The 105,545-nt window shown below is 68.7% G+C and carries 82 protein-coding genes and 11 pseudogenes; 56 read left to right on the top strand and 37 right to left on the bottom strand.

Annotation, left to right across the window (positions count from 1 at the left end):
- The first annotated feature begins 948 nt into the window (after positions 1 to 948).
- The 4 genes from ACZ3IC_RS26805 to ACZ3IC_RS26790 all read left to right on the top strand — a co-directional run bounded on the left by ACZ3IC_RS26805 (position 949) and on the right by ACZ3IC_RS26790 (position 6,085).
- Positions 949 to 2,058, top strand: coding sequence for an NAD(P)H-dependent flavin oxidoreductase (locus tag ACZ3IC_RS26805; protein WP_467420038.1), 1,110 nt, complete (start codon positions 949 to 951; stop codon positions 2,056 to 2,058).
- Entirely contained in the window at positions 2,055 to 3,605 is a 1,551-nt protein-coding gene (locus ACZ3IC_RS26800; RefSeq protein ID WP_467420036.1) for an acyl-CoA synthetase, read from the top strand. Before ACZ3IC_RS26805 ends, ACZ3IC_RS26800 begins: the two co-directional genes overlap by 4 nt.
- A 254-nt stretch (positions 3,606 to 3,859) precedes the next feature.
- Positions 3,860 to 4,288, top strand: a complete 429-nt coding sequence (locus ACZ3IC_RS26795; protein WP_467420035.1) for a DUF3592 domain-containing protein — start codon at positions 3,860 to 3,862, stop codon at positions 4,286 to 4,288.
- Positions 4,289 to 4,564: 276 nt separating this feature from the next.
- Entirely contained in the window at positions 4,565 to 6,085 is a 1,521-nt protein-coding gene (locus ACZ3IC_RS26790; RefSeq protein WP_467420032.1) for an acyl-CoA synthetase, read from the top strand.
- Between the two features lie 150 nt (positions 6,086 to 6,235).
- On the opposite strand, the gene paaK is transcribed toward ACZ3IC_RS26790, so the two are convergent.
- Together paaK and ACZ3IC_RS26780 are read right to left on the bottom strand one after the other, a co-directional pair.
- Positions 6,236 to 7,525: a phenylacetate--CoA ligase PaaK gene (gene paaK / locus ACZ3IC_RS26785; RefSeq protein WP_467420030.1), complete on the bottom strand. Its 1,290-nt coding sequence runs from the start codon at positions 7,523 to 7,525 to the stop codon at positions 6,236 to 6,238.
- A gap of 346 nt (positions 7,526 to 7,871) precedes the next feature.
- The gene (locus ACZ3IC_RS26780; RefSeq protein ID WP_467420027.1) at positions 7,872 to 8,378 is read right to left on the bottom strand and encodes a pyridoxamine 5'-phosphate oxidase family protein; all 507 of its coding nucleotides are present in this window, start codon (positions 8,376 to 8,378) and stop codon (positions 7,872 to 7,874) included.
- 238 nt (positions 8,379 to 8,616) lie between these two features.
- Between ACZ3IC_RS26780 and ACZ3IC_RS26775 the strand changes: the two genes are divergently transcribed.
- Together ACZ3IC_RS26775 and ACZ3IC_RS26770 are read left to right on the top strand one after the other, a co-directional pair.
- The gene (locus ACZ3IC_RS26775) at positions 8,617 to 9,096 is read left to right on the top strand and encodes a hypothetical protein (RefSeq protein WP_467420054.1); all 480 of its coding nucleotides are present in this window, start codon (positions 8,617 to 8,619) and stop codon (positions 9,094 to 9,096) included.
- A complete protein-coding gene (locus tag ACZ3IC_RS26770) occupies positions 9,093 to 9,773 on the top strand; it encodes a vitamin K epoxide reductase family protein (protein WP_467420026.1) in 681 nt (226 codons plus the stop codon). Before ACZ3IC_RS26775 ends, ACZ3IC_RS26770 begins: the two co-directional genes overlap by 4 nt.
- Here ACZ3IC_RS26770 and ACZ3IC_RS26765 read toward each other — a convergent pair.
- Entirely contained in the window at positions 9,724 to 11,061 is a 1,338-nt protein-coding gene (locus ACZ3IC_RS26765; protein ID WP_467420024.1) for a globin domain-containing protein, read from the bottom strand. The genes ACZ3IC_RS26770 and ACZ3IC_RS26765 overlap by 50 nt on opposite strands.
- 242 nt (positions 11,062 to 11,303) lie before the next feature.
- Between ACZ3IC_RS26765 and ACZ3IC_RS26760 the strand changes: the two genes are divergently transcribed.
- On the top strand, positions 11,304 to 12,050 hold the full coding sequence (locus ACZ3IC_RS26760; protein ID WP_467420021.1) for a response regulator transcription factor: 747 nt from the start codon (positions 11,304 to 11,306) through the stop codon (positions 12,048 to 12,050).
- A 14-nt stretch (positions 12,051 to 12,064) separates the two neighbouring features.
- Here ACZ3IC_RS26760 and ACZ3IC_RS26755 read toward each other — a convergent pair whose 3' ends face one another.
- Entirely contained in the window at positions 12,065 to 13,756 is a 1,692-nt protein-coding gene (locus ACZ3IC_RS26755; RefSeq protein WP_467420052.1) for a sensor histidine kinase, read from the bottom strand.
- 297 nt (positions 13,757 to 14,053) lie between these two features.
- Here ACZ3IC_RS26755 and ACZ3IC_RS26750 point away from each other — a divergent pair, with 297 nt between their 5' ends.
- On the top strand, positions 14,054 to 14,254 hold the full coding sequence (locus ACZ3IC_RS26750; protein ID WP_467420019.1) for an alpha/beta fold hydrolase: 201 nt from the start codon (positions 14,054 to 14,056) through the stop codon (positions 14,252 to 14,254).
- Positions 14,255 to 14,554: 300 nt separating this feature from the next.
- Here the strand turns inward: ACZ3IC_RS26750 and ACZ3IC_RS26745 are convergent, their stop codons facing one another.
- Entirely contained in the window at positions 14,555 to 16,183 is a 1,629-nt protein-coding gene (locus ACZ3IC_RS26745) for an FAD-dependent oxidoreductase (RefSeq protein ID WP_467420017.1), read from the bottom strand.
- Positions 16,184 to 16,449: 266 nt separating this feature from the next.
- Between ACZ3IC_RS26745 and ACZ3IC_RS26740 the strand changes: the two genes are divergently transcribed.
- The 7 genes from ACZ3IC_RS26740 to ACZ3IC_RS26710 all read left to right on the top strand — a co-directional run bounded on the left by ACZ3IC_RS26740 (position 16,450) and on the right by ACZ3IC_RS26710 (position 21,777).
- The gene (locus tag ACZ3IC_RS26740) at positions 16,450 to 17,571 is read left to right on the top strand and encodes a SchA/CurD-like domain-containing protein (protein WP_467420015.1); all 1,122 of its coding nucleotides are present in this window, start codon (positions 16,450 to 16,452) and stop codon (positions 17,569 to 17,571) included.
- A 76-nt stretch (positions 17,572 to 17,647) separates the two neighbouring features.
- Complete coding sequence (locus ACZ3IC_RS26735) at positions 17,648 to 18,100, top strand: cupin domain-containing protein (protein ID WP_467420013.1); 453 nt, start codon at positions 17,648 to 17,650, stop codon at positions 18,098 to 18,100.
- Positions 18,097 to 19,365 (top strand): beta-ketoacyl-[acyl-carrier-protein] synthase family protein, encoded by a 1,269-nt coding sequence (locus tag ACZ3IC_RS26730; RefSeq protein ID WP_467420012.1) that lies wholly within the window; start codon positions 18,097 to 18,099, stop codon positions 19,363 to 19,365. The genes ACZ3IC_RS26735 and ACZ3IC_RS26730 overlap by 4 nt, the downstream gene beginning before the upstream one ends.
- Positions 19,362 to 20,612, top strand: coding sequence for a ketosynthase chain-length factor (locus ACZ3IC_RS26725; protein ID WP_467420010.1), 1,251 nt, complete (start codon positions 19,362 to 19,364; stop codon positions 20,610 to 20,612). The genes ACZ3IC_RS26730 and ACZ3IC_RS26725 overlap by 4 nt, the downstream gene beginning before the upstream one ends.
- 19 nt (positions 20,613 to 20,631) lie before the next feature.
- Entirely contained in the window at positions 20,632 to 20,889 is a 258-nt protein-coding gene (locus tag ACZ3IC_RS26720) for a phosphopantetheine-binding protein (protein WP_467420007.1), read from the top strand.
- A 1-nt stretch (position 20,890) separates the two neighbouring features.
- Complete coding sequence (locus tag ACZ3IC_RS26715) at positions 20,891 to 21,370, top strand: SRPBCC family protein (RefSeq protein WP_467420006.1); 480 nt, start codon at positions 20,891 to 20,893, stop codon at positions 21,368 to 21,370.
- A gap of 74 nt (positions 21,371 to 21,444) precedes the next feature.
- The gene (locus tag ACZ3IC_RS26710) at positions 21,445 to 21,777 is read left to right on the top strand and encodes a TcmI family type II polyketide cyclase (RefSeq protein WP_467420004.1); all 333 of its coding nucleotides are present in this window, start codon (positions 21,445 to 21,447) and stop codon (positions 21,775 to 21,777) included.
- 73 nt (positions 21,778 to 21,850) lie between these two features.
- Here ACZ3IC_RS26710 and ACZ3IC_RS26705 read toward each other — a convergent pair whose 3' ends face one another.
- The 3 genes from ACZ3IC_RS26705 to ACZ3IC_RS26695 form a co-directional block, all read right to left on the bottom strand.
- Positions 21,851 to 22,933, bottom strand: coding sequence for a methyltransferase (locus tag ACZ3IC_RS26705; protein WP_467420002.1), 1,083 nt, complete (start codon positions 22,931 to 22,933; stop codon positions 21,851 to 21,853).
- Positions 22,934 to 22,968: 35 nt separating this feature from the next.
- Positions 22,969 to 24,036: a right-handed parallel beta-helix repeat-containing protein gene (locus ACZ3IC_RS26700; RefSeq protein ID WP_467420000.1), complete on the bottom strand. Its 1,068-nt coding sequence runs from the start codon at positions 24,034 to 24,036 to the stop codon at positions 22,969 to 22,971.
- Positions 24,037 to 24,270: 234 nt separating this feature from the next.
- Positions 24,271 to 25,899, bottom strand: a complete 1,629-nt coding sequence (locus tag ACZ3IC_RS26695; RefSeq protein WP_467419999.1) for an acyl-CoA synthetase — start codon at positions 25,897 to 25,899, stop codon at positions 24,271 to 24,273.
- Positions 25,900 to 26,066: 167 nt separating this feature from the next.
- Here ACZ3IC_RS26695 and ACZ3IC_RS26690 point away from each other — a divergent pair, with 167 nt between their 5' ends.
- The 9 genes and pseudogenes from ACZ3IC_RS26690 to ACZ3IC_RS26650 all read left to right on the top strand — a co-directional run.
- A complete protein-coding gene (locus tag ACZ3IC_RS26690) occupies positions 26,067 to 26,867 on the top strand; it encodes a crotonase/enoyl-CoA hydratase family protein (protein ID WP_467419996.1) in 801 nt (266 codons plus the stop codon).
- Between the two features lie 15 nt (positions 26,868 to 26,882).
- Positions 26,883 to 27,827, top strand: a complete 945-nt coding sequence (locus tag ACZ3IC_RS26685) for a Zn-ribbon domain-containing OB-fold protein (RefSeq protein WP_467419995.1) — start codon at positions 26,883 to 26,885, stop codon at positions 27,825 to 27,827.
- Entirely contained in the window at positions 27,828 to 28,880 is a 1,053-nt protein-coding gene (locus ACZ3IC_RS26680) for a thiolase domain-containing protein (RefSeq protein ID WP_467419993.1), read from the top strand. It abuts the gene before it with no gap.
- The gene (locus ACZ3IC_RS26675) at positions 28,873 to 30,039 is read left to right on the top strand and encodes a thiolase domain-containing protein (RefSeq protein WP_467419990.1); all 1,167 of its coding nucleotides are present in this window, start codon (positions 28,873 to 28,875) and stop codon (positions 30,037 to 30,039) included. The genes ACZ3IC_RS26680 and ACZ3IC_RS26675 overlap by 8 nt, the downstream gene beginning before the upstream one ends.
- 298 nt (positions 30,040 to 30,337) lie before the next feature.
- Entirely contained in the window at positions 30,338 to 30,967 is a 630-nt protein-coding gene (locus ACZ3IC_RS26670; RefSeq protein ID WP_467420049.1) for a CGNR zinc finger domain-containing protein, read from the top strand.
- A gap of 10 nt (positions 30,968 to 30,977) precedes the next feature.
- Positions 30,978 to 31,373 (top strand): annotated as a pseudogene (locus ACZ3IC_RS26665) (ACT domain-containing protein); the annotation flags it as partial.
- A 135-nt stretch (positions 31,374 to 31,508) separates the two neighbouring features.
- Positions 31,509 to 32,009: a hypothetical protein gene (locus ACZ3IC_RS26660; RefSeq protein ID WP_018550733.1), complete on the top strand. Its 501-nt coding sequence runs from the start codon at positions 31,509 to 31,511 to the stop codon at positions 32,007 to 32,009.
- A pseudogene (locus ACZ3IC_RS26655) lies at positions 31,934 to 32,218 on the top strand (hypothetical protein); the annotation flags it as partial. The gene ACZ3IC_RS26660 and the pseudogene ACZ3IC_RS26655, both read left to right, overlap by 76 nt.
- A 115-nt stretch (positions 32,219 to 32,333) precedes the next feature.
- Positions 32,334 to 32,381 (top strand): annotated as a pseudogene (locus ACZ3IC_RS26650) (hypothetical protein); the annotation flags it as partial.
- Positions 32,382 to 32,488: 107 nt separating this feature from the next.
- Here ACZ3IC_RS26650 and ACZ3IC_RS26645 read toward each other — a convergent pair.
- Positions 32,489 to 34,702: a terpene synthase family protein gene (locus ACZ3IC_RS26645; RefSeq protein ID WP_467419988.1), complete on the bottom strand. Its 2,214-nt coding sequence runs from the start codon at positions 34,700 to 34,702 to the stop codon at positions 32,489 to 32,491.
- Between the two features lie 385 nt (positions 34,703 to 35,087).
- Here ACZ3IC_RS26645 and ACZ3IC_RS26640 point away from each other — a divergent pair, with 385 nt between their 5' ends.
- Positions 35,088 to 36,419 (top strand): N-acetylmuramoyl-L-alanine amidase, encoded by a 1,332-nt coding sequence (locus ACZ3IC_RS26640; RefSeq protein ID WP_467419985.1) that lies wholly within the window; start codon positions 35,088 to 35,090, stop codon positions 36,417 to 36,419.
- Between the two features lie 67 nt (positions 36,420 to 36,486).
- Positions 36,487 to 36,756, top strand: a complete 270-nt coding sequence (locus ACZ3IC_RS26635; protein ID WP_467419984.1) for a hypothetical protein — start codon at positions 36,487 to 36,489, stop codon at positions 36,754 to 36,756.
- A 120-nt stretch (positions 36,757 to 36,876) separates the two neighbouring features.
- On the opposite strand, the gene ACZ3IC_RS26630 is transcribed toward ACZ3IC_RS26635, so the two are convergent.
- Positions 36,877 to 38,064, bottom strand: coding sequence for an ROK family transcriptional regulator (locus ACZ3IC_RS26630; protein ID WP_467419982.1), 1,188 nt, complete (start codon positions 38,062 to 38,064; stop codon positions 36,877 to 36,879).
- A 165-nt stretch (positions 38,065 to 38,229) separates the two neighbouring features.
- Between ACZ3IC_RS26630 and ACZ3IC_RS26625 the strand changes: the two genes are divergently transcribed.
- The 6 genes from ACZ3IC_RS26625 to ACZ3IC_RS26600 all read left to right on the top strand — a co-directional run bounded on the left by ACZ3IC_RS26625 (position 38,230) and on the right by ACZ3IC_RS26600 (position 46,982).
- A complete protein-coding gene (locus ACZ3IC_RS26625; protein ID WP_467419979.1) occupies positions 38,230 to 39,717 on the top strand; it encodes a sugar ABC transporter ATP-binding protein in 1,488 nt (495 codons plus the stop codon).
- Positions 39,714 to 40,730: an ABC transporter permease gene (locus ACZ3IC_RS26620; protein WP_467419976.1), complete on the top strand. Its 1,017-nt coding sequence runs from the start codon at positions 39,714 to 39,716 to the stop codon at positions 40,728 to 40,730. Before ACZ3IC_RS26625 ends, ACZ3IC_RS26620 begins: the two co-directional genes overlap by 4 nt.
- On the top strand, positions 40,727 to 41,731 hold the full coding sequence (locus ACZ3IC_RS26615; RefSeq protein ID WP_467419974.1) for an ABC transporter permease: 1,005 nt from the start codon (positions 40,727 to 40,729) through the stop codon (positions 41,729 to 41,731). The genes ACZ3IC_RS26620 and ACZ3IC_RS26615 overlap by 4 nt, the downstream gene beginning before the upstream one ends.
- The gene (locus tag ACZ3IC_RS26610) at positions 41,728 to 42,942 is read left to right on the top strand and encodes a substrate-binding domain-containing protein (protein ID WP_467419971.1); all 1,215 of its coding nucleotides are present in this window, start codon (positions 41,728 to 41,730) and stop codon (positions 42,940 to 42,942) included. The genes ACZ3IC_RS26615 and ACZ3IC_RS26610 overlap by 4 nt, the downstream gene beginning before the upstream one ends.
- Complete coding sequence (locus tag ACZ3IC_RS26605; RefSeq protein WP_467419969.1) at positions 42,939 to 43,814, top strand: sugar phosphate isomerase/epimerase family protein; 876 nt, start codon at positions 42,939 to 42,941, stop codon at positions 43,812 to 43,814. The genes ACZ3IC_RS26610 and ACZ3IC_RS26605 overlap by 4 nt, the downstream gene beginning before the upstream one ends.
- Before the next feature lie 96 nt (positions 43,815 to 43,910).
- The gene (locus ACZ3IC_RS26600) at positions 43,911 to 46,982 is read left to right on the top strand and encodes a ThuA domain-containing protein (RefSeq protein ID WP_467419967.1); all 3,072 of its coding nucleotides are present in this window, start codon (positions 43,911 to 43,913) and stop codon (positions 46,980 to 46,982) included.
- Between the two features lie 118 nt (positions 46,983 to 47,100).
- Here the strand turns inward: ACZ3IC_RS26600 and ACZ3IC_RS26595 are convergent, their stop codons facing one another.
- Positions 47,101 to 48,237: an aminoglycoside phosphotransferase family protein gene (locus tag ACZ3IC_RS26595; RefSeq protein WP_467419966.1), complete on the bottom strand. Its 1,137-nt coding sequence runs from the start codon at positions 48,235 to 48,237 to the stop codon at positions 47,101 to 47,103.
- A 231-nt stretch (positions 48,238 to 48,468) separates the two neighbouring features.
- On the opposite strand from ACZ3IC_RS26595, the gene ACZ3IC_RS26590 reads away from it, so the two are divergent.
- The gene (locus tag ACZ3IC_RS26590; protein ID WP_467419963.1) at positions 48,469 to 49,968 is read left to right on the top strand and encodes a DNA-binding protein NsdB; all 1,500 of its coding nucleotides are present in this window, start codon (positions 48,469 to 48,471) and stop codon (positions 49,966 to 49,968) included.
- 177 nt (positions 49,969 to 50,145) lie between these two features.
- Here ACZ3IC_RS26590 and ACZ3IC_RS26585 read toward each other — a convergent pair whose 3' ends face one another.
- Positions 50,146 to 51,609, bottom strand: coding sequence for a PP2C family protein-serine/threonine phosphatase (locus ACZ3IC_RS26585; RefSeq protein WP_467419961.1), 1,464 nt, complete (start codon positions 51,607 to 51,609; stop codon positions 50,146 to 50,148).
- A 379-nt stretch (positions 51,610 to 51,988) separates the two neighbouring features.
- Here ACZ3IC_RS26585 and ACZ3IC_RS26580 point away from each other — a divergent pair.
- Positions 51,989 to 52,245, top strand: a pseudogene (locus ACZ3IC_RS26580) (type B 50S ribosomal protein L31).
- Positions 52,246 to 52,433: 188 nt separating this feature from the next.
- Here the strand turns inward: ACZ3IC_RS26580 and ACZ3IC_RS26575 are convergent.
- Positions 52,434 to 53,090: a YoaK family protein gene (locus ACZ3IC_RS26575; RefSeq protein WP_467419959.1), complete on the bottom strand. Its 657-nt coding sequence runs from the start codon at positions 53,088 to 53,090 to the stop codon at positions 52,434 to 52,436.
- A 128-nt stretch (positions 53,091 to 53,218) separates the two neighbouring features.
- Between ACZ3IC_RS26575 and ACZ3IC_RS26570 the strand changes: the two genes are divergently transcribed.
- Complete coding sequence (locus ACZ3IC_RS26570; RefSeq protein ID WP_467419957.1) at positions 53,219 to 53,998, top strand: tyrosine-protein phosphatase; 780 nt, start codon at positions 53,219 to 53,221, stop codon at positions 53,996 to 53,998.
- Complete coding sequence (locus tag ACZ3IC_RS26565; RefSeq protein ID WP_467419955.1) at positions 53,956 to 54,414, top strand: mycothiol transferase; 459 nt, start codon at positions 53,956 to 53,958, stop codon at positions 54,412 to 54,414. The genes ACZ3IC_RS26570 and ACZ3IC_RS26565 overlap by 43 nt, the downstream gene beginning before the upstream one ends.
- A 389-nt stretch (positions 54,415 to 54,803) precedes the next feature.
- On the opposite strand, the gene ACZ3IC_RS26560 is transcribed toward ACZ3IC_RS26565, so the two are convergent.
- The 7 genes and pseudogenes from ACZ3IC_RS26560 to ACZ3IC_RS26530 all read right to left on the bottom strand — a co-directional run bounded on the left by ACZ3IC_RS26560 (position 54,804) and on the right by ACZ3IC_RS26530 (position 62,385).
- Positions 54,804 to 55,370, bottom strand: coding sequence for a hypothetical protein (locus ACZ3IC_RS26560; protein ID WP_467419953.1), 567 nt, complete (start codon positions 55,368 to 55,370; stop codon positions 54,804 to 54,806).
- 887 nt (positions 55,371 to 56,257) lie between these two features.
- The gene (locus ACZ3IC_RS26555; protein WP_467419951.1) at positions 56,258 to 56,464 is read right to left on the bottom strand and encodes a DUF5988 family protein; all 207 of its coding nucleotides are present in this window, start codon (positions 56,462 to 56,464) and stop codon (positions 56,258 to 56,260) included.
- Between the two features lie 342 nt (positions 56,465 to 56,806).
- Positions 56,807 to 57,490 (bottom strand): annotated as a pseudogene (locus ACZ3IC_RS26550) (dienelactone hydrolase family protein); the annotation flags it as partial.
- A gap of 386 nt (positions 57,491 to 57,876) precedes the next feature.
- Positions 57,877 to 59,304, bottom strand: coding sequence for an RtcB family protein (locus tag ACZ3IC_RS26545; protein ID WP_467419948.1), 1,428 nt, complete (start codon positions 59,302 to 59,304; stop codon positions 57,877 to 57,879).
- Positions 59,305 to 59,309: 5 nt separating this feature from the next.
- Positions 59,310 to 60,293: a CapA family protein gene (locus tag ACZ3IC_RS26540; protein WP_467419946.1), complete on the bottom strand. Its 984-nt coding sequence runs from the start codon at positions 60,291 to 60,293 to the stop codon at positions 59,310 to 59,312.
- Positions 60,294 to 60,320: 27 nt separating this feature from the next.
- On the bottom strand, positions 60,321 to 60,782 hold the full coding sequence (locus ACZ3IC_RS26535; RefSeq protein ID WP_467419944.1) for an archease: 462 nt from the start codon (positions 60,780 to 60,782) through the stop codon (positions 60,321 to 60,323).
- A 577-nt stretch (positions 60,783 to 61,359) separates the two neighbouring features.
- A complete protein-coding gene (locus tag ACZ3IC_RS26530) occupies positions 61,360 to 62,385 on the bottom strand; it encodes a DUF1259 domain-containing protein (RefSeq protein ID WP_467419941.1) in 1,026 nt (341 codons plus the stop codon).
- A gap of 444 nt (positions 62,386 to 62,829) precedes the next feature.
- On the opposite strand from ACZ3IC_RS26530, the gene ACZ3IC_RS26525 reads away from it, so the two are divergent.
- Positions 62,830 to 64,113: a hypothetical protein gene (locus ACZ3IC_RS26525; protein ID WP_467419940.1), complete on the top strand. Its 1,284-nt coding sequence runs from the start codon at positions 62,830 to 62,832 to the stop codon at positions 64,111 to 64,113.
- Between the two features lie 301 nt (positions 64,114 to 64,414).
- On the opposite strand, the gene ACZ3IC_RS26520 is transcribed toward ACZ3IC_RS26525, so the two are convergent.
- The 5 genes and pseudogenes from ACZ3IC_RS26520 to ACZ3IC_RS26500 form a co-directional block, all read right to left on the bottom strand.
- A complete protein-coding gene (locus ACZ3IC_RS26520; RefSeq protein ID WP_467420047.1) occupies positions 64,415 to 64,705 on the bottom strand; it encodes a phosphopantetheine-binding protein in 291 nt (96 codons plus the stop codon).
- Positions 64,706 to 64,747: 42 nt separating this feature from the next.
- A pseudogene (locus tag ACZ3IC_RS26515) lies at positions 64,748 to 64,973 on the bottom strand (condensation domain-containing protein); the annotation flags it as partial.
- 262 nt (positions 64,974 to 65,235) lie between these two features.
- Positions 65,236 to 66,015, bottom strand: coding sequence for a WD40 repeat domain-containing protein (locus ACZ3IC_RS26510; RefSeq protein ID WP_467419937.1), 780 nt, complete (start codon positions 66,013 to 66,015; stop codon positions 65,236 to 65,238).
- Positions 65,951 to 68,122, bottom strand: a complete 2,172-nt coding sequence (locus ACZ3IC_RS26505) for a WD40 repeat domain-containing protein (RefSeq protein WP_467419935.1) — start codon at positions 68,120 to 68,122, stop codon at positions 65,951 to 65,953. Before ACZ3IC_RS26505 ends, ACZ3IC_RS26510 begins: the two co-directional genes overlap by 65 nt.
- Before the next feature lie 121 nt (positions 68,123 to 68,243).
- Positions 68,244 to 68,567, bottom strand: a pseudogene (locus tag ACZ3IC_RS26500) (nSTAND1 domain-containing NTPase); the annotation flags it as partial.
- 684 nt (positions 68,568 to 69,251) lie between these two features.
- On the opposite strand from ACZ3IC_RS26500, the gene ACZ3IC_RS26495 reads away from it, so the two are divergent.
- From ACZ3IC_RS26495 to kdpC, 5 genes and pseudogenes are all read left to right on the top strand, one after another.
- Positions 69,252 to 71,771, top strand: coding sequence for a sensor histidine kinase (locus ACZ3IC_RS26495; protein WP_467419934.1), 2,520 nt, complete (start codon positions 69,252 to 69,254; stop codon positions 71,769 to 71,771).
- Positions 71,772 to 72,020: 249 nt separating this feature from the next.
- Entirely contained in the window at positions 72,021 to 72,110 is a 90-nt protein-coding gene (gene kdpF, locus ACZ3IC_RS26490) for a K(+)-transporting ATPase subunit F (RefSeq protein WP_467419933.1), read from the top strand.
- A gap of 12 nt (positions 72,111 to 72,122) precedes the next feature.
- Positions 72,123 to 73,787 carry a potassium-transporting ATPase subunit KdpA gene (kdpA, locus tag ACZ3IC_RS26485; protein ID WP_467419930.1) on the top strand — a complete coding sequence of 555 codons (1,665 nt, stop codon included), beginning with the start codon at positions 72,123 to 72,125 and terminating at the stop codon, positions 73,785 to 73,787.
- Positions 73,787 to 75,913: pseudogene (kdpB, locus tag ACZ3IC_RS26480) on the top strand (potassium-transporting ATPase subunit KdpB). The gene kdpA and the pseudogene kdpB overlap by 1 nt, the downstream one beginning before the upstream one ends.
- Before the next feature lie 35 nt (positions 75,914 to 75,948).
- Positions 75,949 to 76,578, top strand: a complete 630-nt coding sequence (gene kdpC, locus ACZ3IC_RS26475) for a potassium-transporting ATPase subunit KdpC (RefSeq protein WP_467419928.1) — start codon at positions 75,949 to 75,951, stop codon at positions 76,576 to 76,578.
- Between the two features lie 479 nt (positions 76,579 to 77,057).
- Here kdpC and ACZ3IC_RS26470 read toward each other — a convergent pair whose 3' ends face one another.
- Together ACZ3IC_RS26470 and ACZ3IC_RS26465 are read right to left on the bottom strand one after the other, a co-directional pair.
- The gene (locus ACZ3IC_RS26470; RefSeq protein ID WP_467419925.1) at positions 77,058 to 77,345 is read right to left on the bottom strand and encodes a hypothetical protein; all 288 of its coding nucleotides are present in this window, start codon (positions 77,343 to 77,345) and stop codon (positions 77,058 to 77,060) included.
- Between the two features lie 964 nt (positions 77,346 to 78,309).
- The gene (locus tag ACZ3IC_RS26465; RefSeq protein WP_467420045.1) at positions 78,310 to 78,531 is read right to left on the bottom strand and encodes a hypothetical protein; all 222 of its coding nucleotides are present in this window, start codon (positions 78,529 to 78,531) and stop codon (positions 78,310 to 78,312) included.
- A gap of 509 nt (positions 78,532 to 79,040) precedes the next feature.
- Here ACZ3IC_RS26465 and ACZ3IC_RS26460 point away from each other — a divergent pair.
- A complete protein-coding gene (locus ACZ3IC_RS26460) occupies positions 79,041 to 81,128 on the top strand; it encodes a SpoIIE family protein phosphatase (RefSeq protein ID WP_467419923.1) in 2,088 nt (695 codons plus the stop codon).
- A gap of 187 nt (positions 81,129 to 81,315) precedes the next feature.
- Here the strand turns inward: ACZ3IC_RS26460 and ACZ3IC_RS26455 are convergent, their stop codons facing one another.
- Positions 81,316 to 81,510: a hypothetical protein gene (locus ACZ3IC_RS26455; RefSeq protein WP_467419921.1), complete on the bottom strand. Its 195-nt coding sequence runs from the start codon at positions 81,508 to 81,510 to the stop codon at positions 81,316 to 81,318.
- Between the two features lie 10 nt (positions 81,511 to 81,520).
- Between ACZ3IC_RS26455 and ACZ3IC_RS26450 the strand changes: the two are divergent.
- Positions 81,521 to 82,210, top strand: a pseudogene (locus ACZ3IC_RS26450) (ATP-binding protein); the annotation flags it as partial.
- A gap of 63 nt (positions 82,211 to 82,273) precedes the next feature.
- Here the strand turns inward: ACZ3IC_RS26450 and ACZ3IC_RS26445 are convergent.
- The gene (locus tag ACZ3IC_RS26445) at positions 82,274 to 82,786 is read right to left on the bottom strand and encodes a hypothetical protein (protein ID WP_467420057.1); all 513 of its coding nucleotides are present in this window, start codon (positions 82,784 to 82,786) and stop codon (positions 82,274 to 82,276) included.
- 29 nt (positions 82,787 to 82,815) lie between these two features.
- Between ACZ3IC_RS26445 and ACZ3IC_RS26440 the strand changes: the two genes are divergently transcribed.
- A complete protein-coding gene (locus ACZ3IC_RS26440) occupies positions 82,816 to 83,364 on the top strand; it encodes a hypothetical protein (RefSeq protein WP_467420056.1) in 549 nt (182 codons plus the stop codon).
- Complete coding sequence (locus ACZ3IC_RS26435) at positions 83,357 to 84,853, top strand: ankyrin repeat domain-containing protein (protein WP_467420043.1); 1,497 nt, start codon at positions 83,357 to 83,359, stop codon at positions 84,851 to 84,853. The genes ACZ3IC_RS26440 and ACZ3IC_RS26435 overlap by 8 nt, the downstream gene beginning before the upstream one ends.
- A gap of 295 nt (positions 84,854 to 85,148) precedes the next feature.
- Here the strand turns inward: ACZ3IC_RS26435 and ACZ3IC_RS26430 are convergent, their stop codons facing one another.
- Both ACZ3IC_RS26430 and ACZ3IC_RS26425 read right to left on the bottom strand, forming a co-directional pair.
- Positions 85,149 to 85,802, bottom strand: coding sequence for an IS200/IS605 family accessory protein TnpB-related protein (locus tag ACZ3IC_RS26430; RefSeq protein ID WP_467419919.1), 654 nt, complete (start codon positions 85,800 to 85,802; stop codon positions 85,149 to 85,151).
- Between the two features lie 162 nt (positions 85,803 to 85,964).
- Positions 85,965 to 86,207 (bottom strand): diguanylate cyclase, encoded by a 243-nt coding sequence (locus ACZ3IC_RS26425; protein ID WP_467420042.1) that lies wholly within the window; start codon positions 86,205 to 86,207, stop codon positions 85,965 to 85,967.
- Between the two features lie 320 nt (positions 86,208 to 86,527).
- Here ACZ3IC_RS26425 and ACZ3IC_RS26420 point away from each other — a divergent pair, with 320 nt between their 5' ends.
- Entirely contained in the window at positions 86,528 to 87,508 is a 981-nt protein-coding gene (locus ACZ3IC_RS26420) for a nitrilase-related carbon-nitrogen hydrolase (RefSeq protein ID WP_467419917.1), read from the top strand.
- Between the two features lie 388 nt (positions 87,509 to 87,896).
- On the opposite strand, the gene ACZ3IC_RS26415 is transcribed toward ACZ3IC_RS26420, so the two are convergent.
- Complete coding sequence (locus ACZ3IC_RS26415) at positions 87,897 to 88,454, bottom strand: hypothetical protein (RefSeq protein ID WP_467419916.1); 558 nt, start codon at positions 88,452 to 88,454, stop codon at positions 87,897 to 87,899.
- Positions 88,455 to 89,344: 890 nt separating this feature from the next.
- Here ACZ3IC_RS26415 and ACZ3IC_RS26410 point away from each other — a divergent pair.
- From ACZ3IC_RS26410 to ACZ3IC_RS26390, 5 genes are read left to right on the top strand one after another with little or no spacing between them, the layout of a single operon-like run.
- Positions 89,345 to 89,848: a hypothetical protein gene (locus ACZ3IC_RS26410; RefSeq protein ID WP_467419914.1), complete on the top strand. Its 504-nt coding sequence runs from the start codon at positions 89,345 to 89,347 to the stop codon at positions 89,846 to 89,848.
- A complete protein-coding gene (locus ACZ3IC_RS26405; RefSeq protein ID WP_467420041.1) occupies positions 89,848 to 91,236 on the top strand; it encodes a hypothetical protein in 1,389 nt (462 codons plus the stop codon). Before ACZ3IC_RS26410 ends, ACZ3IC_RS26405 begins: the two co-directional genes overlap by 1 nt.
- Positions 91,233 to 92,705, top strand: coding sequence for a vWA domain-containing protein (locus ACZ3IC_RS26400; RefSeq protein ID WP_467419911.1), 1,473 nt, complete (start codon positions 91,233 to 91,235; stop codon positions 92,703 to 92,705). Before ACZ3IC_RS26405 ends, ACZ3IC_RS26400 begins: the two co-directional genes overlap by 4 nt.
- 12 nt (positions 92,706 to 92,717) lie before the next feature.
- Positions 92,718 to 93,830, top strand: coding sequence for an ATP-binding protein (locus tag ACZ3IC_RS26395; protein WP_467419910.1), 1,113 nt, complete (start codon positions 92,718 to 92,720; stop codon positions 93,828 to 93,830).
- Entirely contained in the window at positions 93,827 to 96,616 is a 2,790-nt protein-coding gene (locus ACZ3IC_RS26390; RefSeq protein WP_467419908.1) for a DUF5682 family protein, read from the top strand. The genes ACZ3IC_RS26395 and ACZ3IC_RS26390 overlap by 4 nt, the downstream gene beginning before the upstream one ends.
- 244 nt (positions 96,617 to 96,860) lie before the next feature.
- On the opposite strand, the gene ACZ3IC_RS26385 is transcribed toward ACZ3IC_RS26390, so the two are convergent.
- Positions 96,861 to 97,466 (bottom strand): TetR/AcrR family transcriptional regulator, encoded by a 606-nt coding sequence (locus ACZ3IC_RS26385; RefSeq protein WP_467419906.1) that lies wholly within the window; start codon positions 97,464 to 97,466, stop codon positions 96,861 to 96,863.
- Between the two features lie 50 nt (positions 97,467 to 97,516).
- Here ACZ3IC_RS26385 and ACZ3IC_RS26380 point away from each other — a divergent pair, with 50 nt between their 5' ends.
- The 3 genes from ACZ3IC_RS26380 to ACZ3IC_RS26370 all read left to right on the top strand — a co-directional run bounded on the left by ACZ3IC_RS26380 (position 97,517) and on the right by ACZ3IC_RS26370 (position 99,277).
- Positions 97,517 to 98,026, top strand: coding sequence for a GNAT family N-acetyltransferase (locus tag ACZ3IC_RS26380; RefSeq protein ID WP_467419904.1), 510 nt, complete (start codon positions 97,517 to 97,519; stop codon positions 98,024 to 98,026).
- A gap of 396 nt (positions 98,027 to 98,422) precedes the next feature.
- The gene (locus ACZ3IC_RS26375; protein ID WP_467419901.1) at positions 98,423 to 98,854 is read left to right on the top strand and encodes a DUF6083 domain-containing protein; all 432 of its coding nucleotides are present in this window, start codon (positions 98,423 to 98,425) and stop codon (positions 98,852 to 98,854) included.
- Positions 98,855 to 99,004: 150 nt separating this feature from the next.
- On the top strand, positions 99,005 to 99,277 hold the full coding sequence (locus tag ACZ3IC_RS26370; RefSeq protein WP_467419900.1) for a DUF6225 family protein: 273 nt from the start codon (positions 99,005 to 99,007) through the stop codon (positions 99,275 to 99,277).
- A gap of 274 nt (positions 99,278 to 99,551) precedes the next feature.
- Here ACZ3IC_RS26370 and ACZ3IC_RS26365 read toward each other — a convergent pair whose 3' ends face one another.
- Positions 99,552 to 100,565: an extracellular catalytic domain type 2 short-chain-length polyhydroxyalkanoate depolymerase gene (locus tag ACZ3IC_RS26365; protein ID WP_467419897.1), complete on the bottom strand. Its 1,014-nt coding sequence runs from the start codon at positions 100,563 to 100,565 to the stop codon at positions 99,552 to 99,554.
- A gap of 195 nt (positions 100,566 to 100,760) precedes the next feature.
- Here ACZ3IC_RS26365 and ACZ3IC_RS26360 point away from each other — a divergent pair, with 195 nt between their 5' ends.
- A complete protein-coding gene (locus tag ACZ3IC_RS26360) occupies positions 100,761 to 102,542 on the top strand; it encodes a helix-turn-helix domain-containing protein (RefSeq protein WP_467419895.1) in 1,782 nt (593 codons plus the stop codon).
- 262 nt (positions 102,543 to 102,804) lie between these two features.
- On the opposite strand, the gene ACZ3IC_RS26355 is transcribed toward ACZ3IC_RS26360, so the two are convergent.
- The 3 genes and pseudogenes from ACZ3IC_RS26355 to ACZ3IC_RS26345 form a co-directional block, all read right to left on the bottom strand.
- A complete protein-coding gene (locus ACZ3IC_RS26355) occupies positions 102,805 to 104,139 on the bottom strand; it encodes a group II intron reverse transcriptase (RefSeq protein ID WP_467419893.1) in 1,335 nt (444 codons plus the stop codon).
- A 212-nt stretch (positions 104,140 to 104,351) separates the two neighbouring features.
- Positions 104,352 to 104,594, bottom strand: a pseudogene (locus ACZ3IC_RS26350) (reverse transcriptase N-terminal domain-containing protein); the annotation flags it as partial.
- Between the two features lie 666 nt (positions 104,595 to 105,260).
- Positions 105,261 to 105,385, bottom strand: a pseudogene (locus ACZ3IC_RS26345) (IS5/IS1182 family transposase); the annotation flags it as partial.
- Between the last annotated feature and the right edge of the window lie 160 nt (positions 105,386 to 105,545).

The raw sequence follows: 105,545 nt of genomic DNA, 5'->3' as shown, positions 1-105,545 counted from the left end.
GACTTTCTTCGCCGATCGTTGATCTATCAGGTGGTCCCGTTGCGCTGTTCAGCAGGGCTTGACGTACAGCTCAGGGGCCAAACGCAACGGTGTTGTACTGGTCCTCAACGCCGTTGCGTTCGGCCGGGAAGCGGCACGTCAAGGGGGGTGGAGGGAGTAACGGGACACCTGTAGATCAACGATCGGCGAAGAAAGTCGATCAAGTGCAGGAGTCCCGTTGGCGGAGCGGGAACGCTGGCTCCTGCAGATCGACGAGGCCACCCGATGGATGACCGACCAGGTCGCCACGTTCGCTGGCAGCTGGCCCTCCCGCAGCCTTATCGACCTTGCAGTCACCTATTCCGGTCACGCCCGGGTGGTGATCCTGTCCGAGCGCGAGGAGACCACGAAGCTGGAGCCGCTGGGAGACCACGAAGCTGGAGCCGCTGGGAGACCTGCCCCTCCCCGTCCAGCGCCGGTTCTTCGGCTTCTGGTGGACCCGAGCGCGGCACTTCCACGCCGGCCGCCGAGAGGCCCGTAGCCATTGGAGCTGGCTACGGGCGCACTTCGTCGACTGTACGGGTGGGCGTCCGGGAAGACCAAGCAGAAGGAACGGACGGGCAAGACGACCCTGGCGGGCAGATTTTGTCGGGGCGGGTTCGCCGTGGATGTTCCTCAGCCCTGACAACAGTTGCCACGCCTCATTGGCCCTGGTGGGTGCTGACGGCCCATCGGAGTTGGGAGAGATCCACCATCGGGATTGTCAGTGTTGCCTGCTATCTCCTGTCAGATCACGCACTGGTCGCCATTCGCCCAGGAGGTGCTATTTATGCCCTCCACTGCGCTACACCCCGCCGCAGAGATTACTGTCACCCCCGCCGTCACAGAGGCCCCCTGCGTCCAAAAGAATCTGACACTGCATCAGAAATGCTCTTCCCTCGGATGTCCGGCTGCGGCATCCTGCGGCCCATGGAGACGGAGCTGAGCAAGAAACTGGGAGTCGAGCACGCCATCTTCGGCTTCACGCCGTTCCCCGCGGTGGCCGCGGCCATTACCCGGGCCGGCGGGTTCGGCGTACTCGGCGCGGTCCGCTACACCGCCCCCGACGACCTCGCGCGCGACCTCGACTGGATGCAGGAGCACACCGACGGCAAGCCGTACGGCCTCGACGTCGTCATGCCCGCGAAGAAGGTGGAGGGGGTGACCGAGGCCGACGTCGAAGCGATGATCCCGGCCGGACATCGCCAGTTCGTCCGGGACACCCTGGCCAAGCACGGCGTACCGGACCTCGCCGAGGGCGAGGCGTCCGGCTGGCGCATTACCGGGTGGATGGAGGAAGTCGCCCGCAACCAGCTCGACGTCGCCTTCGACCACCCCATCAAACTCCTCGCCAACGCCCTCGGCTCACCGCCTGCCGATGTCGTCCGACGCGCCCACGACCAGGACGTCCTCGTCGCTGCACTCGCCGGGAGCGCCACACACGCCCGCCACCACGCGGACGCGGGCATCGACATCGTCGTCGCCCAGGGGTACGAAGCGGGCGGCCACACCGGTGAGATCGCCTCCATGGTCCTGGTCCCGGACGTGGTCGACGCTGTGGGACCACTTCCCGTCCTCGCCGCCGGCGGAATCGGCAGCGGCGAGCAGATCGCCGCCGCACTCGCCCTCGGCGCCCAGGGCGTCTGGCTCGGCTCCCTCTGGCTGACCACGGAAGAGGCCGACCTCCACTCCCGCGCGCTGACCCGAAAGCTCCTCGCCGCCGGCTCCGGCGACACCGTCCGCTCCCGCGCGCTCACCGGCAAACCCGCACGCCAGCTGCGTACCGAATGGACCGACGCCTGGGACGACCCGTCGGGCCCCGGCACCCTGCCCATGCCGCTCCAGGGGCTGCTGGTCGCCGAAGCCGTCTCCCGTATCCAGAAGTACGAGACCGGCGCGCTGCTCGGCACACCCGTCGGCCAGATCGTCGGAAGGATGAACAGCGAACGCAGCGTGCAGGCCGTGTTCGACGACTTGACCCGCGGCTTCGAGCGTGCCGTGGACCGGATCAACCTCATCGCCGGACGGAGCGCCTCATGAACCGGCCGCCCAACGGCTTCTGGGCCCAGGCCGCCGCCGATCCCGGCCGCACGGTCCTGATCGCACCCGACGGCGAGAGCTGGACGGCGGGTCGGCTGCACGCCGCAGCCAACCGCCTGGTCCACGGACTGCGCGCGGCCGGGCTCCGGCGCGGCGACGCCTTCGCGGTCGTCCTGCCCAACGGTGTCGAGTTCTTCACCGCCTACCTCGCCGCCTCCCAGGCCGGTTTCTATCTCGTACCCGTCAACCACCACTTCGTCGGCCCCGAGATCGCCTGGATCGTCTCCGACTCCGGAGCCAAGGTGCTCATCGCCCACGAGCGGTTCGCCCAGGCGGCGACGGCGGCCGCGGACGAGGCCGAGCTTCCGGCCGACCACCGCTACGCCGTAGGCACGGTCGACGGCTTCCGCCCGTACGCCGAACTGCTCGAAGGGCAGTCAGACGCACCCCCCGAGGCCCGCACCCTCGGCTGGGTCATGAACTACACCTCCGGTACCACCGGCCGCCCGCGCGGCATCCGTCGTCCGCTCCCGGGCAAGCTCCCCGAGGAGAGCCACCTCGGCGGATTCCTCGGTATCTTTGGCATCAAACCCTTCGACGGCAACGTCCATCTGGTCTGCTCGCCGCTTTACCACACGGCCGTCCTCCAGTTCGCAGGAGCGTCCCTGCACATCGGGCACCCGCTGGTCGTGATGGACAAGTGGACGCCCGAAGAGATGCTGCGCCGCATCGACACCCACCGCTGCACCCACACGCACATGGTCCCGACCCAGTTCCACCGCCTCCTCGCCCTCCCCGACGAGGTGAAACGGCGATACGACGTCACAGCCATGCGCCATGCCATCCACGGCGCAGCGCCCTGCCCCGACCACGTCAAACGCGCCATGATCGACTGGTGGGGGAGGTGCGTCGAGGAGTACTACGCGGCCAGCGAGGGCGGCGGCGCCTTCGCCACTGCCGAGGACTGGCTGAAGAAACCGGGCACGGTCGGCAGAGCCTGGCCGATCAGCGAACTCGCCGTCTTCGACGACGACGGCAACCGCCTGCCGCCCGGCGAGCTCGGCACCGTCTACATGAAGATGAACACCGGCGGCTTCAGTTACCACAAGGACGAGACCAAGACGAGGAAGAACCGCATCGGCGACTTCTTCACCGTCGGTGACCTCGGCATCCTCGACGAGGACGGCTACCTCTTCCTCCGCGACCGCAAGATCGACATGATCATCTCCGGTGGTGTCAACATCTACCCCGCCGAGATCGAGAGTGCCCTCCTCAGCCACCCCGCAGTCGCCGACGTGGCCGTCTTCGGCATTCCGCATCCCGACTGGGGCGAGGAGGTCAAGGCGGTCGTCGAACCGGCCGGGACACACGAGCCGGGGGAAGCGCTGGCCGCCGAGATCCTGCGCCACAGCGAAAACCACCTGGCCGGTTACAAGCGTCCCAGAAGCATCGACTTCATCGACGAGATGCCGCGCGACCCCAACGGAAAGCTGTACAAACGGCACCTGCGCGATCCGTACTGGGAAGGGCACCGACGAGCCCTCTGAACCTTCGTCGCCCGCCGAACGCTGACCGGGCGTGCGACGGCCCGGTCACCTGGGACCCCGCCGCACTTCGTTCGCGGCGGCGGCGACAGTGGTCGGTCAGGCATCGCGTCGCTGTCCCGTGGTCCGGGCTCACCGCATCGCGAGCCGCCCTTGCCGTCGGGACGTCGTCCACGGGATCATGACGGTTCACAGAGAAATCCGGTTGCCGGACGGTACCGGCGTCCGGCACGACCGAGATCATTCCGGGAGAGTGCGTGGTCACTGCCGTCGTGTATTTCGTAGTCGCCGTGGGCGCGGCCGTGTTTTACGGAAGGATTCTGGACCGCCAGCTCCAGGGGCCGCGGCTGCGGGCCGCGTGGGCAGAGGGCCTCACCGCCGAGGGCCGGTGCACGGGCCTGCGTACCGAGGATAGCCAGGACTCCGAGGGCGCACCGATTGTCCATACCTACCCCACCCTGGAGTTCCGTACGGCCGACGGGCGCGCAGTCAGCTTCGAGGAGCGCCAGGCGCGCCTCACCCTGGCCGAGGGCGAGTTCCTGACGGTGTATTACAGCGCGCGGAACCCGGAGGCGGCGACCACGCGCGCCCCGTCATTCGTCCCGCGCCACGCCAGGGCCCTGACTGCCGCAGTGGGGAGTGCGTTCGCCGTAATCTCGGCGACCGTCCTGGCCGTGGTTCTCTGAGCATCGCCCGGAAACCGGAGAAGGCCGCTGCCGACGGCAGCCGGACACCCGCGGCGGTGACCGACAGGGATGGACGGCGCGCCCAACGGCTCAGAAGCGCCGTGTCCGTGCCACCGGACACGTGGCCTTGTTCCAGCCGAACGCCTGGATGTAGCCGGAGCCCGTCGGCACGTCCTCATCCATTCGCCACTCAGCCAGCGCCTCCGCACCCCTGTCAACATCCCGATCGGTATCCGAACCCTTGACCACCGGGTTCCGTCCGCACAGGATCACGCCATGACAGGTGTACGGAGCAGCACAGTCGACGGCGTCCTGGCCCGCAGCGCCCGGCGTACCCCCGCGAGCACCGCCCTGCGGTACGCGGAGAGGTCCTGGACCTACGCGGAACTCGACACGGCCGTCAGTACCGCGGCGGCGGTCCTCACCGGCGAACACGGACTGCGCCCCGGCGACCGGGTCGCCTGCTACGCGCACAACTCCGACGCGTATCTGATCGGCTTCCTCGCCTGTGCCCGCGCGGGCCTGGTCCATGTGCCGGTCAACGAGAACCTCACCGGCGGCGACCTCACATACATCCTCGAACAGTCCGCCAGCGCGCTCGTCCTCACCGACCCGGACCTCGCCGACCGGATTCCGGCCGCGTTCTCCGTACGCGCGCTGCGCGACGCACCGGACGCCCTCCTCGACGCGACCGCCGCCCCGCGCCCCTTCACCCCGGAGCGCGAACCGGCCGCGGGAGACCTCGTCCAGCTGCTCTACACCTCGGGCACCACCGCACTCCCCAAGGGCGCGATGATGACCCACGGCGCCCTCGTCCACGAGTACGTCAGCGCGATCACGGCGCTCGATCTGCGCGCCACCGACCGGCCCGTCCACGCGCTGCCGCTCTACCACTCCGCGCAGATGCACGTGTTTTTGCTGCCCTACCTCGCGGTCGGCGCAGACAACATCATCCTTGACGCACCCGATGTGAACCGGATCTTCGACCTCGTCGAGACGGGCCGGGCCGACAGCGTCTTCGCCCCGCCGACGGTCTGGATCGGCATCTCCCAGCACGCCGGCTTCACCACCCGCGAACTCGGCGGGCTGCGCAAGGCGTACTACGGCGCGTCGATCATGCCTGTACCCGTACTGGAACGGCTCCGCGACCGCCTGCCCGCGCTCGCCTTCTACAACTGCTTCGGACAGAGCGAGATCGGCCCGCTCGCCACTGTTCTGGGACCGGACGAGCACGAGGGCCGGATGGACTCCTGCGGCAGGCCCGTCCTCTTCGTCGAGGCCCGGGTCGTCGACGAGGACGGCAAGGAGGTCCCCGACGGCACGGTTGGTGAAGTGGTCTACCGCTCTCCCCAGTTGTGCGAAGGCTACTGGGACAAGCCCGAGGAGACCGCGGAAGCCTTCCGCGACGGCTGGTTCCACTCCGGCGACCTCGCCGTGCGCGATATGCAGGGTTTCTTCACCGTCGTCGACCGGGTGAAGGACGTCATCAACTCCGGCGGTGTTCTCGTCGCCTCCCGCCAGGTCGAGGACGCCCTATACACCCACCCCGCCGTCGCCGAGGCCGCGGTCGTCGGGCTGCCCGACGAGCGCTGGATCGAGGCCGTCACCGCGGTGGTCGTGCTGCGGGGCGAAGCGACACAGGACGAACTCATCGATCACGCCCGCGAGCGGCTCGCTCATTTCAAGGCCCCGAAGAAGGTCCTCTTCGTCGACGAACTGCCGCGCAACGCGAGCGGCAAGATCCTGAAGCGGGAGCTGCGCGACCGGTTCGACCAGGGGACCAGTGCCCGGCAGTAGGCTTCGCGGCGCGCTGCCTACTGCCAGGCACTCTGAGAGCGCCCGGCCATGTCCCTGTCCTGCGGGTCAGGACCGGTCAGGCCCTGACCCGCAAAACAGGCCCCGGCCGCCCGGGGACAGCAGACCCGGGACGGTCCGCAGAAGGAGGCCCTATCGGCCGCCGCGCTCGTCCACGATCCGCTTGAACTTGCCGACCGACCTCTCCAGCGTCCCGGGATCGACGATCTCCACCCCGACCGACACGCCGATTCCGTCCTTGACGGCCGACGTGATCGACTCCGCGGCGGCCATCCGCTGCTCCGGAGTGGCCTCCGCCCGGGCCTCCGCCCGTACGGTCAGCACGTCGAGCCGGCCCTCGCGGGTCAGCCGCAACTGGAAGTGCGGTGCCACCCCCGGTGTGCGCAGCACGATCTCCTCGATCTGGGTCGGGAAGAGATTCACCCCGCGCAGGATCACCAGATCGTCGCTGCGCCCGGTCACCTTCTCCATCCGTCGGAACACCCGCGCCGTGCCCGGCAGGAGCCGGGTCAGGTCCCTTGTCCGGTAGCGGATCACGGGCATGGCCTCCTTGGTGAGCGAGGTGAAGACCAGCTCGCCCTTCTCACCCTCAGGCAGTACCTCACCGGTGAACGGATCGATGACCTCCGGATAGAAGTGGTCCTCCCAGATGTGCAGCCCGTCCTTGGTCTCCACACACTCCTGCGCGACACCGGGCCCCATCACCTCCGAAAGACCGTAGATGTCGACCGCGTCGATCGCGAACCGCTCCTCGATCTCCCGCCGCATCTCCTCCGTCCATGGTTCCGCGCCGAAGATTCCGACCTTCAGGGAGGGCGTCCGCGGATCGACGCCCTGCCGCTCGAACTCGTCGAGGAGCGTCAGCATGTACGACGGCGTCACCATGATGATCTCGGGCCGGAAGTCCTGGATCAGCTGGACCTGGCGGGCTGTCATGCCACCGGAGGCGGGGATGACCGTACAGCCGAGCCGCTCCGCTCCGTAGTGCGCGCCGAGACCGCCCGTGAACAGCCCGTATCCGTACGCCACATGGACCTTCTGCCCGGGACGGCCGCCGGCGGCCCGGATCGAGCGGGCGACCACGTCCGCCCAGGTGTCCAGGTCCCGCTGCGTGTAGCCGACGACGGTCGGACGGCCCGTCGTCCCGCTGGACGCATGGATCCTCCGCACACGCTCCTCGGGGCCGGCGAACATGCCGAAGGGGTAGTTGTCCCGCAGATCCGCCTTGGTGGTGAAGGGGAAGCGGGCGAGATCGGCGAGCGTACGGCAGTCGTCCGGACGCAGCCCGGCCTTGTCGAACGCGGTCCGGTAGTGGCCGACGTTCTCGTACGCATGGTGCAGCGTGGCCCGCAGCCGCTCCAGCTGGAGTGCTTCCAGCTCGTGCCGGCCCAGTCGTTCCGCCGCGTCCAGCGGAGCCGTCATCCGGATCTCCCTCTTCCGAGCAGGCGACCGATCATTCGGTCGATCTTTCGGTAGCAGTAATTCAGGATGCTCCACCCCATGGCAAGAGGGGTGACGCAGTTCGTGTGCGTCGCCCCTACCCTGCCGTCGCCCCGCTGGGCCTGTGCCCCCTCGTCACCGTGCCGACACCGACCACCGTCCTGTGGCCGTGACGGCGCCTTGGGCCACCGCCCACTGAATCAGGCCGCTCTGAAGATGTCCCGACGTGCTGTTCCCCGCCGCGCCTCTCACTCGGGCTACGGCCGCTCGGGTCCACGGCCACGGTCCGCAGCACGCGTGGGCCGATGCTCCGCGTGCAAGGACGGTGTCAGACGGCCAGTCGGATTCCGGTGACCAGATGTGGACGGATGCGTACCGCACAGTTCATCACCGGGCCCGACCAGGGGCAAAGCAGCCGCTGGTAGCGCGTCAGCGCGTCCGGATCGGCGACCGGGCGGCAGTACCCCGTGGCGACGACACTCCAGCCCAGATGAGTCAGCGGATCGATGTCGTCGGCCTGGTAGGCGACCACGACTCCCCGATCGCCATGGTTGCGGGCCTGGGCGAACAGATCCGAGTCCTCATGGGTCAGGATGACGATCTGACCGTGGTCCAGCAGATGGTTCACCAGTCGGATGGCGGGCAGCGCGCGCTGCGTGAAGACGATCCGCCCGAGCGACGCCCCGCCGAGCAGGCTCAGTGCCTGGGTACCTGTCAACTCGACCGTGCGGCGCGTCCCGGTGGCCGCCGAACCCGAAAACGGTGCCGCCTTCGATGGTGTGGTCACAGCCGTGCGCACGGACGGCTGGGGCGACTGATGGCATGAGTGGTTCATGGGGCTGCCTCGTCTCCTGGTCTGCTCACCTGCCGCACGAGTACATCGTGTGACGCCGCCCCCGGGCCAGGGCCGAACGGCCCCAGGGCCGAACGGCCCTAGCGGCGTCGGACCTCCGATGGGTTCACTGCGGTACATCGCATGCTGCGGGCCGGTCCGGTATCGGCTCCCGGGCCGGGCCGGTCCGTGGCATGCGCGAGCGTTCGGACGGCGCGGGTGCGCGCAGGAGGGAAACGTGGTGATCGCAGTCGTCGGGCACAGAGATCTCAGCAACAGAACCCTGGAACTGGTGGAAGCTGAACTGAGAGCACGGCTGGACCGCTTGGCAGAGGGTGCGGCTGCCTTGGTACGGGTCGGGGCGGGGCTGCCGCTGGTGTTCGGGCGGGCCGCCCGGGAGGCCGGACGGAAGCTGACAGTGCTGCTGCCGGCCCAGGGCGCTGTTCCCGCAGTGCTGCCCGAGCGGGACCGGTCGGCCGCGGGCGAACTGCTGGTCCTGGCCGAACACGTACGGCTGCTGGCATTCGATCCGGCCGACCGCAACGCGTGTGTCAGCGCCGATGAACGTCTGGTGGAGACGTGCCGGACCGTGCTCGCCGTGTGGGACGGATCGCCGTCGGACGGCCGGGACGCCACCGCACATCTGGTTGCCTTCGCGCGTGCGCGAGGAATTCCGGTGGAGGTCGTCTGGCCGGACGGTTCCGCACGGGGGCGCACATGAAACTGTCGGAGCGTGGGGTGGAGCGGGTGGCGGAAGGACCCGAGGCCGACGAACGGGTCTGCGCCAGTGCGTCCGCGACGCGCTACGACCGGGAGTGCGCCGGGGCGAGGCAGGGGTTCGGGTGGCTGTTGGTGATCACCGCCGCGCTCGGGCTGCTCGGTTCGTTCGTCATCACGACCGACAAGTTCGAACTGCTCGCCGACCCCGGCTTCGTGCCCGCCTGCTCGCTGAGCCCCGTGGTGTCCTGCACGAATGTGATGCTCAGCGAGCAGGCTTCGGTGTTCGGCTTTCCCAACCCGCTCATCGGGCTGGTCGCCTTCGGGGTGGTGATGGGGACCGGCGCGGGCCTGCTTGCAGGCGCACGCTATCGGCACTGGTACTGGTTGGGATTGAACCTCGGCATGCTGTTCGGCGTCGGCTTCTGCATGTGGCTGATGACGCAGGCGTTGTACGACATAGGCGCCCTCTGCCTGTGGTGCGTGCTCGTGTGGGTGGCCACCATCTTCATGTTCTGGCACACCACGGTGCACAACCTGCGCCATGGCGTCCTGCCCGCCCCACGCGTCCTGGTCGCGGCGGTGCTGGAGTTCCCCCTCGTGGTGCCGGTGACCTGGTGCCTGGCCATCGTCATGCTGATAGCAACCCGGTTCTGGTCGTACTGGCAGACGTTTCTGTGACCGCGACGATGCCGGTGGTCTCGTGATGGATGTGCGCGGCCGGCACTCCGGCGGCGGCCAGCCGCGCGGCGACGGCCCGCACCGGCCCGGTCGTGGGGGCCTCGGGGGCCAGGGCCAGAAAGGCGTGCTGCCGGGCGGCGGACCCGGGATGCGGGGTCAGTATTCCATTCAGGGCCCGCAGCCCGGCCCCTGCGAAGCGAGCATCCGCCGCATCAGCCGTGATGACGGTCAGCCAGGGGTGTCCGCGCCGGAACTCCTCCAGATACGCCGCGTCGTACAACTCTTCGGCCGCCGCCCATTCCTCCGGCGCGGCGAGACCCAGCAGCAGCCGTACCTGGTGCGCACGGGACCGGTCGGCGTCCATCTGCTGGAGCAGCGCCTTCATCGGAGCCCAGCCCGTACCGGAGGCGATCAGTAGAATGTCTGCGGACGGAATGTCATCGGGCAGCGCCAGCGCGCCGCGCGCGGCGCTGAGACGGACGGCGTCGCCCTCCCGCGTGCCGTGCACCAGCGCATCGCTCACCCCGCCGGCGCCCCGGGCCCGTACATGGAACTCCAACTCACCGTCCGGATGCGGCGCACGGGCCAGGTAGTAGGGACGCCATGCCTGTTCCAGCAGCGGCGACTCCAAGGACGCGTACTGCCCGGCCTCGAAGGCGTAGGGCTGATGGGGCCGTACCCGCAGCACCGCGAGACCGGGCGTGCGCAGTTCGTGCGAGGTCACTGTCGCCTCCCAGCTGGGCGGTTCGGCGATCGCCTCGTCCGCGCCCCTGACCATCGCCGAAACAGCCAGCCGCAGCATCCGCAGCCAGGCATACTCCAGCCCACTGGTCCACCGGGCGCCCGCGCGCACGCGCAGAGCCTCGGTCAGCGCCGCCTCGAAGGCCTCGAAATGCGCGGGGCGCACACCGAGTTTGCGATGGTCGCGCCCCAACTGCTCGAAGACGCCAATCATCTCGTCCGTGCGGTGCAGATTGTCGATCAGATAGCGGAAGATCGCAACGAGATGGACCTGTTGGAACGCCATCGACTCGGGGAACAGCGACCGCAGATACGGATGCCGCTCGAACAGAAGCCGGTACAGCTCGGCGATCAGCTCCTCCAGAGGGCTCACCAGCGGCAGGGAGTCGCGGATCAGCAGTTGGTCGGCTGTTCCGTCGTACGCCTGCGGAGCCTTGGCGCTCCATGGTTCGGGACGGCTGCCGGACGGGGCCAGGATGCGTCGTCGCAGCCGCATCGCGTCATGCCGTGCGAGCAGTGCGTGGTAGTCCTCGCTCGGGGTATTCATGGGCCGGTGACTCCTCGGTGCAGCGCAGGGGGGTGGCCGGGTAAGGGAGATGTCCGTGGCGCCCGGACGATCTTGGCGGCGCCCAGTATGGCACCGCGCCCGGCCCGCTGACCGGCCCCGGCAGCAGGGCCTTTCGGCCCTGTTCAAACACCGTTTGCCGTGCTGCGGCACCCCCGCAGGAGCAGGCCTGCGGACGGGCACATACTGGTTCCGGCCCTCTCCCCGAATCGATCGAGCATGATGTGAACGAATCCGCGAAGTCCCCACTGAGCACGACCCCGTCGCAGTCTGCGGCCCCCGTACGCGTCTTCATCCTCGACGACCACGAGGTCGTAAGGCGCGGCGTACGCGATCTGCTGGAGGCCGAGGACGGCATCGAGGTCGTCGGCGAGGCATCCAACGCCCGGGAGGCGCTGGCCCGCGTACCGGCCAGCAGGCCGCAGGTCGCCGTGCTGGACGTACGCCTCGGCGACGACCAGGGCGGTGACCACGCCGGAATCGAGGTATGCCGGGAACTGCGTGCCCTGATGCCCGAACTCGCCTGCCTGATGCTGACGTCGTTCGATGACGACGAGGCGCTGTTCGACGCCATCATGGCGGGTGCCGCGGGGTATGTGCTGAAGCAGATCAACGGGGCCGATCTGATCACCGCCGTACGCACGGTCGCGTCAGGCACCTCGATGCTCGATCCACGGACGACCGCCCGCGTGATGTCACGGCTGCGGAGCACCCAGCGAACCCCTGCCGAGGAGTCCGAGACATCGGAACTGGACCGGCTCACGCCCAGGGAACGGCAGATCCTGGATCTCATCGGCGAGGGCCTCACCAACCGTGAGATCGCGGAGCGTCTCTTCCTGGCCGAGAAGACCGTCAAGAACCGCATCTCCTCGATTCTCGCCAAACTGGGCGTGGGCCGCCGGATCCAGGCCGCGATGCTCGTCGGCCGGCTCAAGGACCGCCAGCGGCGGCCCCCGGTCCCGGGGAGCTGACAAGCACTCAAGCTTCAGTCGTGGAGCGGCACGCGCCAGATGATCCGGGTTCCGCCGTCCGTCGGCCGTTCGATGGCCAGTGTGCCGCCGCACAGCTCTGCCCTTGTACGCATGTTCGCCAGCCCTCCGAGGCGCCCGGCTGCCGGATCGTCGGCAACCGCTGCCCGTGTCCCGGGAGTGGTCGTGACTTCGTCCCGGATCCCGATGCCGTTGTCGGTGACGGTCAGGGTCACCGCGTCGTCGGCCGACAGCACGATGCCGATACGAGTGGCACGGGCATGGCGAGAGGCGTTGGACACCGCCTCGGCGGCGACCGCCACCACGTGTTCGGCCAGTTCGTCCGGCACCGTGGTGTCCACCGGTCCGTCGATCCGCACGGAGGGCCGGAAACCAAGGGCGCGTGCCGCCGTGCGAGCGGTCTCCGTCATCCGGTGCCGCAACCCGCCGCGGCCCGAACCGTCCGCTGTCCGCAGATCGAAGATGGTGGACCGGATGATCCGGATCGTGGTGTCCAGATCATCCACCGCCCGGCTGACCCGCTCGGCCGCGTCCGGCCGGTCCGCGATGGCACGCGTGGTGCTCTGGAGAGTCATCCCGGTCGCGAAGAGACGCTGGATCGCCAGATCGTGCAGATCGCGGGCGATCCGGTCCCGGTCGTGCATGACGGCGAGTTCCTCGGACTCGGCCCGCCTACGGGCCAGTTCCAGGGCGATGGCCGCCTGGTCGGCGAAGCCCGAGACGAGCGCGATCTCGGTGTCGTCGAACGGCGGGCGGTCCACCGGCCGCCCCAGGCGCAGTGCGCCCCTTGCCCCCGTGTCGACGCGCAAAGGCACCGTCACAACCGGCCCCAGACCATCCTCGGCACCGTCGCCGAACGGGTGGGCCCGGGGATCGGTACGGACATCGGCGCAGTGCACCGGTGTCCCGGTACGGGCGGCGAGTCCGGCCAGTGATCCCCGCGCGGGTACGGACAGCCCCGTTATGCGTTCGGAGTCCCTGCCATGGGCGACGGCAACGGTGAGACGTGCCTCAGCCCCGGATGTCTCCGAAGCTCCGGAAGGGGACACAGGGGGCGTCGGCAGCAGAATCGCGGCCCGGTCGGCCCCCGCCACCTCCATCGCCCGCTCGGCGATCAGTTGCAGAACCTCGTCGGCGTCCGTCCCCGAGAGCAGGGTGCGAGTGATCTCGCCCAGTGCCTCCAGACGCTGCTCCCGGCGACGGCTCTCGTCGTACATGCGGGCGTTGTCGATGGCGACGCCGGCCGCGATCGACAAGGTGGTCAGCACCGCCTCGTCGTCGGCGTCGAAGCTCACCCCGCCTCGTTTCTCGGTGAGGTAGAGGTTGCCGAACACCTCGTCGCGAACCCGCACCGGCACCCCGAGGAAGGTGCGCATCGGGGGATGATGGGGTGGAAATCCGAAGCTGCGCGGATGGCTGCTCAGATCGGTGAGCCGCAGCGGTTGCGGGTGATGGATCAGCTCGCCGAGGATTCCGCGTCCGCACGGCGTCTGGCCGATCACGGCGGCGAGCTGCTCCGATATGCCGACCGGCAGGAACTCCAGCAGCTTCTGCCCGTCCCCGACAATGCCGAGCGCTCCGTACTCCGCGTCGGTCAGGGTCACTGCGGCCTCCACGATCCCGCGGAGCACCTCGGGCAGTTCCAGGCCCCGCCCCAGACTCATCACGGCATCCAGCAGACTGTGCATCCGGTCCGGCCGACTGGGCTGAGGCCAGGTCGCCGTACCGGGGCAGGGGGCTCCGGGCGAGTCGAGGGCGGCGGAGCCGGGAGAAAGGACTCCGAAGGGGGAGCCGGGCGCGGTAGGTGCTGTCTCTGTCATCGGGGGCGCCGCTCTCTGGGTCCGTGTGCCGTATGCCGGGAAAATGCTCACCGGATCACCGCATGGCTGGGACCGGTCCACGGATGGTCAGCCTACGACAGCCACGGGGCCGAGGGCGCAGCGGTGTACTGAAGCTCCGGCGGACTTTCGGCCCACCGGCAGCTCGTGGTGCCCGTGCCCGATCTGCGCGGTACCGGGGACTCCGTGGTGCCGGACGACCCGGCGACGTACCGCTGCGACCGGCTGGTCGACGACATCGAGGCGCTGCGCGAACACCTCGGCCAGGAACGCATTGACCTGCTCGCCCACTCCGGATCCGCCAATCTGGCTTCCCTCTACGCCGCCCGGCCCCGTCGAACGGCCTGATGAGAGGATGGACTTCGACTGGCCCGTGGTGCCGTCGACCAACGCCCAGCTGAATGAACCGGACCCGGCCGGGCGGCAACGTCTCGGCGAGATCACCGCCCCGACCTCGTCATCGGCGGTGGCCCCGCCAGCCGGATCGCCCAGGACAGGCTGATCTGGATGGCGGGGCGGATACCCGGGGGCCGCTTCGTCACCATCGACGCCGGACACCTCGTCCACACCCAGCGGCCGGGCGAATTCCTCGCGGAGCTGCGGTCGTTCGGACTGGTCCGAGCCTTCCCCGGGCGCCCTACGGCGAGGTCAGGACCGGTGCAGCAGGGAGGTCAGAACGTCCTGAAGGGTGGCCTCGGCGTCGGCCACGGAACCCGTCGACCGCCATGCCACGAAGCCGTCAGGACGCACCAGCACGGCGCCTTCGGGCGTCGTGCCGTGGAGCTCGGCCCAGTCGGCCCCGTTCTCCGGCTCCAGATCGGCGCCCGGCCCGATGCCGTACGCCTTCAGTCGTACCGACAGCCGGTCGGCGACCCGCGCCGCCGCCCGCCGCCACGCCACGTCCTCACCGTCGGTGAGCAGCACGAGGGTGTGTTCGTACAGATCCAGCGTGGACTTGCGATCACCGGCCTGATGGACCCACAGATGTGGTGCACGACTGCCGGGTTGACCGTTCAGCTGCATTCCTTGCGGAACCACCGGCTGTTCCGGGTCGGCGCCCAGCACGGCGCCGCGGACATAGCGGTAGCCCAGCGCCACGGTGAGCATGCCGCCCTGCTTCCCGCCGCCCACACCCGGCGCCGCGGCGTATCCGGGGTGGCTGTGCTCGCTGGAGCGCGCAGACGCCCGCGCGCTCGTCGCCTGCGCCACCGGAAGTCGCTCCGCCTCGTAGGTGTCCAGCAGACCCGGGCCCGCCTCGCCCTTCAGAACGGCGGCGAGCTTCCAGGCCAGATTGTGCGCGTCCTGAATACCGGTGTTGGAGCCGAACGCCCCGGTGGGGGACATCTCGTGGGCCGAGTCCCCGGCGAGGAAGACCCTGCCGGACGCGTACCGCTTTGCGACCCGCTCCGCGGCGTGCCACGGCGCTTTGCCGGTGATCTCGATGTCGATGTCCGGAGCGCCGACCGCCGTACGGATGTGCTCGGCACATCGCTCATCGGTGAAGTCCTCCAGAGTTTCGCCCAGTTGGGGTTGCCACGGAGCGTGGAACACCCACTCCTTCTTGTTGTCCACCGGCAACAGGGCACCGTCCGCTGCGGGGTTGGTCAGATAGCAGACGATGAAGCGCCGGTCGCCCAGTACATCGGCGAGCTGCCGGGAGCGGAAGGTGATGCTCACGTTGTGGAACAGGTCGCCGGGCCCCGTCCGGTCGATGCGCAGCTGCTCACGGATGGGGCTGCGCGGCCCGTCGGCCGCGATGAGATAGTCCGCGCGCACACTGATGTGCTCTCCGGTCTCCCGGTTCTTGAGCGCCGCGTCAACCCCCGCCCCGTCCTGGTCGAAGCTCTGCATCTCGGTGGAGAACCGCAGGTCACCGCCCTGTTCGCGGGCCAGTTTCACCAGTACGGGCTCCAGGTCGTTCTGGCTGCACAGGCACCAGCCGGTCGGGCTGAAACGGGCGAGTCCGCCCCCTGGATCGATCTCCTTGAACAGCCACTCCTGGTCGTCCCCGGTGAGCGAACCGGCTTGCAGAATGCCGTGGTTGTCGGCGAGGACCGAAGCCGCTTCGCGGATGCCCGGCTCGGCGCCCGCCGTGCGGAACACCTCCATCGTGCGCACGTTGTTGCCGCGTCCGCGCGGATGTGTCGAGGTGGCTCGGTGCTTCTCGACCAGCAGATGCTCGATGCCGAGCCGGCCGAGGAAGAGTGAGGCGGACAGGCCCACCAGGGAGCCGCCCACGATGAGGACCGGTACGCGAATGTCGACGTTCTCGTTCATCAGTTGCTCCAGATCGGACGCCGTTCAGATGCATTGTTCAATGCCCTCGTCGGAGCGGTTCGGACGGCCGCTCACCTGAACGGTTCATAAATCTCGCGCCACCCGGACCAGCGTTTCACGATCGGTCACGGAGACGATGCCCGCGGTAACGGGGGCGGACCGCTCGCATCCGCCGGGAGAGTCCCCGCTCCTAACCACTCGCCAACCGACGGTTGACGGCATGCCACCCGGCCTGTCCACGACACCGTCTCGAAGGAGACCGAAAGATGACCACCACCCTCTCGGAACGGATCTCCCAGTCCGCCTTCGACGGGTCCAGGCTGCGGGTCGTCCTGCTGCTGGACCTGTACGACGGAGCCCAGAAGCAGTTCCTGGAGGCGTATGAGCACCTGCGCAATCAGGTGGCATCCGTCCCCGGACACATCAGCGACCAGCTGTGCCAGTCCATCGAAAACCCCTCACAGTGGCTGATCACCAGCGAATGGGAGAGCGCACCCCCGTTCCTCGCCTGGGTGAACAGCGAGGAGCACGTCGCAACGGTCCAGCCGCTGCACAACTGCGTGCGTGACACCCGTTCGCTGCGCTTCAGCGTCCTGCGGGAAACGGGGAAGACGTTCGAGCGGGCGCCCGAGGAGGCCAAGGGCCGGCTTCAGGCGTCTCCCCGACTGGGTGATGGAGTGGTGCGCCACGCACTCACCTTCACCGTCAAGCCGGGCACAGAGGACATCGTGGCGAAGATCCTGGCCGACTACGAGTCCCCGAACGCACGTGTTGACGAAGCCACCCGGCTGCGCCGCACCTCGCTCTTCATGCACGGAAACCGCGTCGTGCGGGCAATCGAGGTCGAGGGCGACCTTCTCGCGGCCCTGCGCCACGTCGCCCGGCAACCCGAGGTCAGGGCCGTCGAAGAGGCCATCAACCCGTATCTGGAGCAGGACCGGGACCTCAGTGACCCGGACTCCGCCCGGATGTTCTTCACCCGAGCGGCGCTGCCGACCGTCCACCACGTGACCGCGGGCCGGCACAAGGCCGAGGACGTCCGCCGGCACGCACTCTTCTACCAGGCCAAGGAGGGCTGTGGCATGGCGCTCGCCCGGCTTCTCGCCGGTCACGACGAGGAGGCGGCCGACGACCCGGCGAGCATCATCGACAGCAGCACCATCTTCCAGCGTGACGACGTCGTCGTCCGCCTCCTCGAAGCGGTCGAGCCGATCGACGCGCAGCCCGCCCAGGCGGTCGGCATCGACGGCCCCGGCAAGGTGGCCAGGCTCGGACGTCTCCTCGACGGCGGTGCAAACGCCGTGCCCACGACCGACCAGGGGATCTCGCACTTCCTCACGCAGTCGGAAATGACCCTGATCACCGATCGGCGGGCCATGGAGTCCTGAACCGCGCATCCGCACCCTGGGGGGTTCTCGCTCAACCCGTCAATACAACGCGCAATGCGCCAGGAGGAAAGCAGTCATGACCATGCACCGGCCACGCATCGTGGACCTCAGCGAGACGCAGCCCAACCGCAGGCGCGGAGGTGACCTTCGCGCCATGCTCACGCCGACAGCGGTGGGAGCAACCAGCGGCTTCATGGGGCTGGCCATCGTTCAGCCCGGCGACCGCATCGGCGAGCACTACCACCCGTACTCCGAGGAGTTCGTGTACGTCGTGAACGGTCTCCTGGAGGTGGATCTGGATGGTGAACCGCACCGGATGCGGCCCGACCAGGGCCTGCTGATCCCTCCCCATGTACGCCACCGATTCCGGAACGTCGGCGACGTCGAGGCACGCATGGTCTTCCACCTCGGCCCGCTCGCCCCGCGCCCGGAACTCGGCCACGTCGACACCGAGCACACCGAGTCCGCCGAGCACACGCAGTCCGCCGGGCGTGTCGCGCCGCCGGAACGAACGGAGGCCGCCTCATGAGCCGCCGCGTGGGGGTCACCGGCGTCGGCGTGGTGGCCCCCGGCGGCATCGGGGCTCCGGCCTTCTGGGACCTCCTCGCGAACGGACGAACCGCGACCCGGGGCATCACGCTCTTCGACCCGGCCGGCTTCCGCTCCCGCATCGCCGCCGAGTGCGACTTCGACCCGGCGGCACACGGACTGGACGCGGACCAGGTCGCCAGGTCGGACCGTTACGTCCAGTTCGCCATGGTGGCCGCCAGGGAGGCCCTCGACGACGCGGGACTCGATCCGGAGAAGGTGGACCCCTGGCGCATGGGGGTGTCGCTTGGCACCGCGGTCGGCGGCACCACCCGACTGGAGCACGACTACGTCGCCGTCAGCGGCAGCGGTGCCCGCTGGGACGTCGACCACCGACCGGCCGGCCCGCATCTGGAGCGGGCCTTCTCACCCAGCTCCCTCGCCTCGGCGGTGGCCGAACAGGTCGGCGCGCACGGCCCGGTGCAGACCGTCTCCACGGGCTGCACCTCCGGTCTCGACGCCATCGGATACGCCTTCCACTCAATCGAGGAAGGCCGCGTCGACGTCTGCGTCGCCGGGGCGTCCGACTCACCGATCACCCCGATCACAGTGGCGTGCTTCGACGCGATCAAGGCCACCTCGGCGAACAACGACGACCCGGAGCATGCCTCCCGGCCGTTCGACTCCCGCCGCGACGGCTTCGTCATGGGTGAGGGCGGAGCGGTGCTCGTCCTGGAGGAGCTGGAGCACGCCCGCGCCCGCGGGGCGACCGTGTACTGCGAGATCGCGGGCTATGCCACCTTCGGCAACGCCTACCACATGACCGGGCTGACCCCCGAAGGACTGGAGATGGCCGAGGCCATCAACCGGGCCCTGTGCGACGCGCGGATAGACGGTTCGCAGATCGACTACGTCAACGCACACGGCTCGGGCACCAAGCAGAACGACCGGCACGAGACGGCCGCTGTGAAGCGGGCACTGGGGCCGCACGCCTATGACGTACCGATGAGTTCAATCAAGTCCATGGTCGGCCACTCGCTGGGGGCGATCGGGGCTGTAGAGATCGCCGCATGCGTACTCGCCCTGGTCCACCAGACGGTGCCGCCGACGGCGAACTACGAGAGCCCGGACCCGGAGTGCGACCTCGACTACGTGCCGCGCACCGCACGTCCCCTGAAGCTGCGCAGCGTCCTTTCGGTCGGCAGCGGGTTCGGCGGCTTCCAGTCGGCGGTGGCCCTGACGAGAACAGGTGGGAGGACACCATGAGAACTCGAAAAGCCCGGCGCACCGTCGTCACCGGCATCGGTGTCGTCGCCCCCAACGGCACCAACACCGAGGCCTTCTGGAAGAGGACGCACGAAGGGATCAGCGTCCTCGACCGGGTCACCCGCGAGGGCTGCGAGCAGCTTCCGCTGCGGGTCGCGGGCGAGGTGCGGGGCTTCGACGCGGTCGAGCTGATCGAAGAGCGCTTCATCGTCCAGACCGACCGGTTCACGCACTTCGCGATGGCTGCCGCGGATATCGCGCTGGACGACGCCCGGCTGGGCCGTGCCGACTACGAGAACTCTCCGTTCGACGTCGGTGTGGTGACCGCAGCCGGGTCCGGCGGCGGCGAATTCGGCCAGCGTGAACTCCAACGGCTGTGGGGACAAGGGTCCACCTATGTGGGCCCGTACCAGTCCATCGCCTGGTTCTACGCCGCCAGCACCGGCCAGATCTCGATCCGCGGCGGCTTCAAGGGGCCGTGCGCGGTCGTGGCCAGCGACGAGGCGGGCGGTCTGGACGCGCTGGCGCATGCCGCCCGCTCGATCCGCCGCGGGGCCGAAGCGGTGGTGGTCGGTGCGGCCGAGGCACCGCTGGCGCCGTACTCGGTCGTCTGCCAGCTCGGGTACGAGGACCTGAGCACCAGCGACGACCCCGCCCGCGCCTACCGGCCGTTCACCTCGGACGCCTGCGGCTTCGTGCCGGCCGAGGGCGGCGCCATGCTGGTTGTCGAGGAGGAGCAGTCGGCTCGCCGGCGCGGGGCCCGCGTCCGGGCCGAACTCGCGGGGCACGCTGCCACGTTCACCGGAGCGTCCAGGTGGGAGGAGTCCCGGGAGGGCCTCGCCCAGGCGATCATCGGCGCCCTGCACGAGGCCGACTGCGCGCCGGACGAGATCGACGTCGTCTTCGCGGACGCCCTCGGCGTACCGGCGGCCGACCGTGCCGAGGCGCTCGCGATCGCCGACGCGCTCGGCGCGCACGGCCGGCGGGTACCGGTGACGGCGCCCAAGACCGGCATCGGGCGCGCCTACTGCGGCGCACCGGTGCTGGACGCAGCCGCCGCCGTGCTCTCCATGGAGAACGCGCTGATACCGCCCACCCCGAACGTCTTCGACGTGTGCCATGACCTCGACGTGGTCACCGGCGAGGCACGCCCCGCCGAACTGCGGACGGCGCTGGTGCTGAGCCGCGGGCTCATGGGCTCGAACGCGGCGATGGTGCTGCGGCGCTCCACCGACACCCAATCGTGAGTGAGAAGGAGAAGTCCTCATGACTGATCGACTGACCTATGCGGAACTCGCCGTCCTGATGAAGAAGGGCGCCGGACTCACCGTCGACCCGCGCGACATGGAAAAGCGCCCCGGCTCCGCCTTCGACGAGTTCGGACTCGACTCGCTGGGCCTCCTCGGCATCGTGGGCGTCCTGGAGAACCGGCACGGCCGGGCGCTGCCGACCGAAGCCGACCGTTGCAAGACCCCCCAGGAATTCCTCGACCTCGTCAACAACACCCTCATGCAAGGAGCCTGAAGTGTCCGGACACACCGAGAACGAGATCACCATCGCCGCCCCCCTGGACCTGGTCTGGGACGTGACGAACGATCTGGAGAACTGGCCGCGGCTGTTCAGCGAGTACGCCGCGGTCGAGGTCATCGAACGGGACGGTGACAGGACGAAATTCCGTCTGACCATGCACCCCGACGAGAACGACAAGGTCTGGAGCTGGGTATCCGAGCGGACGGTCGACCGTGCCGGACGCACGGTCCGTGCCCGCCGTGTCGAGCCGGGCCCGTTCCAGCACATGAACATCCGGTGGGAGTACTCGGAAGTCCCCGGCGGTACGAAGATGCACTGGGCCCAGGACTTCGCGATGCGGCCCGACGCACCCGTCGACGACGCGTGGATGACCGACAACATCAACCGCAACTCCAAGGTCCAGATGGAGCTCATCCGGGACAAGATCGAGCAGCGCGCCCGGGAGCGCCGTACGGCCTCGGTCTCGTCCGGCTGACCCGCCATCCGCCACGACTCGCCACCCGGCCGGCCGGCCGGGTGCCGGGCCGGGAACCAGAAAGGCATCCCACGATGCACCACGCTCTGATCGTTGCCCGGATGGCTCCGGATTCGGCGCCCGACATCGCCAGGCTGTTCGCCGCCTCAGACAGCAGCGAACTGCCGCACCTCGTCGGTGTCACCAGGCGCAAGCTCTTCCAGTTCGGCGACGTCTATCTGCACCTGATCGAATCGGACCGCCCGCCGGGCCCCGAGATCGCCAAGGTGACGCAGCACCCGGCGTTCAAGGACATCAGCGACAAGCTCTCCGCCTATGTGAGCGCGTACGACCCGCAGACCTGGCGCAGCCCGAAGGACGCCATGGCGCACGAGTTCTACCGGTGGGAGCGCGAAACCACCGCTTGAGACGGACGATCGCCCCGGGTCCGGCCGACTTGCCGGACCCGGGGCGATTTCCATTGCTCCCGGGGGAGGGGAATCAGTCGGGGACCACGCATTCGAACGCGTGGAGGTAGGCGTTGACGGGAACGACCTTGCCGATCAGCAGCCCGGCATCCGAGATCCGGCTGACCAGGCTCTCCCGGGTGTGCTTCGCGCCGCCGACGTTGAGAAGGAGCAGCAGGTCCATCGCGGTCGTGAACCGCATCGAGGGGGTGTCGTCGACGAGGTTCTCGATCACGACGACCCGGGCTCCCGGGCGGGCAGCCGCGACGACATTGCGCAGCGTCCTGCGCGTGCTGTCGTCGTCCCATTCCAGGATGTTCTTGATGATGTAGAGATCGGCCTCGACCGGGATGGCCTCGCGGCAGTCCCCGGCCACGATGCGGGTCCGATCGGTGAGCGGCCCCTCGTCCCGCAACCGGGCGTCGGCCCGCGCCACCACGCCCGGCAGGTCCATCAGGGTGCCGTGGACCGACGGGTGCTTCTCCAGCAGGCTGGCCAGTACGTGGCCCTGGCCGCCGCCGATGTCGGCGACGGCGGACACCCCGGTGAGGTCGAGGAGTTCGGCGACATCCAGTGCGGACTGCATGCTGGAGGTGGTCATGGCCCGATTGAAGACATGGGCCGACTCGTGGGCGTCCTGGTGGAGGTAGTCGAAGAACCCCTTGCCGTGCACGTCCGAGAAGACGCTCCTGCCGGTACGCACCGCGTCGTCGAGGTGCGGCCAGACATCCCAGGTCCAGGGCTCGGTGCACCACAGCGAGATGTAGCGCAGGCTGTTCGGGTCGTCCTCGCGCAGCAGGCGGGACATCTCGGTGTGGGCGAAGCACCCGTCCGGGGTCTCGGTGAAGACCCCGTAGCAGGTCAGTGCGCGCAGCAGTCGGCGCAGGGGCACCGGCTCGGTCTCCAGCAGCGTCGCGAGCTCCTGTGCGCTCGCGGGCGTCTCGCCCAGTGCGTCGGCGACGCCCAGCCGGGCCGCGGCGCGCACGGCGGCGGCGCAGGCCGCCCCGAAGACGATCTCGCGCAGCTGCATGGCCGGCTGAGGAGGCGTGACGGGGTGCGGGACGGCGGCGTGGACGGGGGGTGGTGTGGGAGCGGGGGTGGGACTCACAGTCGTCATGCTGATTCGCTTCTCCTCGTGCGGGACTGCATCGGTCAGCACATCCCGGCCGGTGTGGACTTCGTGCAGATGTTGGTGACGAACGTGTTGCCCTTACCGGTGTCCCCATTGGCCAGGTCGGCCGGCTTGTTGCCGAGCACGACATTGCCGCTGATGGTGTTGCCGGTGTTCTTCGTGCCCACGAAGCTCTTGAACAGCACGACGCCGCCGGAGAGCGGCGTGGCGCCCACGTTGTTGCTGATCGTGTTCGAGCGCACCTGGGTGTCGGCGGCGCCCGTGAGCACGATGCCGGAACCCTGAATGGCGGGCAGCCGTTTCGTCGCGGCGCAGAACTTGTTGTTGTCGTTGATCTGGTTGGACCGGATCGTCATGGCTCCGGCCTGCGGCTTCCCCTCGTCGCCCACGACGAACACACCACTGCAGTTGCCGGTGAAGCTGTTGTCGTGGACCGACAGGTTCCTGACGCGCCTGGCGGTGAAGCCGATCCGGTTGTCCGTCAGCGTGTTGTCCTGGAGCTCGGTGCCCTGGGTGTCGGTGGCGCCGGCCTCCTCGTCGACGGTGTTCGCGACGAAGATGCCCGCGTCACCGTTGGCACGCGCGGTGTTGTTCGTGAACGCACCGCGGGTGGAGCGCTCCTGCGCGATGCCCCAGACGCCGTTGCGTTCGGCGGTCACCCGGCGGACGGTGAGCTGGTCGGTCCAGGAGGCCCAGACACCGTTCTTCTTGAATCCGGAGACGGTCAGCGACTCGATGCTCACGCCGTCGACGGTCCGGCCCGATCTGCCCAGGACACAGATTCCGCTGCCGGCCTTCGTACAGGCGTCGGCGGACCGTGCGTCCTTCGCCGCGGGCCGGATGACGGTCCGGCCGGCGAAGCCGCGCAGGGTCAGGCGGGGTTTGGTGACCAGGACGCTCTCCCGGTACGTGCCGGGCAGTACGACGACGGTGTCACCCGGCTGGGCGGCGTCCACCGCCTTCTGGATCGACTGCCCGGGGCGGACCACATGCGAGCTCGTGGCGGAGGCGGACGGAATGGCCGCGCCGAGTCCAGCGGCCGAGACGACCGCGACCGAGACAAGGCTCTTGATGTGTCGTTTCCTCATGAGTCGAAGCTATGGGCGATTTCCCCCCTTTGCCACATAGGGTGAGCGGTTGGGTACATGGCGTGCCCGAATGGCTTACGCCGGGGTCCGCCGCCCTGTGCCCCGGCGGGCGTGCGACGACGCGCTCGGGTGGTTTTGGGCCGACGTCGTACCCGTGTCCCCCGGGTGATCCGGGCCGGGTCGTACGGGTGTTTTCGGGGGTCCCGGGTTGCGCCGTCCGGGTGTACCCCGGGCTCAGTCCTCGGCGTCGGGCCGGGGTGCGACGACCGAGCGGGCCCACCGGTAGTCGGCCTTGCCGCTCGGCGAGCGCTGGATCTGCCGGGTGATCACCAGCCGGCGGGGGATCTTGTAGCCGGCCAGACGGGTCCTGCAGTGCGCCTGGACGTTGTCGAGCGAGGGCTCGGCCGCCCCTTCGCGCAGTTGCACCACCGCCGCGACATGGCTTCCCCACCGTTCGTCGGGCACCCCGGCGACCAGCGCGTCGTACACATCCGGATGCGCCTTCAGCGCCTGCTCGACCTCCTCGGGATACACCTTCTCGCCCCCGGTGTTGATGCACTGCGAACCCCGACCGAGGACCGTGACGATGCCGTCCGCGTCAACGGTCGCCATGTCGCCGAGCAGCACCCAGCGCTCGTTGCCCCTGCGGAAGAACGTCTCCGCGGTCTTCTGCGGGTCGTTGTAATACCCGAGCGGCACATGGCCGCGCTGGGCGATCCGTCCCGGCTCGCCCGGAGCAACCGGCTTGTACGTCGCCGGATCAACCACCGCCGTACGGGAGTTGACCTGGAGCCGGAAACCCTTCTCCGGGCCCGAGTCGGCCGTCGCCGTACCGTTGAACCCGGACTCCGACGAGCCGAAGTTGTTGAGCAGCATCACGGTCGGCACCAGTGCCTGGAACTCCGCACGCACCGAGTCCGACATGATCGCGCCGGAGCTGGAGATGGAGAACATCGACGAACAGTCGGTGTTCCTCAGCGGGCCCTTCAGTGCGTCGATCAACGGCCGCAGCATCGCATCGCCCACCAGGGAGACGCTGGTGACCTTTTCCTTCTCGATCGTACGGAGCACCTCCTGGGGTACGAACTTGCGGTGGATCACGATGCGTTGCCCGAAGTTGAAGCCGATGAACGCGGTGAGCGTCGAGGTGCCGTGCATCAGTGGGGGAGTGGGGAAGAAGGTGATCCCTTCACCGCCCGCGGCCACTCGCTCGGCCAGCTCCTGCGGGGTCTTCACCGGCTCACCGGTCGGCGCACCGCCTCCGAGGCCGGAGAAGAAGAGGTCCTCCTGGCGCCACATCACGCCCTTGGGCATTCCGGTCGTGCCACCGGTGTAGATGATGAACTGGTCGTCGGCCGAACGCGGCGGGAAGCCGCGCTCCGGGCTCCCGGCCGCCTCGGCGTCCGTGAACGCGACGGCGTCCGGACCGCGCACGCCCGCCACCGGTTGCCCCACCCGGACCAGGTGGCGGAGCGTCGGGGCCTTCGGCGCGGCGGCCGAGACCCGTTCGTCGAACTCGGCATCGAAGACCAGCGCCGCCAGATCCGCATCACGGTAGAGGTAGGTCAACTCCTCCTCCACATAGCGGTAGTTGACATTGACGGGGACGACACGGGCCTTGAGGCAGGCCAGCACCGTCTGGAGGTACTCGACTCCGTTGTAGAGATGCAGCCCCAGATGCTCACCGGGGGCGATGCCCGCCTCGATCAGGTGATGGGCGATGCGGTTGGCGGCCGCGTCCAGTTCCGCGTACGTCAGGCGGCGCTCCGCACCCGTACCGGGGTGGTCGAGGTAGACGAGTGCCTCGCGTTCCGGGACCGCGTCGACGACCGACTCGAACAGGTCGGCAAGGTTGTACTCCACCGTTCCTCCTGACCCCGGATGCTGACTGGCTCGGCGGTCATTAGAGCGCTGGGAGGCACAAGTGGGAAGGGGTGCCGTCGAAGAAGTCTGACTGACTGTCAGAAAACTATTGAACTGGCCCCCCGCCTACTGCAACCTGTTCTAGGTCTCGAGACGGGAGGCAGGCAATGGGTGGTACGGAACACCTCACCGTGCAGCGCGAGGGCGCCACGCTGGTGCTCACCTTGAACAGGCCGGAGGCGAAGAACGCACTCTCTCCACCGATGCTGGTCGGGCTGTACGACGGCTGGCTGGAGGCGGACGAGGACGACACCGTTCGCTCGGTGGTCCTCACCGGCGCCGGCGGCTGCTTCTGCGCCGGCATGGATCTCAAAGCCCTGGCGGGCAAGGGGATGGATGGCGAGCATTACCGCGACCGGATGACCGCCGACCCCGATCTGCACTGGAAGGCGATGCTGCGCCATCATCGCCCCCGCAAACCGGTCATCGCCGCCGTCGAGGGCCACTGCGTGGCGGGCGGAACCGAGATCCTGCAGGGCACCGATATCCGTATCGCCGGTGCGAGCGCCACCTTCGGGCTCTTCGAGGTCAAGCGCGGACTGTTCCCCATCGGCGGCTCGACGGTACGGCTGCCGCGCCAGATCGCCCGCACCCACGCCCTCGAAATGCTCCTCACCGGACGTTCGTACAGCGCCGACGAAGCGGCCCGCATCGGGTTGATCGGCAGAGTCGTGCCCGACGGCACCGCACTGGAACAGGCCCTCGACGTCGCCGAGCGGATCAATACCTGCGGCCCGCTCGCCGTCGAAGCCGTCAAGGCCTCCGTGTACGAGACCGCCGAAATGACCGAGACCGATGGGCTCGCCGCCGAACTGAAGCGCGGCTGGCCGGTCTTCGCGACCGCCGACGCCAAGGAAGGCGCCCGCGCCTTCGCCGAGAAGCGCCCGCCCGTCTACCGGCGGGCCTGAGCCAAGGAGACAACCGTGCCCGACGTCCTCAGCGCACCACTGGTGGTCGAGTTCCCCTTCACCCGCTCTCTCGGCCCGGTCCAGAGCGCCTTCCTCACCGGACTGCGCGAGCAGACCGTCCTCGGCGTACGGACCGGTGACGGAAAGGTCCTGGTCCCGCCCGTCGAGTACGACCCCGTCACCGCCGAGGAGCTGCGCGAACTGACCGAGGTCGCTACCACCGGCACCGTCACCACCTGGGCCTGGAACCCGGCCCCGCGCCGCGACCAGCCCCTGGCCACCCCGTTCGCCTGGGTGCTGGTCAAGCTGGACGGGGCCGACGCAGCCCTGCTCCATGTACTCGACGTGCCGGGACCCGAAGCCGTGAACACCGGTATGCGGGTGCGGATCCGCTGGGCCCCGCAGCGGATGGGTGCCATCACGGACATCGCCTGCTTCGAACCGTACGAGGGCGGGGCGACGGCCGAAAGCACCCCGCACAGCGGCGAGTTCGCCGACCCCGTCACTGGCATCGTCACCCCGGCCCTCCTCAACTACACGTACACCCCCGGCCGCGCCCAGAGCGCGTACCTCAATGCCCTCTCCGAGCAGCGCACCGTCGGTGAGCGCTGCCCGTCCTGCCGCAAGGTGTACGTCCCGCCCCGCGGCGCCTGCCCCACCTGCGGTGTCGCCACCGCGGAACAGGTGGAGGTCGGTCCGCGCGGCACCGTGACCACGTACTGCATCGTCAACATCAAGGCGAAGAATCTCGACATCGAAGTTCCCTACGTCTACGCCCACATCGCCCTCGACGGCGCGGACCTCGCCCTGCACGCGCGGATCGGCGGGATCCCGTACGACCAGGTACGCATGGGACTGCGGGTCGAACCCGTCTGGACCGGGGGCGGCCGCCACCCCGACCACTACCGGCCCACCGGAGAGCCGGACGCCGACTACGACGCTTACAAGGAGCTGCTGTAGATGCGAGACGTAGCGATCGTCGCCTTCGCGCAGACGGACCATCTGAGGCGCACCGACGAACTCTCCGAAGCCGAGATGCTGATGCCCGCCCTCCACCAGGTACTCGACGCGACCGGTCTCAGGGCCAGCGACATCGGCTTCACCTGCTCCGGCTCCAGCGACTACCTCGCGGGTCGCGCCTTCTCCTTCACCATGGCGCTCGACGGCGTCGGCGCGTACCCGCCGATCTCCGAGTCCCATGTGGAGATGGACGGCGCCTGGGCGCTGTACGAGGCCTGGGTGAAGATCCAGACGGGCGAGGCCGACACCGCGCTCGTCTACTCCTACGGAAAATCCTCACCCGGTGAGGTGCGCGACGTCCTCACCCGCCAACTCGACCCCTACTACGTCGGCCCGCTCTGGCCGGACTCCGTCGCACTCGCCGCACTCCAGGCGCAGGCGCTGATCGACGCGGGCGACACCGACGAGGCCGCCCTCGCCGTGATCGCCACCCGCAGCCGCGCCTTTGCCGCGAACAACCCGCACGCCCGGATCGCCGGCCCGGTCCCGGCCGGCGAATACGTCGTACAGCCGCTGCGGACCGGCGACTGCCCGCCGACCGGCGACGGCGCGGCCGCCGTGATCCTCGCCGCCGATGACACGGCACGGGCCCTGTGCCCCCGCCCCGCCTGGATCCGCGGTATCGACCACCGCATCGAGGCCCACAGCCTCGGGGTCCGCGCACTGACCGAATCACCGTCCACCCGGCTCGCCGCCGAACGCGCCGGGGTCTTCGAACGGCCCGTGGACACCGCCGAGTTGCACGCCCCGTTCACCTCGCAAGAGGTGGTGCTGCGCAAGGCGCTCGGGCTCGACGACAGCGTCACCGTCAACCCGTCCGGCGGCGCGCTCGCCGCCAACCCCGTCATGGCCGCAGGGCTGATCCGCCTCGGCGAGGCCGCGGCCCGTATCCACCGCGGCGAGTCCGACCGGGCGCTCGCCCACGCCACCTCCGGGCCCTGTCTGCAACAGAACCTGGTCGCCGTCCTCGAAGGGGAGAGCGCTCATGCCTAAGGAGCCCGTGGCCGTCGTCGGCATCGGCCAGACGAAGCATGTCTCGGCCCGCCGCGACGTATCCATCGCCGGTCTCGTCCGCGAGGCCGCCGTCCGTGCACTGGAGGACGCCGGGCTGACCTGGGCGGACATCGACGCGGTCGTCATCGGCAAAGCCCCCGACTTCTTCGAGGGCCTGATGATGCCGGAGCTCTATCTTGCCGACGCCCTCGGCGCGGTCGGCAAACCGATGCTGCGGGTGCACACCGCGGGCTCGGTCGGCGGCTCCACCGCACTCGTCGCCGCCAACCTGGTCTCCGCACGGGTGCACCGCACCGTCCTCACGCTTGCCTTCGAGAAGCAGTCCGAGTCCAACGCCATGTGGGGCCTCTCGCTGCCCATCCCGTTCCAGCAACCGCTGCTGGCCGGAGCGGGCGGCTTCTTCGCCCCGCACGTCCGGGCATACATGCGTCGCACCGGGGCGCCCGACACGGTGGGCTCCCTCGTCGCGTACAAGGACCGTCTCAACGCGCTGAAGAACCCGTACGCGCACATCCACGACCCGGACATCACCCTGGAGAAGGTCCGGTCCGCACCGATGCTCTGGGACCCGATCCGCTACTCGGAGACCTGCCCGTCCTCCGACGGGGCCTGCGCCATGATTCTCACCGACCGTGCCGGAGCGGACCGTTCGCCGCATCCGCCCGCCTGGGTTCACGGCGGCGCGATGCGCAGTGAACCGACGCTCTTCGCCGGCAAGGACTTCGTCTCGCCACAGGCGGGCAAGGACTGCGCCGCCGATGTGTATCGGCAGGCGGGGATCGGCGACCCCCGAAGGGAGATCGACGCCGTCGAGATGTACGTGCCGTTCTCCTGGTACGAACCGATGTGGCTGGAGAACCTCGGCTTCGCCGACGAGGGCGAGGGCTGGAAGCTCACCGAGTCCGGCGTCACCGAACTCGACGGAGACCTTCCGGTGAACCCCTCGGGCGGAGTGCTCTCCACCAACCCCATCGGCGCCTCCGGCATGCTCCGCTTCGCCGAAGCCGCGTTGCAGGTACGGGGACAGGCGGGCGAGCACCAGGTCGCGGATGCGCGAAAGGCGCTCGGCCATGCGTACGGCGGCGGGGCGCAGTTCTTCTCCATGTGGCTGGTCGGAGCCGAACCTCCGACCGGCTGAGCGCGCCGTCCCCGGACCGGAGGAAGTCGCGCCGGCGATTCCGTACCGCCGCGTCGTGCTCCGAGAGGTCGGTGAGCGGGCTGCTCTGCCGCCGGAGCAGCGACTCGGCCCCGGCCCGTGCACCCCGGGCCAGGAAGTCCGCCGCGCTCTGCTCGGCACTCTCGGCGACCACGGGCCCGCGCACCCGCACCTGCCGGGCCAGGGACGACCAGTCGAAGGTGAGCGCGGCATAGGGGAGTTCCGTGAGATCACGGCCCTGCACGCCGCCCGCGTCCCCACGGTCCACGCCACAGCGCTAATGGTCCATGTCGAAGCTACCATTAGTTCTGTGTCCGACACCCGGCTTGCGCTCGACCTCGCCCTCTCCATCCGCCACGACGGGCGGGGTGGTCTCGCCGACGACCTCGACACCCCGGACGGGCTGACCGACTGGGTGCGGGAGCGGCGCGGTCTGCTCGGCGACGCGGCGGGTGGCGACACCTGGGCGGCCGACGAACAGACCCTCGAAGCCGTACGGTCGCTGCGCGCGGCTGTTCGGGCGCTCTTCGCCTACGCCGTCCGACCCGGCGAGCCGAGCCCAGCCGATGCGGGACGGCTGCTGCCCTTCGGGGAGGCGCTGCGCCGGCTCAACGCCACCGCTGCCGCGGTCCCGACCGCGCCACGCCTCGACTGGGCACCGGACCGCGATCCCGTCGCCCGTGACCACCCGACCGGCGGAACGGCGGAACGGAACGCTCTGCCCGCCGCCCTCGCCCGTGCGACCATCGGATTCCTTGCCGGACCGGACCGCACGGCGTTGCGCGCCTGCCACGCCCCGCGCTGCGTGCGCTACTTCATCAAGGAGCACCCCCGCCAGGAGTGGTGCAAGCCGTCCTGCGGCAACCGCGCCCGGGTCGCACGCCACCACGAGCGCCACCGTGCCACGTAGGGTGGTGACCGTGACAGGTGAGCGTGATCTTCGAACCCTGCTGGGCGGCATGCGGCCGGAGCTGAACCCGGGTCGCTATGTCTTCACCACCGCGCCCGACGGCGCGATGCCCGAGGGCGTCAACCCTGTGGTCACGGTCACCGAGCCCGAAGGTGTCACCCTGGTGCTGCCGGAGACGGAAGCCGTCGCGGCCGGGCTGCGATACGACTACGTGGCCGGCTGGATCACCCTCCGCATCCACTCCGCGCTGGACGCGGTCGGGCTCACCGCCGCCGTGTCCCTGGCGCTCACCGATGCCGGGCTGAGCTGCAATGTGGTGGCGGGCTTCCACCACGACCACCTGTTCGTTCCGTACGACCGGGCCACCGAGGCCGTCGGCGTGCTGGCGGCACTGGCCGCGGAATCCGCCCAGGGACAGGGAGGCGAAGCTGCCGGAGCCCGGGTCGCCGGGGCGCCCGAGCCGGGGCCCGCCGACCCGTCGACGCTCCGGCCTGCGCAGACCCGGCTCCGCGACGTGAGCCCGGACACGTAACATGTCTGCATGTCCTTCCTCCGCCGCCGTAGCGCCGCCACACCCGCGGGCCCCGACTTCGACGTCCTGGCCATGGACCCGGGAGACTGGCCCGGAAACCTCGGCGCCGGTCTGCTGCCCGCGCCCGACGGGAGCTGTCAGGGCGTCTTCCTGCGCTACGACCTGTTCGGCGGCCGCGGCCCCGCGATGATCATCGGCAATCTCCCGGAGGGCTCGCCCGCGCGCGAGACCGAGGAGGGCCAGGTCCCGTTCGAGGTGGCCCAGCTGTTGCTCGCGCTCGAGAACGACGAACCGGTCGAGGTCACCGGAACCGAGGACATGCCCGTGATGCAGGGCGACAACCTGCTGATCGTCCGCCGCGTCAAGCTCTCCGAGAGCCGGATCTCCTGTGTCCAGTTCGACCGCAGCGACGGTGTGCTCGTCACCATCGCCAGCTGGGACCGGCCGATCACCGACGATCTGTACACCCTGCTCAAGCCCCTGCCCGCCGAGCTGTTCCAGCAGGGCTGAAGCGTCCCTTCGCCGGTCGCCCGCACGCATCGGGCGGCGGCGGGGCGCGCACATCATCCATCTGTCCAAGTATTCGCGGCCGTCACCGGCGTACAGCAACGCCTCGACAGTCAGGGCGCTCTCGGCCCGGACGCCATCGCCGCCGAACAGCTGAAGAGCTGAAGAGATCCGCCCTGCCCAACTTCTGGGACACCCACCCGCCGTTCCAGATCGACGGCAACTTCGGCGCCACCTCGGGCATCGCCGAGATGCTGCTGCAGAGCCGGCACGACGCCGTCGAGACCTCCCGGCCCTGCCGACTGGCCGGACGGATCGGTACGCGGGCTGCGCGCGCGGGGCGGCTTCGGCGTCGACATCGAATGGGTCGCGGGGCAGGCTCGCCGTGTGGTGATCACGGCGAGCCGCAGCCGCGAAGTGACCGTCCGCAGCTCGCTGTTCGCGAGCGGTGAGAAGGTCTTCAAGGCGCGCGCGGGCGAGCGCTACCCGCTGATGGCCGAGGGCTGAGCGAACAGCGCGGTCACCCGCGCTGCCGAGACACCGAGCCCCGTGGGACCGCTGAGGTGCCACGGGGCGCCGGTGCCCCGCCGTAGATCCTGCTCGCGGTAGCGCCGGCAGTCCCGGTGCCAGATCAGGATGCCCGCGAGCCAGTGCTTGAGCTCCAGCACGTACCCGGCGAGGATCTCCCTCGCCTCCACATCCAGCTCGAAGTCGTCGTACAGCACCGGGAGTTCGTGCTCGGCGACGTGCAGGAACTGCCGCAGCCGCGATTTCATCAGATCGTGCACGATCGCCACGGCGGTCGGATAGTCCACCCCGAAGAAGTTCTGGACGACCAGGACACCGTTGTGCACCTCACCCTCGTACTCGATCTCCTTCTGGTACGAGAACAGGTCGTTGAGCAGACACGCGTAGTCCGACGCCGCGTTCTCCAGCGAGCGCAGCGGACCGCTGTGGTAGATCTCCGCCGGCACCTTCCTGCCGTGGCCCAGCCGGCACAGACTCATCGTGAGATCCGAGCCGAAGGTCTTCCGTCGCATCTCGATGTAGTCCACCGGGTCCGGAATGCGGTTCTGCACCTGGTTCGCCAGTTCCCACACCCAGCTCGCGGTCATGTCCTCGACCGCCGTCCGAAAGGCGCGGCGCCCGCTCGCGTCCATCGGGGCCGAGGTCTTCGCCCAGAGATCGGCGAGCCCCCGCTCCAGAGCGTTGACCGGCTGGGGTGTCCGGGACCCGTCCAGGGGCATGAACAGTGAAAGACGCTCATTGGCGAGCCTGGCTCCCGCCAGGTCACGAGCCCGCCCGTGCACCACGGGGAACCAGTCGTCGCCGTACGTCCCCCACGTCAGCCACTGGGAGGACAGATCCAGCTCGTCCGGCGTTGCATCCGGGTGCAGACCCGCCGCACACAGCGGCAGGTCGATCGCGACGAGCCGCTGCTCGTCCCAGATGTGCGAACCCGGCACCCCGGGTTGTGCCTCCAGGATCCCCATACGGTTCGCCCAGTCGACGATGCGCACCCGTGCCCCGTCCAGATGGGGGCTGAGCGTCGTACCGAACGGGAGCTCGAAGTCGGGCAGCAGGGACGGGCCGACATGCTGGTACGGCACATGGGTGTGGCTGCGCAGCCGGGCCGTCTCCGAGCGGGGTGTGAACCGGATCGACGCCGCGGCCATACCGAAGCCGAGCGCGGCCTCACCGGCACCGCCGTCGTTCATGTAGCGGCTGGAGCGCATGTGCCACTCATGACCGCCCGACTGCCAGTCCTGCAGCCCCTTGACGTACGCCAGAACCGCCGTTGTGGCCGCCGGGTCCAGCCCCTTCTCCACGCAGAGCGGGTGGAGTTCGGTGAACGCCGTGTTCTCGAACTGCTGCAGCCGCGACGTCAGCAGATCATTCACCGCATCGGCGGCCTCCTGCGTGGAGCAGCCGAGGAAGTGCTCAAGGACCAGCACGCCATTGCTGTTCTCGCCCTCGTCCTCAACCTCCCGCTGGTACGAGAAGAGGTCGTTGCGCAGATGTACGCCGTCGGAGAAGGCGTCCCGCAGCACCCGCAGCGCACGCTCGTCGGCCACCGAATCGGGGACCTCCGCGCCCGCCGCGTACTCCACGAGACCCGCCGACCACGGGGCGCCGCCGACCTTTCGGCGCATCTCGATGTACTCGACGGGGTTCGCGATACGTCCCTCGTTGATGTTGGCGAGCTCCCACAGCGACTCATTGAGCAGGTTCTTCGTCGCCTCGGCGAACCGGACCCGCCAGGCGTCGGACATGCTCGGCACCGTCCGTGCCCATAGATCGGCCAGTCCCGCCTCGACCGGATTCGTCGGCTCCGGCATCGGAGCCCCGCGCTCCATCGGCATGAACGCCGGCAACCGGTCCAGATACCGCTTGCCGCCCTCACGGTCGGGGGTGCGTTTGAACAGCTCCAGAAAGTGGTCGTCGAAGAAGAAGACCCACACATACCAGTCGGTGACCAGCGAAAGTGCCTCGGACGAGCAATCGGGGTGGGTGTACGCACACAGCAGCGCGTAGTCGTGGGAGTCGAGGTCCTTCTCCTCCCAGATACCCGAACCCTCCAGCATCCCTATGCTGCGTGCCCACTTCTTGGTGTGCTGTCGTGCCTCCTCGACATGGGCGTTGAGCCGCGCCGGATACGGAACGTAGAAGTCCGGCAGGGTGAAGGGCTGAGCCATGTGCGTCCGGCCTTTCCGAGATCTCCGTGCGGACGTCGCACGGACCGGTCGTGTCCGCGCGAGCACTACCCTTCGGCCGTTAGGGGCACGCACATCCGGGATTAGTCATACAAAGAGTGAGTTCTTTCGGGGCATGTGCGCGCGAGTCGACGGCCGGACGGCCACTCCGTAAAACCGGGGTAACGAGGCGCCGTCAGCAGCCCGTTGCTTCTTTCGGACCGTAGGTCAGACACCCTGCCAGTGGTCTGGTCCACTGGATCGACTCGCGGTCGCCACTGAGCTCTTGACGCACTATCACCTCAGGTCGGAGAGTGTGCGCGCACAGCGGAACAGCGAGATCGGATCACGCACGGCTCCATCACGCACAGCTCCAAGAAGGGTTGTCATGACGTCCAAGCAGAGGACCGGACTCGCACTCGCGCTGACCACGGTGGGCGCACTGAGTATGGCGCTGCTCAGTCCCGCGGCGCAGGCCGGTGCGGACGGGGTGCGGCCGGAATGCCCACGCAGCCTCGCATGCGACTGGGTACCGGCGGCCTACCAGCAGACCGGCGACCCGGCCGACAGGGAGACGTACGGGAACTACGACACCTCGGACCGGCCGCACACCAACAAGATCAGATTCATTGTTCTGCATGACACCGAGGAAGACTTCGACACCACCCTGAAGATCTTCCAGAACCCGCTGAAACAGACCTCCGCCCACTACGTGGTGCGCTCGGGCGACGGCCACGTCACCCAGATGGTCAAGGGCAAGGACGTCGCCTGGCAGGCGGGCAACTGGTACGTCAACAGCCACTCCATCGGCATCGAGCAGGAGGGTGTCGCCGTCGAGGGTGCCAAGTGGTACACCCCCGAGATGTACCGCTCGACCGCCAAGCTGGTGCGCTACCTCGCCGCCAAGTACGACATCCCGCTCGACCGCCAGCACATCATCGGCCACGACGGTGTGCCTCCCACCAGTGCGTCCGGCACCAAGAACATGCACTGGGACCCGGGCACGTACTGGGACTGGAACCAGTTCATGGCGCTGCTCGGCAAGCCCACCGTGCCAAGCGCCCCCAAGAGCAGTGAACTCATCACCGTCAGCCCGGACTTCACGAAGAACAAGCAGGCATTCCGTGACTGCGAAAAGGGCGTCGACCTGCCGGTCCAGGGCTCCAGCGCCGTCCCGCTCCACACCGCACCGTCCACCGACGCACCACTTTTCTCCGACCCCGGCCTGCACACCGACGGCTCGCCCGGCACGAACTGCGCCGCCGACTGGGGCAGCAAGATCAGCGCCACCCAGCAGGCCGTCGTCGCAGACCGCGCCCCCGGCTGGACGGCGATCTGGTGGTACGGCCAGAAGGCCTGGTTCCAGACTCCGGCCCGCACCCGGACCACCACGCCCACCTCCGGCTACGTGGTCAAGCCGAAGGCGGGTCGTACGGAGGTGCCGGTGTACGGGGTGGCGTACCCGGAGAAGTCGGAGTACCCCGCGGACTTCGCGGACCAGCGGGTGGGCTCGCCGCTGCAGTACACCATCAAGGCCGGTCAATCCTATCCCGGCGGCGGTGAGGCACCCACGGGCTTCTACTACGCCCCGACGATCGACGCCTCGTACCCGCTCGACCACTCGTACTTCCGCGGCAAGGAGAAGTACGTGACAGTGCAGATCGGCCACCGGGTCGCCTATGTGAAGGCATCCGACGTGGACATCGTGCGGACGCGCTGAGACCGCAGGGCGTCGTCGCAGCAGCACCGGAGATTGCGCGCATCCGAACAACGAAGAGGAGGCCTTCATGCACAAGCTGACCAGGACCGCAGCCACCGCAGCCATGGGCGTTGTCATGGCACTCGCACTCACCGGCGCCGGAGCAGCGGTCACCGTCGCGACCGCCTCGTTCGCCGCCGCCTCCGAGGTCGGGGCGCAGGGCTGGGACGTTGCCGGCTCGTACGGGACCCAGCAGGAGTGCGTCGCGGCCGGGGACGCGGGCGTCAGCGACGGGAGCTGGGCGGAGTACCGGTGCGCGCTGTTCGAGGCCCGGTGGGACCTGATGATTCCGGCGTGACCGCGTGACCGCGTGACCGCGTGACTCGTGCCTCTCCGTGCACGGTATCCGTACACGGTATCCGTACACGGAGGGGCACTTGAGGCCGTTCGGTCAAGGACCCGGCTGCCCCGGCCGCTGTCAGCCCGCGACCTGGCGGTTCACCTGTGCGGGAGAGAGCGCATGCTCGATCGCGAGGATGCCCGCCCCCACCGCGGCCGCATTCTCACCCGTACGGCTCGGCTCGATCCGCAGCAATTGCGTGGCCAGCGGATGCGAGCGCCGATAGACCGCCTCGCGTACCCCCGCGAGCAACTGGTCGTGGACGGCAGCCAGTGCGCCCCCCATCACCACCGTGTCCGGGTTGAAGAAGTTCACCAGACCGGCGAGTACCTCGCCGACCGCCCTCCCCGCCTCGCGCACCATCCTTACGGCGTCCCGGTTCCCCGACTGCACCAGCCGCACCACATCGCTGCCCGATGCCGCGTCCAGTCCCAGACCGACCAGTTTCGCCGCCAGTGACGCACCGCCCGCGACGGCCTCCAGACAGCCCGAATTGCCGCACCGACACGGGTCGTCGAGGTCCGCGACCCGGATATGTCCGATATCGCCGGCACAGCCCTGCGCACCCCGGTGCAGTTGGCCGTCGGCGACGATCCCGCAGCCGATCCCCGTACCGACCTTGATGTACAACAGGTAGCGGCAGTCCGGGAAAGCGCGGCGCTGCTCGGCCAGCGCCATCACGTTCACATCGTTGTCGACGAGCGCCCGCACCCCGAACCGGGCGGCGAAGAACTCCGGGATCGGGTACTGGTGCCAGCCCGGCATGATCGGCGGATCGACAGGACGGCCGGTGGAGAACTCCACCGGGCCCGGCACCCCGACGCCGATGGACCGCAGCGTTTCAGGTTCCCGGTGCGCCTCGTCGAGCAGGGTGCGCACGGTCCGCTCCACGTGCCGCAGTATGGAGTCCGGCCCGTCACCGATCGACAGCGGTTCCTCCTGCACCGCCAGAGTGGCGCCGCCGATGTCCATCAGTACCACCCTGCAGTGCGAGGCTCCCAGATCCACCCCGGCCACCGCGTGTTCACGGGTGCGCAGCGCCAGCCGGCGCGGCGGACGGCCGCCGGTGGAACCGCCGTCGGCATCCTCGTCCACGAGGCCGTGCGCGATCAGCGCGTCCACCCGTTGGGAGACCGTCGAACGGGCCATCCCGGTGATCCGGGCGATATCAGCACGAGTCGCCACCGCCCCTGAACTGATCAGCGCGAGCACCTCGCCCGGCGAGTGTGAGGCGGCAGCGGATGTGCGATCCGACGGCGAAGACATGACAGTCAGCCTAAGGACGACTTTCGCTGCTCACAAGGCATTCTCTGTTCGGCCATCGGCATAAGTCTGCGCCAAGTCGGTTGAAATCAAAGGTGCTTGAGCCCTTGACAGTCCTAAGGCATGTCACGACCCTGCTCTGCAGACCGCTGAGCGAGGAGCCATTCGATGCTGACGATGCACGGTGTGTCCAAGAGCTTCCTTGGGGTGCGTGTGCTCCAAGGGGTGGGGCTCGACCTCGAAGCCGGAGAAGTGCATGCCCTGGTGGGGGAGAACGGCGCAGGAAAGTCAACGCTGATGAAGATCCTCGCGGGCGAACACTTACCCGACGAGGGGACCCTCACCATCGACGGAACCGCGTACTCCTTCAGCCATCCGGCGCAGGCCCAAGCCGCCGGGATCGGCATCATCCACCAGGAGTTCGCGCTGCTCCCGCACCGCACCGTCGCCGAGAACGTCTTCCTCGGCCGTGAACCCACCCGGTACGGACTCGTCGACCGGCGCGCCATGGAGAGGCGCACCGCCGAACTCCTCGCCGAGATGGACGAGACCGGTATCACCCCGCGGACCCCCGTTCATGAGTTGTCGGTCGCACGTCGGCAGACCGTGGAGATCGTCAAGGCTCTCGCCTCCGACGTTCGGATCCTGGTGATGGACGAACCCACTGCCGCGCTCGCCGATCACGAGGTTGAACAACTCGCTTCGCTCATACGCCGACTGACTGCCCGTGGGCTCGGCATCCTCTACATCTCGCACCGGCTCCGCGAGGTCTTCGATCTCTCGCGGCGCATCACGGTCCTCAAGGACGGTCGCCGCGTCGCCACGCTCAACACCCGCGACACCGACGCCGACACGGTCGTACGCGCCATGGTCGGGCGGGAACTCGGCGCCTACTACCCACCCCGCGCCGGCCCGGGCCGGGCGGGCGCGGAGAGGCTCAGCGTCAGCGGCGGCGGCAACGCCCGGATCTCCGGCATCGATCTGACCCTGCGGGCCGGTGAGGTCGTCGGCGTCGCCGGTCTCCAGGGCTCCGGTCGCACCTCGCTCGCCCGCGCCCTCTTCGGCGCCGCCCCCTTCACCACGGGCACCATGACCGTCGACGGAAAGCCACTGCGCCCGTCCCGCCCCCGGGACGCCGTCCGAGCCGGAATCGCTCTGGTCACCGAGGACCGCAAGGCCGAGGGTCTCGCCCTGCGCCAGTCCGTGGCCGACAACGCGCTGCTCGTGACCCGGGCCGTGCCCGCCCGCGGCAGACCGCCCGCGGGCCGTGAGGTGACCGCGCTGCTGGAACGCGTACGCCTGCAGGCCCACGGCGAGGACCAGCAGGTCCAGTATCTGTCCGGTGGCAATCAGCAGAAGGTCGTCATCGCCAAATGGCTCGCTGCCCGTCCCCGTGTGCTCCTCTTCGACGAACCGACCCGCGGCGTCGACGTCGGCGCCAAGGCCGCCATCCACACCCTCGTACGCGAACTGGCGAGCGAGGGCCTCGCGGTACTGATCATCTCCTCCGAACTGCCCGAGCTGATCGGCATGAGTGACCGCATCCTTGTCATGTCTGAAGGCCGCCTCGCCGGCGAACTTCCCGCCGGTGCCACGGAAGAGGCCGTCATGCGCGTCGCCACCGATGGCCACCGTACGCGGGAGGGAGCCGCATGACCGCACTTAGGTCCGACCTGAAGACCCGGTCCCACACCGGCCCGGGGCGGACAGCGGAGCTGCGCCTCACCGGCCCCGTAGCGGGAGTCTGGCTCGCCGCCCTCGTAGTCACCGTTCTCGGCTGGATCGTCGTCGCCGCCCGCGGCGGGGACTTCCTCACCGTCACCAACATGGTGACGATCCTGCAGAACTGCGTCGCCCTCGGTCTCGTCGCCGTCGGCCAGTCCGCCGTCATTCTCACCGGATCACTCGACCTGTCCGTCGCCTACCTCATCAGCCTGGGCACCCTCGTCGCCGCGGAAACGATGCAGAGCGCCGACGTCCCCGTGGCGATCCTCGCCGTCCTCACCCTCTGCGCCGCCGTCGGCCTGGCCAATGGACTGATCGTCACCGGCCTCAAGGTCAACGCGTTCATAGCCACCCTCGGCACCGCCTTCATACTGCGTGGCTGGATCGAGGACAATTACACCGGCCCCGCGGGCAGGGTCCCCGCTTCCTTCCAGCACCTCGGCTACGACCGAATCGGACCGGTCCCCGTCTCCCTCTTCCTGCTTCTCGCGGTCGCGGCCGCTCTCTGGCTCATCACCCGCCGCAGCCGACTCGGCCACCACATGTACGCAACCGGCGGTGACGAGCACGCCGCCCGGCTCTCCGGGGTCCGTACCCGACGCACCGTCATCACGGCCCATGTCCTGTGCTCACTCTGTGTCGGCGCCGCGGCCCTCTTCCTCGCCGCCCGGCTCGGCGCCGGAGCCCCCTGGGCCGGCACGGAGGCCCGCTATGACCTGGAGTCCATAGCCGCCGTCGTTCTCGGCGGCACCGCGCTCGCCGGGGGCCGCGGGGGAGTGGCGGGCACCCTCGGCGGAGTCCTTGTCCTCGCCGTGCTCGACAGCGTCTTCAACCAGCTCGCCGTCGACCCGTTCTTCAAGAACGTCGTCCGCGGCGTCGTCATCATCGCGGCCGTCGCCCTGTACGCACGGGGCCGCCGCACCTCGCAGGAGAGGACCGCATGACCAGTGCACAGGCACCCGCCAGCCGCCGCGTCCTGAGCGCCCTCACCACCGGCACACCCGTCTACTTCCTGCTCGCCGGTCTCCTCGCCGCGCTGGCCCTCACCGACCCGGGCTTCTACGAACCCGACCGTTTCCTCTCCTTCATCAAGCGCGCCGCCCCTCTCGTCATCCTCGCCGCAGGTCAGTATCTGGTCGTCGTGTGCGGAGAGTTCGACCTGTCCGTCGGAGCGATCGTCACGGCCGGGGTGGTCGTCGCCGCCGAACTGTACGGCTCGTTCCCGGGCGCACCCTGGCTGTTCGTCACCGCGATCCTGTTGCTGGCCGGAGCTCTTGCCGGTCTCGTCAGCGGACTGATCACCACCCTGCTGCGCGTGCCGTCGTTCATCACCACGCTCGGCATGATGCTGATCCTCGAAGGCGCTGTCTTCTTCTGGACCGGCGGTTCCCCGCACGGCGCGCTGCCTGCGACATTTCGTCGGCTCGGGCGCGGCACCGCGTTCGGCTGGCTGCCCTGGGCCGTCCTCGTGTGTGTCGTTGCGGGCCTCCTCGCCGTACGCCTGATGCGTTCCGACTTCGGCCGTACGCTTCTCGCCACCGGCGACAACGAACGCGCCGCGAGCCTGGCCGGGGTCCGGGTCGCGCGCGCCCGCACCATCGCCTTCATCCTCTCCGGCGTCGCGGCCGCACTCGCCGCCGTTCTCGTCGGCGGTTTCTCCGGAGTCTCGGCGCAGGCCGGCCGGGGCTACGAGTTCGAGGCGATCACCGCCGTTGTCCTGGGCGGCGTGGTGCTCGGCGGCGGGCGCGGCTCCGTCGTCGCGGCGATGGCCGGAGCCTTCTCGCTCCAGGCGCTGTTCACCCTGCTCAATCTCCAGGGCGTCTCAGGCGCCCTGGAATCGACCGTGCAAGGCGTCATTGTCATCGCAGCCGTCGCCCTCGGCGCAGCCGACTGGTCCCGGCTGCGCCGTCGCGGCACCGAGCCCTCGGGAGCGAAATCCTCATGAGCACGCGAAAGATCCGACACGCACTCGTGCCCTGTGCCGCTCTGCTCGGCGCGGCCCTGCTCGCCGGCTGTACGAGCGACGCACCGCCCGACGCGCCTGCCGGAGCAGCGAGCGGCACCGCGGGCGACCCGGGTACCGGACGGCAGTCGAAGTTTTTCGACCGGGCCGAATACGACCGCCAGCTCGCCCTCGCCAAGGAGTCCCCGCAGGGCCCCGCAGGCAAGCCGTGGGAGCAGATGCTCCAGCCGCAGCTCGTCGACACCACGCAGTACAAGAAGAAGGGCTCCGGCGGAATCCACCTCTGTCTTTCCAACGCCGGAGTCTTCAATCCCTGGCGCCAGGTCGGCCTGCAGAACATGCAGGCCGAGGTCGCACTCCACAAGGAGATCAGCGACTTCACTGTGCTCGACGCACAGGGCAAGGACGACAAGCAGATTTCCGACATCCAGGAGCTCGCAGGTCAGGGCTGTGACGTCCTGATCGTCTCTCCGAACACCACGGCCACCCTCACCCCTGCCGTCGAGCAAGCCTGCGGAAAGGTGCCCGTGATCGTCTTCGACCGGGGTGTCCAGACGGACTGCGCCGTCACCTTCATCAACCCGATCGGCGGATACGGTTACGGGGCGGTCGCCGCCGACTTCCTCGTCGAGAAGGTGAAGCCCAAGGGGAAGATTCTCGCCCTGCGGATCTCCCCCGGCGTCGATGTGCTGGAGACCCGCTGGTCGGCGGCGAAGGTTGCGCTCGACAAGAGCGGACTCGACGTCGTGGACGTGAAGTTCACCGACGGCGACCCGGCCAAGACCAAGGCGATCGTCACCGACGCGATCACCCGCAACGGCGACATCGACGGCGTCTGGATGGACTCCGGTGCGACCTCCGTCGCCGCTGTCGAAGCCTTCGAGGACGCCGGCAAGGAGGTACCGCCGATCACCGGCGAGGACCAGCAGGATTTCCTCCAGGTATGGAAGGAGAAGAAGCTCACCGCGATCGCCCCGTCGTACCCCACCTTCCAGTGGCGTACGCCCGTCATCGCCGCGCTGAAGATCCTCAAGGGGGAGCAGGTCCCGAAGGAGTGGAAGCTTCCGCAGCCCACCGTCACCCAGGACACCCTCGACCAGTACCTCAAGCCGGGCATGCCGCCACTGCACTACGCGATGTGCGGCTGCGAGAACCTTCCCGGCTTCCCGGAGAAGTGGGGAGGCAAGAAGTGAGTGCCGCCGCGTTCCCGCTCGGTGCGAATCCGTGGATCTGGCACTCGCCGGTGACGTACGAAGCGCTCGGTGACGTTCTGCCGCGCCTGTCCGCGTGGGGCTTCGACTGCGTCGAGATCCCGCTGGAGAACGAACGGGACTGGGCACCCGCATCAGTCAGCAAACTCCTCGACGCATCCGGTCTCGCAGTCGCCGCCGTGATCGCCGTCATGCCGCCCGACCGCAACCTCGTCCGCACCGATCCGCGGACCGTCCGGGTCACGCAGGACTACTTGCATCGCTGTATCGACGCAGCCCAGGCTGTGAACGCCCCCGCCGTCGCCGGACCCGTGTACACGGCGGTCGGCCGCACCTGGCACATGGACCACATCGAACGCACCGCGGCTTACGAGGAGTTAAGGGAAAACCTCGCCCCGGTCGTCGACCACGCACACGACGCCGGCGTGCGCATCGCCGTGGAGCCCCTCAACCGGTACGAGACAAGCCTGCTCAACACCGTCGACCAGACCCTCGCGGCACTGATCGGGCTACCCGAGGACACCATCGGCCTCGCGCTCGACGTATACCACCAGAACATCGAGGAACGCTCCCTGCCCGACGCCGTACGCCGTGCTGCCGGCCGCATCGTCCATGTCCAAGTGTGCGCCAACGACCGGGGCACCCCCGGCGCAGACTCCCTCGACTGGCGCGGCTTCCTGACCGCACTCACCACGAGCGGCTACCGCGGTCCGCTCTGCATCGAGTCGTTCACCGCGCACAACGACGCCATCGCGGTCGCCGCTTCCGTCTGGAGGCCGCTCGCCGACACCCAGGACACCATCGCGACAGACGGCCTGGCGTTTCTGCGCCGCGCCCTCGAATCCACCCCCTGACCCCGCTCGTCCACGACCCGCAGAGAGGACCCGCTCGTGAGCCGTCAACGACGGAACTGTCATGCCCGTGACATACGACATACGTTCATCGCGTTGGTGAGCGCACTGCTCCTCGCGCTGACCGCGCTGCCCGCGACCGCAGCCACCGCCGGCAATGCCCCCGCCTTCCGCGCCCTGCTCTTCACCCGCGCGGTCGGCTATGTGCACGGCTCCATCCCCGCTGGCATCCAGATGTTCAAGGAGGAGGCGGCCGCCAACGACTTCGAACTCGTCGAGACCGCCGACCCCGCCGTCTTCGACGACGCGTCGCTCAAGGACTTCGACGTCATAGTCATGTTGCAGAACTCCGGCATGGTCTGGGACACCGACGCCCAGCGCGAAGCGATGCAGACGTACGTACGCAACGGCGGCGGCGTCGTCGCCGTCCACAACACCCTCGACATGGGGATCGAGGACACCTTCCCCTGGTGGGACGAGGCCATCAACGGCGGCGTCCACATGCCCGCCCACTCACCCGGAGTCCTTCAGGGCACCGCCAAGGTCGCCGACCGCGTCCACCCCTCCACCGCAGGACTCCCGGAACGCTGGGAGCGCCCCGAGGAGTGGTACAACTTCGACAAGAACCCCCGTGGTGACGTCCACGTCCTGGTCACCGCCGACGAAACCACATACAACCCAGGGGGATCCGCCATGGGCGCCGACCACCCCATCTCCTGGTGCCGCAACACCGAGGGCGGCAGGGTCTGGGCAACCGCCATGGGCCACGACACGGCCTCGTACAGCGAAGCCGCCTTCCGTACCCATGTCATCGGCGGCGTCAAGTGGGCCGCGGGCAACAAGCCCGGCGACTGCGGCGGCACCGTCTGGAACGGCTACGAGAAGGTCACTCTCGACGACAACACCGCAGACCCGATGGAGCTCGATGTCGCCAAGGACGGCCGCGTCTTCTACATCCAGCGCAGCGGCGAGGTGAACATCTACGACCCGGCCACCCACGCCACCACCACCGCCGGGAAGCTCGATGTATACACCGGCGGCGAGGACGGCCTGGTCGGCATGGAACTCGACCCGGACTTCAAGAAGAACCACTGGATCTATCTCTACTACGCCCCCGCAGGCGCCACCGAGGACGTCAACCGGCTCTCCCGCTTCACGGTCAAGGGCAACACTCTCGAACTCGACAGCGAGAAAAAGCTCATCGACGTCCCCGCCTACCGCGACCGCACTTTCCCGGAGCCCGGACACACCGGAGGCGCCGTCGAGTTCGGCCCCGACCGTACGCTGTACCTCGGCGTCGGCGACGACACTCCGCCCAACCTCGACCCGAACTGGCAGGGCTACGCCCCGCTCGACTGGCGCGAGGGCAAGCAGATGCTGGACGCCGCCCGCACCGCGGGCAGTACCAACGACCTGCGCGGCAAGATCCTGCGCATCAAGCCGAAGAACTCCGGCGGTTACACCATTCCCAACGGCAACCTCTTCGCCCCGGGAACGGCCAAGACCCGCCCCGAAATCTACGCGATGGGCTTCCGCAATCCGTTCCGCTTCACCGTCGACCCCAAGACCGGCTACGTCCACGCCTCCGACTACGGCCCCGACCGCGGACTGCCCACCACCGACCGTGGGCCCGAAGGCCTTGTCGAGTACAACGTCATCAAGAAGGCCGGCAACTTCGGCTGGCCGTTCTGCCACGGCAACAACCAGGCCTATGCCCCCTACAACCCGGACACCCAGGAAGTCGGCCCCAAGTTCGACTGCGCCAACCCGGTCAACCCCTCGCCCAACAACACCGGTCTGACCGAGCTCCCGCCGATCCAGCAGCCGGAGATCTGGTACGGCTACGGCGAATCCAAGGAATTTCCCGAGGTCGGCAGCGGCGGCTCGGCCCCGATGAGCGGTCCCGTCTACCACTACGACAAGAACAACCCGTCCACCACGAAGTTTCCCGCCTACTTCGAGGGCGCGAGCTTCTTCTACGAGTGGTCGCGCGACTACGTCAAGGAGGTCCGCTTCGACAAGGACCAGAAGGTCCTGAAGATCAATGACTTCCTGTCCTCCCAGAAGTTCAACAAGCCGATGGACATGACGTTCGGCCCCGACGGCTCGCTCTACGTCCTCGAATGGGGCAGCTCCTTCGGCGGCGGCAACAACGACTCCGGGCTCTACCGCATCGACTACGCACAGGGACAGCGTGCGCCGATCGCCAAGGCCGCCGCCTCCGCCAACGACGGCCCCGTACCACTGAACGTCGACTTCTCCAGCGAGGGCAGCAACGACCCCGACGGCGACACGCTCAGCTACGCCTGGGACTTCGACGGCGACGGTACCTACGAATCCACCGAAGCGAACCCCAGCCACACCTACACGGTCAAGGGCGACTTCGCGGCCCAGCTCAAAGTCACCGACTCCACCGGCAAGTCCGGCTACGCCAACATCCCCGTCACCGTCGGCAACACCGCCCCCAAGGTGACCATCGACTTCCCGGTCAGCGGCAAACTCATCGAGTTCGGCGACAAGATCCCGTACAAGGTCACGGTCACCGATCCCGAGGACGGCCCGGTCGACTGTTCCAAGGTCACCGTCAACCCGGCGCTGGGACACGACGACCACGAGCACCCCACCACCGACATCCCCGGCTGTGAAGGCACCGTGGACACCGGAGACCTGGGCGGCCACCCCGAAGGCGCGGACCTCACCTACGTACTCAACGCCAAGTACACAGACAAGGGCGGCGACGGCGTCTCCGCCCTCACCGGCTACGGTCGCGCCGTGCTCCAGCCGAAGCACAAGCAGGCGGAGTACTACGACGCCCAGTCCGGCACCCGGATCATCGCCCAGGAAGGTGCCGAGAACGGCAAACGGATCGGAGACGTCTCCAACGGCGACTGGGTCGCCTTCGACCCGATGAGCGTCGAAGGCATCGGCACGGTGAGCTACCAGCTTTCCTCACCGTACGGGGTCGGCGCGATCGAACTGCGCGCGGACGCTCCCGACGGTCCTCTGCTCGCCACCACCCCGGTCCCCAACACGGGGGGCTGGGACAACTATCAGGCAACCCCGGCCGTGCCCGTCCAGGAACTGAAGGGCACCCACAAGCTGTATCTCGTCTTCACGTCCCCGCAGGACAATTCGTTCGACGTGGACGCAGTCGACTTCAAGAGCCCCTGACCGACTGCCCGCGGGCCGGAGGAAACAACCGGAGAAAACAACACGACAGCGCGCTGCGGGGCCCGGTGTGTCGGCACCGGCCCCGCAGCGCGCGCCCCCCCGGGCACCCGGGCCAGGGTCAGCGAGTGCCGACCGCGGCACGCACGGCCCGGCGGGCCATCGCGCAGTCGTCGTGCAGCCGGCGCAACAGCAGCCGCTGCTCCTCGCTCGACGAGAGCACACCCGGCCGGTCCTGACCGGCTCCCGCGGGCGCCGACTCCCGCATGGCTCGCTGGACAGCCGTCTCGTATGTACGGATCTCCCGAGTCAGCACCAGCATCAGGTTCACCAGGAACGCATCCCGCGCCGCAGGCCCCGCGGCCTGTGCCAGCTGGCTGATCTGACGCCGTGCCGCCGGTGCTTCGCCCAGGACTGCCCAGAGCGTCGCCAGGTCGTAGCCCGGCAGGTACCAGCCCGCGTGTTCCCAGTCCACCAGCACCGGACCCGTGGGCGACAGCAGGATGTTGGAGAGCAGCGCGTCACCGTGACAGAACTGCCCCGTGCCCTGGCGCCCGCCCGCGTGGGCCAGACCGTGCAGCAGCTTCTGCAGATCGCCCAGATCGCGGTCGGTGAAAAGCCCCAGCTCGTGATAGCGGGCGATCCGCGAGGCGTAGTCCAGCGGCGCGTCGAAGAGGCCCGGAGCCGGCCGCCAGGCGTTGACCCGGCTGATCGCACCGAGCGCGGCCCGCACATCGGCACGGGGCGGCCCCTCCGACGGGTGCCTCGTCAGCGCCGCCACCCGGCCGGGCATCCGCTCGATCACCAACGTGCAGTTCTCCGGGTCGGCCGCGATGAGCCGAGGCACCCGCACCGGCGGGCGGTGCCGGACGAACGCACGATATGCAGCTATTTCGTGCCGGAACCGCTCCGACCACGCCGGGGAGTGGTCGAGTAAGCACTTGGCGACCGCGGTGGTACGACCGGTGGAGCCGACAAGCAGTACCGAACGGCCGCTGCGACGCAGCACCTGCACGGGATTGAACTCCGGGCAGATCCGGTACACCGAGGCGATCGCCATCCTCAGCTGAGCGCCCTGCGGGCCGGACAGGTCCAGCCGCCCGCTGACCGGTGGGCTGCCCAGCCCCGCCGGCCGCCGCGGCCGGACCGCGCCGGGTGCCGACGGAGCGGCATGCGGAGCGAGGTACGGCCCGCCACCCGCCCCCAGGGGACGAAGCGGCCGGGGCGGGGCGGTCACGGAGGACGATGCTGTGTACATGGGCGAGACAGATCCCTTCGCGCGCCGACAAGTTGCGTGCACCGCCCCGGCCGGCGGCCGGTCGGCACCCTGGGGAGTACCTAGGGCTGCCGGGCGGGGTGGCGCTTTCCTACCTGACACCGGCCCGCGGGTGGCAGACCATCTGGCGCACCCTGGCGAACCCTGGCGAATAGTCGCAAGGCATCTGACAGGGGGCTACTGTCGACACAGCCGAGAACCTGGGGGCTTGACGTGACCGGAGAACCCAACACCCGCCTGTCCGACCTGTTCGGCCTTGCCGGCTGGTCCAAGGGCGAGCTCGCGAGAATGGTGAACCGGCAGGCGGCGGCCATGGGCCACCCGCAGCTGGCCACCGACACTTCGCGGGTGAGGCGTTGGATCGACATGGGGGAGTCCCCCCGCGATCCCGTGCCCAAAGTGCTGGCTGCCCTGTTCACCGAGCGGCTCGGTCGTGTCGTGACCATCGAGGACCTCGGGTTCGGCCGGCGCGGGCGTGTGGGGAAGCGGCGAGAGGTCGGGACGCAGCACAATCCCGATGGACTGCCGTGGGCGCCCGAGCGGACGGCAGCGGTCCTCACCGAATTCACGGGAATGGACCTCATGCTCAACCGACGCGGCTTGGTGAGCGCGGGCGCCGCGCTCGCCGCAGGATCGACCATCACCGGCCCCATGCACGACTGGCTGCACACCGACCCTGTGCTGGCGGCCGATGCTCCACGGATCGACGACCCTCTGCATGCGGACCCTGCCGGTTTCGACCGGTACGAGGCCGCGCCCATCGGATCGGACGAAATCGAGGCACTCGAACGGTCCGTCGAGGTGTTCCGTGCCTGGGACGCGTCCCGGGGCGGCGGACTCCAGCGCAAGGCCGTGGTGGGCCAGCTCAACGAGGTGGGCGGCATGCTCGCCTACCGCCACCCCGAACATCTGCAGCGCCGCCTCTGGGGCGTCGCCGCCAACCTCGCGGTGCTCGCCGGATGGATGTCCCACGACATCGGCCTCGAACCCACCGCCCAGAAGTACTTCGTCATCGCGGCGCACGCGGCGCGTGAGGGCGGCGATCGCCCGCGTGCGGGTGAGGCTCTCTCCAGGGCGGCCCGTCAGATGATCCACCTGGGCCGCCCCGACGACGCCCTGGACCTGATGAAGCTGGCCAAGTCTGGCTCTGGCGACACGGTTCTGCCGCGTACCCAGGCGATGCTGCATACCATCGAGGCCTGGGCACAGGCGTCCATGGGCCGCGGCCAGGCGATGCGGCGCACGCTCGGAAAGGCCGAGGAACTCTTCGTCTCGGACAAGGGCGATGTACCGCCCCCCAGTTGGATGCAGATGTTCGACGAGGCGGATCTCCACGGCATGCAGGCCCTGGCGTTCCGTACGCTCGCCGAACACGATCCGTCGGTGGCTGTCGTGGCTCAGCGCCATGCGAAGCAGGCACTGGAGCTTCGGGTCAACGGGCGCCAGCGGTCCAAGATCTTCGACTACATCTCACTTGCCTCGGCGTGCTTCATCGCCGATGATCCCGAGCAGGCCGACCGCTATGCGCGGCTCGCCCTGGTGACGATGGGGGAGACCTCCTCGCACCGCACCTGGGACCGGCTGCGCGAGATGTACCGGCTGACAGGCCAGTTCGCGGGTTACGCGAAGATCGATGACCTGCGCGAGGAGATCAAAATCTCGCTGCCGCAGAGCTCCATCATCAAGCAGCCCAGGCGCTTGTCGGAGATCTGACATGCGGGCGCCACGATGAGGGCACGCCCGTCATCAACTGTCCGACCACCATCCACAGCCCGGCCACCGGCTGTCCGAGCACTGCCCTCGTAGGCGGCCCGCCCCCTGCGTACTGCGCCGTGTCCGGTGTCCATCTCTCGTGTCTTCGTCTCTTCGTGCGCGTGGTGTCGCTGTGTCCTACACCCCGATACGGGCGATCAGTACACACGCGTCGTCCAGGCGTTCGGTGTCATCGAACTCCGCGACAACTGTCCGTACGCACTCCTGTGCCGTACGGGCCTGGGCGATGTGTGGTGCGAGAGCAAGCAGCGCGTCCGGGCCGGCACCCCGGTCGCTGTGACGGTTCAGCCCGTCGGTGTGCAGAACCAGCACATCACCGGGCAGCAGGTGTACTTCGTCCTGCTCGTACGCGACCCCGGAAGCCGCGCCGAGCAGAACCCCGTCCGGCGGCAGCAGCGGGCGCCCCTTTCCATTGCGGAACAGCAGCGGTGCGGGGTGCCCCGCCTGTGCCCAGGCCAGGGTGCCGGCGGCCGGATCGAAGCGGCAGCACACCGCGCTGCCGAGAGCGGGCTGGACGGAGGATTCCAGTAACTGATTGAGGTGCCCCATCAGGGCCCCCGGCTCGATGCCGGCCACAGCCATCCCGCGCAGCGCGCCCAACAACATCGCCATGGCCGACGTGGCCTGAATACCGTGGCCGGTCAGATCACCGACCGTGAGGACGGTCCTGCCGTCCGGCAGTTCCAGCGCGTCGTACCAGTCACCGCCGATCAGGGAGCTCGACTTCGAGGGGATGTAGTGGGCCGCGATGTCCAGTGCGCCCGCTCCCTGCGAAGGAAGCCGCAGCGGGCCCCGCCACGGGGGGAGCACGGCCTCCTGAAGCTCGACCGCCATCCGGTGCTCGGTCCGTGCCATGTGCTGCCGACGCCGTAGTGAGTCATGGGTCCGGTGCGCCACTTGCTGGCTGCGCCGCAGTTCGCTGACATCGCGCAGGACCGCCCACATGGAGGCCGTGCACCCATCCGCGTCGAGGACCGGCTCGCCCATCATGTGGAGCGTGCGCATCCGGCCGTCGGTACGCAGGATACGGAATTCGCCGTCTATCGGCTTGCCGTCGACCAGACAGTCCGTCACCAGAGCGGTGAGCAGGGGCTGGTCCTCGGGGAGGAGCATGGACGGGAGGTCGTCCAGCGAGAGAGGACCCGCGTCGGGGGACCTGCCGAAGATCTGGAACAGCTCCTCGGACCAGATGACCTCGTCGGTCAGCAGATTCCACTCGGCGCTGCCCACCCGGCCGATCAGCGAACCGGGCTGCGGCTCGTCGAAGGCCTTCTCCGCGGTGTCCTGCGTCGATGTGCCGGTGGGCTGTTGCGATGTTTCCGGCGTCTCCTGCGTTTCCGGCTCAAGGCCTTCCCTGAGCTGTCCCAGATGTGTGCCGAGATCGTCGAGGTGATGGACCGCCAGATCGCAGAGCGCGCGCTGCCAGCGCATCTGCGGGTCTTCCTCGTCGATCAGCCCGGCGTCCCGGCGCACGGCATCCATATCACCACGCAGCCGACGGGTCCGGTTGATCAACGCGTCGACGACATCGCGTTCGGGTGGATGGGGGGCGGGGCGGTCCGCGGACAGATGGGACGGCATCTCGTACTCCGATACAGGCGCGGCACGACCAGGTCTGAAGGTGGACCGTAGACGACTTTTGCACAGGCTGCGGAAGCCCGTAAGGGATTTGGCAACACTCGATGCGTAGTTGCTTCTGGCATATGCCAGAGGCGCTGTGCAGGGCTCCGGTCCTTCGAACAGCACTGCTGTCAACGAGCGTTGACGCAATTCACCCGGCGCGCGCAGACGGTTGCGCGCCCGCGCGCGCCGTTCCCGCACGGCGCGCCCGGTCGGATCGGGGCATATGTGAGGGAGCCCCACCGCGGGCGGTGCTCCGGTGTGCGGCTCGGAGTGCGCCGGGCCTGGCGATGCGGCCTTCCGGCTTCGCGAGTCGCCCCGTCGTTGGGCATGGGCGGCGTTGCCCCGTATCCACCCCGTCTCCCGACAGGTGATCTTCCGTGACCGCGTCGCCGGGGCTGCCTTCCTGCCCGGGCAACCGCGAGCGCGGCTGAGCGGGCGACGTGGGAGGACGGCCGGAGCCATCCCGTCATCGACGTGGAGACCTCGTCGGCGAGCCATCCCTTCCACACCGGGACCAAGCAGGTGCTGGACGCGGCCGGCCGTATCGAACAGTTCAACCGCCGCTACGGCAGCCAGGCGACGCCCGGCAACTGATCCGTACCGCCAGGAGCCCGGTTCCGTGGGGTGAATCACAGCACGGGGTGCGGGTTCCTGGGAACGGGACACAGTGGATTGCCGTTCACCTATATGTGGAGGTCGCGCATCGCGACCACACCAAAGCTGCCCCGGCTGGATTCCCCCGATCCGGCCGGGGCTTCTCCTCGCCCCATGTGCGGCAGCCGTCAGCCCCGGCGCAGGCTCCTGGGCACCGACTCGACCAGCAGCGCACCCACCGCCGGCACCACGGCCACCACAGCTGTGCCACCCGGCCAGAACCGGACCGCCACCGCAGTCACAGCCGCGCCCGCCACGACCGCGATCAGCCGACCGGCTGCCCAGCCGTCCCCCTGGTTCCACGACCGCAGCGTCGTCCGGCCGACGAGAGACGTGAGCGTTCCGGTGAAGTAATTGGTGGGCGTCGTGCGGATACGGCCCTGAATCCCCATGGCCACGGCAATGATCACCAGCAGTCCGGGCCGGCCCCCGTCGGAGGTGACCAGGTCCAGCGCCCAGAGCACAGCCCCCGCCGTGAGCAGCGCCACCTCGATCAGCAGTGTCACCGGCAGAGGCCACCGCAATCGCTCGCTCATCCACGCACCGCACATGACCCCGACACTGTATGAAACGAGCGCGGTGACGACCCGCAGGGCCACCCCGTGCTCCCCGGTACCGGCGGCGGAAGCACCCAGCAGCACCAGATTTCCGGTCATCACCCCGGCGAAGACCTGGCCGACACAGATGAAGACGAACGCATCCGCTGCCCCGGAGGCGGCCGACAGAAGCAGCAGGGTCCATTCGCCACGTGGATCGCGTCCGGCGGGGAGGGTGGGAGTAGACACGCCTGCATTCTCGACTCAGCCCCGCCGCAGGCGCCGACTCGGAGCCGACACGGCGCGGCGACCCGGCCATGGCCGAGCACCGGCAACGCTTGCACGTGTACGGTTGCATCCGCTTAGAGTGCTGCATCGTGAACAGACACATAGCGTTCGAGCGGCTGCACAACTTCCGTGACATCGGCGGATATCAGGGGCACGGCGGCCGCCAGGTCCGCTGGGGGCGGCTCTACCGATCCGACTCGCTGGGCAAGCTCCGCGGCGAGGACTGGGACCGCTTCCTGACCCTCGGTGTCCGCACGGTCATCGACCTGCGCTACGACTGGGAGATCGCCGCCAAGGGGCGCGTGCCCGACGCCGCGGGACTGCGCTACCACCACCTGAGCATCGAGCACCGGCCCTACGACCAGGCGGCACTGGGCCCGGACGTGAAGACCGGACGCTACCTGGCCGACCGGTACGCGGAGGTCGCCCACGACGGCGTCGCCGAGCTCCGCCGCGCCCTGGACGTGATCGCGGCAGAGGACAGCGGCACCGTCGTCTTCCACTGCGCATCGGGCAAGGACCGCACCGGGCTGCTCGCCGCACTCGTCCTGTCCTTGATCGGTGTGGCCGAGGACGACATCGTCGCCGACTTCACCCTCACCGAACTCGCCACCGAACGGCTCCTGGCCGACTGGCGGGCTGACCACGCCGGCCAGGAACCGGTCTGGCCCGGGTACGGTCGTGCGCCCGCCGACATCATGCGGTTCTTCCTGGCGGATCTCGCCGCAACCCACGGCTCCGTCCGTGGCTACGCCGCCGAACTCCTGCGTGTCGACGAGGAATTGGTGGCAGCACTGCGAAGAAACCTCCTCGAACCCGCCGGGGAATGCCGGCCGGCCGCGCGCGGAACGACGGTCGGGAGCGCCTGAGCCGAGGCGCGCCGGTCCGCGGAGACGATGCGTGCGCACCCCCGCGTGCGCGCGTACCTACTGGCCGACACGGCAGCAACCGTGTCCCGATCCGGCGCGTACGAGGCAAGATCAGGGCACGACATGGACAGCACCTGATGTGCGGCGCACAACCCGGTTCACTCGTGGCCGGTGAGCGGGAGATGCTTACGGGCTATTTCGCATGGTTCCGCAGCACCCTGTTGCACACGTGCGCCGGCCTGACCGGGGAGCAGCTTGCCGAACTGACGGCGGCGCCGTCGAACCTCACACTCCTGGGACTGATCCGCCATATGGCAAAGGTCGAACGCGTCTGGTTGGGCAGCGGTTCGCCGGTCAGACGCTCGACCCCATGTACGACCCCGATAAAGGCAAGGATGCGGACTTCGAGGACCTGAACCCGGCCCGCGCCGCTGCCCTGCGCCTCGTCGGCGCAGGGCGGCGGCCAGGGTCGAGGAGGCATCGGCGGCGGACAGCCCGGCGGGAGTCAGAACGGCATGGGTCACCCGGCGGTCGGAACGCGAGGCCCGCCGCTCCAGCAGGCCCGCCTCGCTGCCGCTCGGGTTGCCGAGGCCTGCCGAGGGCCGAATGGCGGAGGCGCGTACGCTGCCGCCGCCTGGCCGGTAGTGCCTTGTGGTCCGGCATTAATATGGCGTGGCAGGTGTCAGCCGTCGGGCGGTGGTCAGGTGTGGGCCACCTGGAACGTGGGTGTCCCGTTCGGGCGCCCAGACTGGAACCCCGGCCCGATTCCGGCGGGCCGGGGTTCTGTGTCGATCGGGTGATTCGGTCAGTGGCCCTTGTCGCCGTTGTAGTCGTCGTAGTGGTGGTCGATCACGCGGAAGCTGCCCACGACTCCGTTGCGGACCTTCACGCCGCCCTTGACGTGGCCGGGGAATACGCCGTCGCTGGAGCTGTGGGGGCCGACGGTGGCGATGGGGGCGCCGTTGTCGCAAGTGGCCCCACGGAAGACCTCGACGGTCCTGCGGCTGTCGTTGCGGATGTTGAGGCTCTTGGAACCGAGGCCGCTGACGACGGTGATGCAGCCGCCCTTTTCGTCGGTGTAGGTGCGCTCGTTGATGTGGATCCGGCCCTTGTAGTGGTCCCGGTCCTTGTGGCCCTTGTCGTAGTCCTTGCCCTTGTCGTAGTCCTTGCCTCCCTTGTCGTAGTCCTTGCCTTCGTCGCCCTTGCCGGAGTCGCCACCGTTGAGAGCCGAGACGGGGGCGGTGGCCTGCTGGACGACAGGGGCTGCCTGGGCCGGCTCCGTGGTGGCGGCCGAGGCGTAGGTGATGCCGGTGGCGGCCAGAGCCGCGGCGGCCGCGATGGCGGCGGTAACGACGTTGGATCGGGTAACCATGTCACTTCTCCTGTCTCAGAGAGGCCGGCTGAGCAGCTGGCCCGTGATTGAACGTACTGACGGTCCCCATACCTGTCATATCGGACACGTTGCAGGTGGGTGTCGGGACACCGATCGAGGTACAAAAAGTACGCCATATGCTATTTCCTGATAATCTGATGAGCAGTCAACTGCTCTTTGCAAATGGGCGAATTGATGTGCCATTAGCCTGTCCAGGCGACTTGCTGATACCCGCTCACCCTGGTGGCAGCGTGTCATTCATTGACACAGTCCGGGCAGCAGTCGCACGCACGCCACCGCCCTGAACGCCTGTCATCCACGGCCGCGCCCGGCCCTGGCTGTTGTGCTGGATCGTACGGCCGTTGCGGGCCCCCGGCACGCAGTCGGCGGGGCATCGCAGACCACACCACCGAGGGCAGGCCGCGCCGCCCGGGTTCCGTTCGATTGCATGTTCCGCGGCGTGGGGCCGATCGGGGCCGGAGCGGTGCCGGTCGGCGCGGCGGGCCACCGTGCGGCCCGGAATCAAGGCCCGGGCCGCGTCCGGCCCGAAACCGACCGGTCAGGCCGGGCCCGCAGACGCCGGGCGCACCGACCACCTGATTGGACGGACTCGCGGTTCGCCCCGAAGTCGTCGCCGTCATCACGCATATCAGCGAGTGATTCTGGTGGATCGAACCCGGGGCACACGTCCAGGTCGCCGCGCGGTTCGGGTGAGCGGTCGATAATGGCTGCGAACCGGAGGAATGCCCTCGCGCCGCCCTGGATGCCTATTGAGGGGCGGGTCACTACCGGGCCCGGCTGCCGAGGAAGCGCTCCTGGTACGGCTTTGTGCGTATGCGCAGGTCCTGACGGCGAGGGGCGGTTACGGAACAGACCTTACGAGCTCGTTACCCTGGGATTTCTGTGCGCTCCCACCATTCGTAGACGGGCAAAGGGCCCTGTGCGGTTTCCTGGTGGCGTGTCGTGGCTTTGAAGTGTTCGTATCCGCCACGGAACGGGATCTTGAGGTCGGTGCCGGGCGTGGTGATGGGGACGATCCGTTCAGGAAGATCGTCGGGGCCGCCCTCGAGAACTGCTTTCGTTGCGTCGGTCATGGCGAAAGTCTCTCCGGAGGGTGGTCCGGCTCCTTCGTGACGCGCCGATGGGCTTGTCGGTGTGTGTCCTGCCTGTAGCCCGGCACCGCATCCTCCTCGGACGTCCCTAGCCCTCCGTCACCACCGACTACGGAACAGAGCCAAACGAACGGTGTAACTCGGGTTGTTGGAGTTACTGACGCGGGGGCGCCCGTGTCGCGGCCGGATGGTTGTGCGGGCGGAGCAACTCAGTGATGCGGGTAGTCAAGCGGGTTGCACAGATGGCCTCGGCCCGCATCGTCGAGGGCCTTGCTCTACGTCGATCGATGGGGGAGCGAGCCCGTCCGCGCGGCGCGCCGACCTTCAAACTCCTCGTTCTGCACGACCCAGGTGGCCGGTGAACCACTCTCTGGCCAGGTCCGCCACCTCTTCGAGAGCACCAGGCTCCTCGAACAGGTGAGAGGCTCCAGGGACCACGGCCAGCCGGCTCTCGCAGCGCAGCAGTGCCTGGGCCCGGCGGTTGAGGTCCAGTACCACCTCGTCTTCGCCTCCGACGATGAGCAGCGTGGGTGCGGCAACCGCCGGCAGGCGGGGCCCGGCCAGATCGGGCCTGCCGCCGCGGGAGACTACTGCCACGGCACGGGAGTCCGGCTCCGCCGCTGCCCGCAACGCGGCGGCCGCGCCGGTACTGGCGCCGAAGTAACCGACCGCGAGGCCCTGGGTCTCGGGGCGGTCGAGCAGCCAGCGGGTGGCGTCGGCCAAGCGACGGGCCAGTAGAGCGGTGTCGAACACGTGGGCGCGGTTCAGTTCTTCCTCCGCCGTGAGAAGGTCGAACAGCAGCGTGGCCAGGCCGACCTTGTTCAGCGAGGTCGAGACGAAGCGGTTGCGCGGGCTGTGTCGGCTGCTGCCGCTGCCGTGGGCGAACACCACGATGCCCGTGGCCCCTTCGGGAACACAGAGCTGCCCGTGGAGCCGGACCGGTCCGGCTTGCACGATGACTTCAGGATCTGCGGCCGACATCGCCGTTCCTCCCACGGTTGCTGCGTCTACGTACCGCTGCTCGATGCCCTCGACGAGGTGGGCTCCTTTGCCCGACGCTTTCCGAAAGGTGCAGGATGTCGATCTGTCATCATTACTCCCGGCTTTCGACCGGACTTCTTGCCGACCCTGCATCCACGCTCCACGCTACTCGCGATCCGTCGAGGCGCGAGCGGCTTCACCACCGGAGCACCGTGACCGCCGCTTCGGCGCGCCAGGGATCCATGCCTCTGTACCGGCTGCTCGGAGCATGTTCGAAGGTTTGGTCAGTCCGCGTGCTGTTGCCGAAGCGCGCGGAGCTCACCCAGTAGCCACTGGACGCGGAGCCTGGCCGTGCGCACCGCACGGACCAGTTCCTCCGGGGAGACTGCGCCCGTCTCCCGCTCCGTACCGGCTCATCCCTTGACAACGCCCAGCGGCACCAGCCGGGCGACCAGCCGGGCGAGTCCGGCGCCCTCGGTGACGGCGGCCACCGCGTCGACGTCCTTGTAAGCGTCCGGCGCCTCCTCGGCGAGACCGCGCCATGAGGAGGGGCGCACGGTGATGCCCTGGGCCTCCAGCTCGCCGCGAAGCCGCTCCCCACGGACCATGCGCAGCGCGTGGTGACGGCTCCAGACCCGGCCGGCGCCGTGACAGGCGGAGTGGAAGGCTTCGTTGCCGGGCAGACCGACCATCACGTACGAGGCGGTGCCCATCGTCCCGGGGACCAGTACCGGCTGGCCCGCCCGGACGAGGTCCTCGGGCAGGCTCGGGTCGCCGGGCGGCAGCGCCCGCGTCGCGCCCTTGCGATGGACGCACAGTGGACGTGCCACACCGTCCACTTCGTGGGTCTCGAGTTTGGCGGTGTTGTGCGAGATGTCGTAGACCAGCTCCAGACCGACTCCCGCAGCCGTCGCGAAGGCGTGGCGGGTGGCTTCGGACAGCAGCTGGCGGTTGGCCCGGCCGTAGTTGGCGGCTGCCGCCATCGCCCCCAGGTAGGCGCGACCCCGCTGCGAGTCGACCGGCGTGCAGGCCAGCTGCCGGTCCGGGACCTGGATGCGGTGCCGGTGCAGTTCCTGGTCCATCACGCGCACGTGGTCGGTGCACACCTGGTGTCCCAGGCCGCGCGAGCCGCAGTGGATCATGACGCACACCTGGCCCACCCGCAGCCCGAAGGCCGCTGCGGTGGCCGGGTCGTAGATCTGGTCCACCGCCTGGACCTCCAGGAAATGGTTGCCCGAGCCGAGGCTTCCCACCTGGTGGAGACCGCGCTCGACGGCGCGCGTGCTCACCTGACCCGGGGCCGCGCCTTCCAGGACGCCGAAGTCCTCGCAGCGCGTGAGGTCGCGTGGCACGCCGTGGCCGTGCTCGACCGCGTACCGAGCGCCGCCGACCAACAACTCGTCCATCTCCCCGGCCCCCGACAGCTTCCACAGACCGCCGCGCCCCATGCCGCGCGGGATGGTGGTGTCGAGGATATCCATCAGCCGCCGCATCCGGTCGCGGCCGAGCGCCTCGCGGTCGATACCCGCGGCCAGCAGTCGTACGCCGCAGGAGATGTCGAACCCGACGCCCCCGGGCGAGATGACCCCGCCGTGGGAGATGTCGGTGGCGGCCACCCCGCCGATCGGGAAGCCGTAGCCCCAGTGGACGTCGGGCATGGCGAAGGAGGCGCGGACGATGCCGGGCAGCGTAGCCACGTTCGCCACCTGCTCCAGCGCCTTGTCTCCCGCCGCCTGCGGCAGCAGCGCCCGCGAGGCGAACACCACCCCGGGTACGCGCATCGGCTCCCGCTGCTCGATTCGGAAGCGGTACGGGCTCCTCTCCACCAGTGCGATCTCCACGTCGCTCACCTCCAGTCGACCGTCAGCCGTCCGGTCCGATCGGCGACGGCGGTGCCGAACTCTGCGCAGGCGGTGGTGAGCCGCTCGCGGATCCAATCCCGGTCCTCGCCGCGCGCCAGGCGGGTGTGGCAGAAGTCCAGTGCCAGCGGCACCGCCTCCACCCGGATGGGGGCCAGGTGTGCGGCATCCGGCCCGTCCAGGGTCACCAGGAAGAGGAGCCCGAGGTCGTTGCGCAGGAGCGGGTCGACGGCGTAGTCGTCGACGAAGTCGCCCAGGTCGTAGAGGATCCGGTCGGCGATCCCGTGGAAGACATGGGCGGAGTGTCCGGCGACCAGCGTCGCTCCCGCCGCCAGCAGCTCCGGGGCCGCGGCCGAGACGTGGGGCGGCGGCCGGGAGGTCATGTTGGGGCCCCAGTGCGGAGTGACCAGCACGACATCCGCCGTCGCGGCGGCCAGGCCCACCGACTCCGTCAGCCAGCCGGGCACCCCCGCCCGGAGATCGGCCCAGGCCACACCGGGACTGTCCTCCCCGGCCGCGTACTCCTCCGGGTCGTCCGTGACACCCACCACCGCCAGCCGCACGCCGCCCGCCTCCAGCACCGCGAACTGCCGGGCCGCGCGTACGTCCGCCCCGGCGCCGACCGCGTGGACTCCCGCCCCGACCAGCAGGGTGCGGGTGTCGGCCATGGCGTCGAACCCGTAGTCCAGGGCGTGGTTGTTGGCCAGCGTCACGCAGTTCACCCCCAGGTCGGCCAGCACCTTCGCGGCGGCGGAGGGAGCGCGGAAGAAGAAGGCCTTTCGCGGGTCGGGCCACCGGTGCCCGCGGTCGGAGACACAGCACTCCAGGTTGAGCACGAACAGGTCCGCCTCCGCGAGCGCCTCCCTGACCCCCGTGGAGACCAGCGTCCCCGGCACCGGCGAGCGGCGCAGCTCCTCGGCGACGCTGCGCCCGAGCATGGTGTCGCCTGCCAGTGCCACCGTGAGCGCCATGATCCTTTCCCTTCCCCTGCCCTGCACTCAGACGTCGAGGGTCACCCGGCAGGTCCAGCCGCCAGGCCCGCCCCGCAATTGCAGGTCGTGCAGCGAAACGGCCTTCGGTACCGCACCGACTGCCACGGCGGTGTCGGCATCGGCCATACGGAAGCGGACGCACAGGCCCCGGCCGTCCCCCGCCGACCGGATCGCCCCCACCTCCACATCGAGCGGGATCTCACCGTCGGCATCCATCCGGTAGACGACCTCCTCCAGGACGGACACCAGGAGAGCCTCGTCGGACTCGGCCGTGACCGTGTATTCGCGTTCCCCGACGACTGTGGCCCCGGACGTGTCGGCGAAGCCTTCCAGCATCGCGTGTACAGCCTCGCCGATGCAGCCCTCGGGCGTCGGTGACCACGCCTCCACCTGTATGTCCGCGGTGTGCGGCACAGCCCAGTGGCCACTCGCGCCGGGCTGCTTTCCCACAGGTTCCCGACCGTCCACGGTCGGCACCTCTCCATCGTCTCCGGATGCACAGCCTGATGCCGAGTTCCCCGAGCCTCAGGCCATGCCGCCTCCTCCAGAGTCGTCCCGTGCACCGCTCCGGGGCAACCTGCGCGACGCGCGACCATGCGTCGGCATGGCTATTCGCCAGTCTTTCCCCCGCCTGCGCCTGTTGACCGCAGGCAATCGACAGTAAACATACGGTAGTTGTCTCGCCGCCCCCGTGAAGGAGCGCACGCCTGCCGGGGTCTCGCGCGGTCTCGGCCTTCGGCAGTTGAAGCAGTACGACACCGGCCCGCGACGTGGCCACGGTGGCATGCGCGGCGGAGGGCGCCGGACACGAGAGCCCGTGGGCGTTCCCGATCCGGCCACCCAGGGCTGCCTTCCTGTGTGGCTCGCCGCTGTGGCGCAGCCGTGCCGCAGCGTACGTTCAAATGGTTGACCTGTCGCGCATTTGATCAGGGGAAATATTGTTTACTGTGCTCCCGATTTCCCGCACCGGGAGCACCACAGCCATCGGATGAACGGGCAACGAGATGTTTCGCGCCGGTCACGCTGCGTGGAGAGAGCTACGGCGTCACGACGGGTCCCGTTCCGAGTCGGCCGGCGCGACATTGGTGATGACCACCGCGGGACGCAGAGCTTTTGCCAGTCGCACAGCGTCACCTACGGCCCAGAGGTGAATGTAGAAGAGGCGCGGTTTGTCGCGCAGTCCGTGATTGTGCAGTTCTACGAGGTTGATACCACCCCGCCGCAGTACTTTCAGAACGCCTTGAACCTCGTCGGCGATCACGGCAAAGTCGCCGCTGAGCGCTGCCTGGCCGCCACCAAGTGGTTGAAAGTTGAAGGCAGTGGTCGAGCCCAAGCCCGGGGGAAGCACCATGCCGTTGTCTGTGATGGTCTCGCGTCGCATGAATACGGATTTGTACGTTCCACCGTCGTTGGAGCCCTTGACGCCCAGCGCGGCATCGATCCCGGCAGTGTCCAGATCCACCGGAGCAGGCTGTGTCGGGCGCGTGGCGGGCGGGCTCGCGGTCAGGTCCATTGCCGTGCGCAGCCCGCGAGCGAGCCGCACCGGATCATGGCCGTGGCCGTGGAAGTGGGCCCACCAGACATCGGGGCTGTGCGCGAGCAGGTGCTTGTGCAGAGCGGTCTGCTCGATTCCGTGTGCCTGCAGGGCATCGCTCACGTGTTGCAGTTCGTGCTCGGCGAGGGTCAAATCGCCCATGGTCATCACGCTGCCGTCGGAATAGCGGAGAAAGGCAATGTGGGAACTCAGAGCGAGGCCGGGTGAGACGGTCACACGGTGGGAGACGACATGCAGGTCGCCCCGGGGGAATCGGGTGCGGTAGACGGTTCCGCGCAAGAGACTGCCGGCCCGACCCAGCACTTTTGCGACCGGCTGCCAGTACGCCTCGGTCGTGGGGACAGGTTGGACCAAATTGTGCTGGGGCGCATTGGTCGGCCATACCGTCCCAGCCTGCGCACCATGTGCTCCCAGCCCGGTCAGCGTGGGCGCCAGCACAGCAGCTTTCAGCATGCGTCGCCGTGCCGGCGCCGATGACAGCCTGTGGTATGTGTCGCCCTGGGGAAGTTCGTTCATCAGGTCTTCACCTCCGTGGATAATAAGAGCACGGAGGTTTACAGGAAGTGTCTGTACCGAGAAGCGTGGCTCGCGTGTTGCTTCAAAAGGGCTATTCCGGGTTCTGGATGCTTCACAGCCCCACTGAATTGTGCGGTTGAAGTCCGCCGCGGGCGCCGCGGTGGACGACCACGCAACGCCCCGTCGTGCAGAACAGAACATCCCATCGGAGGCCGCCCGCGCCCGGGGCGTGATCGGCGTCGACACCAACGCCGACCACTTCGCCGCCTACCGGCTCGACCGGCACGGCAACCGCTTGTGCCCCGGCCGGCACGCAGTCTCTCCAGGCCGCGGGCGACGAGCGGACGGCAGGGACCCCAGGGCGCCAGCGCTGTACGTCCCGGACATGTCCCGGACAGGGCAGGCAGGGCCGGAACGGCCGGTTCGCCCTTACCGTCGCTCGGCATGGACACCACACGCAGAGCGTTATTGAAGGGTATCGCCGCTGTTCCCCTCGCGGTGACGGCCGGTGGGTTGCTCGTACCGTCCGTGGCGCGGGCGGCGGAGCCGGAGTATGGGCTGAGGATGTACGACCGTGACGGCGCGCCGACCGGCACGACGTGGGCAGCCGCAACGCAGGGGCTGATCACGAGGCAGCGGCTTGGTGTGGCCGACCTCGTCGACGATGTGCTCGAGCGGGCCGAGCGGCGCGCTTCGGCGCCCGGTGACTGGCGCGACGGCCCGGGTTCCGCCCCGAAGCCAGACCGATTCGACTTCGCCTTTGGGTGGGACGCGAGGTCCAAGTACCGCGAGGACGCCCGCGGTAAGCGGTGGTACCCACAGGGCATCACCACGAGCCACGACGCCTATGGCGGCTCCGTGCCGGGGCGTGGGGGAAAGCAGGTCGCCCTCGTCTCCTGGTACGACAAGCAGACGGTCGGGAACCAGGGGGCCAAGGTGTCCGTCATCGACGTCACCCGCACCCGGTCGTCGAGCCGCCCGCGGTACGACCACGTCCTGCTGGTCGAGCCGACCAAGGAGTCGGGCGAGCCCTTCAGTTTCAAGGTCACCACTCTCCACGCCGGGGGTATCGCCTGGGTAGGGAAGTGGCTGTACGTGGCGGACAGGAACCGGGGCCTGTATGTCTTCGACACCACCAGGATGCTCAAGGTGTCGCGTGGGTCGACGGAGAAAACCCGGGAGCACGCCAAAAACTGGTGCGGCTATCACGCCGGGGACAAGAAGTACTACGCGCACGGCTACCGGTATGTCATGCCCCTGCATCATGTGTACCGGCCGGCCAGTTGGTCGGCCGACCTGGCGTACTCCCAGGTGTCTCTGGACCGCACCCAGGGGGCCACGCAGTCGCTCGTCGTCAGCGAGTACTTCGAGACGAGTCCCGACGGCGTGGCTGTGCGCTGGAATCTGAACAGTGCCGGCTACATCGCTGCCGAGCGGGCCGTCTCCACCTGGCCGCTGCGCATCCCCAGGGTGCAGGGCGCGATCTGTGTCGGTGACCAGACCTACTACTCGGCCAATGCCCCTGTGGACCCAGATAAGCCCAAGGACGGGCCGAAGCAGGGAAGTCTGTGGCTGCAGTGGCCCCGGGGCAATAAGATGACCGCGCCGCGCGGCAGGCTCACCCTGGGGCCGGAAGATCTCAGCTACCAGCCACGGGCCAGGGGAGGCTCCCTCTGGGGCCTCGCCGAACACGAAGACACCAGGCGCGTCTACCGCATCCACCTCTGACAGCCGCCGTCCTGGCCATGGCCGTGACGGCGAGGCCGTGGCGACAACGGCTTACGAGGTTGTCCCTGTGCACGTGGATCTTTGCACCGGTCCGTCGGGAGCTTTTGGTGTCGGCATCGACACCATCGACGCACCGGGGGCCGGGTACGCGTACTGGCTGCGGGCGGCGGCCCACAGCCGGTACGCGGCGCGGTTCACACCCGACCGCCGCGACGGAGCGATCAACGCCACCACGCTCCGAAGCGGTGGGAGGGTGAACCGGTCCGCGTACCGGACCTCGCGGCCTGACCTACCTGCCCCTTCACTCTCGTACGGGCGGGGACCGGAACGCCGTGGCCGTCATCGGCACGGTGTCCTGCACCTCGCCGGTGGCGGGGGCCTGCACGGACGGGGCCGGGGCCGCTGTGCTGGGCTGTTCGAGCCCCGCTGCGATGCCTGGGATCGTGGGGGTGCGGAAGAAGTCGGCCATGGGCAGGGCCTGGCCCGGCTCTGCCGCCATGCGGTTCACCAACCGGATCGCGCTCAGGGAGTGGCCGCCCGGCTCGAAGAAGGAGTGGCCCCCCAAGCGCGGCTCAGGTCGAGTTCGTCGCACCACAGATCGTGCAGCGCCTTCTCCAGCGGTGTGGTGGGTTCGCGGGTCGAATTCCACACGCCCTTCGTTCTCGTACTCCACCATCACCTGGAAGAGCGGGTTGCGGCTCGGGTCGCGCCGCGGGTTGAGCGCGGTGACCAGGTCGTCGAAGGGGACGCCGCGGTGTTCGTACGCCGCCGTACTGCTGTCCCGCGCCCGGTGCAGCGGCGCCGGGAAGTCCGGCGCCGAGGTCCAGGCGTACGGACACGGTGTCGAGGTAGAGGCCAACCCGGTCCGAGTTGTAGAGGGGAAGTGGCCACGATGGGGGAGGGGGAGGTGGTCGTAGACGAGGTATTCGTCTGCTTGTGGTGAACTTCTGTACCCGGGCGGTGAACAGTGAGTTGCCGGCCCGGTCGTGCCCCCGGCGGCTGGTAGCGCGACCGGCATGCGATCACCACCGACAGCCGTCTCTGCCGCGCACGGCGCCGAAGGGGCCGGGGATCTCTGTGGGGGCATGGGGAACGGGGGAATGGGCTGCGGCGTGATGCGCGTCAGTCGCAGGACTGCTGGTGGTCCAGGTGCGGGAGCAGCGCCTTCCACTGCTTCTTCTCGACGCTGAGGGGGTGGGTGCTGCACAGCCGGTCGTAGATCCGGTCGGTGTCGAAGTCGATCAGGTAGGTGAGATCCCTCGAGTGCCGCCTTTCCGGGTCGTCGTCCGGGACCACGGCCATGAACGGGCTGCTGTCGGGCAGCAGCCTCAGGTCCTTCACGCCTTCCACGGTGGCGATGGCCGGTGTACGCCATCTGCCGTCCTTCTCTGCCGCCCAGATGCGGTAGGGGTCGCCCGTCAGGACCCACCTATGGTCCGGCGACGGCCTGATGTCGGTGAGGGCCCGATCAAAGCGCATCTCCTCCATGTCCCGGGGCTTGTACGGGTCGCTCACGTCCCAGAACTTCACGGTTCCGTCGGTGAGCGTCGTTGCCAGGACGCCTTTCCCGACCGGCTGATAGCCGCCGGACGCGGCGTGCAGCAGGGCCGCCTTCCGGGGGCGGCGGATGTCTCGCATGTCCCAGAGCTGGGTCCGCTGGGCGGGAGCGTCGTGCATCAGCAGCCGCGTCGAGGGCACGTACGCTGCCTGCCCCATGGCCGCGTCCTTGAGGAGGCGGCCCTTGACCGGCTTGGCGGGGTCGGTGAGGTCCCAGATGCGCACGTCCATCGGCCTGCCCCGCCCCGGTTCGCCCCGGTCCACGATCGCGAGCCCCCGGTCACCCAGGAAGAACAGGCTCTCCCACTCGGCGACCGGCTCTGCGGGGAGCGTTGCGCGCCGCACCGGGCGGCGGACGTCGCGTATGTCCCACACCTGCACCGTGCCGGTGGCCCAGCCGCCGAGGACCAGGAGGCTGCCGTCCGCGGACACCGCCGTGCGCACGTCCAGGGCCTTGACCGGGATCTCTGTTCCCGGCACCGGAGGTCTCCTCCCGTCCCCACAGCCGGAACGCATGGTCCTGTGTGCCCTCCGTCCATCGGTGCGCCAGCAACACCGGATGGTTGGTCCCCGGGAGGAAGTAGCGGGCCTCCCACGGCTTGGGCAGCGCGAACCGCAGAGGCGGATCGGTCCCTTCGGCTGTATCCGCGCTGCGGAGGTCCCAGACCTGGGTGGTCTCCGTGCCCGTGGCAACCATGAGCGTGCCGTCGCCGCTGATCGGACTGGTGCCCGGGTCCCCGTCAGTCATGGCCCCGAGGAGCCGGGGTGCGGGAGCACGCTGCGGCCAGACGAATACCTTGCCTCCCATGTCACCCACGGCGAGATGGCGTCCGTCGGGGCTGTAGGCCACCGACTGGGACGGCTCGCCTCCGTGGACCGGCCCCAGATCCGCCTGGGATCCGAACAACTCCGCACCGATTGCGACCGTCTCTCGGAGCCGGGCGCCTCCCTCGGCCCCGTTGTACGCGGCGGCGAGCCGTTCCCCGTCCGGACGGAAGCTCAGCGAGGGCAGGTCACCGCCATATCCCCATGCGCTGCCCCACTCGTCCTCGGGCTCGATGCCCTTGAGCCGGCGGCCGTCCTCCACCGTCCACCAGACCATCCTCCCTTCCGCACCGGTCGCGACCAGCAAATCCCGCGTCGGGTGGGCGGCGACCGCCATCACCGAGGGGGCCGTGGCGGTGTCCAGCAACCGTGTCCGCGCCGGATCGCGCGCGTCCCACAACCGCACCTCCGTCGGCCGCTCCGCCGCGCCTTTCCCGCTGATGCCGTTGCCCGTGACCAACAGGCCGTCGTGGCGGAACGCCAGCGAGATCAGCGCGGCAGAAGCCACCGAGCGATCCGTCCGCAGCAGCGGCGCCGAGGGCTTCGACACGTCCCACAGCCGCAGACGCCCCTTGGCGCTGCCTGCCGCCAGCGTGCGGCCGTCCGGAGCGAACCGCAGGGCGTACGTGGTGCCTTGGGGGATGTTTCGCGCGGCGAGCCGCACGGGCTGCTGGGGATCGGTGACGTCCCACAGGGCGAGCTCCGTGGCCGTCTGCGCCGCCAGTAGACGGGTGCGCGGGTGGAAGGCGATGGCCGCGCTGCCCTTCAGCTTCAATGTCGCTGCCTTCTCGGGCACATTCCGGCGGGAGACGTCCCACAACTGCACCCGCCCGCGGCGCTGGCTGGTCGCCAGCACATCCCCGTCCTGGCTGAACGCGATGTTGAGCACCGGCTCGCGATGCCCGCCCGAGACTTCCACCGGCGTCTCCGTCATATAGGCCGCGTAGAGGCTCGACCGGCTGGCAGGCGTCTCTGCCGCCCGGTACGCCGCCAGGCTGAGCCGCAACGCGGTCTGCGGATCGCGTTCGCGCATGGCGTCCGCCCGCGCTGCCACCTGGTTGGCGAGCAGGACGGTCTCGCGGCCTTCCGCGTCCCGCTGCGCGCCGCGCGCCAACACGGCCAGTGTCGTGGCGAGCAGGGCCAGCACAGTTACGACGGAGACCGCGGCCCGGCGCAGGTTCCTCGTGCGGCGCTCCGCGCGACCGCTCGCGCGGAGGAACTCCCGTTCGACGGGACGCATGGGCAGCGTGCCGCCGCTTCCGGCGAGCTGGGTGCGCGCCGACGCCAGCTGATCGCCCCCGTACAGGCCGCTCTGCGGGCGTCCCGCTTCGTGCCAGCCGTCGGCCGCTTCACCGAGCCTTCGACGTGCGAGTAGTCCGGCCCGGTCCTCCGCGATCCAGTCCCGCAGCCGTGGCCAGGCATTGAGCAGGGAGTCGTGGCACAGTTGCGCCTCGTCCTGGTCGACGACGACGAGACGGGCCGCAGCCAGCCGTCCGAGCAGATCGGCGGCCTGGTTGAGTTCCCGCGCGGGGACGCGACGGCGCACCGTACGGCCGCCGTCGTCGACGACCAGGACCAAGCGCAGCAGCAGTTCCCGCAGCCGGCTCCGGTCGTCGGCGCCGAGCACGTCGTAGACCTCGTCGGCGGTCCGGGCGACGGAGGTGCGGATCCCGCCCGCCGCCTGGTACGGCGTAGGTCAGCGTGGTACCGCGGCGCCCGGCCCAGGTCTGCCGCAGGGCGTGGGCGAGGAACGGCAGCGCGACCGCGTCGCCCTCGGTGACTCGCTCCTGGCGCAGTTCGCGCAGGATGTGGTCGGACAGCCCGTCCTCCAGGCGCAGCCCGACATGTTCCGCAGGCCGTTCGACGGCCGCTCGCAGTTCTTCGTCGGACATGGCGGCGACGGTGAATTGCCCGGACTTGACGATCCGGGCAAGCCGTGAGTCGTTCAGGCCCTGATCGTAGAAGTCGGCGCGCAGGCCGAGCACGATGCGCGGGCCGTCGCAGCCCGCCCCGGCCAAGGCGCGGACGAACAGCTCACGCTCCTCCGTGTCCTGGCACTGGGTGACGGGCACGCCGGGACCACCCGTCCGCTATTGCGGCGCCCTGCACGTCGTCGTGACTACGCAGTCGTGTGTTCAGCAACGCCCGCATCCCGTACGCGCCCGGCGCGAGCTGCTGCGGATCCAAGACCCCGGCGAATGCTCCGGCACCGGCAAGCACCCCCAGCCCGACCAGTCCCATCCGCGCCACGACGGTGCTCGACGGCGGTGCAGGTTCGGCCCCTGCCGGGCTCGCCGGAAACGGGCTGTGCAGTGGGGGCGTGCGTGGCCCCGGCGATGGACCCCGCCCGGCGGGCTCGGCGGTGTCAGCCGGTGCGTGCGCGCAGTCCGCATGCCCCTGCTGTGGTCCAGGCCGGTTCCCTGTTGCGGGCCGGGCCGTCGTGGCAGCGCATGGCCGGATCCGCCCGGGCAGTGCGCCAGAACCCGGCCCACCTCGGTCGGCGCGGGCACTTCACCTTGTCCCCCGCCCGGAAGAAGTCAAGTTGCGGGGCCGGCTCATCATGTCGGCCCCGCAGCCTTTTCACCCAGCTTTGACGCCGGTGGCTATCCGCCAAATCTGCACGAGGAAGTATTGATCATTGCTGTATCAACCAACCCAAGGGGATCCGGGACGCTGTCGTCGAGTGGATCGGCTTCGAGGCGCGCACCATGGAAGGGCGCGAGCACGACATGGGGTGACCTGGGCAGGAGCCGCCGGTGGCACGTGGACGGTTGCGGATCTACCTCGGGGCCGCCCCCGGGGTCGGGAAGACGTATGCCATGCTCGCCGAGGGGCAGCGGCTGCGTTCACGGGGCGCGGACGTGGTCGTCGGCTTCGTCGAGCCGCACGGGCGTCGGCCGATCGTGGCCATGGCCGACGGTCTGGAGATGTTGGCCCGCCGCACGCTGAGCCACCGCGGTGCGCTCTTCACCGAGATGGATCTCGACGCGGTGCTGGCCCGCCGTCCTCAGGTCGCGCTGGTCGACGAGCTGGCTCACTCCAACGTTCCGGGGGCTCGAAACGCCAAGCGATGGCAGGACGTGGAGGAGCTCCTGGACGTCGGCATCGATGTAGTCACCACGCTCAACGTCCAGCACCTGGAATCCCTCAACGACGTGGTACGGCAGATCACGGGGGTCACACAGCGGGAGACCCTGCCCGACGAGGTCGCCCGCCGGGCCGACCAGATCGAACTGGTCGACCTGCCACCGGAGGTGCTCCGCCGCCGCATGGTCCATGGCGACATCTATCCACCGGACCGCATCGAGTCCGCCCTCACTCACTACTTCCGGGTCGGTAACCTCACCGCCCTGCGCGAGATCGCCCTGCTGTGGCTCGCCGACCGGGTGGAGGAGGGGTTGCAGCGATACCGCGCGGAACACGGCATTGTCGCTCCCTGGGAGACCCGGGAGCGCATCCTGGTGTCCCTGAGCGGCGGGCCGGAGGGCGAGACCCTCATCCGCCGTGCCGCGCGGATCAGCGCTCGTACCCCCGGAACCGAGTTGATGGCCCTCCACGTGGTCCCGGAGGACGGGCTCGCCGGTGCCGACCCGGCGGTGCTGGACGCCCAGCGCACCCTTCTGGAATCGCTCGGCGGCAGCTACCACCAGACCACCGGCGAGGACGTTGTCGACGCCCTGCTCCAGTTCGCCGAGGCGGAGAACGTCACCCAGATCGTGCTGGGCGCGAGCCGGCACGGCCGTCTCGCCTCCCTCCTGAGAGCAGGTGTGGGAGAGCGGGCCATCAAGGGGTCCGGCCCCATTGACGTGCACATCGTCACCCATGAGGAGGCAGCAGGGTCGGCCGTGCTGAGGCTTCCGCATCCGAGCCGTGGCACGGGCCCAAGACGGTACTGGGCCGCGCTGGCCGGCGCCGTGATGCTGCTGCCCGTACTGACGCTCCTGCTGACCGCGCTCCGCGGCCACCTCAGCCTCCCCAGCGACCTGGTGATCTATCTGCTCGCCGTCGTCGTGGTCGCCCTGGTCGGCGGGCTCTACCCCGCGCTGTTCGCCGCCGTTGCCGCAGCACTGCTTGCCAATTACTACTTCACCGCACCGGTGCACTCGCTGGCCATTGAAAACCCCGACGAGATCACCGCGCTCGTGGTCTTCATCGCCACGGCCGCTCTCGTCGGCACAGCAGCGGGAACGGCTGCGCAGCGTACGCACCAGGCCGTACGCGCGACATCGGAAGCGAGGGCGTTGAGCCGCCTGGCCGCCGCCATGATGCGTGGCCAGGATCTGACGGCACTGGTGGAGCAGATCCGGGAGAACTTCGGCCTCAGCGCGATCAGCCTGCTCGAAAGGGATCCGGAATCTTCCCTCGTGCCTCGCTGGTATGTGGTCGCCAGCGCCGGGGAGCGGCCGCCGGAAAAGCCCTACGAGGCGGATGTGGAAAGCCCCGTCGACGACAATCTCACGCTGGCTGCTCGTGGCTCAGGACTGAGCACGGAGGACCAACGCGTCCTCGCCGCATGCGCCGCCGAACTGGGGTTGGCCCATGCCCGAGGGCAGGCCGCCGGACATTCCGGCGGCACGGACACCTTCGCCGAAGCCGAACGCACACGGGCATCCCTGCTTCTCGCGGCAGGCCGTGATCTGCACGCTCCGCTGCACACGGCCGAAGCTGCGCTCGTGCGTTTGCGGCGCCGACGGGCCGACGAACCTGCCCCGGAGGAGGCGCAGTTGTTGGACGCTGCCCACGCGGCGGTGCACCGTGCGGCGCAGTTGGTCACCGATCTCGACGATGTGAGTCGTTTGCACGCCGGTGCACTCGATCTCTACCTCCGCCCGGTCGACCTCAACGAGGTGCTGGGCGCAGCCTTGGACGACCTCGGGCCAGGCGGCCACTCGATCGTTCTGCGCCTGCCGGAACAACTGCCCGACGTGATCGCCGACGCCGCCCTCCTCACCCGCGCCCTGACCGGCCTGGGGGCCGACGCATTGCGTCACAGCCCGTCGGACCGGCCGCCCGTCTTCACCGCCGAGGTCCAGGCCGGCCGCGTGAAGATCCGGGTGGAGGACGGCGTGCCCGTCCGGGGTCCGGAACTCAGCAGCTCGGCCTTCCGGGCTCCGGGTACCAGGGCCGACAGCCTGGCTCTGCGGCTGTCGCGCGACCTGGCCGAGGCCATGGACGGGACCCTGGAGACGACCCCTGAGGGCCCCGCCTTCTCGGTGATGCTCACTCTTCCGAGTTCCGCGCCCGGCGGGACTGCGACATCGGGCGGTGCCGAGTGAATCCCTGTAATCCACCGTCATCCCATCGGCGCACAGGGCGACAGGGCATTCCCGAAGTCAACTGATATAGCGTCAGAAATGCATCGATCTCGTATGCCGGATCAGCCCCATATTCCCGCCGGAGGGCTGAACAAGCCTTCCCCTGATGACTCTGCGGGGTGCCTCGCGCATGTCGGACGTCGCGTACATCGGCCTCACGGTATTGCTGTTCGTCCTCATCGGCCTGGCCGCCAAGGGGGTCGGACGCCTGTGAGCGTGGAAAACATCGTCGGCTTGATCATTGCCGTGTGCCTCGTGATCTACCTGGTCATCTGCCTGATCTTCCCCGAGAAGTTCTAGGAGAAAGTCCGGATGAACGACACTCTCGCGGGATGGCTCCAAGTACTCGCCCTGGTGGTCGCGCTAGGTCTCTCACATCGCCCGCTGGGCGGCTACATGGCCCGCGTCCTGACCACCGATCGCCATTGGCGGGCCGAACGCCTGATCTATCGGGCGGGCGGAGTGAACGGCGACGCCGACCAGAAGTGGTCGGTCTACCTGCGCAGCATCCTGGCCTTCTCCGCGGTGTCGGTACTGTTCCTGTACGCATTTCTGCGCCTGCAGAACCATCTCCTGCTGTCCCTGGAAATGAAGCCGGTCACCACGGACCAGTCGTTCAACACCGCGGTATCCTTCGTCACCAATACCAACTGGCAGTCGTATTCCGGCGAGTCGACCATGGGCCATCTGGTCCAGATGGCGGGTCTCGCGGTACAGAACTTCGTCTCCGCGGCCATGGGTATTGCCGTCGTGGCCGCGCTGATCCGTGGCTTCAGCAGGAAGAAGACCGATCGCGTCGGGAATTTCTGGGTGGACCTGACACGGATTGTGCTTCGCGTGCTGTTGCCCCTTGCGTTCGTCTTCGCGATCGTCCTGGTGGTCGCTGGTTCCGTTCAGAATTTCCATGGAATCCACGACATCACCACCATCGCAGGTGGGCACCAGGGCCTGACCGGGGGCCCGGTCGCCTCCCAGGAGTCCATCAAGGAACTGGGCACCAACGGCGGTGGTTTCTACAACGCGAATTCCGCACACCCCTTCGAGAACCCCAACGCGTTCACCAACCTGATCGAGATCTACCTTCTGCTGCTCATCGCGTTCTCGCTGCCGCGGACTTTCGGGAAGATGGTCGGCGACAACCGACAGGGCTACGCGATTGTTGCCGTGATGGCATTGATCTGGGGCGCATCGGTCGCCATCGTGACCGCCAACGAGCTGCACAGCGTCAGCAGCACGGCCGGTCACGCGGCCGGCGGAATGATGGAGGGCAAGGAGACGCGGTTCGGGATCTGGGCCTCGGCTCTGTTCGCCGTGTCCACCACCCTTACGTCGTGCGGAGCGGTCAACTCCTTCCATGACTCGTACACGCCGGGCGGCGGCGGAATGACGATTTTCAACATGATGCTGGGGGAGATCGCGCCCGGCGGCGTCGGCTCCGGGCTCTACGGGATCCTGATCCTGGCGATCGTCGCGGTCTTCGTCGCCGGACTGATGGTCGGTCGTACGCCCGAGTACCTGGGCAAGAAGCTCCGGGGCCGGGAGATGAAGTTCGCCTCGCTCTACATCCTGACCACGCCCGCACTCGCGCTGGTCGGCGCGGGGCTGGCGATGGCATTGCCGGGTGAAAGGGCCGCCATGCTCAATTCCGGACCGCACGGCTTCTCCGAGGTCCTGTACGCCTTCGCGTCGGCTGCGAACAACAACGGCTCGGCGTTCGCAGGGTTGAGCGTGAATACCGTCTGGTACAACACCACACTTGGTGTGGTCATGCTCGTCGGCCGGTTCCTGCCGATGGTGTTCGTCCTGGCGCTCGCCGGTTCGCTCGCCGGGCAGCAGCCCGTTCCGGTCACCGCGGGCACCCTGCCCACTCACCGGCCGCAGTTCGTCGGGCTGTTGACCGGAGTGATCCTCATCGTGGTCGGTCTGACGTACTTTCCCGCGCTCGCACTCGGCCCCCTTGCGGAGGGTCTGTACTGATGTCCACGACCACCACTCCCGCTCCCGCCCCGCGGCGCGCCGGTTCGCAGAACCGGGTCTCGGGCGGACTGCTCGATCCCAAGCAGCTTCTGGCGTCCTTCCCCGACGCCCTGCGCAAGCTGGATCCGCGCGCGATGGTCCACAACCCCGTCATGTTCGTGGTGGAGGTCGGGGCGGTGCTGACCACGCTGTCGGCCATCAGGGCGCCCAGTGTCTTCGCCTGGGTGATCACGGCTTGGCTCTGGCTGACGTCGGTGTTCGCCAACATTGCCGAAGCCGTGGCCGAGGGACGCGGCAAGGCCCAGGCGGAGACTCTGCGCCGCACCAAGACGACGACAATGGCCCGCCGTCTCAGCGGCTGGCGGCCCGGTGCGACCGATGCCGCAGAGCAGGAGGTTCCGGGCGTCGACCTCCGTCCGGGAGATCACGTCGTCGTCGAGGCCGGGCAGGCGATCCCCGGCGACGGCGATGTGGTCGAGGGCATCGCGAGCGTCGACGAATCGGCCATCACGGGCGAGTCGGCGCCGGTGATCCGCGAGTCGGGCGGCGACCGGTCGGCGGTCACCGGCGGCACCAAGGTGCTCTCGGACCGGATCGTCGTGAAAATCACCTCGAAGCCGGGGGAGACCTTTATCGACCGGATGATCGCCCTCGTGGAGGGAGCCGCGCGGCAGAAGACGCCGAACGAGATCGCGCTCAACATCCTGCTGGCATCCCTCACGATCGTGTTTCTGATCGCGGTGGCGACCCTGCAGCCCTTCGCCATCTTCGCGGGGGCCGAGCAGACCATCGTCATCCTCGTCGCCCTCGTGGTGGCCTTGATCCCTACGACGATCGGCGCGCTGCTGTCGGCGATCGGCATCGCGGGCATGGACCGGCTCGTGCAGCGCAACGTGCTGGCGATGTCCGGGCGCGCGGTGGAGGCCGCGGGCGACGTCAATACCCTCCTGCTCGACAAGACCGGCACCATCACCCTCGGCAACCGCCAAGCCGCCGAGTTCCTGCCGGCGGACGGGGTGAGTGTCGAGGAGCTCGCGGACGCCTCCCAGCTGTCGTCGATCGCCGACGAGACGCCCGAGGGTCGCTCGATCGTCGTCCTCGCCAAGCAGCAGTACGCGCTACGCGGACGCAGCGAAGGAGAACTGGCCCGGGCACGGTTCGTACCCTTCACCGCTCAGAGCCGGATGAGTGGTGTCGACCTCAACGATCCTCAGGCGAACCTGTCATTGCGCAAGGGAGCCGCGACGGCAGTGATGCGCTGGGTCCGTGACAACGGCGGCCACCCCACCGCAGAGGTCGGCGGCATCGTCGACGGGATCTCCGCGAGCGGCGGAACCCCGCTGGTCGTCGGCGAGGTGATCCGGCACGGCGACGCGCCCGGCGCCCGCGTCCTCGGAGTCATCCACCTCAAGGACGTCGTCAAGGAAGGCATGCGTGAACGCTTCGATGAACTGCGCCGCATGGGCATCAAAACCGTCATGATCACCGGCGACAACCCGCTGACCGCGCGCGCCATCGCCCAGGAGGCAGGGGTGGACGACTACCTCGCCGAGGCCACCCCCGAGGACAAGATGGCCCTGATCCGGCGCGAACAAGAGGGCGGCAAGCTGGTCGCGATGACGGGCGACGGTACGAACGACGCCCCGGCGCTGGCCCAGGCGGATGTCGGCGTCGCGATGAACACCGGTACCTCGGCCGCAAAGGAGGCCGGGAACATGGTGGACCTGGACTCCAATCCGACCAAGCTGATCTAGATCGTCGAGATCGGCAAGCAGCTGCTGATGACCCGCGGCGCGCTGACGACCTTCTCGATCGCCAACGACGTGGCGAAGTACTTCGCGATCATCCCGGCGATGTTCGCCATGGTCTACCCGGGCCTGGACAAGCTCAACATCATGCGCCTGCACAGCCCTACCTCGGCCATCGCCTCCGCGATCGTCTTCAACGCGCTGATCATCATCGCGCTGATCCCGCTCGCGCTGCGCGGCGTGCGGTACCGGCCGTCCTCCGCAGCGAAACTGCTCAGCCGCAACATCTGGATGTACGGGCTCGGCGGTCTGGTACTGCCCTTCGTGGGCATCAAGCTGCTCGACCTCGTCATCCAGTTCATCCCCGGTCTGCGCTGACAGACGGCCCGACGGAAGAAGAAGGCGATCCAACGGTGCGAACCGACCTTCCCCCCGTACTTCAGCACCATCTGGCTGCCTTGCGGATGCTGCTGGCGTTCACCGTGATCACTGGCATCGCCTACCCGCTGCTCGTCACCGGCATCGCCCAGGCCGGCCTCTCCCACCAGGCAAACGGCTCCCTGCTGACGACGAACGGCACGCCGGTGGCCTCCAGCCTGATCGGCCAGAACTTCGCCCTGCCGAAGAAGAATCCCAACGACGCCCAGGAGCAGCTGCGCCCCGACCCCAAGTGGTTCCAGCCTCGTCCGTCCGCCGGCGGTTACGACCCCATGAACTCCGGCGCCTCCAACCTCGGCCCGAACAACACCGACCTGATCAAGGCCGTCAGGGACCGCCGGGCCGCGGTCGCCACCTTCGACGGGGTCGCTCCCGGGTCCGTCCCCGCGGACGCCGTCACCGCCAGCGGCTCCGGGCTCGACCCGGAGATCTCCCCGGCGTACGCCTACGAACAGGTCGACCGCGTCGCGAAGGCCCGCGACCTCGCCCCCGTCGAGGTCAAGACGCTGGTCGCCCATCACGTCCAGGGACGTGTTCTCGGATTTCTGGGTCAGAAACGCGTCAATGTCGTCGAACTCAACCACGATCTGGCCAGGCTGAGTTGACCAGAATGTGGGATGCCGATGCGAGGGCGGCCAAGGCGAGGACATACACCGACGCGGAGGTGTGACGTGGACGTGGGGCCGTGGTCGTGCTTGCGGGGATCGCCGCGTTCGGCGGCGTGATCGCCGCTTTCGCGGGGGCCCATGGCTTGCGCCAGGCACGGCGAGTGAGCGAGACAGGCGTGCGTGTCCAGGCGCTGGTGAAGCAACGCCCGGGATCGACGCACACCGGCAGGTGTCCGGATTCGAGCCGACCCCTTCCTGGTGCACGCGATCGGCTCGGCGAGCGCGTCCTGGCGCTGGGTGTCGCCTTCATCGGCCGCGATGGCCCCGACTCCGGGCGGGAGTCGAGGCCATCACTCACACGAGTCCCGCCGCGGGCGCCGGAACGATTGCACGTGAAACCATTGCCACGCCTACCGTTCGGCAGGTCATGCCTCTCGATCCTTGTGAATCCTCAAGGCTTTCCGAGTTCCAGCTGATCAGCTCTCCTCTCCCTGGTCCTGCTCGGCTCCTTCGACCTCGAAGGTGAGAGGGCTGTCCTGCAGCTTTTCCTTGATCAACGTGTTGATGTCACCAGTGTTGACGCTCTTGTCGTTCGTGGACTGGTAGACGTGGTGGGCATCCTTCACCTGGCTGACAACGGCGTCACCCGGGCCGCTCTCATCGACGATGATGATGTCCGACGCCATCGCCGAGGGCGCTGCGACAGCGCTCATGCCGGCTACCAGGCCGATCACGGCCGCTGCGCAGGAGAAACTCTTCTTCATATTTCGTCTCCCTTGTGTTGAGCGAGGCTTACTGCGGGTACCGGTGTTGATGTACCCCCGCCCGGGTGGTGGTGATCCAGTTCTCGGACTCGTTCACCCCTCCAGCCGTGCTCTCATGTCGGCTCGCAAGGCGTGAGCAGGTCGATAGCGGCATGCGCCACGGCTTCGGCGACGGCTGTTGCCGGCGTTGAGGAAGTCGGTCCAGGGGGTCGGTCACTCAAACGTCCAGCACAACTCGTTCTCGTGACGCGTGGACAGGTACGGGGAGTACACCGACCCGCGCGATCTGCGTCACGCCCGTGGCGTGGTGATCGGCGACGGCAATGTCCAGCACAACACCTACCTCCTGCCATCACACCAGGTGGAGTGGCCGCACCAAGTCGGGGCGGTGTCACCGCCGGCAGACTGCTTCCACGACCGGCGGGTCACAACCGGGCTGCCCAACACCCTCGCCGCCGGACAGGTATCGGTGACGACGCATGTCCTGACCGGACTCGGCGGGGTGGGCAAGACGCAATTGGCCGCGCACCTGGCCCGGCAGGCGCAAGCCTGTGGTGACCCTGCTTGTGTGGGTACCGGCGATCACTCGCCAGGCCATTGTGGCCGTCTACGCGGAAGCGGCCGCGGACGTCTGTCCCGGGAAGGTGGCCGATGCCGACCAGGCGGCCGCCCGGTTCGTAGCTTGGCTGGGGCGCACCGAGCGACGGTGGTTAGTGGTCCTGGACGACGTGACCGCGCCGGGAGACCTGCGAGATGTATGGCCTCCATCGCGGGCCGGGGGCACGGTCTTGGTGACCACCCGCCGCAGAGGCCGCCGTGGACGGCAGCACGCGCCCTGTAACCAGGGCCGTCGAGGCGGCAGTCGAGGCGGCAGCTCAAATAGGCGCTGTGTCCGGGAACGACGAGTTATGCAGATCGCTGCCCATGGCGTGGTTGCTGGCCGAGGACCCGGGGTGCCGGACCTTCAAGGCGGCGACTCGCCCCATGCCTGTGGGCCGCCGCCCCGCCATTCGATCAGCTGCGGATCGTCGACTGCGGTATCGGCTTCCGGCAGATTCGCGCGGCGCAGGAATTCCAGCACGTCGAACAGGTCGTACGCAGTGCCGACCTGCTCGCCACGGATCGTCACCCGCCTGCCGCCTGTCGGCGCCAACGGATGAACGATCACGGGCGGGTTTTTCTCCACCATTCCAGCCTCCCTCCGGACCACTCCGGATGCATCCGGACGGGCGCGGCCGGAAGCAGCGTGGGGTATAAACCCGCGCCACGTTTCCCGTGGTGGAACTGCGGGCTCGGGGAGCACCCTTCGGCTCGTTCGCCGGGTCCCGAATCGACACGCACTGCGCAATGTGCACTGCGAGGTCAAGGCCCGGCCCGCGAAAGCGGAGCGCCGCGCCGGTACCACGCCAGCAGCGACGACGGCTCGGCTGGCTCGCCGACCCGAATGGCATCAACGCATGTCCGACCCCAGCGAGCGCAGCCTGGATGCCATCTCGGCTGTACTTGCTGAGGGCGTACCCCCACTGGCCGGAGAGATTCCCTTCATGCCGGATCCTCGTGTGTCTTGCTCCGCCCGTCAGGTTCTCGCGCGGTGGTCGGTAGCGCGGTGAGAGAGGATGGAAGGCGGACAAGAGGCCCGGTGAGAGGGCGACGGAGAGTCGAGCTCGGCCGAACATTTTGGGGAAGAGGTGCCTCGTGGGTGCCACCGAAGCGTTCCCGGAAGGCCCTGGCTCTGTGGAGGCTGGCCCGTCCGAGCCCAGTGGGCTGCTGGACGTGCTGGGTGTGGCGGCAGTGGTGCTGGACGGCGCGGGACGGATCGTGTTGTGGAGTCCGCAGGCCGAGGAGCTGTTCGGCTGGACCGCGGACCAAGCGCTGGGCCAGTTCGCGGCCCAGCTGCTGGTGGCCCCGGAGCACTTCGATCTCGTCCTGCACCTGTTCGCGCAGGTGATGAGCAGTGGCGAGAGCTGGGCCGGGGTGCTTCCCGTGCGGCACAAGGACGGCAGTCCGCGGCTGGTGGAATTCCGCAACACGCGGCTGATGGACGAGCACGGACAGTCATACGCCCTGGGTATCGCCACCGATCAGGCCACTTTGCGGGACGTGGAACGGGATCTGGCGCTGTCGCTGCGGCTGGTGGCCCAGTCCCCCATCGGCCTCGCGGTCTTGGGCACCGATCTGCGATACGTGATGGTCAACCCGGCACTGGAGCGTCTCAACGGCCTGTCGGCCGCCCAGCACATCGGCCGTGACGTCCGCGAGGTCCTGCAGTTTCTGGACGATCCCGGGGCTGCCGCGTCGACGATGCGGCAGGTTCTGGACACCGGTAGACCGCTGGTCAACCAGTTCGTCGTGGGCCGTTCACCAACCGTTCCCGGCGCTGACATTGCCCGGTCGGTGTCGTACTACCGGCTCGAGGATCCGGCCGGGCGGGTCCTGGGTGTGGCGGCGTCGGTGGTGGATGTGACCGAGCAGCACCGCGCCGGCTTGGAGGCGGCCGATGCCCGTAAGCGGCTGGCGACCATTGCCCAGGCCTCGGTGATGGTGGGCACCACCTTGGATGTGGAACAAACCGCCCGGGAGCTGGCCGACGTCCTGGTGCCCGAGCTGGCCGACCTGGCCGCCGTCGACATCCTCGACGCGGTCCTCGACGAACGGCAGTCAGGCCCTGTGTCCCCTGGGGCGCCGACCCTGTTCCGGGCGCTGGCAGTCACCGCTGCCTATCCCACCGATGCCGTCTACGCGGCCGACCCGCCCGGGCATCTCGCCGCCTACGATGCCGACCGTCTCATCACCCAGTGTGTGACCACCGGCCGCCCCGTCCTGGTGAATCGGGTGACCAGTGAGGACCTGCGGCACATCGCCGCCAAGCCGCAGGGAGTCGCCCTCCTGGCCCAGGCAGGCCTGCACGCCTACCTGGCCGTGCCGCTGATCGCCCGCGGGGAAGTCCTGGGCGCCATGGACCTGTGCCGCACCCGCAATCCGCTGCCGTTCGACCCCGACGATGTCGTTCTGGCCGGTGAGCTGGCTGCCCGCGCTGCGGTGTGCATCGACAACGCCCGCTCGTACCAGAACCAGCGCCGCACCGCCCTGACCCTGCAACGCCATCTCATGACCCGTCGACTGCCTCAGCCGATCGGCCTGGACATCGCCTACCGCTACCAGCCCGCCCACGCCTCCGCGGAGGTCGGCGGTGACTGGTTCGACGCCATCCCCGTGGCGGGCGACAAGACCGCCCTGGTCATCGGCGACGTGATGGGCAGCGGCATCAACGCTGCCGCGACCATGGGACAGCTCCGTACTGCCGTCCGCACCCTGGCCGACCTCGACCTCGACCCCGCGCAGGTCCTCCTGCACCTCGACCACATCGCCGGTGGCCTCGACCCCGGCTTCGCCACCTGCATCTACGCCGTCTACGATCCGCGATGCATGCAATGTCTCATTGCCCTCGCCGGCCACCTACCGCCTGTCCTGACCCGATCCGGCCGGCCGTCCGAACTTGTTGACCTGCCCACCGGCATTCCGCTGGGCATCGGCGCCGCCGCGTTCGAACAGACCACGCTGCAGCTCGACACCGGCGATCAGCTGCTGCTCTACACCGACGGCCTCGTCGAAACCCGCGATCAATCCATCGACACCCGCCTGAACACCCTCCTCGACCTCCTCGCCGGGCCGCAACGGACACTCGAAGCCACCTGCGACCACCTCCTGGGTGCGCTACGTCATCAGGACAACCACGACGACGTCTCCCTTCTCATCTCCCGCACACACGCCCACCGACCGTGATCACTGGCGCATCCCGCCCGCGCCCTGGCGCAGGGCGGTTCGAACCAGCTGACCGCCAAGGCGACACACCGCCAACTGCCTCATGCTGCTCGTCGATGCATCCGGGGCTGTCGGGTCTGCTGGACCGGTAACCGGAGTGCAGCTTGCTTCTCCGCTGCCCTCCGGGCAGCGTCGGCCACCTTGCGCGCTATCGCAGCCACCTGCGGGGGAGATGTCCCACCAGTGAGTCGACCTGGTGGCCGGACGGTGTGGAGCGCCGGGTGCTTCTGGTTCGCTGGTGTCCGAGGGCGGCGAGCGTGGCGCGCTGCTCCGGCAGGCCCCCGGCCTCGGCCTCGCGGTTCACCCGGGCCACGAAGGCCCCGATCCGCTGCGGCCGACCCACCGCCGAGCCGATGGATCACCGCGAGGTGACGGGTCAGCAGCGTGACGCGCCGCGCCTCTGCCGTCAGCACGCGCCCGGGGCGACGGGGCCGGGCGCGCGAGGGGAACGGCGTTGTCGTAGCCGTGCTGTAGAACGCTGCCTGACAGACACCAGTGCTGGCCCCGGTGGCGCAATCGCCGGGGCGTGGCACGCCGTGGCGGCGTTCGTACCGAAGGAGATCGTGGTGGTGGAGTCGTACGACGCACCGGCCGGGCGCACGGAGAGGGTGCCGTTCATCAGCAGGTCCGCCGAGCTCGCCCTAATCGACACGGCCCTGATGCGCATGGGAGCCGGCGGCCCGGCGGTCGTCGACATCACAGGTGAGGCGGGCATCGGCAAGAGCCGGCTGCTGGCGGAGTTCAGTGCGCTCGCCCGCCGCCGGGGGGTCACCGTGCTGCGCGGCCGGGCCACCGAGTGCGAGCGGCACAGCCCATTCCAGCCGTTCGCCGACGCCTTCGCCGATCTCGACGACCGAGCACTCAGGGCGTTCCCGTCGCTGAGGGAACGCCCCCCGGTACTGCGGGGCGGGACCGAGCCGACGGCCGAGCCGTGGGGCGGGGACCGCTTCGGCCTCCACCGCACCATCACGGACGTACTGCGCCGTTTCCGAGGGGCACCGCTCCTCGTCGTGCTTGACGACCTGCATTGGGCGGACCCCGCCTCCCTGGAACTCGTCGACCACCTCGTACGGCACCCCATGACGTCCCCTTTCCTGCTTGTCGTCTCACGCCGCGACCGCCAGGCCCCGACCGCGCTCACCACGGCACTGGCCCAGGGGACCGACACCGGCGCGGTGCTGCGGATCGCCCTCGGCCCGCTCGGCGAGCGCGAGTGCGTCGAAGGGCTGGCCCACGACCTGCCGGGGCACCGGGCGGCCGAGATGTACGCGGCGAGCGAGGGCAACCCTCTGTATTTCCTGGCGCTCCTCCAGACCCATCGTGCCGCCCGGATGTCCGGCGCGACGCTCCCCGTTCCGGCCAGCGCACCGCCGACGGGCCTGGAGGCGCTGCTGCTCGACGAACTCGCGCCGCTGGACCCGCTGGAGCGCGGTACCGTCGAGGCCGCCGCCGTCCTCGGCGACCACGCCACGGCCGACCTCATCAGCACCCTCACCGGCTCGCCCGTCTCCGACGTGGTCGATGCCCTGCGCCACTTGATGCGCCGCGATCTGATCCGTACGGAACGGGGCAAATGCCGTGTGGCGCTGCGCCACCCCCTGATTCGGACGCTGGTCCACGAGAACACCGCCGCCGAGGAGGCGGAGTGGTGGAAGGCACGAGTGAGAGCGGGTGGTCGACGCTGTCGCGGTCCCTGCTCGCCCTCGCCGCGATGGGCGCCGGTGACCCGCACCGCGCATGGGAGGTGCTGCTGGAGGCGGGCGGCGGCAGTGACCTGCCCCGGCTGCAGCCCTCGCTGCTCCCGGAGTTCCTGGAGCTGTTCGTCGCGGCGGCTTTGGCCGTCGGGGAGACGGCGGAGGCCGAGCGCGGGGCCGAGCGCGCCCTCAAGGAGGCCGAACGGCTCGACCTGCCGACCCGGCGTGCGGCGGCGCTGCGTGCCCTCGGCCGGGTCGAGGCCCACCGCGGGGACCCGGCCGCGGCGGCACGGGCGTTCGCCGAAGCCGCCCGAGAGAGCGCACGGTCCGGCGCGACTCTCCGGGAGGCGCAGAGCCTGCTGCTGGGAGCCCCCTTCGCCAAGGCGGCGGGCGACGGCGCCCGCACCTCCTCCATGTGGTGTTCTACGTTATGGGGAAGTCGACGCCCGGTCGGCCGGGGCCCATGTGTCAGAGGGCCGCCGTACAGTCCTCACCGTGAGTGAAGTCGTGAGCGAATCAATTTTTGCTGCTGTCACCCCTGTTGGTGACGGCGACGCCTCCGAGCGGGCCGCACTGGTCCGTTCGCTGATCGCCGACGGGACGGACGTCTCGGCACGCGACGAGCGGGGCGCCACCCTGCTGCACCGGGCGGTGCAGGCCCCGCGCAGCGCCGACGACCCGCTGCCGTCCCTGGAGGTCGTACGGGCGCTGCTGGAGTGCGGCGCCGATGTGCACGCCGTCGACGCCATGGGAGTCACACCCGCCGTGTGGGCCGTGGCGTCCAACGACTCCGATCCGGCGGCGTGGGCGGAACGCTCCGTGGAGGTACTGGCACTGCTGGTCGAACACGGCGCCAGGCTGGACGGCGAGAGCCTGTTCACCACTGGTGGTTCCCTGGCCCACCACAGTTGCGCGGCCACGCCGCTCTACACCTTCCTGCTCGACCACGGCGCGCCGATCGCCGCGGTCGACAACCGGGGTGACACTCCGCTGCACGCGACCGTCAACTCCATGCGGCCCGGGCTGGTGAAGCTGCTCGTGGAGCGGGGCGCCGACACCGCCGCCGTCAACAACCTCGGCCGGACACCTCTCGGGAGTGCGCTGCGGCTGCCGCAGCACAACGAGAACCAGCGTCGGGCGCGCGCGGGGATCGTGGCGCTGCTCCAGGCGGCGGACGCCCCAGCGCATGTGCGGTACCCCGTCGTGGAAGGTGGGCCGCTGCCCATCGACATGGCCACCGTCCGGCAGGCCGCCGCGGCGCTGCGTGTCGAGCGGGCCGAGGTGTGCCAGGCTGCCGGGATCCCCGACGACAGCGGCCGGCTCACTGAGCTCGTGGAGCCGGACTTCGACAGTTACCAGGACCTGATCTCCGCACTGCGCCACCACTGTCACCCTGACCTGCTGCCCGCGGTGCCCCGACTGTGCATCAGGGTGCTCGGCGAGTCAGGTACGACGCGAACGCTGATGGGTGATCAGCGGCTGGACACGCCGTTCTTCCACCACGGCGATCTGGTGGTGGAGGGCGACTTGGACGTTGTGGCCCCTTTCGTGGTCACCGGCTCGCTGACAATCCAAGGCGTGCTGGCCGACTGCGGCCCCGATTCGGTGGTGGCAATCGGCGGCGGTGTGACGGCCCGAGGGGTGTTCACCGACGGCGAGATGTACATCCGCGGCGACATCGAGGCCGAGGCCGTCCATGGAAGCTACAACGACCACACGCTCCAGGCGGGCACGATCCGCGCTCGCCTGGTTATCGAGGACGACCACTACACGATCGCGACCGTGGATGCGGATCTCCACTTCGACCTGGACGACTACCAGCAAGGGTACGGCGGCGGCGTACAGGAGCAGTTGCGTGAACTCCTGGTGGACGAGGTTTTCGCCGCCGACGAGGACGAGGACGAGGAGATGCTCGACCATCGCCTGCTCTCCGTCCGGCTGAGCGAGGGCCTGCCCGTCTTCCGCACGGAACCGCAAGCCGAGCCCTACTGAGACCGAGTGGACGCCCCCGCTGACCCGACGGCCCGCCCCAGCCGGGCCGCGGCAGCACACCGTGGCACGCGCTTGCCCACCCCAAGCCCGCCTCACCGGAGCCGCCGAGCCCAGGGAGCCGCCGAGCAGGACCAAACCGTTGCCTCGGCCGCCCGGGACCATACACAGTCTCACCGAACCGGCCCGCGGGGCTACTTGAGCAGCAGCAAAGGAGCAACCACGGATGACCGACCAGGAATCCGCGAGCGCGGTTGCTTCATCACGCCACGACCTCACAACGGTGCACTCACCGTTCCTAGCCAGTGTGCATGAGTGGGTCTTGGACCCACTGGTGCGTTCTGGGCGCATCCCGAACGGTTTTGGATGCGCTGGGTTGCCGCTTTCTCGTCCCGTTCGGCGGCACGTCTCCGGGGGCGTGGTCCGTTGCGGGTGGGCGGGTTCCCTCACGCCCCCGGTCACCTGGTCCGGCCTGGGCGGTCCGATGCCCCGCACGATCGCTCCGGTCGTGTGGGGGCGGTGCCGTCCGACGCCGGATCGGGTGTCCGAGGGCGCGTCGTCCGATCGCGATGCCGGCGGCATCGTGACGGGACATCTCTCGCTTGGGGGTGGCCAGTGGTTTCTGCCAGTGCTGGGCGCCCCACAGGGAGGTGTAGGCGGGGTCGACCGCGACCATGCTCAGGCCGTGTTCGGCGGCCATGGAGACCAGCCGGGCCTTGAGCTTCCCGGTCGGGATGCCGGAGATCAGCTGCCTGAACCGTTTCTTGCGGCCGTGCTTCTCGCGGGTCTTCTCGGTGGTGAAGTCGAGGTCTTCGATGGCGATCGCGGCGACATCGGCCTGCTTGGCCCAGTTGATCAGGCGGGTCAGGGCGTGGCGGATCTGGGCGTCGCGGCCGGAGTACGACTTCGTCCGCGACACCCAGATCCGCAGCCTGCTCGCCCTCGGCCGCACCGACGACGCCTACCGGGTGGCCGACCAGGTCCTCACCCGCGACCCCTCGTTCGGCGGCTTCACCGACCTCGACGGTTCCCGTCCGGACTGCTGGCGCTACTGTCGAGGTCGACGATGCCGGCACGTCGGCGGATGCGACGGGGTATCGGTGACGGCCACGGTTCACGGGCCGCTCCGCTTTGCGGCGGCCCTGCGCCCGTTGATGGGACGGCGCATTGGCCTGCTGTTCCGTCGCGAGAAGGGCGCGGCCGGAGTGCTTGCGCGAGGGCCTGCCCAGGCGGTGAGCCGGGCCGCGAGCGACGCGAGGACGGCGTCGCCGGCCGCATGGCCCATCGAGTCGTTCACGGTCTTGAAGTGGTCGGCGTCGACCATCACCGCGGCCGTGTCGTCGCCTTGGCGGCGCAGGATCTGCCGGGCGTGGAGCCGGCAGCGCGGCCGCCGCCCTCGCCGTGGTCTTCAAGCTGATCGAGTCCGCCCAGGCCAGCTGGCGAGCGGTCAACGGTGCCCACCTCGTTCAACGACGCCGACGCTCCCGGTGGGGGTGAGTCCGGCAGTGACGGTGTCGAGGTCGCTACGGAGGAAGCCAGCGAACCGCTCATGGGCTGAGGTGCGTCCAGTGTGGCTTGGCGGATTTAATCGTGCAGGAGGCGTCCACGCTGATTGTGGGTTCGACGTCGTGAATTCGTTTTCATGAATGTCAACCATTCTAAGGATTAGTCAGCCGGATGAGTGCGGTAGTTCGTAACCTCGACGGCATGATCTTCGCCTCTCCTGAGCCCCATCGCACCGTGATCGCCGCTGTCGTCCAGGCGGCCGCTCCTCTGTTCGACACGTCGGCGGCGCTGGCCCGCGCCGAAGAACTCATCCGCGAGGCTGCCGTCCGCCATGGCGCCCAGGTCGTCGTGCTTCCCGAGGCGTTCCTTGGTGGTTATCCCAAGGGACTGGACTTCGGCATCTCGGTCGGCAGCCGCACCCCGGCCGGCCGCGACCTTTTCCGCCGCTACCATGCCGCCGCCATCGAGGCCCCCGGCCCGGAGGTCGAGGCCCTGGCCGACGTCACCAGGGAGGTGGGATGCCACGCCGTGGTCGGCGCGGTCGAACGGCAGGGCGGCACGCTGTACTGCGTCGCGCTCTTCTTCGGCCCGGATGGCTACCTGGGCCTGCACCGCAAGCTGATGCCCACTGCCGCCGAGCGCTACCTGTGGGGCCAGGGTGATGGCTCCACCCTCCCCGTCATCGACACCGGCACCGCCCGCATCGGCGCCGGCATCTGCTGGGAGAACTACATGCCGCTCTTCCGCACGGCGATGTACGCCAAAGGCGTCGACCTGTGGTGCGCACCAACAGTGGACGACCGCGACGCCTGGCAGGCCACCATGCGGCACATCGCCCTGGAGGGCCGCTGCTTCGTCCTCGGCGCCAGCCAGTACCTGCGCCGCGACGCCCTGCCAGCCGACCTCCACCCCGTCCAGGGCGACGAGGCCGACACTGTCCTCATCGGCGGCGGCTCCGTCATCGTCTCCCCGCTCGGCGAGGTTCTGGCGGGCCCGCTGCGCGACGGCGAGGGCATCCTGACCGCCGAACTCGACCTCGACGACCTCGCTCGCGCCCGCTTCGATTTCGACCCCACCGGCCACTACGCCCGCCCCGATGTCTTTACCCTCCACGTCGACGAGTCCCCCCACACCTCCGTCACCAGCAGCTGACCGCCAGCGGCAGAGCCCCGAAGGGATTGCTTGGCGGATATGGGCCCCAGTTGAGGGTCCGGGCCGCTGCTCCCCTTCAAGGGCACCTTCGGCGGCGCTGGGCGTTGGGTTTCGCGTCCACCCTGGATTCGCGTCCCACTGCGGGTCAGCCCGCTGCGGTTGCGGCCAGGGGAGCCGACCGGAAGGAGGCGCTCGGACGGATGCCCGGACACCGCAGAGCCTCGTGCCCGATACGGATCAATCCGCACGAGGCGATCTACGGGCCCTCTACGTCCAGGGCCGCGGCGCGCTCAACTTCAGGGGGGTGTAGGTATTCCGGTTGGTGCTTGCGCACGCAACCCCGGCCCGATTCCGGCGGGCCGGGGTTGCGTATCAATCGGTGATTCGGTCAGTGGCCCTTGTCGCCGTCGTAGTCGTCGTAGTGGTGCTCGATCACGCGGAAGCTGCCCACGACTCCGTCGCGGACGAACACGCCGCCCTTGACATGGCCGGGATGTACGCCGTCGCTGGAGCTGTGGGGTCCGACGGTGGCGATGGGGGCGCCGTTGTCACACGTGGCCCCACGGAAGACCTCGATGGTCCTGCGGCTGTCGTTGCGGATGTTGAGGCTCTTGGAGCCGAGGCCGCTGACGACGGTGATGCAGCCGCCGGGGTCGTCGGTGTACGTGCGCTCGTTGATGTGGATTCGGCCCTCGTAGTGGTCCCGGTCCCCGTAGCCCTTGTCGTAGCCCTTGCCCTCGTCATCCTTGCCATTGCCGCCCCTGCTCTCGTCACCCTTGCCAGCGTCGCCGCCGTCGAGGGCCGAGACGGGAGCGGTGGCCTGCTGGACGACAGGGGCTGCCTGGGCCGGCTCCGTGGTGGCGGCCGAGGCGTAGGTGATGCCGGTGGCGGCCAGAGCCGCAGCGGCCGCGATGGCGGCGGTAACGACGTTGGATCGGGTAACCATGTCACTTCTCCTGTCTCAGAGAGAGGCCGGCTGAACAACTGGCCCGTGATTGAACGTACTGACGGTCCCCATACCTGTCATATCGGACACGTTGGAGAGTGCGCGCTGGGGCGCCGATCGGGGGACACGAAGCACCAATATGCTATTTACGGATAATCTGATGAGAGTCCAACTAGCTTTAAATCTATGGAAATTGATGTTGCATTAGCCTTTCCAGGGGACTTTCTGATGCTCGCTCACTCTGGCAACGGCGTGTCTTCTATTGACACGTCCCGGACAGGGCGTCGCACGCTACCGTCCTGAGCGTCTGTTATCCCTACCATGGCCTGCCCTGGCCTGCGGTGACGGGCCGTATGGTCATTGCCGGGCCTCGGTGCATAGCTGGTGGGTGTCGCGGATGACCGTAACGGGCAGGGTATTGGGGCTTGGTCAAGTTACTGCGATGCTGCCCCCTCTTCGGCCGGTGGCGGCCGCGCTCTGGTGGGCCCCGAGTGTTGATCGCGCTCTGGCGAGTTGCACGCCGGCGAATGCGGGCACGGCGACGGCGGGGGCGAGCGGAGCCCAATCGCGCCCGGCGCCCGGTTCCCGCGCGGCAGAGGAGACGGACGCCAGTGGCTGGACGAGGCTTTGCAGACCATCGAGGCGGCCGTCCCGCACCAGGGTGGCAAACACCACTGTGCGGCCGTCATCGCCTCCCGGTCACCTCCTCTCCGTACCCGAAGAAGTACGACCAGACATCCGCCTCACTCCGAGGCCATGTCTCCGGCCCTGTGAGCAGTGCGTGACGCGTCCGTGCGTCCGTGATCGGCGTTGTCAGTGGTCGCAAGTATGTTCAGTCGTGTCCCGTCGTTGTGGCGGAGAAGTCCCCTTGGTGCATAGGAGATGGCGCGTTGTCAGATTGGGAGAGGTCGAGCACGGCACGGGTGATAGCACCCGCACGGCCGCGTAAGCTCGCCAAGGTCCCGTTCGTCGAGCTGGCCGACGGACGCTTGCAGGGTGTGGTGTCCAGCGGCTCGGACATTGGGCGGGTCTATGTCTCGTCAATCGCGGCCGGCACCTACGCGTTCGCTTGCAGCACCAACAACAACCGGCCCTGCGGGGGCGCGCGGGGCTCGTTCTGCAATCACATCCGCGCCCTGATCAACGAGGCGGTGCTGCAGTATGGCGCCGAGCGCGTTGCCCGCTACCTGAGGGTCGAAACGGTGGACGGGGAGCCGAGCGCGCAGACCATCGCTGCCGACATGAGCAACACATGTCCACCGCTGGGGGACACCAAGGCTGCCGCGCCCGTCTTCAGCCGGTTCCTGCGCCACCTGGCCTACCTGGAATTCGCCCCGACCACCGCACCGTTGCCGGAGATGCAGTGGTTTCCGCCGACCCGGGCGGTGGCGTGATGCGCGCCGACCTGTTGGCCGAACCCATCGCGGGGCTCGACGAAGCCCTGGCGGCCGTCGATGCCTTTGACCGGGCTCTCGTCGTCGGCCTGCTCCGCCCCCAGCCCGCCCAAGCCGTCGGCCTGACGGAGCTCGCTCACGCCGTCGTGGGGACGCCGCTGGCTGCCAGGGTTGCCGAGGCGGCCGAAAAGACGGCGGCCGGGGCCGCGAGCGAGGACCACTTCGTCGCCCTCGCCGCCGCCCGCACCGCACTTCTGGGCTCCGTCCATGACGCCCTGGTGAGCCGACTGGATGAGGCGACCGGCCGCACCCGTAGCCGGGAGACACCCCCGGCGGCTGTCGAGAGGCAGGCGTCGAACCTACTCGCCGCCGCCCGCTCCTGGCTTGCCGATCTGGCGCGCGCCGGCTGGCAGGGCATCGACCACGACATGGTCTCCGGATCGGCACAGGTCGTCTCCGGGATGCTCCCGGACCCGGCCCTGCGCCGCCTGGCGACACTCCTCGACGGCTTCGCCGCCGAACTCGCCGCATCCTGCCCCGGCGCGGCCCTGGAAAGGATCCCGGCACGCCGCTGGGCCGACCTCTGGTCGCGTGCGGTGCTTCTGACGCTGCCCGGCGCCGCCGACGCGCCGGCGACCGGTCTCGCCACCGGCCGCTTGCTGCCTCTCGGTGTCGACCTGCAGGAACACGCGACCGCCGCACAGGCCCAGGTCCACGCTGTGTTCGAGCCCGCCGACGGCTTTGCGCCCCGTCTGGTGCGCGCCAGTGTTTCGGTACCGAAACCGGACACCGTCGTCGGAGCCGGTGTCTGGCAGTTGCTCCGCCCCCACATGTCGCTCCTGGCAGCCGTCAGCGAAGGCCGCTCGATGGACCTCACCGACATGCCGGTCACCGCCGAGGGCGACCTGGTCTGGAGCGACGATCACGCACGCCCGAGCGAGCCCGCCGACGCATTCGCCACGGCACGTGTCGCCCTGCCCACTGCGACCGACGCGGCGACCGCACCGCTGGACCGGCACCCGGCGCGCATTGCCCTACCCGTGTTCCTGGAGGGCTACGCCGCTCAGAAGGACGACGGCGCACTGACGTTCACCTTCGCCGGACACCCGCTCGCTGTCGACACCGACCGCATTCCGACCGCCGGACCGCTCACCCCGGAGGCCGTCGCGGCGTCCGGCGCGTGCATCGGGCTTCTCCGCTGGGACGCCGGGACGTATCGCGTCCAGCCTCTGGCCGTCGAGACGACCGTACGGAAGAAGGCTGTCGCGATCCCCGCCGGGGGATGGGCAGGGGGCACGACCGACAAGGCCGGCGTCAAGGCCGAGAAGGCCGCCATCGACGCCGTGGCCGTGCTGCGCGAGCGCGCGGGGAGGCTGCTGCGGAAATGAAGGAGCATACGACCGGGCGATCTGCTGGAATCGGGCAATCGGCCGAGTACGCAAACCCACAGAACCCTGACGGGGACCCCCACGGCAACCGCCGTCAGGTCCTTTACTGGCGACTCCTCGCCCGCCTCTTCGACCATGAGGAGCAGGCCACACTGGAATCGGCGAGCCTCGCCGTCGTCGAGGACATCGGTCTGCCGTCCGCGCTACTGGACCCGCAGTCCTCTGTCGACTCGATCGTGCAGCGCCACCCGGAGCTGGCCGCCGAGTTCGACGGTCTGATGGCGCCCGAGCCCGACGACGACGGTGCAAGCGAACGGGCCGCCGAAGTACGGCGCGCGGCGCTGGTGTCGAAGGTGCTGCTCAACGTCTTCGCCTCCGGCTCCGGCACGGTCACCGCCGGGCAACTGGCGCGCTGGCAGTCCGACGCGGGCTGGCTGGAGCGCGCGCTCGGCTGCAAGCCCGGCGAGCTGCGGGGCGGCCGCGCAGGCGGAGGTGCAGGGGGAGGAGCCGCAGGACCGGGCGTCAGCCCGACCGGCACCGGCGGTCGCCGCACGACGCCCGATCTCAGCCGGCTCATTCCGGCGATCGGTCCGGAACTCGCCGCCATCGAGGCCGACCTCGTCAAGCGGATGCATTTGCGTGAGGTTCTGGCCGACCCCAAGCTCGCCGCGCAGCTGACCCCGAGTATGTCGCTGATCGAGCAACTGTTGCGGGACAAGAACAACCTCTCGGGCGTGGCCCTGGCCAACGCCAAGGCCCTGATCCGCCGTTTCGTCGACGAGGTCGCCGAAGTGCTGCGCACCCAGGTGGAGAAGGCCACGGTAGGCGCCCTGGACCGCTCCGTCCCGCCCAAGCGGGTGTTCCGCAACCTCGACCTCGACCGCACGATCTGGAAGAACCTCACCAACTGGAGCCCGGAGGAGGAGCGGCTGTACGTCGACCGCCTCTACTACCGGCACACCGCCCGCAAGACGACGCCCCAGCGGCTGATCGTCGTCGTGGACCAGTCGGGCTCGATGGTCGACTCGATGGTGAACTGCACCATCCTGGCGTCGATCTTCGCCGGGCTGCCCAAGGTGGACGTCCACCTGATCGCGTACGACACGCAGGCGCTCGATCTCACGCCGTGGGTGCACGACCCCTTCGAGACCCTGCTGCGCACCAACCTCGGGGGCGGCACGGACGGCACTGTCGCCATGGCACTGGCCCAGCCGAAGATAGCCGAGCCCCGCAACACCGTCGTGGTGTGGATCTCCGACTTCTATGAATGGCGTACCGAGCAGCTGTTCGAGAGCATGGCCGCCATTCACCGCTCGGGAGCCAAATTCATCCCGGTCGGCTCGGTGACCAGCTCCGGCCGCGGCAGTGTCAATCCGTGGTTCCGGGAGCGCTTCAAGGACCTCGGTACGCCGGTCCTCTCCGGCCACATCCGCAAGCTCGTCCACGAACTCAAGACATTTCTCGCTTAGAAAGGCCCTGTTATGTCCGACCTGTTGCGCGCCCCTGCCGAGATCAAGTATGCCGAGGAACTGGACTGGCTGGAGTCCATCGACGACAACCCCAAGCCCTTTTCCTGGCGCCTGTCCCCGAAGATGGTCTGCCTGTTCATCCTGGGCTCCGAGCGCTCGGACGGTCTGGACCGGGAAATCTCGCAGAAGTGGTTCGGCGACCGCAGTTTCGTCGAACGCTCCATCGTCACGCTGGCCTCCGACCGCGGCCTGCTGCTCATCGGCGACCCCGGCACCGGAAAGAGCTGGCTGGCCGAACTGCTGTCCGCCGCGATCTGCCGGAACTCCACGTTGGTCGTGCAGGGCACGGCCGGTACCACCGAGGACCACATCAAGTACTCCTGGAACGTGTCCATGGTCATCGCCAAGGGCCAGTCCCGGGAGTCGATGATCCCGTCGCCGATCATGACCGCGATGGAGACCGGCGCGATCGGCCGGTTCGAGGAACTCACCCGCTCCACCAGCGACGTCCAGGACGCGCTGATCTCGATCCTGTCCGAGAAGTACATCTCGGTTCCCGAACTGGACAGCGACAACATCGTCTTCGCCAAGCCCGGCTTCTCGATCATCGCCACCGCCAACAGCCGCGACCGAGGCGTGAACGACCTGTCCTCGGCGCTCAAGCGCCGCTTCAACTTCGTCCGCATCCCGGTGATGACGAACAAGAAGAGCGAGGCCGAGATCGTCCGCTTCCGCACCGAGGAACTGCTGCGCCGCCACCAGATCGAGCTGGACGTGCCGCCCACGCTGCTCGACGTACTGCTGCAGAGCTTCGCCGATCTGCGCGCCTCGGCGGCCGCGGCGGGCAGCGATGACGAGAAGCTGGAGTCCGCGCTGTCCACCGCCGAACAGATCGGCGTGCTCGAGGATGCGGTCCTGCACAGCAACTTCTTCGGCGAGCGCGCCCTGACCGCCCGCACGCTGGCCTCCTCGCTCGTCGGGTCACTCGCCCGGCGAGAGCCCGAGGACCTGGCCATCCTCAACAAGTACCTGCACGGCGTCGTCGAGCCGCGCAGCAAGGAAGAGGGCGGATCCTGGCCGGAGTTCCTGGAGGGCGGCCGCGACGCGATCGCCACCCTGTCATGAGCAGCACGCACCAGGGGACCTTCGAAGAACTGCGCACACAGCTGCAAGAGGCCGCCGCGACGTTCGCCGACGGGCCCGACGCCCTGGAGGGCATCCTCCTCGGCATCGTCGATGACGTCGACCGCGCGGTGCGCGAGTCACTGGAGATCTTCCCCGTCTGCCACCACTCGCCCGCTTCGGCGATCGCGATGGCCCGCCGACTGCGGGAGAAGCAGCCCAAGGTCGTATACCTGGAGCTGTGCGAGGACATGGCACCGCTGCTGACCGAACTGCGCAACTGCAAGCTCCCGGTGGCGGTCCAGGCGTTCGCGACCGAGGTGGACGGCTTCCCGGCCGAGTGGTCTCCGCTGTCGGTGGTCGCGCCGATCACCGAGGCCTCGGCCGAGTACCAGGCGATCGCCTACGCACTGGACACGCCGGACGTCGAACTGGTCCTCGTCGACCGTTCTTCGGACCACGTCTTCCAGTGGGACGCGCGTGGGACACAACCCGCCGATCCGGACGCACCGCCCGCCGAGGAGGAGGCCGCCCTGCACGGCGACGCGGTCGGCGTGGAGATCGGCGACCTGCGGCCGCGCTTCTCCGAACTGGAGGAACACCTGCTGCGCCACGGCAGGGTGCGGCACTGGTCGGAGTGGTGGCACCAGTACGTCGAACTGCCGCTCGGCGACAGCGACCACGACACCTACCGCCAGGTCATGCTCCTGATCGGCAGCCTCTTCCGGCGCCTCGCACCCGGCGACCCCCATCGGGTGCGCCTGGACGAGGACCGCGAGCGCTACATGTGGACCAGGATGCGCGAGCACCTGGCCGCGACCGGCACCGATCCCGCGGACTGCCTCTACGTCTGCGGCGCCTTCCACGCGGCCAGCCGCGTCGCGGAGTTCGGCGTCCGCGGCACCGACACCTTCGAGATCAGCCCGCGCAGTGCCACCAAGTGGCAGCACGGCCTGATTCCTTCCAGCCACGCGGCGATCGAGACGCAGTTCGGCCTCGCCGCCGGATCGGTGTCGATCGCCGCGACGGTCTGGGCGAAGAACGTCAGGCGCACGCGCGTGAAGCCGTACCGCCTGGAGGGACAGGCGGGTGCGAAGAAATCGAAGGCCAAGAAGACTGCAGCCGCGGCGGCTCCCGTACCGGCGGTCCCGCCTTCGGACAAGCTGACCGGCTTCCTGCAGCAACCGCCCGTCCTGGACCGGCTGGACGAAACCGAACTGCTCGGCTGGTCGGTGGAGATCGTGCGCGCCGCGCGCCGTAACGGCTACCTCGCCTCCACCGCCGACGCCATCGCGGTGTTCGAGACGTCGATCCTGCTGGCCGGGATGCGTGACCGGGCCAAGCCCACGCCGTACGACTTCCAGGACGCGGCCGTCACCTGCATCGAGAAGGACACCGTGCCCGGCCGGCGCGACGTGCGCCGACTCGTGGAAATCATGATGGGCGGCGACCGGATTGGCCAGGTCGGCTACGACGCGCTGCCTCCCCTGGCCCGCGACGTGCACGACCGGCTCACGCCCCTGAATCTGAAGCTCCAGCAGCGCGGTGTGCAACGGGCGCTGCTGGACATAGCCGCCCAGCCGGAACTGGAGCAGTGCTCCGACGTGCTGTGGATGCTGCGCTACCTGATGCCGCAGGGCACCGCGCGGCCGATCATGGGCGAGCGGAGACTGGGGGAGCGGCCGATCCAGGAGTCGTGGGACCTTGCGCTGGGCACCCACCAGCGTGCGCTCATCGAGCTCGGCTACGAGGGTGTCAGCATTGAGCACGTCCTGGAGCAGCGCCTGCGCCGCACGGCGTACGGCCCGCACGCCACCGCGGCGACCGTCCTCGAAGCCGTCGAGGACGCGACGCTGTACCTGGGCAGCCGTCGCCTCGCCGACGAGCTGGGCACACGCGCCCTGGAGGTGCTGTCGGCCGAACGCAGCGTCGACGGCGCGCCGGAGGTGCTGCGCCGGGTGCGGCGGCTGCTGGCGTACTACCGCACCGGCGAGCCGGTGCTGCCGTCGTGGATCGAGTCCTTCGTCAAGACCGGATACGCGCACTACTGCACCCTGCTGCCGACGGCGTTCACCGATGACGACGCCTCCGTCCGCCAAGTGGCGGCGATGCTGGGCTTCCTGTTCAGCATGGAGAGCCTGGCGCTGTCGCTGGGCTGCGACCGGACCCAACTGGAGCTGGCGGTTGCCCAGTCGCATCCGGAGGACGCATCGAAGACGGCGCTGCTGTGGGCGTCCCAGACGCAACTCGGGCACCTCTCCCGCGCGGACCTTCGGGCGCGGTGCGACGAACTTCTGGGCAACCCCCTGGTGGTGCCCGCCTATCCGCGCTACCTCAGCGGCTTCGTACACGCCCTGGAGCCCGTGCCGGGCCTTACCGACTTCGTTGTGGAGGCGGTGTCGAACGCGTTCGGACGGCTGCCGGACTCGGTGCTCCTGCCGTGGCTGCCGACCCTGATAACCACCCTGCGATCGGGCGGCGCAGAACTGGCCCCGCTGCTGATCCGTGAGGCCGGGCGGATTTTCCCCGGCCGGCTCGCAGTGCTGGACGAGTGGGTGCCGCCGTGGCAGGCGCAGCCGGAGCCCGTGCGTCCGGCGCGGCGCGCGGACGGCAGCCGCGGTTGCGCATTGCTCGCTGCCCACCCTGCGGCGTGCGACGCGGTGGCGAGCCTGCTGAACTGCGACGGGACGTGGGAGACGGCGGATCCCGGCCTGCCAGGCGGCGCGGTACTGGCCGGCCACTATCCGGATTCGGCCATGGCGCTGGAGGTGCTGCTCGCCAACGCATGACTTCGGTGGGGTGAAGGCCCGCGCAACGGATCCGTCGTCGGCGGCGACCGGAGCCGCGGGTGCTCCGACGGGCCCGGCCAGCGGGCTCAGGTCCGGCCGCAGCCGGGCGAAGTCCGCGGTCAGTCGGCCGGGCGGCCGCCGTCACATCCGCCCGGCCGGCCAGGGCTCAGGTTTCGCGCCCTGCCCGGGTACATCCAGAGGCAACCGGCGGCATCCGGTGCCGACGGCGAGGTCCGGCCCTCGCTCAGGCGCCTCGTGCGCCGGATGTGCGATCTGTGCAGTCGGCGGGTTCCATGGGATCGAACAAGCTGTCGAGGAATGTCCGCCAGGCAGCGTTCACTCGCTCGGTGTGTGCGTCGTCGGCGAGAAGGTCGAGCAAGAGTCCGCGAAGTACGGCGAGTGCCAGCGTGGCGTCCGAGGCGCGTTCGCCGAGGACGTTTTCCAGGGGCTGCCGCCACTCACGCAGGGAGGCGGTGTCAAAACCTTGCCATGGGCCGGCGTGGCCGAAGGCGCGCACGTATCCCTCGAAGAAGAGGTGGAGCATGCTGCGATGGCCGGCGGCCGTCAGCCAAGTCCACAGCAGCTCAAGGCTTTCGCGGGCGTCGCTTCCCTGCTCCGCGGACTGTTCCAGAAGGGCCAGTTGCTCGGCACGGCCCACCGCCAGCACCTCGCGGATCAGCCCCTCCTTTGATCCGAACAAGTAGAGCAGAACCCGGGGGCTGGTGCCGGTCGCCGCAGCGAGGGGCCTGAGTGACAGGTCGGAAAGATTGTGCTCGGCGACGTAGCGGACGGCAGCTGCGAGCAGCTCCTCACGGCGCGGCGAGGAAGGGCTGCCTGAGTCGGCTGGCATGTCGTCTACCCTTTCGCTGAAACGAGTGTTTCAGTGAAAGGGTAGACAGCATGACGCAGGCCGCGGCCATCATCCGTGGGGCGGACCGCCCGGGCGATCTCGGCGCGGTGGCGGCTCTCCATGGAGTCCTTTACGAGCGCGAATACGGCATGGACCCGACGATGGAGGCGTATGTTGCGGCCGGAATGGCCGAGCTGGTGCTGGCCTGTCACTGGGAGGGCTCCGCAGCCCCCGGCAAACTATGGGTGGCCGAGGTTGACGGCCGGATCGTAGGCGCCACCGGACTGACCCGGTCGGAGGAGCAGGCCGGGTGGGGACAGTTGCGCTGGGTCATCCTGGCCCCTTCCGCCCGAGGCAGAGGGCTGGGTCGCGACCTGCTGAACATCGCACTCGATGAGGCCCGCGCCCGCGACTACGACGGGGTTTGCCTGTGGACCGTCACCGGGCTCGAAGCTGCCCACCACCTTTACGACAAGGCGGGATTCCAGGTCAAGGTCTCGCGCTCCGCCCGCAAATGGGGAATCGACACCGTCGAACAGCGCATGGAACTCCTCCTGTGACCAGCACCGGCACCGGCAAGGCAGGCGCCGGATTGAGGTCAAGGTGCGTGTGCCGACTCCTCGACCTCACAGAGGGGCGATATCTCCCGCACGCCGCCCCGCCCGCCGCGTACGCGCGTCCGCCGGGCGGGCGAAGGACAGTGCCTTCGGCCGAATATTCCAGGCCGCACTGGCGAGCGCGGACACGGTCGGCACCGCTGGATCAACGAGCGCACCGATTTTCCTCGGTTACGAAGCCTGCCATCGCGTACGCAGTTTCGGCCTGACCCAGCGGTACCGCTGGGCTGTTGTACACCTCATGGTGCGCCCTACGGCACATCAGTGGTGTTCTGACCCACCTGCCACGTCTGGATCGCGTCCTACCGCGCCTGACGTCCCGTGCGGACCCTTTCAAACATGGGGGACACCGAAAACGCCACACCCGGCCCGGACAGCACCGACAACGCGTTCCACGCCTTCCTCGAAGGCGCCACTGCCCCACGACCACCCAACCCACCCGACTGCCCCTACTGTGACCTCCCCCAAGACCGCTATCCCACTCACTATCAGGGGCACTGGGTCCTCCTCGAACCGAGGATCATCGTCCCCACCCACACCGTGCCCCCACGCCGACGCTGGATCATCACTCCGGGCGGCACCGCCATGAACCTCTGGGACGCCGAACCCCTCTCCGGCGCCCGATGCCACATCCCGCACCGCATGGCCTGCCCCTACCTCCCACCCGAAGACTCCTGGCCCTGGACCCACATCCTCCGAGAGGAGAACGAACGCCGGGCGCAGCGCCTGTTCAACCTCCCCGAAGACTGGGACCTTCCCGACACGGGTTGATCGCCGGGCCGCTGGGTACCGTGCCCACCGGCTGGGTTCGCCATCCGGTGATCAGTTTTCACCCCGGCCCGTACCCCGGATCAGCGCTCTGGCCCGGGGTACGGCCGTGTCCTCAACCGGACTGTCGATCCGGTCCGGCATCCTGTGCCTATGGCCGACACCTTTGAACACGCACCGCTGGTATGGAACGCCGCCCGGCTCCGCGAAGCCATCAAAGACCTGCCCGATGACACACCCATCCACATCGGTGTCGCCGAGGACCCCGGCAACTTCGACGGTTATGCCTCCTACGTGCTCGTCGACGCCGAACACGTGGAGAACTGGTGGCCGGCCACCGCCAACAGCCAGGAGCACACCGAAACCGAGAAGGCGCTCACTCTGTTCGCCGACTGGACGGCCGACAGGTACGACCTGCTCGACTGAACCAACCGCATTCTCCCAGGCTGTCAGCCACGCGGCACCACCGACCAGAAGCGCCCAGTGCCAAGAAGAACACCGTGGACCTGGACCGTGAGCCGCAGAGGAACACGCACGACGTCGCGGACGAGATCCGGACCCTCGACGCACAGGCTGCTACGACGACGACGGCTCCATCGGCGTCGCACCCTCCCACATCACCGGCACCTCATGGAAATCATCGCCCATCAGGTGCCGGATGCCGAGCCACTCCACACGGCCAGGGGCGGCGCGTAACAAATCAGCCGCCGAGCGCACGCACCTCGCTCAGGATGGCGCGCATCTGCGGTCCCGACTTCTGGGCGTAGTCGCTGCCCGTGTACCCCCACCAGTCCCAACAGCCCTGCGGATTGCCGCGCAGGATGCTGATGTCGGTCTGCGGGTAGAGGATCACCAGGTTGTTGGTGTCGGCGTACTCGTTGAGATGGGACTCACGGGCGAAGCGGTCCCCCACGAACTTGTTGTCGCTCATGCAGCCGTGCAGTGCGACGACCAGCTTGCACGCGGCCCCTTCCGCGCAGGAGTCCGGCGTGTAGAGGAAGCTGCTGCTGCCCATGCTGTACCACTGGGCCAGGCCGCCCGGCACATATCGGTTCTGGTCGTGCCGGCTGACGGTGCCCGACTGCGAGGCGGCAGGTGCCTTCACCTGCCCCAGCCAGTGGCCGAGCATCTCGCCCTGCGGGTCGTTGCCGCAGTTGATCAGGAACGGGTAGAACGTGGTGCCACAGCTCAGCGGGGCGTTCGGGGTGGGCCAGCCGTGCCCTGCCGGATCGGTGTCGTGGTACGCGGTCCGGGCCCCGAAGTCCCGGTAGAACTGGACCCCTTCGTCGCTCACCGAGGTCGGGACGACGGGGTCCCGGGTGCCGTGGTACGTGTAGACGGGCTTGCCCGCCAGGTTCGACACGGGGTCGATCCGTCCCTCGGCCGACCAGCGGCGGGCGATCTGCTCGATGCCCTCGGGGTCGGTGGAGATCAGACCTGTGCCGCAGGCGACCAGGCCGACGACGATCCCTCCCTTGCCGCAGTAGTACGGGCCTGCGGCGACGATGCCCGCGCCCTTGAAGGTGCCGGAGTAGGCGACCTGGAGCTGCGAGGCCATGAATCCGCCGGAAGAGATTCCGGTGACGTAGGTGTCGGTGATGTTGAGCCGGGGGAGGCCCGGTTCGCCTGCGTGGGCGGGGGCGGTGAGCCCCAGGGCGGCGGCCAGGGTGGCGGCCAGGGTGACGGCGGCGGCCCGCAGTGAGCGGAATTTCACGTGTGCTCTCCTTCACTGGCATCCGTTCGGTGAACGGAGCCGGAAGTGGGGGGGTACGGAAATGGGTGGGGCCATGGTTGGCCGTGCACCGCCCTGCGGGAAATGGGCGTGTGCCACATCGTCGACGGCAGATGAGTGGAGGTTTTCTCCGTCGCCCGGGGTGCACGGCGGCAACGGTGCGGTATCACTGGCCCGGTGACGACACCAGCGACCACCGGTACTCTGCTCCGCCTGCTGCGCGAGGAGGCCGACGAGTCGGCGTTCCGTGCCGTGGCCGCCGAACTGCCGCTCATCGACGAAGCACTGGAGATACGTTCCCGGCTCGCGGCCCACCGCCGCCGGGAGGCCGCGCTTGCCGCGCTCTACGAGACTGCCGGAGACCTCGCATCGCTGCGCGACCTCGAGGACGTCCTCCAGGCCATCGTCAGCCGCGCCCGCACCCTCATCGGCACCGATGTCGCGTATCTGCTGCTCTCCGACCCGGAGGAGGGCGACACATACGTACGCGTCACCGACGGCATCACGACGGACGGGTTCAAGACCGGCCGGCTCGCCGCCGGTACCGGCCTCGGCGGACTGGTCGCCGCGACCACCGTGCCGTACCACACCGCCGACTACCCCAACGACGCCCGCTTCGAGCACACCCCGTACGTGGACGGCGTGATCGGCGCCGAGGGGCTGGTGGCCATCCAGGGCGTGCCGCTGAAGTTCGGCGATCAGGTGTACGGGGTGCTGTTCGCCGCCAACCGCCGGGTGCGGCCCTTCTCGCCCGACGAGGTCGACCTGCTCATCTCGCTCGCCAACCATGCCGCCCTCGCCATCGAGAACGCCACTCTCTTCGAAGAGGTCCGCAAGACCGCCGCCGTCCACGAGCGGCTCACCGCTGTCGCGCTCGACGGCGGCGGGTCGAAGGGGCTGGCCACGGCCCTCGCCGACGTGCTGCGCGGCAGCGTCCTCGTCCTCGACGCCCAGGACCGGCCGCTCGCCTCGGCCGGCGACGCACCGCCCGAACCGGCGGGCCTCGTACGGGAGATGACGCAGGCCCGAGACCGCCGCAGCTCCGCGTCACGAAAAACCGTCTGTGTCACCCCGATCGTCGCCGCCGAAGAACACCTCGGCATGCTGCTGCTCGCACGCGGCGGCCTCGACGCCTCCGACATCCATGCCCTGGAACGGGCCGCCCAGGCAGCCGCCCTCATGCTGCTCGGTGAACGTACGGTCGCGGAGGCCGAGCACCGGTTGCGCGGCGAGATCCTCGAAGACCTGCTGGGCGCCCCGCACCGTGACCTCGAAGGGCTGCGCCGCCGGGCCGCGCTGGTCGGTCTCGACCTGGAGCGCGACCATGTCGTGCTGGTGGCCCGGGGTGGGGACCACGGCAGGCGGCGCCGCATCACGGAACTGGCGGGCGGCCACGCCACCCGGCTCGGCGGCATCGCGGGCGAGTACGGCGGCAGCACCGTCGTCGTCCTGCCCGGCGCCGAAGACCCGGGCGGCGCCGCTCGTACGCTCGCCGAACTGCTGACCACCGGGATCGGTCACCCCGTCACGGTCGGTGCGGAGTCCGCGGCGCCCGGCGCCGCGGCCGTCGTCGAGGCACACCGCGACGCCTCACGCTGCCTCGACGTACTGGTCGCGCTGGACCGCGCCGGCGAGGGTGCCTGCCGCGACGACCTCGGCATCCACGGCATCCTGCTGGGCCCGGCGGGCCGCGATGAACTGGACCGCTTTGTCCGCCGCACGATCGGTCCGTTGGTAGAGCACGACAAGACGCGCGGCAGCGATCTGGTGCGCACCGCGCTCACCTACTTCACCTGCGACGGCAGCCTGAGCCGTACCGCCACCGCCCTGTACGTCCACGTCAACACGCTCTACCAGCGCATCGACCGCATCTCGGCGCTGATCGGCCCGCAGTGGCGCCACGGCGACCACGCCCTGCAGGTCCACCTGGCTCTCACCATGCGACGAACGGCGGGGTGAGGCCGTGACGAGGCCGTGCACGGTAGGCGTAAGGTCCTGTTCGGCTCGTGCTTGGTCTTGTTGGTCCTACCCCTGACACTGGCAGACAGGACGGTCCGCTGCGACGCATGCGGGCTGCGTTGGCGGCTCGGGGAAACCCACTGGTGGAAACACCGGCAGGGCGCCCGAGTCGACCTCACCCAGGCCGCGCCATGGGTCGGGTAGCCGGGTCACGTCGCCGTGGCCCGGCCACCTCAGAACCGGACGTGCCTGTTTCCAGGCATCACGGCTCAAGCAAGCCCGGAGGCTTCACAGGTTCTGCTGTTTTCCGGTCGCTGTCGCCTGAATGGTGCTGGCGATGGCATTCCGAGTGGACGAGCCGAAGGTTCTTGCTCTCATCAGAGCCGCCATGCCGCCGGTAGACGAAGTGGTGTTTGTGCAACCGCTTCTTCATCGCGTCGAACCATTCGATCCATTCGCGTGGACTATCGGGTTCGTATTCCGCGCCGGCGATGAGCGCTTGACCGCACAGAGGGCAGATTCCTTTCTGGCGGGCTGCCAGAGTAAGGCTGGTCTTGTCCATCGGGGGCGGTGTACGCGTTCTGCGGCGTTGGCTCCAGTAGTCACGGAGTTCGGGGTCGTCAGGCGACGACTTCCCCCTGACTAACTGGTGCCGTCTGATTTTGGTCCAGGCGAACTTGGGAAGGTGTGCACCTGTGGCGCGATCACCGAAAACCCAGTTGTTCATCTTGGACCGGTTAAGCCTTCCGAAGTACTTGTTCACAATCCAGTGCTTCGACTTCTTCGGGTGGGTGCGCTTGGTCCACTTGTAGGTGAGCGTCCACACATAGCTGTCCAGCGCCGAGAACGTGCGGCTGGACACCACCGTCCGGTAGTACGCAGACCAGCCCCTGACGATAGGGGAAAGGCGGCGTAGTACGACTGTGATGCTCTGTCCCAGCAGGGCCTGCATCTCGGATCTCAGTCGATTCCGGACTCTCTTGACCGCATCCTTACTGGGCGTGATGATCAGGCTGTCGCCATGGCGGCGGATGTTGAACCCCAGAAAGTCGAATCCATCCGAGAGGTGGATGATTCGTGTCTTCTCTTCATTGAAGCGAAGTCCTCGGGGGTGCAGCCATTCCGCCAGACGTAGCCTGACGGTCTCCGCTTCCTCCTTGCTCGTGCAGAACACGGCAAAGTCGTCAGCGTAACGCACCAGGATCGGAGTCCCTTTCGCAGCCCACATGACCTTTCCCTTGCGGGTGGCGAATCGTACTCCTGCGGCCTCCTTCATTCCGTGCAGAGCAATGTTGAGCAACAAAGGGCTGATCACTCCGCTTTGAGGGGTTCCCTCATCGGTCCGGGTGAAGCGTCCGTCGTCAACCACGCCCGCCTTCAGCCACTGCCGGATCAATTCCCTGGCTGGGAACTGTCCAACGACATCGAGCAGGTGGGGATGGTCGATGCGGTCGAACGCGGCCGCCAGGTCGGCGTCCAGTACCCACTGGCGCTTGGCAGCCTTGCCCTTCGCGGTGCTGAAGATCGCCTGGATGGCGTCGTGGCATCCGCGGCCCGGTCGGAATCCGTAGGAGCGTGATTCGAACCGGCTTCCCACTCCGGCTCCAGCGCGTTTTTCACACGTGCCTGGATCACCCTGTCACGCATGACGGGGATGCCGAGTGGTCGTTGCTTTCCGTCGCTCTTCGGGATGTAGACCCGCTTGACGGGCTTGGCTCGCCAGGGTTGTGTCTGGCTGTCGATTTCCACTGCCATCCGTGCTCTCGCCTGGGGAGTGAGGGCACGTTCCCTGTCGATTCCTGCCGTCTTGCGGCCCTTGCTCTGCTGTGTCACCCGCTTCACGCTCACGAGCGTGTTGCTGCGGCTTCTCAGTATGAGTTTTTGCAGATTGCGGACCTTCTTGAGGTCCCCTTCCTGTGTCGCTTTGAAGATCCTCTGTCTCAGACGCCGTACGTTCTCCTCGGCTCCGGCCCAGTCGATGCTGTGCCAGTTGAGGTGTCCGCCCTGGGGTCCGTTCGCTATGGAATCCCGAACAGGCGTGGATAACTCCAACTGTAAGTTCCTCCTTCGCGTCTAACTTGTCCGCCAGGTTCTGGCTGTTTTACTCGGGATGCTCCAAAGGCTCACCTGGTCCACGTGGGCACCCTTTCAGGTCGGGCCACTGGACCCGTATCCGGCGAGTTATAGCTGGAGGCGTGAAGGTTTCCTCCAGGTTTCCTCTGATCTTTCGATCTACCGGCATTCGCTTCTTGGACCGTCCTGTACCAGCTGGAGAGTTGGGCCTTCCTTGCGGTTGGCTTACCGAGCCGTTGCCCGGACTCCATCGGGGTTTCCACGTTTCACGCACGTAAGTTGCGACTGGAATGGGTGCCCCCTCTATCCCGGAACCGGCGGTGTCCTCTTTCCGGTCTCAAGTCTCCGGAAGTCGCCTGACGCGTTTCAGCGTCGGGTTCTATAGCTGCTGACTGCAGACCACCAGGCAGCTTCAACCTTACGAGACATCAATGGGGGTTCACGCAGTTCACCCGCCCAGCCTTTCCCTCGCCGGTTGTTCCCCGGTGGTCGGGGAACCCTTGAGCTTGAACGCTCAGCTTCACACCCCGCTGTTACCGGCGACGCATGTGAGCGCGGGAACGGATACGGACACTAATCCGGGGTCAGCACATCTCTCCTTCCTTCGTGGCTTTCCCACTTAACGTGTGCGACCTCGTGTCGCACCTTGAGGCGATTGATGCATCGCTCGACAGTGTTGCGCTGCTTGTAGGCGTCGCGGTCGAACACGGGTGGTCTGCCTCCAGCACGTCCGCGACGCTTGCGTGGGCGGTTTGATCAGAGGGCTGGGGCGCCGCTCAGCAGGATGCTTGCGGCCAGGACACAGGCGGTCAGGGAAAAGGGCGCAGGATGGGTGTGAACCGCCCCGGGTTCGGTAGAGATCTCAGATTGTGGTTGTGACCTGGGGTTTCGTTGATTCCATGTAGTAGTTGGCTTCGTACTCGACGGGCG

Source organism: Streptomyces sp. NPDC002958, from assembly GCF_055563255.1.
The sequence above is the reverse complement of the archived record's forward strand: the minus strand, read 5'-3'. Positions and strand labels throughout refer to the sequence as shown.

Coding starts and splice junctions, on each gene's coding strand:
- ACZ3IC_RS26805 (WP_467420038.1), top strand. CDS start 949: ATGGAGACGGAGCTGAGCAAGAAACTGGGAGTCGAGCACGCCATCTTC.
- ACZ3IC_RS26800 (WP_467420036.1), top strand. CDS start 2,055: ATGAACCGGCCGCCCAACGGCTTCTGGGCCCAGGCCGCCGCCGATCCC.
- ACZ3IC_RS26790 (WP_467420032.1), top strand. CDS start 4,565: ATGACAGGTGTACGGAGCAGCACAGTCGACGGCGTCCTGGCCCGCAGC.
- paaK (WP_467420030.1), bottom strand. CDS start 7,525: ATGACGGCTCCGCTGGACGCGGCGGAACGACTGGGCCGGCACGAGCTG.
- ACZ3IC_RS26780 (WP_467420027.1), bottom strand. CDS start 8,378: ATGAACCACTCATGCCATCAGTCGCCCCAGCCGTCCGTGCGCACGGCT.
- ACZ3IC_RS26770 (WP_467420026.1), top strand. CDS start 9,093: ATGAAACTGTCGGAGCGTGGGGTGGAGCGGGTGGCGGAAGGACCCGAG.
- ACZ3IC_RS26765 (WP_467420024.1), bottom strand. CDS start 11,061: ATGAATACCCCGAGCGAGGACTACCACGCACTGCTCGCACGGCATGAC.
- ACZ3IC_RS26755 (WP_467420052.1), bottom strand. CDS start 13,756: ATGCACAGTCTGCTGGATGCCGTGATGAGTCTGGGGCGGGGCCTGGAA.
- ACZ3IC_RS26745 (WP_467420017.1), bottom strand. CDS start 16,183: ATGAACGAGAACGTCGACATTCGCGTACCGGTCCTCATCGTGGGCGGC.
- ACZ3IC_RS26740 (WP_467420015.1), top strand. CDS start 16,450: ATGACCACCACCCTCTCGGAACGGATCTCCCAGTCCGCCTTCGACGGG.
- ACZ3IC_RS26735 (WP_467420013.1), top strand. CDS start 17,648: ATGACCATGCACCGGCCACGCATCGTGGACCTCAGCGAGACGCAGCCC.
- ACZ3IC_RS26730 (WP_467420012.1), top strand. CDS start 18,097: ATGAGCCGCCGCGTGGGGGTCACCGGCGTCGGCGTGGTGGCCCCCGGC.
- ACZ3IC_RS26725 (WP_467420010.1), top strand. CDS start 19,362: ATGAGAACTCGAAAAGCCCGGCGCACCGTCGTCACCGGCATCGGTGTC.
- ACZ3IC_RS26720 (WP_467420007.1), top strand. CDS start 20,632: ATGACTGATCGACTGACCTATGCGGAACTCGCCGTCCTGATGAAGAAG.
- ACZ3IC_RS26710 (WP_467420004.1), top strand. CDS start 21,445: ATGCACCACGCTCTGATCGTTGCCCGGATGGCTCCGGATTCGGCGCCC.
- ACZ3IC_RS26705 (WP_467420002.1), bottom strand. CDS start 22,933: ATGACGACTGTGAGTCCCACCCCCGCTCCCACACCACCCCCCGTCCAC.
- ACZ3IC_RS26700 (WP_467420000.1), bottom strand. CDS start 24,036: ATGAGGAAACGACACATCAAGAGCCTTGTCTCGGTCGCGGTCGTCTCG.
- ACZ3IC_RS26690 (WP_467419996.1), top strand. CDS start 26,067: ATGGGTGGTACGGAACACCTCACCGTGCAGCGCGAGGGCGCCACGCTG.
- ACZ3IC_RS26680 (WP_467419993.1), top strand. CDS start 27,828: ATGCGAGACGTAGCGATCGTCGCCTTCGCGCAGACGGACCATCTGAGG.
- ACZ3IC_RS26675 (WP_467419990.1), top strand. CDS start 28,873: ATGCCTAAGGAGCCCGTGGCCGTCGTCGGCATCGGCCAGACGAAGCAT.
- ACZ3IC_RS26670 (WP_467420049.1), top strand. CDS start 30,338: ATGGTCCATGTCGAAGCTACCATTAGTTCTGTGTCCGACACCCGGCTT.
- ACZ3IC_RS26660 (WP_018550733.1), top strand. CDS start 31,509: ATGTCCTTCCTCCGCCGCCGTAGCGCCGCCACACCCGCGGGCCCCGAC.
- ACZ3IC_RS26645 (WP_467419988.1), bottom strand. CDS start 34,702: ATGGCTCAGCCCTTCACCCTGCCGGACTTCTACGTTCCGTATCCGGCG.
- ACZ3IC_RS26640 (WP_467419985.1), top strand. CDS start 35,088: ATGACGTCCAAGCAGAGGACCGGACTCGCACTCGCGCTGACCACGGTG.
- ACZ3IC_RS26635 (WP_467419984.1), top strand. CDS start 36,487: ATGCACAAGCTGACCAGGACCGCAGCCACCGCAGCCATGGGCGTTGTC.
- ACZ3IC_RS26630 (WP_467419982.1), bottom strand. CDS start 38,064: ATGTCTTCGCCGTCGGATCGCACATCCGCTGCCGCCTCACACTCGCCG.
- ACZ3IC_RS26625 (WP_467419979.1), top strand. CDS start 38,230: ATGCTGACGATGCACGGTGTGTCCAAGAGCTTCCTTGGGGTGCGTGTG.
- ACZ3IC_RS26620 (WP_467419976.1), top strand. CDS start 39,714: ATGACCGCACTTAGGTCCGACCTGAAGACCCGGTCCCACACCGGCCCG.
- ACZ3IC_RS26615 (WP_467419974.1), top strand. CDS start 40,727: ATGACCAGTGCACAGGCACCCGCCAGCCGCCGCGTCCTGAGCGCCCTC.
- ACZ3IC_RS26610 (WP_467419971.1), top strand. CDS start 41,728: ATGAGCACGCGAAAGATCCGACACGCACTCGTGCCCTGTGCCGCTCTG.
- ACZ3IC_RS26595 (WP_467419966.1), bottom strand. CDS start 48,237: ATGTACACAGCATCGTCCTCCGTGACCGCCCCGCCCCGGCCGCTTCGT.
- ACZ3IC_RS26585 (WP_467419961.1), bottom strand. CDS start 51,609: ATGCCGTCCCATCTGTCCGCGGACCGCCCCGCCCCCCATCCACCCGAA.
- ACZ3IC_RS26565 (WP_467419955.1), top strand. CDS start 53,956: ATGCCGGCCGGCCGCGCGCGGAACGACGGTCGGGAGCGCCTGAGCCGA.
- ACZ3IC_RS26560 (WP_467419953.1), bottom strand. CDS start 55,370: ATGGTTACCCGATCCAACGTCGTTACCGCCGCCATCGCGGCCGCCGCG.
- ACZ3IC_RS26555 (WP_467419951.1), bottom strand. CDS start 56,464: ATGACCGACGCAACGAAAGCAGTTCTCGAGGGCGGCCCCGACGATCTT.
- ACZ3IC_RS26540 (WP_467419946.1), bottom strand. CDS start 60,293: ATGGCGCTCACGGTGGCACTGGCAGGCGACACCATGCTCGGGCGCAGC.
- ACZ3IC_RS26530 (WP_467419941.1), bottom strand. CDS start 62,385: ATGAACGAACTTCCCCAGGGCGACACATACCACAGGCTGTCATCGGCG.
- ACZ3IC_RS26525 (WP_467419940.1), top strand. CDS start 62,830: ATGGACACCACACGCAGAGCGTTATTGAAGGGTATCGCCGCTGTTCCC.
- kdpA (WP_467419930.1), top strand. CDS start 72,123: ATGAACGACACTCTCGCGGGATGGCTCCAAGTACTCGCCCTGGTGGTC.
- ACZ3IC_RS26470 (WP_467419925.1), bottom strand. CDS start 77,345: ATGAAGAAGAGTTTCTCCTGCGCAGCGGCCGTGATCGGCCTGGTAGCC.
- ACZ3IC_RS26420 (WP_467419917.1), top strand. CDS start 86,528: ATGAGTGCGGTAGTTCGTAACCTCGACGGCATGATCTTCGCCTCTCCT.
- ACZ3IC_RS26415 (WP_467419916.1), bottom strand. CDS start 88,454: ATGGTTACCCGATCCAACGTCGTTACCGCCGCCATCGCGGCCGCTGCG.
- ACZ3IC_RS26405 (WP_467420041.1), top strand. CDS start 89,848: ATGCGCGCCGACCTGTTGGCCGAACCCATCGCGGGGCTCGACGAAGCC.
- ACZ3IC_RS26400 (WP_467419911.1), top strand. CDS start 91,233: ATGAAGGAGCATACGACCGGGCGATCTGCTGGAATCGGGCAATCGGCC.
- ACZ3IC_RS26395 (WP_467419910.1), top strand. CDS start 92,718: ATGTCCGACCTGTTGCGCGCCCCTGCCGAGATCAAGTATGCCGAGGAA.
- ACZ3IC_RS26390 (WP_467419908.1), top strand. CDS start 93,827: ATGAGCAGCACGCACCAGGGGACCTTCGAAGAACTGCGCACACAGCTG.
- ACZ3IC_RS26385 (WP_467419906.1), bottom strand. CDS start 97,466: ATGCCAGCCGACTCAGGCAGCCCTTCCTCGCCGCGCCGTGAGGAGCTG.
- ACZ3IC_RS26380 (WP_467419904.1), top strand. CDS start 97,517: ATGACGCAGGCCGCGGCCATCATCCGTGGGGCGGACCGCCCGGGCGAT.
- ACZ3IC_RS26375 (WP_467419901.1), top strand. CDS start 98,423: ATGGGGGACACCGAAAACGCCACACCCGGCCCGGACAGCACCGACAAC.
- ACZ3IC_RS26370 (WP_467419900.1), top strand. CDS start 99,005: ATGGCCGACACCTTTGAACACGCACCGCTGGTATGGAACGCCGCCCGG.